Below are 114,158 nucleotides of genomic sequence, written 5' to 3' on the forward strand. Positions count from 1 at the left end.
GCCGCTTGTGCTCATATTCCTTGTGCTGGGAACAATCTTCATTGGCGTCGCAACGCCCACGGAAGGCGGTGCGATGGGGGCAGTCGGTGCTCTGCTTCTTGCTGCCATCAACCGCCGTCTCAATATCGCGATGGTGACTTCGGCGCTTTACGCTACGGCGAAATTGTCATCTTTCGTTATCTTCATTCTGCTTGGTGCGCGCGTGTTTTCGCTCACCTTCTACGGGGTCAATGGGCACGTCTGGGTCGAGCACTTGATGACATCGATTCCCGGCGGTGAGGTTGGCTTCCTGATCGTCGCCAATCTTCTGGTGTTTTTTCTTGCCTTTTTCCTCGATTATTTCGAGCTGGCCTTCATCATTATCCCGCTTCTGGCGCCAGTGGCAGACAGTCTCGGGATCGACTTGGTCTGGTTCGGCGTTATGCTGGCAGTGAACATGCAGACATCGTTCATGCATCCGCCGTTTGGCTTTTCGCTTTTCTATCTGCGTTCGGTCGCCCCGTCCCGTCCATACAAAGATAAGGTAACGGGCGCGACCATCCAGCCAGTAACGTCGGGCCAAATTTATATGGGATCGATCCCGTTCCTGATGATCCAGCTTGTCATGGTCGGCCTTATCATCACTTTTCCGGGCATAGTCACACACTACAAAAGCGGCCATCCACAGGTCGATCCGGCATCGATCCAGATCAATGTGCCGATGCCGGATGCTGGCGGTGGAAATCCGTTTGGCGTGGCGCCCGCACCTTTCGGAGCGCCGTCACCATCGAATGAGCCTCTGCCAGCCCCATCCTTCGGTTCACCGCAGCCGAGCTTCGGACAAGACAAGGACCAACAGCAAAAACCTGCGCAATAAGGGGAGAACGAGCATTGCGTAGGTCTTGATAAAACCAAACAATCTTAGGAGGAGACACATGAAGCAGGATTTGAGCCGTCGCACCTTTCTAACAAAGGGTGCCGCAATTGGTGCCGCTGCCGCGACAAGCGGAGCCGCTCTGGCAACACCGGCGATTGCACAGGAATTGCCAACGCTGCGCTGGCGCCTGACCTCGGGCTTCCCGAACAATCTGGATACGATCTATGGCGGCGCGGTCTACATGGCCGATGCCGTCTCGAAAATGACTGAAGGAAAATTCCAGATTCAGGTATTCCAGGCTGGTGAAATCGTACCGGGCCCTCAAGCCATCGACGCGGTTCAGGCCAATACCGTCGAAATGGCCCATACATGCGGTTATTATTTCACCGGCAAGAATCCGGCCTTTGCCCTTGGCACGGCTATTCCCTTCGGCATGAATACACGCTTGCAGAACGCCTGGCTTTATCATGGAGGCGGCAATGAACTTTATAATGCATTCCTTGCCGATTACGGTGTCGTCGGCATCGTAGGCGGTAATACAGCCGCTCAGATGGGCGGCTGGTATCGCAAGGAAATCAAAAGCCTTGCGGACCTGAAGGGCCTGAAAATGCGCATTGCCGGTGTGGCTGGTGAGGTCATGTCGCGCCTGGGTGTCGTCCCGCAGCAACTCCCGGGCGGTGACATCTATCCATCACTGGAGCGAGGCACGATTGATGCAGCCGAATGGGTTGGTCCTTACGATGATGAAAAACTCGGCTTCTACCAGATCGCACCATACTATTATTACCCGGCCTTCTGGGAAGGCGGCGCCTCGGTTCACTTCTTCATCAACAAGCAGCAATATGAAAGCCTGCCGGAAGCATACAAGGTAGCGCTTAACACCGCCGCCGAAGCCGCGACCCAGAACATGATCGCTCTTTACGACGTTAAAAACACCGCTGCGATCCGCTCTCTTGTATCGAAGGGGGTTAAGTTGCAGCCCTTGCCGCGCGACGTTCTGGATGCTGCCTACAAGGTCGCCTTTGAACTCTATGCGGAATACAACGAGAAGAATCCGGCCTGGGCGAAAATTTATCCGAGCTGGAAGAAGTTCCGTGATGAGGGCTTCGAATGGTTCCGTGTCGCTGAATATACCTATGACAGCTATGTCTATGCACAGCAGGCGGCGGGCAAGTAGACCCTCCAGTAGGTATAGCGGTTATATGCTTTTTGAACGGGGCCTATGGCCCCGTTTTCGTTAATCTGCATATTAGAAAGTAAAACTTTTCCATATAAGGTTGCTAGTCCATATATATTCATAATATCATTCGATGTAAATTTTACGATGTATTTATTGCTATCAAGTAAAGCTATTTGTAATTAGTGTTATAATTGACACATTCAGCGTCTTAACTTTGATTTACTGTTAAAATTGGAATTGATGTATTTGTGGAATCCATTCTATCAGGCCTCGTTTGAAAATTTCTGGAGGCATTAAGATGAAACTCAAGAGCATGTTATTCGGCTCAGCCGCAGCGCTGGTTGCAACTACTGGAGCATATGCAGCGGACAGCGTTGTGACACCGGAACCTGAATCTGTTGAATATGTTCGCGTTTGCGACGCCTATGGTGCAGGTTATTTCTACATTCCTGGCACTGAAACCTGCATGCGCGTTTCCGGCTATGTCCGTTACGACGTCGCTGGCGGTGATAACATTTACGGCCGCGGTTTCGTTGATCGTGATGGCGGCGTCGATACGCGCCGCAATTCTTGGGATAACAAGGCTCGTTTCACGCTTGACCTCTCCACTGCTTCGGAAACCGAACTTGGCACTCTGAAGACCTTTGCCGAAACCCGTTATGATTGGGGCAATGGTGTTGAGGGTGCCTCTGGTTCGCTGCGTTTTGCCTATATCCAGCTTGGAGGCCTTCGCGTCGGTCTTGACGAATCAGCCTTCGTCACCTTCCCAGGCTATCTCGGCGATGTCATCAACGATGACGTGATTCTCGCTGGCGGCTACCGCACAGGCTTGATCAGCTACACTTTCACCGGTGGTAACGGCTTCTCCGCCATTCTGTCGCTCGAACAGGGCAACAACGATGATACGGATAGCGCATACGGCTATGATGGCGTCATCAAGGATTACACGCCGCACGTCGTCGGTGGTCTGAAGTATGAAGGTGGTTGGGGTAAGATCGCAGGCGTTGCAGCCTATGACGCCCGTAACGAAGAATGGGCGGGTAAGGTTCGCGCTGACGTGAACATCACAGACCGCTTCTCGGTTTGGGCGATGGGTGGCTACAAGTCCAATAAGGACGAATACATCACGCAGACTGATGGCAATGGCCATGTGCTTGGTTCCGTTCGTGCGATTAGCAGCTTCTACGGCACCTGGGGTGGCGATTGGGCTGTCTGGGGCGGCGCTGCATTCAAAGCTTCCCAGAAGGCGACTATCAACGCCCAGCTGGCTTATGACGGCACCAATACCTTCGCAGCAACCGCAAACGTTGCTTACGAATTGGTCCCAGGCTTCACGGTTACACCTGAAGTTTCCTACACCAAGTGGAAGGACAGCAAGTCTTACCTTGATGGCAAGGACGCCGTTCAGGGTATGGTTCGCTTCCAGCGCACGTTCTAATGTTGCTCCGGGAGGCCGGTTCAGGCCTCCCGGTCTTGCTTGCGAAGCAAGATTGACCATTCATCTCGGTGCAATGGTTGAGAATTGCAGTTTATTATTGTGATATTTCATTGATACGCAGAAATATTCTGAATCGTAAGATGCATCATAATTTACCTAGTATTGATATAACAAAATTGTAATTTGAACTTTTGTTTGTCTCTACTATATTAAAGAAATCCATTCAGTGGCGTAGAAGGACTGCGCTGCTTAAAAATCTGATCTCCAGTCGGAAGAATGGTACGGCGAGCTTCGGCTCGCCGTTTTTATTTACGCTCCAACGACAAAAAAAGGCCGGAACGAGCCCAGCCTTTGGTTGATATGTCGCTCGCCTATCGCGAGAGTTTCATATGACGGTTGACGTCCTTGTAAAGCAGATAGCGGAACTTGCCGGGACCACCCGCATAGCAGGCCTGTGGGCAGAAGGCGCGTAGCCACATGAAGTCGCCTGCTTCCACTTCCACCCAATCCTGATTGAGCCGATAGACCGCCTTGCCTTCCAGTACATAAAGCCCGTGTTCCATGACATGGGTTTCGGCAAAGGGAATGACGCCGCCCGGCTCGAAAGTGACCACCGTTACGTGCATGTCGTGGCGCAGATCGTTGGGATCTACGAAACGGGTTGTTGCCCAAGCGCCATTGGTGTCTGGCATGGGGGAGGGTGCGATGTCCTTTTCGTTGAGGAAGAGCGGTTCTGGCACATCAAGCCCATCGACGTATTCATATGCCTTGCGTACCCAATGGAAGCGGGCAACAGCGTCTGAATTGTTGCGCAGCCGCCAGCCGCTTTTCGGCGGAAGATAGGCGTAGCCGCCTTCCGTAAGCGTATGCGTTTTGCCCGCAACCGTTACCGCGATTTCACCTTCCACCACGAACAGCACGCCTTCCGCGCCTTCATCCAGCTCGGTGCGGTCGCTGCCGCCGCCGGGCTGCACTTCCATGATGTATTGCGAGAAGGTTTCGGCAAAGCCAGAGAGAGGGCGTGCAATCACCCAGAGCCGTGTCTTGTCCCAAAAGGGCAGGAAGCTTGTCACGATATCGCTGAAAGTACCCTTGGGGATCACCGCATAGGCTTCGGTAAACATGGCGCGGTCAGTGAGAATCTGGGTCTGCGGTGGCAATCCGCCTGTTGGTGCATAATAGCTGCGATTGTTCTTGTCATTGCCCATGTGGGGAATTCCTTATGTGAGAATCTGGCACGCACGGCGAGTTTGGGAACTGTCGTGAAATCATGGAATGAAAGGCGCCCGTAGGGGCGCCCGGCAGGATCAGTAGAGCGCTTCCGGCAGAATATCCTTGAGACGCAGGAGAGCGATGCGCTCTACTTGAGCGCAGGCTGTTTCAAATTCCGTGTCGCGGTCGTTGGAAATTCGGCGCTGGAATGTGTCGAGAATTTCCTTTTTGTTGCGCCCTTTTACAGCAATAATGAACGGAAAACCGAATTTCGCAGTATAGGCGTCATTCAGCTCGGTGAATGTCTGCCTTTCTGCATCGGTCAGTGCGTCGAGACCAGCACCGGCTTGTTCGGCAGTCGATTCTGCCGTAAGCCGTTTGGCCTGTGCAAGCTTCCCGGCAAGATCCGGGTGCGCCTTCAAGACCGTAAGCCGCTCATCGGCCGAGGCCGCGCGAAATGCCTTCGCCATTGCAGCCGCAAGACCGGATGCCGTGTCTTCTTCCTGGCTGAAACCGGCATCATATGCACGTTCGGCGATCCATGGCGAGTGCTCGAAAATGCCGCCATAACGCGCGACGAATTCATCCTTGCCTGCATTTGAAGGCACGACGTCGGCAGCGACCGGCTTGTAGTTTTCATGCCAGTGTCGGGCAATATCGATACGCTTGGCGACCCAGACCTTTTCATGACTTTGCACATAGTCGAGGAACCGTTCGAGTGCAGCCACACGACCTGGGCGACCGACGAGGCGGCAGTGCAGGCCGATGGACATCATCTTCGGCGAACCTTCTGCACCTTCACGGTAGAGCACATCGAAAGTGTCCTTCAGATAGGTGTAGAACTGGTCGCCGGAATTGAAGCCCTGCGGTGTCGCAAAACGCATGTCATTGGCGTCCAGAGTGTAAGGCACGATCAGGTGCGGTCCCTTCGGACCTTCAACCCAGTAGGGCAGCTCGTCGGCATAGGAGTCGGCTGAATAGAGAAAGCCGCCTTCCTCCATCACCAGCTTCAGCGTGTTGTCGGAAGGCTTGCCTTGATAGATGCCGAGTGGGCGCGAGCCGGTGATTTCCGTATGAAGGCGAACAGCATCGCGGATATGCTCGCGTTCAATCTCTTCGGGAACGTCCTTGTACTCCCACCAGCGCAAACCGTGGCTGGCGATTTCCCAGTCGGCTTCCTTCATGGCAGCAACGGCTTCGGGGTTACGCGCCATGGCGAGTGTCACGCCGTAGACCGTGACGGGCATGTTTCGGCGGGTGAAGGCGCGCCACAGGCGCCAGAACCCGGAGCGTGCGCCATACTCATAGATGGATTCCATGTTGAGATTGCGCTGCCCCTTCCAGGGTTGCGCGCCGACAATCTCGGACAGGAGGCATTCGGAGGCGGGGTCACCGTCGAGAACGCAGCATTCGCCGCCTTCCTCATAATTGACGACGAACTGAACAGCGATATTGGCTCCTCCCGGCCAGCGCGGATCTGGCGTGTTGCGTCCATAGCCGACGAGATTGCGCGGATATTTCATTGCGGGTCTTCCCTCGTTTTCGTTCGTTTTATCCATGATAATAAAGATTTATCGCTATTATTCCCCTTCAAAAATTTGAAAGACATCCAACGATAACCATCTTTCACAATGAAAAGGATCGCGAAATACTAAATGCTGGGAACATGGTGTGGTTTGTGATCGCTACGGTCTATGGTGACGTTGGGTTCAAATAAACCACGAGAAATCAAAAGCTTGTAACGTTTTCCAACCTATGTGGTTAGAGAATCAGCAAGCTGCAGGAGTGCAAATGGGTCAGGAAAAGAGCGGTAATGGCCGGTTGACGACGCATGTCCTCGACACGGTACGTGGCAAACCGGCTGCAAATCTGCGCATCGAATTGCGCCGCGTCGAGAATCAGCAGGCCGAACCGATCCGGGAAATTCGCACCAATGACGATGGCCGCTGCAATGAACCGTTGCTGTCGGGCGAGAATTTGCGGGCAGGTTCCTATGAACTTCTGTTCCATGTCGGCGAATATTTTGGCAAGACCGAAGATGCCGTACCCTTCCTTGATATAGTCCCCCTGCGCTTTGGCATTTCCGATGAAAAGGCGCATTATCATATACCGCTTCTCGTTTCGCCATTTTCCTATTCCACCTATCGCGGGAGCTAAGCGCCATGAACCAGTCTGTGCACCCGTCTGTTCGACATACGATCCGCTTTCTTCTGAACGGCGAGAAGGTCGAACTCGACCGTGTTTCTCCGACCGAAACGCTGCTCGACTATCTGCGGCTTTCCGCCAAGCTGCGCGGTACCAAGGAGGGCTGTGGCGAAGGCGATTGCGGTGCATGCACAGTGCTTGTCGGCAAGTTGGTGGATGATGAGCTGATCTATGAAAGCGTCAATGCCTGCATCCGTTTTGTCGGGTCGCTTGATAGCTGTCATGTCGTGACCATTGAGCATTTGCGGGGGGCGGATGGTGGCCTGCATCCGGTACAAAAGGCAATGATCGACTTTCATGGTTCGCAATGCGGTTTCTGTACGCCGGGCTTTGTCATGTCGCTTTATGGCCTCTGGATGCGCAATCCAAAACCCGCAGACGAGCAGATCGAAAAGGCGTTGCAGGGCAATCTCTGCCGCTGCACCGGCTATGAGGCGATCATGCGTGCCGCCCGCGCCATTTCCGACTATGGCACGGCAACGGAAGACCCGCTTGCAGCCGAACGCACGCTCGTGCTGGAACAACTGGCGGCGATGCGCGACGGCGTGCGGGTGGAAGTGGGCGAAGGCAAGGACCGGTTGATCGTGCCTGCCGATCTCGACGATTTTGCCACTATTCTGGCAGCGGAACCGAAGGCGACCATCGTCGCCGGTTCCACTGATGTGGGCCTGTGGGTCACGAAGATGATGCGTGATATTTCTCCGGTTGTTTTTATCGGGCATCTCGCGGAATTGCGCACAATCAGCGAAGATAACGGCACCATCTCCATCGGTGCGGGGGTGACTTATACGGAAGCGTTTTCCTTTCTTGCCAAACGCATTCCAGCCTTGGGAAGCCTTATCAATCGCATTGGCGGTGAGCAGGTACGTAATATGGGGACGATTGGCGGCAATATTGCCAATGGTTCACCGATTGGCGACACTCCACCGCCATTGATTGCGCTGAACGCGAAGCTCACTTTACGCAAGGGGGCGGAACGCCGGACAATTCCGCTGGAAGAGTTCTTTATCGCTTATGGCAAGCAGGATCGTCAGTCTGGAGAGTTTGTGGAAGCTGTGCATGTGCCGGTGCCCCTCGAAGGCAGCCAGCTTGCCATTCACAAGATTTCCAAACGTTTTGAGGAAGATATTACGGCAGCGCTGGGTGCTTTCCATCTGACACTCGATCATGAGGGCAAGGTCGCATCCATCCGCATTGCTTACGGCGGTATGGCGGCAACGCCAAAGCGGGCGCTGGCCGTTGAAGCGGCTCTGATAGGCAGGCAATGGAATGAGGCAACCATTGACGCAGCACTGCAGGCCTATTCGATCGATTATCAGCCTTTGAGCGATATGCGCGCGACAGCGGACTATCGTCTGCTGGTTGCCAAGAATCTTTTGCGCCGCTTTTATGCTGAAACGCAAGGTGAGAGCGAAGGTTTGCGTCAGCCAAGAATTGTTGCCGCATAAAGGAGGATGATATGAACAAGCATCCCGCAAACGCGATCAAAGCCATGCGCATCAAGGGCGGCGTCGCGACGGATCAGCGCCATGATTCCGCGCATAAGCATGTGACCGGCGAAGCCGTTTATATTGACGACATTCCTGAACCTGAAGGTACGCTGCATATCGGCGTCGGCTTTTCGACTGTGGCGCATGCCAGGATCAGCACCATTGATCTATCCGCAGTGCGTGCGGCACCCGGCGTGGTCGATGTGTTGACCTATCAGGATGTGCCGGGCGAGAATGATGTCTCGCCATCGGGCATGCATGACGATCCGATCTTTGCTGTTGATACTGTGCAGTTTCACGGTCAGCCGATCTTCGCCGTTGTCGCCCGCACACGCGATCAGGCGCGGCGTGCTGCACGTCTTGCCAAGGTTGAATACGAGGAAATGCCGGGCATCTTCTCGATTGCAGGATTGGACGGCACGAAGGACCGGCTGGTTTTCACGCCTCTGACGCTGAACCGCGGTGATGCCCGCAAGGCCATTGATGAGGCGCCGCGCAAGGTCAAGGCGCGCATGTCTGTCGGTGGGCAGGATCATTTTTATCTGGAAGGACAGGTGTCGCTTGCGATCCCCGGCGAAGATGAAGATGTGACTATTTATTGCTCGACACAGGGACCAAGCGAAACGCAGCATCTGGTTGCTCATGCCCTTGGCGTACCAAGTCATTCTGTGACGGTTGAAGTGCGTCGTATGGGCGGCGGGTTTGGTGGCAAGGAAACCCAGTCAAACCAGTGGGCCGCGATAGCAGCCATTGCCGCAAAGAAGCACAAGCGCGCGATGAAAATCCGGCTGGACCGTGATGAGGATATGACCTCAACCGGTAAGCGTCATGATTTCGTGATCGATTACGAAGTCGGTTTTGACGACGAGGGCAATATTCTCGGTGTCGATTATCTCTTCGCGCTGAATGCGGGTTTTTCCGCCGATCTTTCTGGCCCCGTGGGCGATCGCGCGCTGTTTCATTGTGACAATGCCTATTTCTTCCCGGCGGTTCACGCGCAGTCCGCGCCGCTTTATACCAATACCGTCTCCAACACGGCATTTCGTGGTTTCGGTGGTCCGCAGGGCATGGTGGGGGCCGAGCGCGTGATTGAGGAAGTGGCTTTTGCTGTTGGCAAAGACCCGCTCGAAATCCGCAAGCTCAACTTCTACGATGCCATGGGAACTGATGGTACGCGCAATGTAACACCCTATCACCAGAAGGTGGAGGATTGCATCATCCAGCGCATCGTTGCGGAACTTGAGGAAAGCGCCGAATACGCGAAACGTCGTGAGGCGATCCGTGTGTTCAATGCGAAAAGCCGCTATCTCAAACGCGGTATAGCGCTGACGCCGGTGAAATTTGGTATTTCCTTCACGAAGACGGAATCCAATCAGGCCGGCGCGCTGGTGCATGTCTATAATGACGGCTCGGTACATATGAACCATGGCGGCACGGAAATGGGGCAGGGGCTTCATCTCAAAGTGGCCCAGGTCGTGGCCGAAGAATTCCAGATTGACATTGACCGCGTAAAGATCACCGCCACGACCACGGCGAAAGTCCCGAACACCGCTCCAACTGCGGCGTCATCCGGGGCCGATCTGAACGGTATGGCCGCGCAGGATGCTGCACGTCAGATCAAGAAGCGCCTCATTTCCTTTGCGGCCCAGCAATATCAGGTGCCGGAAGATCAGGTTGTTTTCCTTCCCAACCGCGTTCGCGTCGGCAATCAGGAAATCAGCTTCAATGATCTGGTGAAACAAGCCTATATTGGACGTATTCAGCTTTCAGCATCGGGTCATTACAAAACACCGAAAATCCATTGGGATCGTGCCAAAGGGAAAGGCCACGCCTTTTATTATTATGCCTATGGAGCCGCCTGTTCGGAAGTTTCTGTCGATACACTGACCGGCGAATATGTGGTAGAGCGCACTGACATTCTTCACGACACCGGCCGTTCGCTCAACCGTGCCATTGATATAGGTCAGGTAGAAGGCGGCTTCGTACAAGGCATGGGCTGGCTTACCACGGAAGAACTGGTTTGGGACGACAAGGGACGTTTGCGCACGCATGCACCATCGACCTACAAAATCCCGCTGGCATCAGACCGCCCGAAGATTTTCAATGTCGCGCTGACTGACTGGTCGGAGGCTTATGAGCCGACAATCCATCGTTCCAAAGCGGTAGGCGAGCCGCCGCTGCCGCACGGTATGTCGGTGCTCTATGCGCTTTCAGATGCTATTGCGAGTGTTGCCGATCACAAGATCAGTCCGCGTCTGGACGCGCCGGCAACGCCTGAACGCGTGTTGATGGCCATTGAACGACTGCGGGCTCAGAAGGGCTGATGATATGTCGAGCAGGCGGGACGATATTCGGGCTTTTTTAAACCGTCGCCCTGACTGCGTTCTGGTTGAAGTCTCTGATGTGAGAGGCTCGGCACCGCGCGATGCGGGTGCCTGGATGCTCGTTGCGCGTGATATGATCTTCCGCACCATTGGTGGTGGGCAGCTCGAATTTATGGCGATCGACCATGCTCGAAAAATCTTGGCTGGTGGCAAAGATTCACCGATGGACATACCGCTTGGACCAGAGATCGGCCAATGCTGTGGCGGACGGGTAGGGCTGAGCTTCCGGCGCGCCAATCGCGGATTGGCCGAAGAACTGACCGCGAAGGTTGATACTGAAATCTCATCCCGTCCACATGTCTATGTTTTTGGCGCGGGTCATGTCGGCGATGCTATGGCCTATGCGCTGTCGCTTACGCCAGTGCGGGTCACTTTGGTGGATACGCGTGAGGCGGAACTCATGGCGGTCAATGCGCCGGGTGTGGAGACCTGCCTTGCAGCCATGCCGGAACAGGTGGTGCGTTCGGCCCCGCCGGGAAGCGCATTTATCGTGCTTACCCACGATCATGCGCTTGATTTTCTGATCGCAGCCGAAGCTTTGCAGCGTCGCGATGCCGCCTATGTCGGCATGATCGGCTCGAAGACCAAGAAAGCTACTTTCAAAAATTGGCTGAAACGCGAATTTGGCGGCGATGATTTATTTGAGAACCTTGTTTGCCCGGTTGGAGGCTCGGTCGTGAAAGACAAACGGCCGGAAGTCATTGCCGCATTGGCTGCGGCTGAGGTTTTAACCGCTGTACTTAATTCCACCGCGGGCGCTGTATCTCAAGTCAGCAATTCCTTGATCTGCCGCTGACAACGTTCGGTCATGAAATCAATGATGAGACGGACTTTCGGATCTTGAAAACGTTTATGCGGATAGATCGCGGCCAACTGGATTGATGCAGGCGGTGTGCTTTCGAGGATGGGAATCAGCCGTCCGTTGCGGATATATTCTTTCACTTCAAACAGCGGCTTGTTGATGATGCCACGCCCGCCGAGTGCCCATTGCGTTAATACGTCGCCATCGTCGGAGTCGTATGGGCCGGTGACTTCAAACTTGCGCAGACCCTCGGCTGTTTGCAGCGACCAATAATACTCTTTCGATCCGGGAAAACGCAGCAGAAGACAATCGTGCTTGTCGCCCAGCAGTTCATCCGGTGACTGCGGGGTGCCATGCTTTTCGAGATATTCAGGTGCGGCACAGATCACACGCTCGCAATTCATGATGCCGCGCATACGAAGGTTCGAGTTCTCAAGAACGCCAAGTTTGAAAGCCACATCCACGCCTTCGCTCATGATATCGACTTCATGATCGGACAGGCGAAGCCGCACTTCGATGTCAGGATATTTGTCGTGAAACTCCGGTATTCCTGATGCGATCAGTCGCCTTCCGAAACCAAGCGGGGCGGTAATGCGAATCGATCCTTTCGGATTTTTCGCCAGTTCCGCGACGGCAGCTTCTGCTTCATCAACGGCTTCGAGGATCTTCAGTGCACCGTCATAGAATACGCGACCATGTTCGGTCGGCGTGAGCTTGCGCGTCGTCCGGTTGAAGAGCCTGACCCCCAGGTGTTTCTCCAACTCCTTGATTCGATTGCTTGCAACTGCCGGCGATGCGCGCTGGTCGCGGCCCGCTGCAGATAGATTTCCCAATTCGACAACACGCACAAAAACGCGCAGATTATCAAGATATGACATACGTCGCCTCCACGATTGTCTAGATTTTTTTGAAAGTGCTGGTCGTGATGTGACGTTCCCTCAACTTGATTCCTTTGGCACATAATACAACAACGAACAATGGGCTAAGAATTGGCCCAAGAAATGGGCTAAGAAATGGGAGTGCCTGATGTATGATTTTGCCGTAGCCTGGGACTGGCTGGGCTTCGCAGCGCGGTGGCTGCATGTGATTACCGCGATTGCGTGGATCGGCTCGTCCTTTTACTTCATTGCGCTCGATCTGGGCTTGCGCCAGCGTCCAGGCTTACCGCAAGGTGCGCATGGTGAGGAATGGCAGGTCCATGGCGGTGGTTTCTATCATATCCAGAAATATCTGGTGGCACCGGCTGAAATGCCAGAGCACCTGACCTGGTTCAAATGGGAATCCTACGCTACCTGGTTGTCGGGTTTCACACTGCTCTGTATCGTTTATTACGCCGGAGCCGATCTCTACCTTATCGATCCGAATGTTCTCGACGTTTCCCGCCCGGTTGCTATCGGCATCTCGATTGCTTCGCTGGCTTTCGGCTGGATCGCCTACAACACGATCTGCAAGCTCATGCTCGGCAAGAGCGATACGCTCCTGATGATCATGCTCTATGTCGTGCTTGTGTTTGTTGCATGGGGCTACACGCACCTGTTCACCGGACGCGCCGCCTTTCTGCACCTTGGCGCTTTCACCGCGACGATCATGTCCGCCAACGTTTTCATGATCATTATTCCAAACCAGAAAATCGTGGTGGCGGATTTGATTGCAGGCCGCAAGCCGGATCCGAAATACGGCAAGATTGCCAAGCAGCGTTCGACGCATAACAACTATTTGACGCTGCCGGTCCTGTTCCTGATGCTGTCAAACCACTATCCGCTGGCTTTCGGAACCGAGTTCAACTGGATCATCGCTTCGCTGGTGTTCCTGATGGGCGTTACCATCCGCCACTGGTTCAACACACAGCACGCCCGCAAGGGCAGCCCGACCTGGACCTGGTTGGTAACGGTGATCCTGTTCATCATCATCATTTGGCTCTCGACAGTGCCGAAGGTTCTGACCGGTGAGCCGGAGGAGCAGAAGGTTTCGGCATTGCAGCAATCTTTCATCTCGGACCCGCACTTTGAAAAAGTGCGGGATACCGTTCTTGGGCGCTGCGCCATGTGTCACGCCAAGGAGCCTGGCTGGGAAGGCATTATCGCGCCGCCCAAGGGCGTCGTTCTGGAAACCGATCGGGATATCGCAGCTCATGCGCGTGAAATCTATTTGCAGGCAGGTCGTTCTCATGCCATGCCGCCAGCCAATGTCACCGGCGTGAGCGCGGAAGAGCGTCAGCTTCTCGCTTCCTGGTACCAGTCTGCCACGCAAGGCCCGAAATAAGGACCACCACGAAAATGACCAAGCTTCTGATCCGCGGCCGCGTGCTGACTTTCCGTGACGAGCCGCAGAGCCTCGAGGACAATGCCGCCTATCGCTACATTGAAGACGGTGCTGTTCTGGTCGAAGGTGGCCATATCCTGCGTCTTGGAACCTATGCCGCGGTCAGCGTCGAGGCTGGAAGCGACGTAACCGTTGCTGACCACCGCCCGCACCTCATTCTGCCCGGTTTCATTGATACGCATATCCATTATCCGCAGTCGCAGGTTATTGCATCTTATGCGGCCAATCTTCTCGAGTGGCTCAACACCTATACATTCGTGGCAGAGCAGAAATTTGCCGATGAGCAGCATGCCGAGTTCATTGCGGAGCGCTTTCTTGACGAGCTGATCCGTCACGGTACCACAACGGCGGTTGCTTATTGCTCCGTGCATCCGCAGAGCGTCGATGCTTATTTCCGTGCTTCGCAGCATCGCAACATGCGTATGCTTGGCGGCAAGGTTATGATGGATCGCAATGCACCGCCCGCGCTCTGCGATACGGTCCAGTCTGGTTATGACGATTCAAAGGCGCTCATCGCGCGCTGGCAGGGCAAGGGTCGCCTTGACTATGTGATTACGCCGCGCTTTGCCATCACATCAACGCCTGGACAGTTGGAAGCGAGTCACGCGCTTGCGCGCGAACACCCGGAATGCTTCATCCAGACACATCTTTCGGAAAATCACGAAGAAATCACCTTCACAAAGTCGCTTTACCCGCAAGCGCCGGATTATCTTGGCATCTACGAACATTACGGCCTTCTGGGCCAAAAGACGCTGCTCGGTCATTCCATCCATCTTGAAGAGCGCGAAGTGGCGGTCATGGCGGAAACCGGCTCAGTTGCGGTTTTCTGCCCGACCTCGAACCTGTTCCTCGGTTCGGGGCTCTTCGATCGCGACCGGTTGCAGGCAGCGGGCGTGCGCATGGCGGTGGCCACCGATGTTGGCGGCGGCACCAGCTTCTCCATGCTGCGCACCATGGACGAGGGCTACAAAATCCTGCAACTGCGTGAGCAGCGTCTGAACCCGTTCCAGTCCTTCTACATGATGACGCTCGGCAATGCCCGCGCACTGTCGATGGAAGATAGGATCGGTACGCTCGACGAGGGCACGGAAGCCGATATTGTGGTGCTGGATTCATCCGCCACATCGCCGATGCGCCTGCGCATGGCAGCCGGCGCCACGCTTGAGCAGGAATTGTTTCTGTTGCAAACTCTGGGTGATGACCGGGCGATTGTGGAGACATATATAGCTGGCAAGCCATTGAAGGCTGGACTCGCCTGATAATCAATCCTTGGAGGAGGATGCCCCGTAGCGGAGCAATCCGCTGCGGGTCTTTTAAAACTCTTCCGGGCGCTTGCCACCCATGGCATGGGTCAGCTCATCGGCTGTTGCACGGATCAGCGGCCCAAGTTCTTCGTGCTTCTCCTTGGGCATACGAACAGCAGGACCTGAAACAGAAATGCCGGCAATTGCTTCGCCATATTCGTTGAATATGGGCGCGGCGATGCAGCACATGCCAAGCGTGTGCTCTTCATCGTCAATTGACCAGCCGCGCATCCGGGTTGCCTGAATGTCTTTCAATAACGCGGGCAAGTTGTCGAGCGTGCGCTGTGTGAAATGCTCAAGCGTTCTGCCTGAAAGCGTGCGTGCGATTTCCGTATCCGACCACGTGGACAGAACAGCCTTGCCGATACCGGACGCGTGGATTGGCCCCCGCCGTCCGGGCCGGAAAAAGGCGCGCATCGGCGCATGGCTTTCGATCTGCGAGATGAACACCACGTCCCCACCATCCTCAATGCCAATATTGGCGGTCTCGCCGCTCGTTTCCATCAATGTCTTGAGATAGGGCCGCGCCAATGTGCCAAGCTTGCGGAAGCGGCGAAAGGCATTGCCAATTTCAAAAGCCTTGACGCCGATGGTCCAGTCTCCGCTTTCCAGATCGTGGGAAACCATACCATGATTTGCCAGCGATGATAGAAGGCGGTGCACGGTGGAGGGCGCCATGCCACTCTCATCGGCAAGGTCGGTCAGTGTTGAACCATCATTCTCGGCGATCAATGCCAGCAGCTTCAGGCTTCGGTCCAGTACCTGCACAGACGAGGGCGCAGCGTTTTCCGCTGCCTTGCGGCCCCGCTTTGCTTTTGCCTGTTCCATGAGCCACCTCCGATTCCCTGCTTTTTCATCAATATCTTATCCTCATGCACTGGGAAAGGGCGTGGTGATTATCTCCATTCCGTTGAAGATCTTTATTTCCACATAATGGTATGCATTTCCATTATTTTTATATAGCATCTGTAAATGGAGATTTATTCCATAGGAGGGTGCCGTCATGGCAAGAATGCGTGCAGTCGATGCAGCCGTGCTTGTGCTGGAGAAGGAAGGGATCAATTGCGCTTTTGGTGTGCCGGGCGCTGCGATCAACCCATTTTACTCTGCCATGAAGGCGCGGGGTTCTATCCGCCACATACTGGCGCGTCACGTCGAAGGTGCGTCGCATATGGCCGAGGGCTACACCCGTGCAAAGCATGGCAATATTGGCCTGTGCATCGGCACATCCGGCCCAGCCGGGACGGACATGATCACCGGTCTCTATTCGGCATCTGCCGATTCTATCCCAATCCTTTGCGTTACAGGCCAAGCTCCGCGCGCGCGCCTCGATAAAGAGGATTTTCAGGCAGTCGATATTGCCAAGATAGCGGCTCCCGTCACCAAATGGGCGGTTACGGTCATGGAGCCAGCACTGGTACCTTTTGTTTTCCAGAAGGCATTTCATATCATGAAGTCGGGTCGTCCCGGCCCGGTGCTGATCGATCTGCCGATTGATGTCCAGCTCGCCGAAATCGAGTTCGACATAGATACCTATCAGCCGATGGAGGCTTACAAGCCGACGGCAACACGGGCACAGGCCGAAAAGGCCATTGCTATGCTCAATGAGGCGGAACACCCGCTAATTGTTGCAGGTGGAGGCATCATCAATGCCGATGCCTCCGATCTTCTGGTCGAATTTGCTGAAATCACCGGCATTCCGGTTATTCCAACGCTGATGGGCTGGGGTGTCATCCCTGATGATCATCGCCTGATGGCGGGCATGTGCGGCCTCCAGACCTCGCATCGTTATGGCAATGCCACGTTACTTGCTGCTGATATGGTTATCGGCATTGGCAATCGCTGGGCCAACCGTCATACCGGTAATGTCGATACCTATAAAAAGGATCGCAAGTTCATTCATATCGACATTGAACCGACCCAGATCGGTCGTGTCTTTGCACCCGATTTCGGTATCGTTTCGGATGCGGGCAAGGCGTTGAAACTGCTGCTGGACGTTGCAACGGAATGGAAGTCTGCCGGCAAGCTGCGCGACTGGTCGGATTGGGCCAGTGAATGTGCGACACGCAAGAAGACCATGTTGCGCAAGACGCATTTCGACCAGACACCACTGAAACCCCAGCGTGTTTATGAGGAGATGAACAAGGCGTTCGGCCGCGATACCTGCTATGTGACGACCATTGGTCTTAGCCAGATCGCAGGCGCGCAGTTCCTGCATGTTTATCGCCCGCGCAACTGGATCAATTGCGGTCAGGCTGGCCCCTTGGGCTGGACACTGCCTGCCGCGCTCGGCGTCCGCGCGGCTGATCCTGACCGCCCGATTGTCGCACTTTCCGGCGATTATGATTTCCAGTTCATGATTGAGGAACTGGCGGTCGGCGCACAGCATAAGCTGCCTTACATTCATGTTGTCGTGAACAATTCCTATCTCGGCCTCATCCGGCAGGCGCAACGTGGTTTCAATATGGACTTCGAAGTCAGTCTTGCTTTCGATAACATCAATGCATCGGGCGATGCCGAGAAGGGATATGGCGTTGATCATGTGGCAGTTGCCGAAGGGCTGGGCTGCAAGGCGATCCGTGTGCGAAGCCCGAACCAGTTTGCTGAGAGTTTCGAACAGGCAAAAGCGCTGATGGAAGAACATCAGGTGCCGGTTGTGCTTGAATTCATTCTGGAACGTGTCACCAATATCTCTATGGGAGCAGACATCGATCAGGTGGTTGAGTTTGAGGAACTGGCCGAGCGTGGCGACGATGCACCGACCGCGATTGCAATGCTTTTAGATTAATTTTGGAGGAGGCGGAAATGCCAAGATTTGCAGCCAATCTGACCATGCTTTTTAATGAAGTGCCGTTTATGGAGCGCTTTGCACTGGCCGCAAAGGCCGGGTTCACCGGGGTTGAATATCTGTTTCCCTATGAGTTCAACCGCCATGAGTTAAAAGCGGCGCTGAACAAACACAATCTGGCGCAGATCCTGCACAATCTGCCTGCGGGCAACTGGGCTGGCGGCGAGCGTGGCATTGCGGTCTTGCCGGATCGTATTGATGAGTTTCGCCGTGGCGTTGCAGACGCGATTGATTACGCGACAACACTGAACTGCTCGCAGGTCAATTGCCTGGCGGGAATTGTGCCGCAGGGCGTGGATCCTGATGCGTTGCGCGCGACTTTCGTGAGCAATCTGCGGCTTGCCGCAAAGGAACTGGGCAAACACGGCATTCGCCTGCTGATCGAACCGATCAACCACTACGACATTCCCGGCTTTTATCTCAATACGGTTGAACAGGCGGTTTCGATCATTGATGAAGTGGGCAGCAACAACCTTTTTATCCAGTACGACCTCTACCATCAGCAGCGCACGCGCGGCGAGCTCATTGCCACTTATGAGCGTTATAAGCCGCTGATCGCGCATGTGCAGCTTGCCGACAATCCGGGTCGCAATGAGCCGGGCACGGGCGAGATCAATTATCCGAACGTGTTCGAAGCACTGAAGAACGCCGGATACAAGGGCTGGATCGGCTGTGAGTACAAGCCGAAAACCACCACCGAGGAAGGTCTGGTCTGGTTCAAAAACTACGAAGCCGAACGGCTTATCGCTTAAGGAGATTTGTCATGGCTAAAATTGGCTTTATCGGGCTGGGAATTATGGGCAAACCCATGGCGCAGCATTTGCAGAATGCGGGCCACGAGCTTTTCACCTCAAAGCACATAAAACCCCCACATAAAGATTTGCTGGATGCGGGACTGACCGTTCTTGAAACACCTAAAGCTGTCGCTCACGAATGTGAAACCATCATTCTCATGCTGCCGGATACGCCACAGGTAGCCGACGTTCTGTTTGGCGAAAATGGTGTCGCGGAAGGCTTGGGCGAGGGAAAGACGCTCATCGATATGAGCTCGATTTCGCCGATAGAAACCAAGCTGTTTGCCAAGAAAGTCCGCGCAACCGGTGCCGAATATATCGACGCGCCAGTGTCGGGTGGCGAAGTCGGAGCGAAGAATGCCAGCCTTTCCATTATGGCAGGCGGGGCGCAGGACGCTTTTGACAGGGCACTGCCGCTGCTCAAACTCATGGGTAAAAACATTACGCTTGTGGGCGATTGCGGTGATGGTCAGACCACCAAAGTCGCCAATCAGATCATCGTCGCACTCAATATTGAAGCCGTGGCTGAAGCTCTGGTTTTCGCTTCCAAAGCGGGCGCTGACCCGGCAAAGGTGCGCGAGGCGCTGATGGGCGGCTTTGCATCGTCTCGCATTCTCGAAGTGCACGGCGAACGCATGATCAAGCGTAGTTTCGATCCGGGCTTCCGCATCTCGCTGCACCAGAAGGACCTGAACCTTGCACTGCAAGGCGCAAAGGCGCTCGGTGTCTCGCTGCCGAATACCGCGACGGCACAGGAACTGTTCAATTCCTGTGCGGCGCATGGCGATGATGGCTTGGATCACTCCGGGCTGGTGCGTGCGCTGGAACGCATGGCAAATCACGATGTTGCCTGATTGATTTTCTCCGCATGGAAGGAAATAGTGCGGCTAAACAATAAGCAATAACGGGAATTTCATGCCTGCGATTACGGATCCAAGAAAGTTTCTCATCAGTCTGTTCGACGCGGCTGTTGCCGCTGCTGATCCCGAACTGGTGATCCGCGCCAATCTGCCGCAAAAGCCCAAGGGCCGGACGATCGTGATTGGTGCGGGCAAGGGGTCGGCACAGATGGCGGCCGCCTTCGAGCGGGCATGGGACGCACCGCTGGAAGGTGTTGTGGTTACGCGCTATGGTTATGGTACAGCTTGCAAAAGCATCGAAATCATCGAAGCATCGCATCCGGTTCCCGATGATGCCGGTCTAGCCGCGTCAAAGCGGTTGTTCGATGCGGTGTCGGGCCTCACCGAGGACGATCTTGTCGTCGCACTCATTTCGGGTGGCGGTTCGGCTTTGCTGCCGTCGCCACCTGAAGGACTGACACTTGAGGACGAGATCGCGGTCAACAAGGTGCTGCTGGCATCGGGTGCGCCAATCTCGGCCATGAATGCTGTGCGAAAACATCTCTCGACGATCAAGGGCGGAAGGCTTGCGGCGTGCGCCCATCCGGCAAGAGTCTTCTCGTTGGTGGTTTCAGATATTCCGGGCGACAATCCGGCTTTCGTGGCTTCCGGCCCGACTGTGCCGGACCAGACAAATCGCGATGATGCTTTGAAAATTATCGAACGCTATCGGCTCGATCTCCCAGAGGCAGCACTTGCCCATCTCAAGAGCGACGCTGCCCATGCACCGAAGCCGGATGACGCGGTTTTTGAGGGGAATGAAGTGCGTGTCATTGCTTCCGCTGCCGTTTCGCTGGAGGCGGCAGTCAAAGAAGCGGAGCGGCATGGGGTCGAGGCGGTTATTCTGTCTGATTCTATGGAGGGTGAGGCGCGGGAAGTGGCGCATGTTCATGCGGCGATTGCCCGCGAAGTGGCTGATCGTGATCGCCCGTTCAAGAAGCCGGTGGTTATTTTGTCAGGTGGCGAAACGACCGTCACCATTCGCGCCAAGGGCGGCAAGGGCGGACGCAACAGCGAATTCTTGCTGTCCTTTGCGCTCGACATTGATGGCTATGCGAATATTCATGCGTTGGCGGCTGATACGGATGGCATTGACGGTTCGGAAGACAATGCAGGTGCCTTTGCCGATGGCTCGACTGTTTCGCGTCTGCAAAAGGCGGGCGAGGATGGTGCGGCGCGGCTCAACGCCAATGATGCATGGACCGCTTTTGATGTCATCGGCGATCTCTTCGTACCCGGCCCAACCGGCACCAACGTCAATGATCTGCGAGCTATTCTCATAACACAATAAGATAAGATTTCAGCGAGCCATCGCGCCGCGGGCGGGTGTATTGTTATAACGATTCAAGGGCGCCCAAGAACGATTCTGTTATAACGATTCATCCTTCTTCGCTGGCAAGCGGTCGTCGTCAATCAAGATGCGGTTTGCGGCTCCGTCCAGATCTTCATACTGGCCGTTTTTCAATGACCATAGAAAGCCTGCAAGGCCCAGAACACCCAGGCCCAGCGCGATGGGAATAAGGAAAAGAAGTCCGCTCATTTGTGCGCTTCCTTCAAAACCGCAGTCGATGTGAGAGTGGTCCGCATCGGCTGTTTTTGTTTTCCGGCCCGCAATCGCATTGCATTGCTCACAACCACAATCGACGACAGCGACATTGAAAGTGCTGCCACCAGTGGCGTCACATAGCCGAAAATTGCAATCGGCACAGCAATGATATTATAGCCGATGGAAAGCGCAAAGTTCTGACTGATCAAACGGCCTGCTTCTTTTGATACGGCAAATGCCATCGGCACGGCAGACAGGCTTTCACGCAGGAAAACGAAATCGGCAGCGTTTCGGCCAATATCAGCAGCGGTTGCCGGAGCCATGGAAACATGGGCAGCGACAAGGGCCGGAGCGTCGTTCAATCCGTCGCCGACCATCAGCACCTTGCGGCCTTCGCTGGAAATTTCCTGCACCAGCTTGGACTTGTCTGCTGGCAGAACCTCCGCCCGGAAATTGTCTATGCCGAGATAGCCTGCAAGCTTTTGCACGGCAGGCAGTCTGTCGCCGGAAATGATGCCGAGCTTCAGACCACTGCGTTTCAGCGCACCGATTGCAGCGAGCGCATCTTCGCGTGGCTGATCTTCAAAACGGAAGGTTTCAACCAGCTTGCCATTTATGGAAAGACAGGTCTCTGGAGCATCATTAGGGATAGTATGAGCATTGCTGTCCGCCCAGTCACGCTTTCCCAGTCGATACGTTGTACCATCAAGTTCGGCTTCGATACCTGCGCCCGGCACTTCCTCGATACGGGAAAAGGCGGTCATAGGCTTTGCGCGGGAGAACAGTGCGAGTGCCCGCGATAATGGATGGCGCGAATAAAGCGATAGTTCGGATGCAATCTCGAGATGGTTCGGATTGATTGCATCAAAGCCGATCAGGCGTGGCTGGCCGAGTGTCAAAGTGCCGGTCTTGTCGAAGACCGCCGTATCGACTTCCGCCATACGTTCCATGGCCGAGCCGTCTTTGATCATGATGCCGTTTTCAAACAGGCGTCGCGCTGCAACCACCTGAACGATGGGGACTGCAAGCGCCAGCGCACAGGGGCAGGTGATGATGAGGGTGCAGATCGCTATATAGATCGAGCGATACCAGTCGCCGCCGGTATAGATCATCCAGCCGACAAAGGCCGCGAAGGCAATTGTGTGCACCATCGGCACATAAAGTTCCGATGCCCGATCAGCGAGACGGCGATAATAGGCGCGACCGCCTTCGGCGACATCCATCAGACGCACCATTTCGGCAAGGAAAGAGTTTTTGGCTTCCGCCGTGGCGCAAATAATCAGTGGTGCTGAGAGGTTCATGGTGCCAGCACGAATATCCGAGCCAGGGCCGACGGGCACGGCATCGCTTTCACCCGATGCAATGGCGCAGTCGAGTTCAGAGCGGCCATCTTCCACTTTGGCGTCAACAGGAACACGCTCACCGGCTGCAAGGATGATGCGCATTCCGGGACGAATTTCATTGACTGGCAGATAGTTGCGCTCGTCATTGTCGCCGATTACCACCGCGCCGCGAGGACTCAATTGTGCGAGACCCCGTACGGCAGAGCGTGCGCGTGTGCGCATCAGATAATCGAGCGTACGACCGATCAGCAGGAAGAACAGAAGCGTGACCGAGGCGTCGAAATAGGCGTGCTGGCCATGGTTGAGCGTTTCATAAACGCTCATGCCAAAAGCGAGCGAAATAGCGAGCGCAATTGGCACATCCATGTTCACGCGCCGGGTCCGCAAAGCGTTCCACGCAGAAACATAAAAAATCCGGCCCGAGTAAATGAGTGTCGGCAACGCGATAAGACCGGAAATCCAGTGGAACATATCACGGGTGGCAGCATCCGCACCCGACCAGACCGCAACAGATAACAACATGACATTGCTGGATGCAAAGGCTGCAACGCCAAGTGCAATCAGCAGCCGCGTGAAGGTCGGGTCCTTGTCCTGAACCATATCGAAAATATGAGCTTCGTAGCCCAGGCGGCGCAGCGGATCCACGACATCGGGTGGTGTTTCGCCGTCCTTCCAGCGAATGGCAACACGCCGGGCAGTCAGGTTCACGCGAACGTAAGAAACGCCGGGCAGCTTGCCGAGCGTCTCTTCAATCGTCTTGATGCACAATCCGCAATGAATACCGGGAACTGAAAGATCAAGCTGGCGCAAACCGTCTCCAAGCGCACGACTTGCGACCAGCATTTCATCTGTCGAGACAGTCTGAACAACGCTCGCTATCTGTGCATTTTCAACGCAGCAGCTCATAATATCCTCCCGTCCTTCACCAGAACGCGGACGATGTGCCGGTAAGGGTCTTCAAGGCCAGCATCGGCATTGACTTCCATGATCCAAGCTCCTTCGCCCAGTTCCAGTGGAGCGGTCAGTATGCCGGGCTCCCGGACAGTCAGCGTAACCCTGGTGTCGTGCACATCGCCGACCGGGCGCTTGAATTCAACCGTGCCGCCGGTCATGGCGACGGCCTTGCCGTCATGGCCAGCGAGGCGCCAGGTGAAGACACCGTTTTCATAAGCGGGTTTCGATTGCCAGTTCAGTGCTGCCTGCTCCTTGCCGGTCTGCGCCTTGTCGTTGAATTCCTGACTGGCGACATAGGTGTTTTTCACGACAAGGCCGCTCCAGCTGCTCATAGCCTTATAGGCCATCGTCATGTTCACGGCGATGATGACACCGAAGAACGCCAACATGATACCCAGCATGTGCCATCCGGTGAACGTGCCTGAGGTTTTCGACTTGATCGACATTATCTGCCCTCCGGTGCCATGAAAGTTGCCTTGTATCGTGCATGTTCTGCGCCGCTCGCATCACGCACTTCGATTTCATAGTCCTTGCGATGATCGGTAATCGCATCATGCGGCATGGTGACAAAGACGCGCAATGTCTTCAGACGGTCCGGCTCCACCGGCACGTCGTAATTGCCGTCTGCATCGGCGGTTTCATCCTGAACGGTCAGCATTGCCCCCGGCAAACCCTCTATCGAGAGGCGGAAGGTACGCGGTGTCGGGATCATGTTGAGCAGCTTGACCGTATAACCGTTGCGGATGGAACCATCAGACAACAGTACATATTGTGGGGTGCGATCATGCAGCACGTTGATGCCGATACGCTGGCGCATGGAAAGCGAGATAATAAGGGTAAGCCCGATCAGGGCCCAGACGATGAGGTAGAACAGGCTGCGCGGACGCAATACTTTCTTCCACGAAAGCTTCTGAACTCTATCCGAAAGGGTGTTCGGTGTTTCATACACGCGGGCCGGATTAATCGGCGCTGAACTATCATTGGTGGCAAGCGCCATATTGAAATTGTAATCGGCAAGTGTTGCATAGGAGATGAGGCCGCGCTGCTTGCCGACCTTGTCCATGACGCTGTCGCAGGCATCGATGCACAATGCGCAGGTGATACATTCGAGCTGCTGGCCGTCGCGAATATCGATGCCCATCGGGCAGGCGGCCACACAGGCATTGCAGTCTACGCAGTCGCCAACGGTTTCACCTGCAGCAATCGCCTTCTTGGAATGGCGCGAACGTGGTTCGCCGCGCCAGTCATTATAGGTGACGGTGAGTGAGTTTTCATCCAGCATCGCGGCCTGAATGCGCGGCCACGGACACATATATGTGCAGACCTGTTCGCGCATCAGCCCGCCAAAAACATAGGTTGTCGCCGTCAGGATTGCGACAGTTATATAGGCGACAGGGGCTGCATGGCCGGTTGCAAAATCCGAGAGCAGCGTCGGCGCGTCAGCAAAATAGAAAATCCAAGCGCCACCCGTCAGAATCCCGATCAGCAACCAGATCGAGTGCTTGGTCACGCGTTTCCAGATCTTGTCGAAGCTCCACGGCGCTTTGTCGAGTTTCATGCGCGCATTGCGGTCACCTTCGATGGCGCGTTCGACGACGAGATAGAGGTCGACCCAAACGGTCTGCGGGCAGGTATAGCCACACCATGCGCGGCCCGCGACAGAGGTCACGAGGAACAGACCAAGGCCCGCCATAATGAGCAGACCCGCCACATAATAGAATTCCTGTGGCCATATCTCGATGAAAAAGAAATAGAAGCGGCGGTTGGCAAGATCGATCAGAACCGCCTGATCCGGGGCATAAGGGCCGCGATCCCACCGTAGCCACGGCGTCAGATAATAGATCCCCAACGTGATGAACATGACGATCCATTTGAAGCGGCGGAAATTGCCTTGAACCCGCTTCGGGAATATCTTCACCCGCGCCGCGTAGAGGGATTGGCGGGTCTTGGGGGAATTGACCGCCTGAACGTCAATGCGTTCGACATCGTCTGACATTTTTTTGCTCCTGCCGCATTGGGCCTTCGGCAAGCTCAGAGGTTAAAGGGGAATGGGGGGGAGCAAGAGAGCACGAAAAGTGGGAGTGTTATTTCGGGCTTTCACAACCAAAATACTCCCTAATTCCCCTACTGCCTTACTCCCTTCTTTTCATTCGCCGCCACCCAGAGAGTGGACGAAGATTGCAAGCTGCTTGACGGTTGCGTCCCCCAGACGCGCTTCCCAAGCGGGCATGACACCATGCTTTGGACGAGCCACCTGCTTCGCAACCGCGTCTTCGCCCGAACCATAGAACCAGATAGCATCTGTCAGGTTCGGGGCGCCGAACTCACGCAGGCCCTTGGCATCCGCGCCATGGCAGACAGCGCAGTTTTCAGCGAACACCTTTTTGCCTTCCGGCACCATTTCAGGATTGTGCGGCGTACCCGAAAGGCTCACCACATAGGCTGCAACGTCACGAACCTGTTCTGGCTCAAGCACGTCGGCAAAGGCAGGCATTTCCGAAATGCGGGTTTCGCTGTCATCGGGCGACCGCACACCATGACGGATCGTTGTCAGGATATCGTCAACAGAACCGCCCCACAACCAGTCGTCATCGTTGAGGTTGGGATAGCCGGGCGCGCCCTGTGCGCCGGTGCCGTGGCACTGAACGCAGTTCACGCGGAAGGCCGCAGCACCACCAGCAATCGCATATTGGCGCAGGTTTTCATCGGCGATGATCTCATGGACGTCTTTTGCGTTGATCTGGTCCATGATGCCTTGTCGGTCAGCCGCGATCTGGGCGTTTTCCTTCCAGAAATCGCCACGGCTCGACCACTCGGTGAGACCAGCCGTCGAGCTTGAGATCAAGGGCCATGCCGGATAGGCGATGACATAGGCCAATGCCCAAAAAATGGTTGCGTAGAATGTCCACAGCCACCAGCGTGGCATTGGATTGTCGAGTTCCTGAATGCCGTCCCATTCATGGCCGGTGGTTTCTACGCCACTGACTTCATCAATCTTTTTGTCAGTCATTTTTGTCGTCCTTGAACGGTATTTCCTTCGCTTCATCGGCTTTCTTCTTGCTTCCGGGACGGAAAGCAAAGAGCACTACGAAGACAAAGAACAGAGCCATTGCGAGCAGGCCCCAGCTATCGGCGAAAGTGCGCAGGGTATTGTAATCCATTGCTGGTTCTCCGCTTTATCGTGCCTTGGGGGACTGATCGTAGGTCGAGAAATCAACGAGCGTTCCGAGCATCTGGAGATAGGCAATCAATGCATCCATCTCCGAAATGACCTGCGGATTGCCGTCAAAGTCGCCAACCTTCGCCTTGGGATAGCGTTCGAGAAGAGCAGTTGTATCGGCGTCAGGTTCTGCCTGTGCCTTAACGTCGGCAAGTGCATTGTCGACCATTTCCTGGCTGTAAGGCACGCCAACAGCAATATTGGCCTTAAGGTTGGCCGAGATAGTGTTGATGTTGAGTGGGCGTTCCAGAAGGAAGCCGTAATTCGGCATGACCGATTCCGGCACCACGTCGCGTGGGCGCACCAGATGCTGCACATGCCATTCGTTCGAATAGCGACCGCCAACGCGCGCAAGATCTGGACCAGTACGCTTCGAACCCCACTGGAACGAATGGTCATACATGGATTCCGCAGCCAGACTGTAATGGCCATAGCGTTCCACTTCGTCGCGGAACGGGCGGATCATCTGACTGTGGCAGAGATAGCAGCCTTCACGCACATAGATGTCGCGTCCCGCCAGCTCCAGTGGTGAATAGGGGCGCATCCCTTCCACTTTCTCGATGGTGTTTTCGAGATAGAACAGCGGTGCGATTTCCACGATGCCACCGACCGTCACGACAGCCAGCGAGGCGATCAGCAACAGCGTTGCATTTTTCTCCAGTTTGGAGTGGTTTTTCAGAAAAGACATCAATCACACTCCTTATTCGGCTGGCTGCATGGTTGCATCAGTCGCAGGCTGCGCACCGCCCATAGGAACCTCCTTGCGCAGATTCCCACGAATGGTCTGATAGACGTTCCAGGCCATAACCAGCCCACCGGCGAGATAGAGCACACCACCCAGCGTACGAATGACGTAGTAAGGGAACATGGCTGCAACGGTTTCGACGAATGAGTAGACGAGGAAGCCCTGGCTATCATATTCGCGCCACATCAGGCCCTGCTGGATGCCAGCAACCCACATGGCGGCGGCGTAGAGCACGATGCCGAGCGTCGCCAGCCAGAAGTGCCAGTTGACCATGCGGATCGAGTAAAGGCGTTCACGGTTCCACAGCTTCGGTGCGAGATAATAGACGGCGGCGAACGAGATCATGCCGTTCCAGCCGAGCGCACCCGCATGAACGTGCCCGATGGTCCAGTCGGTATAGTGTGACAGCGAGTTGACAGCCTTGATCGACAGCATCGGGCCTTCAAAGGTCGCCATGCCGTAGAAGGCGATAGCCGCAACCATCAGGCGGATGATCGGATCGGTACGAACTTTGTCCCATGCGCCTGAAAGCGTCATCAGACCGTTGATCATGCCGCCCCATGAAGGCATCCACAGCATGATTGAGAATACCATACCCAGTGTCTGTGCCCAATCGGGAACAGCAGTGTAATGCAGATGGTGCGGACCGGCCCAGATATAGAGGAAGATAATCGACCAGAAGTGCACGATCGACAGACGATAGGAATAGACCGGGCGGTTCGCCTGCTTTGGTACGAAATAGTACATCATGGCCAGGAACGGCACGGTGAGGAAGAACGCCACCGCGTTATGGCCATACCACCACTGTGTCACGGCATCCTGCACACCTGCGAAAGCGGAATAGCTCTTAACGCCTAAGAACGAGACAGGGATCGCCAGATTGTTGATGATGTGCAACATGGCGATGGTGATGATAAACGACAGATAGAACCAGTTTGCCACATAGATATGCGGCTCCTTGCGCTTCAGGATCGTACCGAGGAAAACCACCAGATAGGCCACCCAGACAATGGTGAGCCAGATGTCGACATACCATTCCGGTTCTGCATATTCGCGGCTCTGTGTGATGCCGAGCAGATAGCCGGTTGCGGCCATCACGATGAAGAGCTGATAGCCCCAGAACACGAACCATGCGAGGTCACCGCCGATGAGACGGGCGCGACAGGTGCGCTGTACGACGTAGAAGGAAGACGCAATAAGCGCATTGCCGCCAAATGCGAAGATCACCGCAGAGGTGTGCAGCGGACGCAGACGTCCGAAGTTCAGATAGGGTTCCAGATTGAGATCGGGAAAGGCGAGCTGCGCGGCGATAATCACACCGACCAGAAAACCGGCTACTCCCCAGAAAACCGTCGCGATGACACCGTAGCGAATCGGACCGTCCATGTAGGTGGATTGGTCGACCTTTTTTGGCGATAGGCTGTAGTCCGCATTGCGCATCAGCAAAATGGTGAAAATAGCCAGTGTAGCAAACAGAATCCACATATGGGTTCTGAACAGCTCATCATGAGAAAATCCGGCCAGAAGCACAGCAAAAAGCGCTCCCAGGCCAGACAGGACTGTTCCAGCGGCGTAGTTCATGTAATCCCCTCGCAGCGCAAGTCAGAAGCTGTCCAAGTAACGACAGCTATAGCGATAGGTTTCCTATCAGCACCTTGGGGATGGCTGTCATTGATCTAAATCAAAGACAGCTATCAAAGGGCCCGAAAAATAGGGAAGAAAGCCTGATTAGGGTTTGTCGTGAACGCGCTCCAACTGGATCATGATGCGGGATGCAGAATTATGTCATCCGACAATCGTACCCGGTACGATGATTGATGCACTCAGACCACTTTGCGGGCGATTGCGCAGCGTTAGCTCGCCGCCCATCCGTTCTGTGGCCATTTTCACGATTGCGAGGCCAAGACCGCTACCGGTTTCGTTGCGATGCGAACCGCGGAAGAAACGCTCGGTCACATGCGGCATTTCGCTTTCGGGAATGCCAGGGCCATCATCCTCGACGACGAGCCTGATTCTGCCCGCTTCGGCCTCGATCCGGCAGCGGACGGTGCCATCCCTGGGTGAATGATTGACCGCATTTTCGATTAGATTGCGTGCGGCAAGCGTAAAAAGATGAGGGGAGGGCAAATTAACCAGAGGCATGGCTTTCGGCAGTTCGATGGCAACGCCGCGCTGGGCAGAAAGCATCCGCATGTCCGTGGAAACCGCAACCAGAAGCTGGCAAGCCGGTTCATGTGTGGCTGTTTCCATTTCGTCGCTGGTTTCGAGCGCTGCGAGATCAAGCAACTGGCTGACAAGACGGCTGGTGCGGTCGACGCCCGCCGCGATCTGGCGGACGGCATTGGCGCGCATTTTATCGTCCTGTGCGCCTTCGGCAATCTGCGCCTGTGTCTTCAGTCCGGCAAGCGGGGTCTTCAACTCATGCGCGGCGAAGATCGCAAAGTTACGCTCGCGCTCACGCGCTTCCTCGACACGATGGAAAAGCCCGTTCAGCGCCGTGACGGCTGGTGCAATCTCCTTGGGCAGGTTCTGCTCGGGCAGCGGGCGCAGATCCTGCGCCTGTCGCTTGGCAAGCACGGACGCAAGGCGGCTCAGCGGATCAAGACCGCTCCTTACGCACAGCCAGATCATCAGCGCCAGGACAGGCAACATCAGCAGGGCTGGCAGCACAAGACCAGTCACCACGTTCTGTACCAGCCTTTCACGAACGCTCAGGCTGTCGCCGACCATGACACGCAGACCGAGTTGGGTGTTTTCCACCGCGAACACGCGCCAGCGGTCGCCCGCGACTTCCGTATCGGAGAAGCCGTTCGCGACATTCGTAAGCCTTACGCCAGGCGCGCTTTCAGAGCGCCCCACGAGCTTGCCGTCGAGCGCCCATATCTGGCAGAACAACTGCCGGTCATAGAGCGGGAAATCCGGCATCGGCTTCAGCGATAACTGCCCGCCATCGCCCTCCGGCCCAACTTCCACGCGATGCTCGGTCAGAAGCGAATTGACCATTCGTGCGGCTTCCATCAGGCGCGCATCGAGCACTTTTTCGAGTTGCGACTGGGTGCTGATGTGGATCCATACAACCGCAAAAAGCCAGACGACGCAGGTGACGCCGATGAGGATGCCGGTCAGGCGGCTGCGAATGGAATTCATGCGTTAGCCCCCGCGAGACGATAGCCGACACCGCGCACCGTTTCGATATAATCGGAACCGAGCTTCGAGCGCAGGTGGTGGATATGCACTTCCACCGCGTTGCTCTCCACTTCCTCCTGCCAGCCGTAAAGCGCTTCTTCCAGCGAAGATTTGGAGAAGGTGGCGGTCGGCCGTTCCATCAAGGCGCGCAGGATCGAGAACTCGCGTCGCGTCAGCCTGAGGGGGGCACCATTGAAACGCACCGACATCTCCGCCGGATCGAGCTCGACCCCGCGCCATTCGAGCAGGGCATTTGCGCGTCCGGCACCGCGCCTTGCGATGGCGCGCACGCGGGCTGCAAGTTCATGGAGATCGAAGGGCTTGCCGACATAATCGTCGGCACCCGCATCAAGGCCCGCTATGCGCTCGGGCACCTGATCGCGCGCAGTCAGCAAGAGAACCGGTGTTTCGTCGCGACCGCGTCGCATCGTCTTGAGGACGTCGAGGCCCGAGCCGTCAGGCAGCATCAAGTCGAGTACCACGGCATTATAATTCTGGGCGGCGAGGGCTGCTTCCGCATCGCCGCAATTGGAAACGGCATCCACGGTGAAACCGGCAAGCCCCAACCCTACGGTAAGTCCGTCAAGGAGGATTGGGTCGTCTTCTACCACGAGTATGCGCATGAGTTCCTGTTTCTGCCGTTATTGATGTTTAAGGCCGCCGAGGCTTTTCCGTGCGCCAGCTTAAGGCTGCCTTAAGGTGGCGGGGACATTCGCCTCTTGCAACATGATAAATTTATCCGAATCGAATTATGCGGAAAATGGTAATGCGTTTCCCTACGGGCCTTGTCGGCTTATTTATTGGTCTGTTTCTCGCGCTCGGCCCGGCATCAGCAGCGAACCCGCTGCCGGTCGATCAGGCGTTCCGTCTGAGCGTGCTGAAGGATGCCGATGGCCGTCTTGTGCTCAATTGGCAGATAGCGGACGGATATTATCTATACCGCGATCACATTGAAGCGAAGGACGGTCAGGGGAAAGCGCTTGCCGTCGACACACAACCCGGCCAGCCCAAGGACGACCCCAATTTCGGACGGCTTGAAGTCTATTACACCCATGCCACAGCAAGCGTTAAGGCCGGTGCGCAGCCGCTGGAGCTGACTTATCAGGGCTGTCAGGAAGACGGCATCTGCTACCGTCCTGAAACAAGGACCATCGATCCCGTCACGCTCGCAATATCCAGTGAAATGGGCCAGAAGGCAAAAGCGCTGATGCAGGCATCGGTGTTCGCGCCGGCTGCGGGTCAACCCGTGGAGCGGAATATGGCGTTTGCTCTCGCACCGGAAAAAGGCATGGTCGAAGGACTGCTCGATCAGGGTGGCACCGGACTGGTGATCGCGGCATTTCTGGCTTTCGGCGTTCTGCTTGCTTTCACGCCGTGCGTTTTTCCCATTTATCCGATCCTTGCCGGAACGCTGGCTCGCGAAGGTGAAAAGCTGACGGCAAAGCGCGGCTTCATGCTTTCCGCGGTGTATGTCGTCAGCCTTGCTCTGGGCTTTGCCGTTGTGGGTGCAATTGCGGGCTGGTCGGGGCAAAATTTGCAGATGGTGCTGCAATCGAAATGGACAGCGCTCGCACTGGCCGGAATGTTCACGCTTCTGGCACTCTCCATGTTCGGCCTGTTCCAGATACAACTTCCAAATTCTTGGGTCAGTGCAATTTCATCACGCACGGGCCAACGGACAGGCTCCAAACGATCGGCCGCCATTCTCGGTTTCTCGTCCGTGCTTATTGTCGGTCCTTGCGTGACGGCACCGCTTGCAGGCGCGCTGCTCTATATAGCGCAGACGGCCAATGTCGCGCTGGGCGCTTCCGCGCTCTTTGCACTCGGTATCGGTAAGGGATTGCCGCTCATTGCTTTCGCTACGCTCGGGGCGGGCACGCTTCCGCGCGCAGGCGCATGGATGGAAACGGTAAAGCAGATTTTCGGCTTCGGTTTTTTGGCGACTGCAATCTTCATGGCCGCTCCGCTTCTGCCGCCCGGCGTGGACATGGTGCTGTGGGCGCTTCTGCTTTTTGGGACTGCAAGTTTCGCCTTTCTCAGGATTCCGGGGCGCAGCGTTGTAGCGCGCACAATCGGCACGGCAGCTTTCGTCTATGGTGTCATTTTGATGCTGGGCGTCGCTTCGGGCGGAAAGGACCCGTTGCAGCCGCTGGCCGCATTCGGTAACCGTGGCGGCAACCAGAATCTGGCGGCGCTGCAATTTGCGCCGGTCGAGACGGTTTCTTCCCTTCAGGAGAAACTTGGCAGTGTGCGCGGCGACAAGCCGACGCTCGTCTATTTCACGGCGGATTGGTGCGTAAGCTGTTCCACCGTGGAGCGTCGGGTTTTGCCCGATGCGAGTGTGAAGAAGGCGCTGGGTGACTATCAGTTGGTGAAGGTGGATATTTCGCAGCTCACCAGCGGCAATGCCGATCTTATGGAAAAGCTTGGTGTGGCTGGCCCCCCGACGATGATCTTCTTCAATCGCATCAGCAAGGAACCGGAAGGAACCAGACTGGTGGGCGATGTCACAGCCGCCTCTATCGAACGTTCGGTCGGCCTTATGAGCGCTGACCATAAATAAAGGATGTAAGGATTCAAGATGGCCCGGGGGCAAGGAAATTGACCGTATCAACTGAAAAGCAGGACGCACGGAGATCATGGCTACGGGTGGCCGTAGTTGCCTGTCTGCCTTTTGCTGCCGCAGCATGCGCGACTGCATCGGCAGATCGGCCGATTGCCATCACCATGTCGCAGCCGGCAGCCTTTAAACCGGAGCCTGCGGCCGAACCAGTCACAGAACCGGCGCTGGAAGTGCAAACGGCCAAGAGCGAATATGAGACCATGTATGGCGCGGTGAATGATCGCGGCAATCTCATTCCCGCACTTGATGTCAGCAAGATTGCGGATCGCAATCTGCGCCGGGAAGTCGATTACGCCACGACGGAGCCGGTTGGCACCATTGTGGTCGATCCCTATGCGCGCTACCTCTATCTCGTGCAGCCCGGCGGCAAAGCGATCCGCTATTCGGTGGGTGTCGGTCGCGCCGGTCTGACTTTCTCAGGGGATGCCAAAGTTGCCTATAAATCGCAGTGGCCGCGCTGGACGCCGACGGCCAACATGATCAAGCGCAATCCGGAGCATTACGCAAAATATGCCAAGGGGCTGGAAGGCGGTATTCGCAATCCGCTCGGTGCCCGCGCGCTCTATCTTTATCGTGACGGCAAGGACACGCTTTACCGCATTCATGGCACCAACGAGCCTTGGTCTGTCGGCAAAGCAGCATCGTCCGGCTGCATCCGTCTCTACAATCAGGACATCCTTGATCTCTACAAGCGCGCTTCCGCCGGTGCGCGTGTCGTTGTTTTGGATAAATCCCAATCGGGCAAAGGAGCAAGCTCATGATGAACCGTCGTCAGATACTGGCCGCAACGGCAGCCGGTGCCGCAACGATTGTGATTTCAGGCCGGGAGAGCCTTGCGCAACGCGTGCCGACAGTTGCGGAAGTGCTTTACGACAAGGAAATTCCGGTTTTGGGCAATCCGAACGGCGATGTGACCATCGTGGAATATTTTGACTACCAGTGCCCCTATTGCAAGAAAGGGCATGGCGAACTTATGCGCGTGGTCAAGAATGATGGCAATGTTCGCCTTGTCATGAAGGACTGGATCATCTTCGGCGACACGTCGGCCTATGCCGCACGTCTGGTTCTGGCTGCGGAAAAATCCGGCAACTATGTGAAGGCGATGGAAGCGTTGATGGCGACGCCAGGTCGCCTCACGCCGGAACAAGTGGATGCCGCGCTGAAAAAGGGCGGACTGGATCCGGCAAAGCTCAATGCGGCCTACAAAGCCGACTCAAAGCGCATCAATGCCATCCTTGAACGCAATATGGATCAGGGTGAAGCCTTCAATTTCGGCGGCACGCCTTCCTTCGTTATTGGCACCAAGCTCTATGGCGGTGTCATGAAGGAGCCGGAACTGATCGAAGCGATCAAGGACGCGCGAAAGTCTTGAGCTGGCAAGCTTGATGAAGGGCGGAGTTAGATAGCTCTGCCCTTTTGATTCAAAACGGATAATGCTGCGGACCTTCGACGGTGATCCAGCGCAGGTCGGTGAACTCGTTGATGACGGCTTTTCCGCCAAACCGGCCATAACCGGAAGACTTCACACCGCCGAACGGCATTTGCGCTTCATCGGCAACCGTCGGGCCGTTGATGTGACAAATGCCGGTTTCAAGCTTTTTTGACAGCGCCAGCGCTCGTTTCACGTCCTGACTGAAGATCGCCGATGAGAGACCGTATTCAGTATCGTTGGCCACACGGATTGCCTCGCCGGCATCCTTGACACGGATGATGGGCTTCACAGGTCCGAAGGATTCCTGCGCATAGATGTCCATATCCGGCGTCACTCGATCGATGATCGTCGCCTCGACGATGGAACCGTCGCGCTTGCCGCCCGCCAGAACCTTGCCACCCTTTGCGACCGCATCCTTGATGAGAGCATCCATGCGTTCGGCCGATTTGAGGTCGATCAGGGAACCGAGAACGACATTGCCACGCGGATCACCCGCAGGGAGCGATTTCGCCTTGGCGGCAAGTTTCTCCGCGAAGGCGTCAGCCACCTTCTCATGTACGATAAAGCGTTCCGTGGACATGCAGATCTGGCCCTGATTCATGAAGGCACCAAAAGCAGCGGCATCGACCGCTTGGTCAAGATCGGCATCCTCCAGCACGATAATGGGTGCCTTGCCGCCCAGTTCCAGCAGCACCGGCTTCAGATGCTCAGCTGCCAGTTTGGCGATGATCTTGCCGATATTGGTAGAGCCGGTGAAATTGATGCGGCGGACCGAAGGATGAGCGACAAGGGCCGCGACGATTTCCGGCGCATCCTCGGGCGCATTGGAAATGACATTGACCACACCGGCAGGAAAACCCGCATCGTTGAGCGTTTTGACGATCAGGTGATGAACGCCGGGGCAGGATTCGGATGACCGCAGGATAACCGTGTTGCCGCAGGCAAGCGCCGCCGCTATCGCGCGGGCGCCGAGAATAATTGGCGCATTCCATGGTGCCATGCCAAGCACCACGCCAACCGGCTGACGGACGGCCATGGAAACGATGCCAGGTTTGTCGGAGGGGATGATCTCCCCGGTGATCTGAGTGGTTAGCGCAGCAGCTTCGCGCAGCACACTGGCGCCAAGGCGCACATTAAAGCTCGACCAAGGGGCGGTCGCCCCGGTCTCTTCGAGCATGAGACGGATGAATTCATCGGCCCGGCTTTCCATCAGATCGGCAGCCTTGTTCAGCAGCGAACGACGCTCGTTCGGTCCCGTTTCAGACCAGTTTGCGAAGGCTTTCGCGGCAGATTTCGCAACCGCATCGACGTCGGCGAGGTTGGCCGCAGGCGCTGTAGTGGCGACTTTTGTGGTAACTGGGTCCATGCGGTCGAATGTCTTGCCCGATGCGGAGGCCATCTCCTTACCGTCGATAATGAAGCCGATTGTCATCATGGTCTTCTCCCTGTTTTAAGCATTTCCCGCAAAGTGCGAAGCGGCCTTGCGCAGGATAACGCGGCGAAACAAACACTTGGAGCGGTTTCGATAACTTAGGTTCAACGGGAAACGCTCTAAGTACCGCATCATGGTATAAATGCAGGAAGCTCGCATGACCCTTATTTGTGAACAGGCTGTGGAACGGTGAAATGCGCCGCGAGAGTCTGGTTGAATTGGACCTGTAATAAATGGCTGCTTTGTCGGAAGATATCCCACAAACATCAAGGTCTTTGCGCTACTTGAATAACTGGAGCGGTTCACTTGTACATAATGCAAGGAACCGCTCAGCCTTTTTGTTTTATACACTGTCCGGCACATTGAAGCCGGACAAACAATCAACCTGGCATTATGAATTATCCCAGATATTCATCGCACTTCTGACTCGAAAATGCGCTCTTTCGGGCATGCCGGATATTAAGAATCGAACACTACAGATCTTCTTTCAGCGATCAATGCAAAAGGATCTGTCTCGCCGGTGTCTTTTATTGCCATTCGGCCGTGTCAAGAGCAACATTCTCGAGAATTAGTGACCAATTATTTCCGATATAATAATCAGATTCAAATGTGCCATCTCTGTACCCGGAAAGCATATCTTGGGGTATGTGGATGATGATATCATTTTTTCCTGATACGTCGGAAGGAAGGATATTATGCAAGTAAGGTATTGTATTTCCGATTATTTCTCCAGATTCACTTTCACCATTCAGATAAATCATCAAATTAATACAATCATAGGAGGTCCACGTTGATGAGTATGGAATGTAAATATCTAGTCCATAAACTATACTGTTTCCATTTATTACATTCGCATAATTATTGAGATGTGGAGCGGGCAGAGTTCTGTTCGTATTATTATAGTCAGGATGATTTGATGTCGCGTTGCCTGTTACCGTCGGCACCACCGGTCTGCTTAGAACGGTGTTGGATGTCGTCGGATTTACAATCATGTAGGAAAAGAGATTGTACCCTTTCTGATCGGGGTCCGGATAAACGTGTGCATATGGAACTTCCACGCCGTCAAATATGGCTTCTTCGATAGATACAACTTGAACGTTTTCCTGTGCGGGGTTGCCTGGTGCGTTAGTGGAAATCCAGAACACTACATTCTGTCCCCGGAGATAGTTCTGGGGCTTTTGGATTTTTAACGTGAAGCCCGGATTGTTGACTGTGGGGCTATCGGGGATGGCGATAGGATTGGGATTGAAAATTACCGGCATCAGGTTTTGATCGAAGTCGCCAGAATCAAATGTGGCAATAACGAAAGTATATTCAAAAGCGCCTGCCGAAGGGACGTTTTTGGGAGCGATTGAGATCGTGCCGCAGAACCGCGTCAGACTACCGATCTTGAGGGTAGCAAAACCGTTGCCATCCGTTTTTGTGGTAATCGAGCCGGACGAATCGACCTGAACAGCTTTATTCTGCGAATCGAAGAACCGCAGGTCTGGCGTTCTCGGACTGAAATACCAGAGCACCTCCTTACCGGGTTGAGGAATGTTTTCGGACAGGTACCGGAAGGTGTACAATACGGTCTGACTATCGTCGGAAGGATCAACTCCGTTGCCTTCCGAAGGATTGTGAGCATAATTCCTACCAATGAGGACCGAATAGTCCGGCAGGGCCACTTCATCATATTCATAGGTGAAATCACAATGCGCCAGAGCAAGTGGGGCATTGGCATCGAATTGTGCAAGTCCTGTGGTGGTACCTTTCACTGTGGCCGTCGCATAACCCTGGGCATCCGTCATAGGATCGAAATCCACAACGACGGCATCGTCTGAAGGCTCGTCCCAGGACATCGGATAATTGGCCAGCGCATGATCGAACTGGTTCGTCAGTTGCAATGTAACGACCGTCGTTTGATCGATGGGTAGGTGTGTGCCGCTCTTCGGTCCAATAAGCGTCAGGTTATTGTATAGACTGCTTTTGGTGAAGGTTAAGGTTTGTGTGGTCGATGTTCCATCGTCAGCAGTAACGGTTAGTTGCGTCGTGGCCGGCGTGGCTGGACGGCCTTTCAGTGTCTCATAGCGGATACGGTTATTTGACACCCCATATGAATCTGTTTTGGTGGTGGCGTTCTCCAATTCTGCGCCGTTGGTGCAGCTCCAGGTCAGTGTTGCGTTAGAAGCAGGCTGGCCGTTTTTTCCGGTAAGCTTTGCTTTTAAAGGCAGCCAGGTATCGTAGCGCATATTCGCACTTGAGGGTGGGGTTATGATTATGGCTGCTAACGCCGTAAAGTTGAGCGGAATGTTGGTGGGGACAGTTACACCAGGGTTCTCCGCAACGAGCACGCCTGAATTGATGGCAGTGTCAGCCTTAACTGTGAAAGTGGCGATTCCTTCAGACGAAGTGCGCGGATTTTGGTCGCTGACGGTAATATCGTCACTGAGGGAAGTTACGGTCAGAATTTCCGAAGCTACAGGTTTTTGGTCAAGATCCGTCACTTTGACCTGAACTGTCACAGTGTCGCCGACAGCGAACGGGCCAGCGTTTGGCGGCGTTATCTGTGTAATCGTATTCGCATAAACTTGGTAGCTTCCGGTATAAAGTGCCCCTCCTGACGATGTGATTTTTACATCAACGGTCTCAACCGTTCCCTGAGGGATTCCCTTGTCTGTCAGAGTGCTCTTTGCCGTACCGTCAGTGCCCGTCCAGGACACAAATGGCTGAAAATCAGAGGAACGGCGGCTGGAGGATGCTATCCATTGAATGAGTTGGCCTTGCATTGGCGAACCCTTTTCATCCTGCAATGTCACGGAAAAGTCTATTCCGTTTGCAGCTGAAATCGGTCCGGTCTTGCTCGCATCGGGTTGGACGTCTGTGAACCGTTGTCCGCCGATTGTGAACGTTGGATAGTCGAAGGCCAGCGTGGCCCCTTCAGTGCTACCGTCAAGGCTAACGCGTAGCTTTACCTCGCCGCTCATTCCATAGGGGACGTTATCAACCACTATCGTTGAAACGGCAATGCCGTCAGAGTCGGTTTTGCTCTTGGAAGGCGATATGTCTACCAGCGAGCTGTAGGACGTATCGTCGACCAATGACCACAGAATATCACAACCAGGAAATGGCGCGCCGTTCCCCCCAGTGTAAAGTGAACGAAGAGGGTATGTCACGCCCGGCTGCAAGACCGATCCATTGGGAGGCCAGAAATTGTTCACCTGCATCGTGGGGAGATCAATGGATTCAATCGTAAGATATGAAGAATTTTTGAGGTCCTCATAAGATATTGACAGGGTAGATTTTCCGGATTCCTGGTATTTATTGGATGATGTCTGATATAAAAAATTATTATGGAGTTTGGTTGATTTTGATATGTTGTTTATTGTGTCTTTTACTTGATAATTAATGCTATTGCCGTCATCAATTAAGTCTCCATTAGCATTAGCATTTAAAAGATAAAATTGAGTTCCTGAAACTCCCTTTGATGTTATTTTCGTTTTTCCACTTGCGTCATTTCTTGGGAATACTGTCTGCAAAACAGGACCATCTGTGACGGCTGGGGCTATGCTAGGGGCGCCGAAAATACAATCGATCTCAAGTTCTTCACCCGGTTCATCCTGTGGCCAGACAGCGAGGCGTATGGCCACCTGTGCGTCGGGATCATCAAGCGGAACTTTGATATAGTTGATGCCTTCGCCTTTGCCGTTGGTCAGCGTGGTTGGCTGGCGAAGAACGGCCTCGCCTTCGACAAGTCGCCATATAAGCCTGCGTTTGAATAAAGGCTGGTTGAGCTTATCCTTATAGCTGACCGCAAGCTCGACATACTCGTTCGGGGCCAGAGCAGCTCCGCGTTCTGTCGTTTTATAAGATAGAATATTGTTTTGTTGAGTAAGTATATCGTTACGCATTATAATTTCCTTGAAATTGGATTAAAGTAGAAATGGTGCCGACTTGTTCGTCGGCACCGGTTCTTGAATAGATAAATTATTAAGGAAATAATCTTTATCAGGTAGGGCCGACGGTGTTTATGCTTCCTGCGTAGTATTTTTTCGGCATTGCGTATGTATTGTTGCCAATTCTATGTTTCACGCTGTAATCAATGTAGATCGTTCCGGGGGTCCCGATCGCATTCATTCCAAACCCGACAAGTTTTTCTTTCGGAATTACTGCAGTTAATGGGGATTGGCTGGTGCTTCGGAAATTAATTACTCCTAATGTAAATATGGTATTGTTCGGGATGTTGCTGCCCTGAAACCATCCATTGATGTAGACTGTCACAGTAATGACGTCGCCGTCTTGTAGATGGTCTGGGTTGCCATCACAGTCGATATAAACGGTCACGTCACTTGAGGCGTCATTCAGGGTTGCGGCGTGATTTAACAGATATGGGCTTTCATTGAGGGTGCGCAAAGGTGATGCGGGAGGCCGCGTGATGATTTCGCCTTCTGTCGTGGCATAAGCCGTCACTGGCGAAATAGAGTCATTGCCGTTGATAATGGTATAACCGAACCGGTTCTGCGCATCTTCATGGAGCATATTGACGGGAACCTGAAAGCCCTCATTGTAGATCGTGTTGAACGGACCGGATACGAATTGCGTTCCATTTATCAGCAAGGCGGCCTGCGCCCTCGGATACAGTTGGTAACTTGACGTAGTGTCGGGCAACAAGACAAGAATGTGTGTGCTGCTACCACCAAGCTGTATGATGCCGTCTTCATCCACCGGCAATAACGGAGGGCCGTATGTTGTGGTCAAACCCGAATAGGACGAGAAGAAGACTTCAGGCCCTACGTATCGACTGTCCGGATCATTCTCCACGACAAGACTGATTGAGGAAAGAGTTTTGGTTGGTGCGGCAAGATAGAAAGTGCACTTTCCGTCAGCGCCCACCTTAAGCACATAACCCTCATCCCCCCCGGCAACGGTGTTGTGGTCGCTGTCGATCACGATCAAAGTAGAGGGGGATGTGAAAACTTGCAGGTTCGGATACGATGAGCCCGCCCCACCGCTTACTGTCACGTCCACCTTAATAAGTTTGTCAGGTTCTGAAGTGGTTGGCACGGCCCCCTTTCCGAATTCTGTAGCTAGAGTTTTGTTGAACACAGGTGAAATCGTATATGTCATTGCAATATCCTTTGGGTTGTGATGCCCAAGGAGGATGAGTGAAATGAAGCTTATGAACTACTGACAAATCTGACACGGTGATTGCGAATATAGAGCGGTACCGCTTCAAATCCTCGGTCGCGGGTTGGGCGTAGCATCACGCTATCTCCAGCAATCATCATTCGGGCTAAAGTCAGATTTCTGGGTTACGGTATTCGAGAAGCAGCATCCTCGGCGCGATACGTCATTTTTTGATCGACAGGTTTTGCCCGATACTAAATCAGTAACTAATTTAGTAAAGTATAGTTGAAATAAATATCGATTTATGTTGATTTTTAATAGTTTGTATGAATAAATTTCACATCGAATTTCATTTTAAAAATTTATGGATCAAGTCATTGAAAAGCATTTCCTTTGAAAAGACGTGCGGATGCGCTGATTTCCGGTCATTTTTGTTGAGAACAACCTTATATTCACAGCTCGCTTTGGGTGCGCTTGTGGTTATTCCCGTGCCGCAAGCCGTTGCGCAGGCGCCACTTCATGGTGGCGATGGCGGCCTTGGCACCTGGGACCTATCATACCATTTTGAAGGTGCGGGTGGTGGGGTCGAGCAAGTTGGCGGAAACGCCAAAGGAAGCGTACTTGGTCGGTCCGGTACGCCTGTTATGAATCCTGGCGGTGGCGGTGGTGGCGCAGGGGGGGCTGCAGGGGGGAAAGGCCTTCAATGGCAAGGTTTGCCAAGTCAGGGCAAGGGCGGAGACGGTGGAGCGGGCGGCGCGCATGGTTATATCCTTGATGCCGCCGGAACGACATATTCGAATTCGACGTCCCTTGCGGGTTCTGATGGTATGCGGGGGGAAGACGGTGCGGCCGGGACTGGTCCTGGAGATCTCTTTGGTGGCTCCGGTGGCGGCGGTGGTGCTGGCGGTTTTGGCCTTGTTGTTGATCAGGCGGGCAGCGTCGTCAATGATGTCGGCGCTACCATTGCGGGAGGGGCAGGTGGTGCTGGCGGCAACGGTGCCGATGAACTCATCAACGAACCTTATGGCGGTGCGGGAGGCAATGGTGGTGCTGGCGGCATTGGCATTTATGTCCGCGACCCGGATCTTTCTATTACGAATAATGGAATAATTCGCGGTGGAGAAGGGGGGGCGGCAGGTGCGGCCGGTAAATCGCCCGCCGTGTATGGTCAACCGCTCCTTGCTCCGAATATTGGAGGAGACCCCGGTGCAGGCAGCTCAGCTATAGCGATCGATACTACTGGCGCGTCTCCGGTAAATAGCACGCGGTCCTTGATCAACGGCGCGACAGGGGAAATTTATGGCGGTCGCGGCGGGGCCAGTGCTTCAGTGGCCGGTAGCGTAACCTCACTCATTCACGTTGACGGAGCCGATGGTGGTGACGGCGTATTGTTAGACGGAGGGATTGTCAACCAGGGCATCATTCAGGGGGGGGACGGCAGTGCTGCAGGTGTTGGACCCGACGCTACTTTAACCGACAGCGTCACCGGGCTACCTTTGGTTTTCCAAGGAGCAAACGGCGGTTCTGGCGGGGATGGCATAGATTCGTATAATTGGGATTCCACGAAGACGACCAATAACAGCGGCACTGTGAAGGGGGGGCAGGGTGGAGCCGGTGGTGACGTTGCTGCACCAAGTGCGACTAACTCGGGCAACGGCGGCAACGGTGGTGGTGGTCTTATCATCCGCAACTCCGGGAGGCCGGGCACTCAAACGCTTATCAATACGGGAACGATTATCGGTGGCGACGGTGGTGCTGGCGGACACGTTGCCAACACAGACCAAACAAACGGATCCGGCGGAAACGGTGGCAATGGCCTTTACATATTCGGTAATCTTATCAACAGCGGCACAATCCGGGCTGGGACCGGCGGTGCTGCGGGTAGCGGAATGGCTGGTAAGGATGGTTACGCAGTGGACATGTGGGGCGACGGCAGTATTCTGGAAATCCGCAGTGGTTCGAATATAGTCGGTACCGTAGTTGCTAATTCAAAGAACAACGTCTTTGCCCTCGGCGGTGATCAAGACGCAACCTTCTCGGGCACGTTGTCAACGACGTTTGACCATGCTTCTGATTACCAGGGGTTTAAGATATTCCGTAAATCGGGAGCCAGCACATGGACCCTTGCCGCATCCTACAATAATGACTGGCAGATACGAGGTGGCATCCTGGAAGTTGGTGACAAGGGCGCGATCGCCGATACCAGCACCATCGATACCGGTCTTGCAAATGACAAGGGTTATCTCGCCTTCAACCGTTCAGATACCGTGACTTTCGGCGGGACAATTACCGGTACGGGCGGTTTTAAACAACGCGGTGCGGGAGTTGTAACCCTGACTGGCAGCAACGATTACACCGGGGATACCGTCGTCGCAAACGGTACGCTTTCGGTTGCCAGCGAAGGTGCGATAGGCACCGGAGGTCTTGTGCTTTCGGGCGGTTATCTCCAAATTACCGGCACCGACTACACCGCGACCGGCAAGAGCGTCACGATAAGCAGCCAGAAAACCGGCTTCGACATTGCTGATAGTTCCAACAGCTTTACCGTTTCACAAGACATATCGGGTTCTGGAGAACTAACGAAAAAGGGAGCGGGCACTCTCGTTTTGACAGGGACGAAGAGCTACACCGGCGGTACGGTGATCGAAGCTGGTGACTTATGGCTGGGGGATGGCACAACGGATGGTTCCATAGCCGGCGACATTTCCATCGCATCACAAAGCAAGCTCTATGTTAAGAATACCAGCGCCTATACACTGGGCAGCGATATAAGCGGTGACGGCGGTATTGTGCAGGACGGTAGCGCAGTGCTGACCCTTACCGGCAACAATAAATATAAAGGTGGTACTCTACTCAACAGCGGGACTGTTTCGGTTCAACAGGAGGAGAATCTTGGCGATGCTGCCGGTGATCTGAACTTCTCCGGCGGAACGCTGCAGATTACCGGCACGGATTTCAACGGTACCGACCGAACAATCAACTGGGGTGCACAGGGTGGCCAGTTTGATATTGCCGATGCTGGTAATAGTTTCACGCTGGCAAATGAGTTTACCGGTTCAGGTGGTCTGACTAAGTCCGGTAAAGGTACGCTCGTGCTGACAGGCGATAGCAGTAGTTTTGCGGGCCTGACGAATATCAATGCGGGAAGCTTGCGCATGCATGGCGGATCGCTAGGTGACGGCACCGGCACAGTGAATGTCGCGAAGGACGCTTCGCTTGGTGGCTATGGCACCATTGGCGGGACGACTAATGTTGCTTCGGGCGGTACGTTGTTTGGCCGCAGCGGACAAGTACTCAATTTTTCAGGTGATCTGACCCTCAATGCGGGCAGTAATGTCGATGTAACGCTTAACGGCGGACCATCGAACAATGAGATTTTCCACGTGGATGGTGGTCTGACTGTCGATGGTACATTGACGATCAATCCGAACAGCAATGTGGATGTCGGTGTCTATCGTATTTTTCAGTCCGACAATGGCCTGACCGATAACGGCATGAGCTTGGCTCCGGGCAGCGACCCGGATTATGGCTTGCAAGTGGTTCAACAGAGCGGCCAGATCAATCTTGTCAACTCAGGTAGTCGCAGTATGTCCTATTGGGACGGAACAACGCTGGTGGGCGACGGAACGGTCCATGGCGGCGATGGGACATGGGATGGGAATACCAGCAACTGGACCCATATGGATGGCACCAACAATTTTCAATGGCCTGACGGTCAGTTCGCGATCTTTCAAGGCACGGGCGGTACAGTGCAGGTTGCAACAGGCTTCCAACCGAATGTCAGCGGGATGCAGTTCTTCGTTGATGGTTATACGATCAAGGATGGCTCAATCACACTTGGTTCCGCGGACAACAGGATCATCGTCGGCGACGGTACTGCGCAAAGCGCCAGCTATGTGGCAACAATCGCTTCAGTGCTTGACGGGGCAAACGGGTTCACAAAGTCAGGTTATGGCACGCTCAAACTGACCGGTAACAATACGTATAGCGGTACAACAACGGTGCAAGAGGGGACGCTCGAGCTAAGTGGCAACGGTGCCCTCAATGCTGGGTCCGAGATCGCGCTTGTCGGTACCCAGTTCGATCACGGACGTCTACTGATCAACAAGGACCAGGATTCTCAACTTGCGAACCGTGTCAGTGGCGTCGGCGACGTGACCAAGGACGGCATTGGTGTTGTAACGTTTACCGGGGATAACACGTTCAGCGGTGGCTTGACGGTCAAGGCAGGTGCGGTAAAGGCCGGCATTGCCAACAATGCCTTCGGTTCAGGCAATGTCTCCATCATGGGTGGCGCCACGCTTGATCTGGCAAGCTTCAACGAAACAGTTGGCAATCTGATCGGTGACAAGTCAGGCGATGGAAATATCGACCTTGGCTCCGGTACGCTGACGCTCAATCAGAACTTGCACGGCGATTTTTCCGGTGTGATCACTGGCTCTGGCGGTATCAGCAAGAATGGCGATGGCGATCTGGTGTTCTATGGTCAGAACAATTATTCCGGTACAACAATGGTCAACCAAGGTGCTCTGGTGCAGGGCGCTGCAGGTGGGCTGTCGGCCAACTCCGTCTATAATGTGGCCGACGGGGCGCAAATTGAACTCGGAGGTTTTACCACCGATATGGCAGGGCTTTCAAATGGGGGCGATGTCATATTCGGTGGAACCGGCGGAACAGTGCTGAATGTGCTCGGTGATTATGCCGGCAACGGCGGTACACTGAAAATGTCAGCGGTCTTGGGCGACGACAATTCGCTGACCGATCGAATGAATGTTAGTGGCAACACAACCGGCAACAGCCGGATCGCCATCACTAACCGTCGGGGCTTTGGCGGCCAGACGGGCAACGGTATTGAGATTATCTCGGTCGCTGGCAACTCGGATGGTACTTTCACACTCAACGGCGATTACACAACCAAAGACGGCAAACAGGCAATCATGACTGATTCGGCCTATGCCTATACACTGCAAAAGGGTGGTGCCGACACGCAGAATGACGGCAATTGGTATCTGGTCAGCCAGAACGAGAAGTCCAGTTCCGCTCCTGATTCCGACTGCAACAGTACCAATAGCTGTCCAACACCACCATCGGGCCGTTACAGCGCTGCCGCTCCAGTCTATGAATCCTATACCGCAACGTTGCAGGCTCTGAACAAACTCCCGACACTGCAGCAGCGCATCGGTGAGCGTTATTTGGGTCGAAACCATCAGACCGAGCTTGGCGAGACGGAGAGCAAGGCGATCTGGGGTCGTATCGAAGGAGCGCACAACCGCCAAGAAAACGGCTCTACGGCAGGCGATTTACACCAGGACATCAACACGTTCATCATGCAGGCGGGCGTCGATGGCCAGTTCTATGAGGATGAAAATGGCAAGCTGATTGCCGGTATAACTGGACAATACGGTAATGCCCATTCCAATATTGACAACCGAACAGGCGACGGTTCGGGCACCATAAACACGCAAGGATGGGGTCTTGGCGCGACGGCCACTTGGTACGGTTCTTCCGGTTTCTATCTCGATGCGCAGGCCCAGGCCAACTGGTATGATAGTGATCTTGGGGTCGATGCAGTCAATTCTACTCTCAAGAACGGCAACAAGGGGGTTGGCTATGCCATGAGCGTTGAAGCAGGGCGGCGCTTTGCTATCGACCCGAACTGGTCAATCACGCCACAGGCGCAGCTCATGTGGTCGTCGGTGGATTTCGATAGCTTCAACGATGCCTATGGCGCTCGTATCTCCAATCGCGATGGTGACAGCCTCTCAGCTCGGCTTGGCCTTGCAGCGAATTACACCAACAGCTTCACCGGCTCAGACGGACGGATGGTCAATACATCGGTCTATGGCATAGCCAATCTCTATCAGGAGTTGATGGGTGATGCACGTTTGAACTATGCGGGCACACATATGGCGACCGACAGCGATGGCACATGGGGAGGAATTGGCACTGGCGGCACCTATTCATGGGCAGACAATAAATACACCATCTACGGTGAAGGTTCCATCAACACATCACTTAACCATTTCGCCGATAGCTATAACATCAAAGGGAATGTCGGTTTCAGGGTGAGATGGTAGTTTTCGACCATACCCTTTCGTAAACTTGAGCTCCCGGTCAACCGCCGGGAGCTTTTTCATTGTACCCTTTCGACCCCATGGTGGACGGCTGATTGGCCGATTATGCTGCCGACATTGATAGGAAGTTTGAAACATAACTTGGAGTGACAATGTTACTCCGAATTTAAAAGCAAGCAGCGGAGTGTAGCTTCGACGCGTTGGCATTAGCCTTCCTTCATGCTCATATTGAAGGAACACAGACATGAACCTTATGACCATGAAAACCTACGACCCTGATGAAAATCGCTGGCAGAAGGTGCTTGACCGCGACAAGGCGTCGGACGGTACATTTGTCTATGCGGTACGCACTACGGGCGTTTATTGTCGCCCATCGTGCCCGTCTCGGCGCGGAAAGCGCGAAAATGTTCAGTTTTTCGATCGCTGCGAGGACGCGGAACATGCTGGCTTCCGGCCATGCATGCGCTGTAAACCGCATCTCTCTGAGACCTTGGCGACACAGAACAGCACCCGCTACGCCGACATGGTCGCGAGGGCTTGCCGCTACATTGAGACGGCGGACGAAGTGCCTTCCCTTGAAGAAATAGCGTCTTCCGTGAAGGCAAGCCCTGCTCATTTTCATCGTGTATTCAAGGCGTTCACGGGGCTAACTCCGAAAGCCTACGCCGATGCGCATCGCGCAAAGAAAATGCGGGCAGCGCTTGATGCCCCGGAAATCCGTGTAACGGATGCCATCTATGATGCCGGTTACAATTCCAGCAGCCGCTTTTACGAAGCTTCGGGCGGGATTTTGGGAATGTCTCCAAAGGCTTACAGGCAGGGTGGCCGGAACGCGGATATCCGTTTCGCCATCGGTCAGTCCACGCTCGGTGCCGTGCTGGTGGCTGCAAGCGACAAAGGCGTTTGCGCCATATGGATGGGTGACGATCCGGAAGAACTGATCCGCGATCTGGAGAAGCGGTTTCCTCAAGCCAATCTCATCGGTGCGGATCGTGCGTTTGAGGACCTAGTGGCCGAAGTGGTGGGGTTCGTCGAAGCGCCAGGTATCGGCCTCAGCCTTCCGCTCGATCTGCAAGGAACCGCGTTTCAGCAACGGGTCTGGCAAGCTTTGCGTGAGATTCCTGCCGGAAAAACAGTAAGTTATACTGAAATTGCCGAACGTATCGGCGCCCCGAAATCGGTACGAGCCGTGGCGCAGGCCTGCGCGGCCAACAAGATCGCTGTCGCGGTCCCGTGCCATAGGGTGGTGCGCAATGATGGCGGCATCTCCGGCTATCGCTGGGGCGTCGAGCGTAAGCGCGATCTCCTGAAACGGGAGAGCCAGGGATGAACAGAAACGAACTCCCGCAGGCGGGAAACATCCTTGCTTATGACTGGCACAAAATTGGCGCCGAACTGGATGAGTTCGGTGCCACAATCCTCAGAGACATAATTTCGCCGCAAGAATGCCGCGAATTGGCCGCTGGCTACTACAATTTAGCCGCATTTCGAACCGTTATTTCGATGCGAAAACACGGTTTTGGGCGCGGAGAATACAAATATTACGCCAATCCCATTCCTGCCTTAATTTGGAATCTGCGACAGAAGCTCTATCCGCAGCTAGCGCCCATCGCCAATCGATGGAGCGAAAGAATGGGATCGGATGTTCGTTATCCTCCGACCCATGACGAGTTCCTGGACCGTTGTCATGCGGCAGGGCAGACCCGTCCGACGCCGCTCATCCTGCAATATGTCGAGGGTGACTATAATTGCCTGCATCAGGATATTTACGGCGACATCGCATTTCCCTTGCAGGTGGCGATTTTGCTTTCCGAGCCGGAGAAGGATTTCACCGGTGGGGAGTTCATTCTGACCGAGCAGCGCCCGCGTATGCAAAGCCGGGCGGAGGTTGTGCCGCTTCGGCAGGGTGATGGGGTGGTTTTCGCGGTCAACGACCGTCCGATGAAGGGCACGCGAGGCGATTATCGTGTCAGGATGCGGCACGGCGTCAGCCGCATACGGTCCGGCCAGCGCCATACGCTGGGCATAATCTTTCACGATTCCAGATAGAGGTTGTAACCGACCTTTCGATGGCCTTTGATCGCGGCAAAGCGATCAAAGGAGTCGGTTATGAGCGTGACCATCTACGGTATCAAAAACTGCGACACGATGAAGAAGGCCCGTACCTGGCTTGAAGACCATGGCATCGACTACGCATTTCACGATTACAAGAAGGAAGGGCTGGACGGGGAAACGCTCGACCGTTTCCTGAAGGACATTCCGTGGGAACAATTGCTCAATCGGGCCGGAACGACGTTTCGCAAACTGCCCGATGAAGAACGCCAGAACGTCGACGCCGCCAAGGCGCGGGCAATGATGCTGGCACAACCTTCCATGGTCAAGCGTCCGGTTCTCGATTGGGATGGCAAACTGACGGTTGGTTTCAAGCCAGACCAGTACGAAAACTTCTTCAAGTCTTGAGGCGGGAAAACGCTGCTATAGATAGCTCCGTTAACCAGAGGGAGAAATCGATGCGGCAGCGCGCGAATAAGGTCATTCAGCAATGGTCTGCGAGCTGGCGCGATTCCCTGATCGCTTCCTTCGCAGGCGGCATCGCCTGGCTGATCTGCCAGTTGCTTCTGGGGCAGCCGAAACCTGTCTTTGCGATGGTGACGGCCGTGATTTGCCTGGCGCCGAACCTGCCCAATCACGGCAAGCAGGCGATAGGGGTGATGGTTGGCGTCACGACAGGCGTGTTGGTGGGGGAATTTTCGCTGCTGTTCCCGGAAACGGTTCCTGTCTTTCACACAAGCATAGTGACCTTTGTTGCCATGGTTCTGGCGACCTCTTTCGGCATGGCCCCTGCAATTGCTATCCAGTCTGGCGTATCGGCGATTCTGGTTCTGGCTATGGGGCCGCAGGTCGCCGGGGTAACGCGGCTGGTCGATGTTCTGGTAGGCGCGGGGGTAGGCCTGCTGTTCAGCCAGATATTGATGACGCCGAACCCCCTTCTTCTGATCGACGGGGCCGCCCGGGGGCTGCTCGATCGTCTCGCAAAAGGCCTGAAACAATCGGCTGTCGCACTCGAAAAACAGGACCCGGTGCGGGCTCAAAACGCCATCAACCAGTTCACATCCGCGCACCGAGCGGTGATCGCTTTGGGCGACGGCATCGCACTGGCGCGCAGCAACGCACGCTGGTCGTTGCGCGGGCGGCTGGTGGCGCGTGAAGTGACGGAAATGGCGGGCCGATATGACCGCCGCGGCATCCGCCTTTACGCTTCGGCGCTGCTGTTCGGTGAAGCATTGGGCAATGCGTTGCGAAAGAAGGAAGCACCGCCGCCGCCCTGGCTGATGGAAGCCTTGCAGGTGGTCATCACCAACTGCGAACTGGAGGACGGGCAGGAACCACGCCGAATCCCACCCCTTCCAAATGATATTCCATTCGGCTGGCGGGATTGTGCGCACCGGCTATTGTCTGTTCAGGATACGCTGCTGCACTTCCTGCATTCAGATATTCCAGACAGTGTTCCAGTACCCGAACGGCAACAAAAGCCGGATGAAGCTGCGGCTTGAGGGCTTTCAGAGAAGCAACCGCACATGGTGTGCCAACTCATCCGCCGCCTGCCGTGCGAGCTTGGGACGGTTCTGCCAGTCGTCAACAGCGGCACCACAATAGGCAGCTTGTCCAAGTGCAAGGGCAGCGGCAGTTTCGGATGAAACCAGCGGCGATGCCCAATCGGCGGCTGCATCTTTCGGCGTAAACTTTCCAGTTTCGAGTGTATACCACATGCGTGCAAGCGTCAGCAGCACATTGCGCTCGTCACCCTGAATATTGCCAAGAAGGCCGGGCAAGGCGTCAGCAATTGCCCGTCGCACCTCGTCACGTGACACTGGCGGCAGAAGCTGTGCTCTTTCAGGCCCCAGAAGGCTTATGGCTTCCTGACCCGCTTGCGCGAGCACCAATGTGTACTCGGGGTCGGTGTGCTGTTGCGGTACGGTCCCTGTCTCGAATTCATTGCGCAACCATTCTCCATAAATGAATGCACAGCACGCGGGATAGCTGAGTGCGGCGAGATCCTGCGTTAAAAAGATCATCACTTCCAGACATCTGGGCGTGCCAGGCTTGGCCGGATGCCGACCTGATATCCGCATGAGCTTGTCGATGAGACGCGCGCCGGTTTCCGGTGTGAGAGGCTGGTTGCAGATCACGAGCAAATCGACATCGCTATCGGGGCGAAGTCCGCCATTTACAGCAGAGCCGTGCAGGTAGGCCGCCTGCAATGACTGCCCCAGACAATCCCGCAGAACGGCCAGAGCCAGTATGGCTTCATCGGGGATTTTTACGTGACTTCTATCCATCCTTCGTTGATACCCACCTTGGCCGACATATACAACGATTGCCGAAGACAGAATGTCTTCACTTGTCACGCTTCGGCGACTTCCCGCCGTTCCAGAATGCGGTCGATCAGTCCCCATTCAAGCCCTGCTTCCGGGGTCATGAAATTATCACGGTCGAGGGCGCGTTCCACCTCATCATAGGTGCGTCCGCAATGTTCGGCATAAAGACGTGTCATCAGCCGCTTGGTTCGCTGGGCTTCCTCAGCGTGGATAAATATATCCGACGCCTGTCCCTGAAAACCACCGGATGGCTGGTGAACAAGCAGGTTTGCATTGGGAAGGGCAGCGCGATGACCTGGTTCTCCCGCCATCAGCAGGAAGGAGCCCATCGAGCGGGCCGTCCCCATGCAAAGCGTGTGTACCGGCGCACGGACATAACGCATCGTGTCGTAGATCGCGAGGCCGCTGGTCACAACCCCGCCCGGCGAGTTAATATAGAGATTGATAGGCTGCCTGGAGTTTTCCGCTTCCAGAAACAGCAATTGCGCGCAGATTAGAGCGGACACAGTGTCATTCACTTCACCGTTGAGAAAGATGATCCTTTCGCGCAACAGACGCGAATAGATATCGAAGGATCTCTCACCACGGCTCGACTGTTCCACGACCATAGGGACGAGCTGCATCGTTTCGCGCATCGCGAACTCCTCTCTTTCAGAAACTCCGGGAAAAGATAGTTTAGGCGGCGCGCATCATTGGCACCCGGTTGCTGTTGGCGGCAGCCGCAACAGTGCGCTTTAGCCGAACGTCGTTCAGTTCGTGGATGATGCGCAGAAAGGTGCCGCCGGAATCGCCCGGCACAATGCGGAATGTAACCATGCTTTCCAGAAAGGGCGGCTCGCTTTCCCGCATCCGGTAGCTGATCTCCTCGCCGGGCTTGCAGGATGCAGGCTCCTGATCAGCCAGTGCTTCGGACGGGAGCCAGTTTTCGCGAAACTCAGGAATGCTGATTGCACGCCACACTTTCTGCGGAGCGGCATCCAGCTCATATTCAAGCTCAATGCCTTTCTCGCGTGGTTCTTCCCGCTGGTCGGTCATTGGTCCATATCCTTCAGCAAGGTTTTGAGAGCGTCGATTCGTTCCGGCCAGTAGGCGCGATACTTCGCAAGCCAGTTGGCAATGAGCGTCAGTCCGTTCGGGTTGACTTCATAGTTGACGAAGCGGCCTTCGCGCTCCTCACGCACCAGTCCCGCCCCGCGCAACACTGCCAGATGCTGCGACATGGCGGGCTGGCTGATCTCCATGCCCTCCCGCAGCGCGCTGGCATTCATGCTGCCCGACGCCAGCTTCTCGAAAATCGTCCGGCGGGTCGGATCGGCAAGCGCCCTGAAGATATCGTTGAATATATCGTTCTCATTCATGCAATCACATAAGCATGCACTTATGTGATTCGCAAGACCTTGTTTCAAGCGAGCCATTTTGATCGGCGCCATGCCGAAAAGTGTGAGGCGGCTTTCGGGCGAGGTGTGCGTTAAAACAAGTGAGTAAAATGCCGATCTGATTTCATCAGATTGGATAGCGCCCAGTTGACGAACCGAGGATTGATTTCATCCTCAAGCCGTCTGATCGATCTGATCAGAAAAATTCAATTGTCCCCGGACGATTGAGGTTTATTTTCCCGCCAATGACCGAGACCTCCCTAGAAATCGCCAAGCCAGTATCCTCTCAGCATCGCACTGCCGTCCGCTATGCGTTCGGCGGCTTTCTGGCCATGGCCGCAGCCATGGGGATCGGGCGCTTCATCTATACGCCGATCCTGCCGGGAATGATGGCCGATGTCGGCTTCACGGCTGCCGATGCGGGCTTCATCGCATCCGCAAATTATATTGGCTATCTGCTGGGGGCTGTTGTTGCCGGTTATGGCTGGTCCGCGGGCATTGAGCGGGCAAGCGTGATCATGGGCTTGACCATCAGCGGATTGCTGTGCGCTGCCATGGCGCTCTTCGATGGCGTCTGGCTATTCTCCATCATCCGCTTTGCGGCGGGTTTTATCAGTGCGGTGACCATGATCCTTTGCACGGCAATCGTGTTGAGCCATGTCACTGCGGCGGAAAGAGCCGGGCTTGGAGCCTTGCATTTCGGCGGTGTTGGCAGCGGCATTGCACTTTCTGCCGTTCTGGTGGCACTGATCCGCTTTGTCGGGTTTGACTGGCGCGCCGACTGGATCGGTGCTGCGGTTCTTACCATCGTGATGGTTGTTCTGGTTGCGGCTTTTGTCAGGGAAGGGCCTGTTGTTGGAAACGGCGGCATGCGTGAACCGCCGCTTCCCAAAAGCTTTGCCTTCAACGCGCTGGCACTGGCCTATGGAATCTTCGGCTTCGGTTATGTGATCACGGCCACGTTCCTGATTGCTATCGTGCGCGCGACTGATGGCGGTCCGCTGATGGAAGCGGCTGTTTGGGTGGTGACGGGCCTGACGGCAGCGCCCTCGATCTGGCTGTGGGCTCCGGCTGCCAGGAAGCTTGGCCTCTTCAACGCCTTTGCCCTGACGGCGATACTGGAGGCCGTCGGCGTTGCCGCAAGCGTGGTTCTGGCTCCGCCGCTCGGTCCTCTGGTGGGCGGCGCGCTGCTGGGCATCACTTTCATGGCATTGACGGCTTTCGGATTGCAGATCGCCCGCACACTCGCACCGGCTTCACCCAAACGCGCTCTGGCGCGGATGACGGTCTGCTTCAGCATTGGCCAGATCGTCGGCCCGCTGGTAGCAGGCTTCATGGCGCAGCAGTCCGGTTCATTCACTTCAGCAAGTCTGGCAGCAGCCCTGTCGCTGGTCGTGGTGGCGGCGCTTGGCATCGTGGCTGGGCGGCTGGCAAGATCACGAGGTTGAAACCTTACAGGAATTTAACTGGTAAAGGCGCAACGACCGGTTTCTTATGAGGAAAATCCTCACGAAGTTGGACTGAAATTCAGTGTTTGTGTCATTCTTCCCCCGCCCGAAACTGTTCTTCTGGTCCGCGCTCATCTGGAGCCTGCTGGCAATACTCGGCTGGTACGAAGGAGGGGAGCGACTGGGTGCCGCATTCGGTCTGCCGCCTCTGGCGCACGATGCTGCGCCGATTATCGGTGCAGGCGTTTTCTGGTCGGCCCCGTTTCTGTGGCTCTACATTTATTTCGCGGTGGCGACATTCGCCTTCTACCTGTTTTGGGCGTGGTTTTCACCGCACCCATGGCAACGCTGGTCGATCCTTGGATCAGCCTTGATCCTGTTCACCACCTATTTCGGCGTGCAGGTCAGCGTCGCGGTCAACGCCTGGTATGGACCGTTCTATGATCTGGTTCAGAAGGCGCTGACGGCTCCGGGCGCTGTCAGCGCTTCTGATTTTTACTGGGGCATGGTTACCTTTGCCGAGATCGCCTTTATCGGCGTGACGGTTGGTGTTCTGAGCCTGTTCTTTGTCAGCCATTATATCTTTCGCTGGCGTTCGGCGATGAACGAATACTATGTAAGCCATTGGCCGAAACTGCGTTCTATCGAAGGTGCGGCCCAGCGCGTGCAGGAAGACACGATGCGCTTTTCCACAACACTGGAACAGCTCGGTGTCAGCCTCGTCAAATCGGTGATGACGCTGATCGCCTTTCTACCGGTCCTGTTCAGTTTTTCAGAAAAGGTCAGTGAGCTGCCGGTGGTGGGCATGGTGCCGCATGCATTGGTCGTGGCGGCTGTCTTCTGGGCTGCTTTCGGCACCGGATTTCTGGCGCTGGTCGGTATCAAGCTTCCAGGGCTGGCGTTCAACAATCAGCGTGTCGAAGCGGCCTACCGCAAAGAGCTGGTCTATGGTGAAGACCATGCGGATCGCGCGGAGCCGATCAAGCTTGGCGAATTATTCCGCAATGTCCGGCACAACTATTTCCGGCTGTACTTCCATTATGTCTATTTCAACGTCGCCCGCATTTTTTACATTCAGGCCGACAATATCTTTCCGACCCTGATCCTGATTCCATCGATCGTGGCAGGCAAGCTGACGCTCGGTCTGATGAACCAGATCACCAATGTCTTTTCGCAGGTGCAGGGGTCGTTCCAGTATCTCGTCAATTCATGGACGACGATCATCGAATTGCTGTCGATCTACAAGCGCCTGAGGGCTTTCGAGGCGGCTATTCGTGACGAGCCGCTGCCGTCGTTCGATCAGGTCAACCTGCAAACGACACAGGGCGTTTAAGATCTGTTCTAGCCTGCATGGACGGCCTCCTTGTCGAGGCTGTCCAGATAATCGCTATAGGTGGTGCATTTGACGTCAGGCTTGGTGCAGACTTCCCTGACGATCCGTTCCATAGCGCGCCAATAGGCGCCGTCATTCATCAATACGAAATGGAAGCCTAACTGAAGCGGAATGCGATCGCCCGTATACTGCTTGTCGAATGCCGCCCGGAAGGCTTTATAGGCCCGCTCCTCGAAAGCGGCCGATTGCTGTGGCACTTCCTTGCCCTTGGAGTGACGGACATAGAGATTATAGTCCATCGCCACAATAGGGCGCTGCGAAGGCCCTTCCGGTACAAGCGGCAGGCCAAATGAAGCGAACTGACCGGCAAGGATCGGCATTTCAGGGCCGCGTGTGATGGAGGATGCCTGGTAGCGAAAACCATTGGCTTTGAGAGCATCCTGCACTGGTTTTGACGCGGCGAGATAGGGCGCACGGAAACCGTCGATGCCCTTAAGCGCAAGCTCGCGCCAGCCTTCCGGCTCGCCACTGATGCCGTTATTCCTATAGGCGTCAGCGGTAATGCGGCGAAATTCCTTGATCTCCTTGTCCCAGTCGGCGGCGGACCAGCCGGTGCCGTCAAAATGGCCGCAGCCATGGCTGGCAATCTCGTTTCCTTCCAGATGGGCCTGCCAGATATTGTCAAGGCGGGCGACGACTTCGTCGCGGCTCAGTGCGAAGCCGACATTGGACGAACCGGCCCGCTTTTGGGGCGGCTTGTAATCCCGCCGGTCCTGTTTGGTCATCAGGAAGACGCAGGAAAGGAAATAGGTGAAGTGGGCGTTGTTCTTTCTTGCCAGCTCGCGCGAGCGGGTCCACAGCGCATTGTCATGTGCCCCGTCAAAGGAAATCAGCACATATTGCGGCTTTGCGGACGCTGGTTCCGCCTGCGCAGCGCAGGTGGCGAAAACCAAGGCGGACAAAAGAAAAGGGCGGGGGGACAGAAAGCGCATGAATCACGAAACGAAGCGGGGGAGATACAGTGCCAGAAATTCCGTAGCTAGTTCTTGAATAAGGCTATTGTCGGACCAAAATGCACTTTGTGACACGTGTTGTGGCTTATTTCGCAGACGGGTCTTACATATGGCGTGAAATGCGACTAAAAGCGCCAGAACGAATAAATACGAACATCAATTTGGCTTTAGTGGCAGGTCCATGGCAGACGACAGTTTCATTCGCGAGGTAAACGAGGAAATCCGTTCGGAACGGGCAAAGCAGATCTGGCGGAATTTTGGTCCGCTGTTGATCGGCGGCGCTGTGGCCATCGTTCTGGGAACGGCTGGCTGGGTCGGCTATCAGCATTGGGTCGACAGCAAGGCTTCCGCTTCCGGTGACAAGTTCCTTGCCGCACTCGATCTTGCCTCGGCAGGCAAGAACGATGAGGCGCTGGCTGCGCTCGACGATCTGGAAAAGACCGGCTACGGTTCTTATCCGGTGTTGGCACGTTTGCGCGCCGCATCAGTGATTGCTGACAAGGGTGATGCCGCCGGCGCCGTGAAGGCGTTCGATGATGTTGCTGCCGATAATGCCGTACCCGATCCGCTGCGCGATGTCGCGCGTCTGCGCGCCGGTTATCTGCTGGTTGACAGCGGTTCCTACGATGATGTTGCCCAGCGCGTCGAAACGCTTTCCGCAGATGGCAATCCGATGCGTTCAAGCGCGCGCGAAGCCTTGGGTCTGGCTGCATGGAAGGCTGAGCGTTTCGATGATGCGGTCAAGCTGTTCCAGCAAATTGCCAATGACAGTCTTGCTCCGGCCAATATCCGCCAGCGTGCCAATACGATGCTCGATCTGATGCGCAGCGCAGGCATCAAAGTGCCTGACGCGCAAAGCACATAACAATTTCTGGAGTTATCTTCTCCCATGGGTTTCACAGTCGCCATCGTCGGGCGTCCTAATGTCGGCAAGTCCACGCTGTTCAATCGCCTCGTCGGCCGCAAGCTGGCGCTGGTCGATGACCTGCCGGGCGTCACGCGCGACCGGCGCATCCACGATGCCAAGCTTTACGATCTGAAATTTCAGGTCATCGACACGGCAGGTCTTGAAGAGGCTGCCAATGACAGCCTGGAAGCGCGCATGCGCGCCCAGACTGAGGCTGCCATTCAGGAAGCCGACGTGATCCTGTTTGTCGTCGATGCCAAGAACGGCCTGACGCCGACCGACAGCACCTTTGCAGAAGTGGTGCGCCGTTCTGGTAAACCAGTCGTGCTGGTCGCCAACAAGGCGGAAGCGCGCGGTGCACAATCGGGCATGTATGACGCTTTCCAGCTCGGTCTTGGCGAGCCGTGCCCGATTTCTGCCGAACATGGTCAGGGTATGCCCGATCTGCGCGATGCCATTGTTGAGCTTTTGGGCGAAGAGCGTGTCTTTGCCGACGAGAAGGAAGAGGAAGCCGCCGACGAGGTTTTCACGCCAAAGGTCGTCGGTGAACTGATCGGCGATGACATCGAAGACCCGGATGAGGAAGAAATCCCGGCCTATGACGCGACCAAGCCTCTGCGCATCGCCATTGTCGGACGCCCGAATGCTGGCAAGTCGACGCTCATCAATACGATGCTTGGTGAAGACCGTCTGCTGACCGGACCGGAAGCAGGCATCACCCGCGACTCGATCTCGGTCGATTGGGAATGGCGCGGCCGCAAGATAAAGCTGTTCGATACGGCCGGTCTGCGCCGCAAGTCGCGCGTGCAGGAAAAGCTCGAAAAGCTATCGGTTGCTGACGGCCTGCGTGCGATCCGCTTTGCGGAAGTTGTCATTATCGTGCTGGATGCGACGATCCCGTTTGAAAAGCAGGACCTCCAGATTGCCGATCTCATCATTCGCGAAGGCCGTGCGCCGATCATCGCGTTCAACAAATGGGATCTGATCGAGGATCGCCAGATGGTTCTGGCTGATCTTTATGAGAAGACGGCGCGCCTGCTGCCGCAGGTGCGCGGGCTTCGCGCTGTGCCGATTTCCGGTGAGCGCGGTCAGGGCATTGACAAGCTCATGGAGAATGTCGTCAAGACCCACGAAATCTGGAACCGACGTGTTTCGACCGGACGTCTCAACCGCTGGCTTGCAGGCGTCATCGCGCACCAGCCGCCACCGGCAGTTTCGGGCCGCCGCCTGAAGGTTAAATATATGACGCAGGTGAAAACCCGCCCGCCGGGTTTCGTCGTCTCCTGCTCGCGTCCCGATGCGATGCCGCAATCCTACGTGCGCTATCTCATCAATGGCCTGCGCGAAACCTTCGATATGCCGGGTGTGCCGATAAGGCTGTCCTTGCGGACTTCGGACAATCCGTTCGCAGGCCGCGCGAAGAAGAAGAAGTGAATACCGCACAGACAAAAAAACCCGGATCGCTCCGGGTTTTTTGTTGTCTGTGTTGGGCTTGAGCCAAATGGTTTCCTCTGTTAATCCGCTGCCTCCCAAAACTCCCGGAAAGGCAGTAGCATGACACCTTCTGATCAGGGGGCTGACCAGAGCCCATTTGATGGCGTGACGCTGGGCATCGATTTTGGCACGACCAACACGGTTCTGTCTGTTGCGGCACCAGATGGTACAACAGCGGTTCTGAGCGTTCCGAAGGATGGCGTAGAGATTACCGGCTATCGCTCGATTCTCTGTTTCTGGCAGGATCGCGAAACCGGTGAGCGCACTGTTGAAAGCGGACCTTGGGCGATGGACGTGTTCGTCAACGCGCCGCATTCCACGCGCATGCTGCAATCATTCAAGACATTCGCAGCATCGAAGTCTTTCACGGATACGCCGGTTTTTGGCAAACGCTTCAAGTTCGAGGATATTCTGACCACCTTCCTCGAAACGGTCGCTGCGCGGTTGGGCGACCGCCTGCCGCCGAAGGGCAATCGCGTGGTCATCGGCAGGCCGGTGATTTTTGCGGGCGCTTCACCGGATGAAGCGCTGGCCATGCAGCGCTATGAAAAGGCGTTCCGGGCGTTCGGTTTCTCCGATATTCACTATGTCTATGAGCCGGTCGCTGCCGCTTATTTCTATGCACAGGAGTTGAAAGCCGAATCCACCGTTCTGGTGGCCGACTTCGGTGGCGGCACGAGTGACTTTTCCATCGTGCGGTTCGAGGTGGACAAGAGTGGCCTCAGCTTCACGCCGCTCAGCCAGACCGGTATTGGCATTGCAGGCGATACGTTCGACTATCGCATCATCGACAACGCCGTTTCGCCACTTCTCGGGAAGGGTATGGAGTACCAGTCCTTCGGCAAAAGGCTGACAATACCCAACCATTATTATGCAAATTTTGCACGCTGGAACACGCTGTTCCTGATGAACTCTCCGGCGACCATCCGCGATCTGGACGAGCTGGCCCGCCAAGCGGTTGACCCGAAACCGCTCGAACATTTCATCAACCTGATCGAGAACGATTACGGCTATGAAATCTACCGCGCCGTTTCGGACCTGAAGGTGCGTCTTTCATCGCAGCGCATGGCGGAGCTGCATTTCAAGGCCGACGACTTTGAAATCCGGTCGGACATAACGCGCAACGATTTTGAAAACTGGATCGCGGACGATGTACGCCAGATCGAACAGTCGGTGCAGAAGGCGGTGGACAACGCGGAGCTGGAAACTGCGTCTATCGACCGCATTTTCCTCACCGGCGGCACGTCTTTCGTGCCAGTCATCCGTACCGTTTTTGAAAACCGCTTTCCCGACGCTGTGGTAACCAGCTCGAACCAGTTTGATTCCATCGCCAACGGTCTGGCACTGATTGGAAAAAGCGGAGATATCGAACGCTGGTCTGTAAAAAGTTAGATCATATCCCCAAAAATGGGAACAGTTTTCAGGATATAACAAGCAAAAACAAAGAGATAGAGCGGTTACAGCCATTCCGTTTTGACTGCAACCGTTCCAGGATCAGGGCAGAATTTCAATTGGCGTTCCGTTTGGTACCCTTGCCCATATGTCATGCATCTCCGCGTTGGTGACAGCAATGCAGCCGTCGGTCCAGTCCCAAAGCCGGTGGGCGGATGCCAGCCAGCCCCAGCCATTTGGCAGGCCATGTATCATGATATTGCCGCCCGGTGCATGACCGGCTGCGGCCGCGGATTGTTTGTCGTTTTCGTTCGGATAGGAAATATGCAGGCTCAGATACGCCATTGAGCGCGGATTGCGCCAGTCGATAACGTAACGCCCTTCCGGGGTCTTTTCATCGCCTTCGCGCTGCTTATGGCCACCGTCGCCATTGCTTCCGAGCGATATATGATACGTGCCGATTGTCTTGCCGTCGCGCAGCAGGGTCATCTGACGGTTGGCCTTTTCCACCCTGATCGCATCGGCTCGTTGTTCGGGCGGCGCGGCAGGGGGAGGGGCAGCCAGACTGATCCGGGCCATGACCTTTGTGTAGCCAAATAATGCAATAGCGATGATCGCTATGACGAAGAATACTTTCTTGATCATGGTGCTCGCTTCGGACAGGTCGGTGTTGACCCCTTTTCACAGATGTCCGGGGCTTACACAAGTCGATCACGGTCTGTGAAGCCAACGCCTCAATTCAAGAAGCGGTTGCCATATCGGCAAAACAAGCGGCAATTTCTTTGTTGGCGCCGAGCTTTTCAGCCCATTTAATGAGATCTGGTATCTCGCTTCTTTCGGCCATCCCGCCCCAGACGTCTTTCAGTTTGGGCGCCTTGCCGGAAATGTCGAAAAAGAAATAGCCGGGATCGGCCACCGGAACATCCGCATGGACCACGGACCAGTTGCCATATTGCATGAAACTCTCAATGTTGATGGAAGCCGGTTTGACTTTCTTGCCGAGGCTTTGCGCGATGAGAGACCTGTAGTCGGACTTCTGCTGCTTGGTAAGCATCGTGGCCACACCGTCGCAGGCAGATTTGGCAAAGCCGCTGCCTGTCGGAAGAGTCATCGCAACAGTAAACAGAAGTGCAGAACGGACTGGCGAAAGGCGTGTGTTCATCATTCCCCTCAGAAAAATGTTCACTTCATTTCAGCAGCATAACCAATCTGCCGGTTATGCATAGGGTGTGTTGACACGCTCATTGCCGCTAAGCAGTGACGGCGATAAGGTCTGGCCATCGAACCAGCAAGGGAGAAGGCCCTTCATGCCAAGCGATGCGAAAGCCGAACGTTTTACCGACAATCTTCGTCAGGGCACCGAACCGTTCTGGTCGCAAGCCGTCGGCCATCGCCTCGTCAGTGAAATCCATGCGGGCATGGTCGCGCCCGATGTCATGACGCGCTATCTGGTGCAGGACCATCGCTTTATTGATTGTTTTCTGTCGCTCCTTGGCGGAACGCTTGTCACTTGCGACAGGATGGAAGCCAAGCTGGTCTTGGGCCGGTTCATCGGCATGATCAGCAGCGATGAGAACTCCTATTTCGAGCGTGCCTTTGCAAAACTTGCTGTTGCCGATGCCGAGCGTTTCGATACGCCTGATGCGCCGCCAACCGCTGCATTTAAGGATTTGATGCTGGAGGCTGCGCGATCCGGCTCCTATGCGATATGTCTGTCGGTGCTGACCGTTGCAGAGTGGCTTTATCTCGACTGGGCTGAAAGGGCGCCGAAGCCTCTGCCCGACGATTTCATTTTCGCCGAATGGATCGTGCTGCATGACAATCCATACTTCGTGGAATTCGTCGGCTTCCTGCGCTCCGAACTCGATCGGGTCGGACCGGCAGCAACAGAAGAATGCCAGCAGTTCTTCCGGCGGGCGGTGGAGCTGGAAAAGGCATTCTTCGATACCGCCTATGAAGGCGTGAACTGATACTTATTGAGCGGATTAATTGCTGGCGGATGGGAAGGGGCAGTTGCTGTCGCCTTCCTCGCATTTCATATATTTTCTGAGGTCGTTGACGCGCTCTGTCGTCATGTCCGACAGACAGATCGAATAGGCCATGCCGGAAATGCTGCCGCCGCCAAAGGTCTGCATGTCACATTCGGCGTCGCGGAAGGCGATCCACGCTCGTTGCGACTGGACCAGCTTTTTCTTCAGGTCCGCATCGTCGGCACGGCGCTGCAAGGTCTTGAATATCTTATTCAGATCGGCATCCGACTTCTTGTAGGCTTTGCCGTAACATTCATTGAGCGCGGCCTGCGAACTTGCGTTCTGGCAGTCATCGGCCTGCGCCGGGGCGATGGCTGCAAAACAACTGCAAGCGACCCCAATGATCGCGATTCTCGAACCCAGCATGAATTTCCTCCCAGAAACTTTGACAATACTATCTTCGCTGCAAATAGAACGGCCGCCATCAAAGAAAAGAGGGCATCTAATCCTCAAATCGGCTCGATCCGTTCCGGTCGCGCTCATAGCCCTTCATGTCCGGGAATGGCGGCAGCCAGGTTTCCCGGCGGATGGTCCAGAGCTCGTAGGTCGGTTTGAACTGGTCCGGTGCGTCAAGTGAGCCGAGATTGACTTCGATTTCGTCGGCGCTTCGTCCGAAAACAGGCGACCCGCAGCGAGGGCAGAAAGACCGCCCCGCATAGTCTCGGGTCTCCCCCTCGACCTTGACGGCAGCCTCAGGAAATATCGCCGACGCATGAAACAAGGCTCCGTGATGTTTGCGGCAGTCAAGGCAATGGCAGATGCCGACCCGATAGGGCCGTCCTGACGCTTCAAAGCGGACATTGCCGCACAGGCATCCACCCGTAACCTTCTCCATGATGCGCCTCCTCACTCCAGCAACCCGGCTTTTACAAAGCTCGATATGCTTAAACCCCGCATTAACCATATTCGTTCATGGTTAATGCGCTGCTGATAATGACTGTATTAGCCAGAGCTGCAAGCGTGTCCTTCACCCATCGGACAAGGTTAATACTCCGTTATCGCCGCATCAGTTTGGTCAGTGTGAGTGGAGTGTGCGGTGCGTCTTGTATCTTTACGAGCGCTGTTTGGTCGAAGGAAGGCCGTTGTCGAGCCGGTGTGGCACTACCCAGTCACGGGCTATTGCCCGGAAGATGGGCGCTACTACGCGGTAAGGGCAAAGCCACGCCAGGCAGTTCATAAACCGCACCGGCTGGTTCCGCTGGTTCTGGCGGCCGTGACATATCTCTTCAACTCCAATGCGATTGCCTTTCAGGACATGGCAAGTCTGGTGCCGTCGGCAGATCTGGGATCGCATCGCTGGACTGCCTTCGTCGCCAAGGCCCCGGTCGGCTCTGTTCATCAGGCTGAAATGCCGTTCGTGGATGCAACGACTGTAACAGGCAGCATCGCAACAAACGGCATCGAAGTGCCGGGCATCGGTCGCGTTGCGCTGTCGGGAGGAAAAAAGACGGCCAAGCTCGGCCCGGATGATCCGAATCCCGACGAAAACCGCATCAATCGTTCCGACAAGACAGGTCGTCTCGTCTCGGTAAAACCCAAGGCACCTGCCAAGGCCTTCACTGCCGGCAGCATGTTTGAAAAGATCAGCATGATCACGCGTCCGCCGGAAAAGACGGACGCGAAAATGGCTTTCTCCAACAAGCTCGAAGGCAAGGAAATCGCCATCACTATGGCATTCCATGCGGTTAAACCACCGAAGCCGCGCTCGGCAATGCCGACACAGCTTGCGAAGCTCATTACCAATGACCAGCCCGATGTGCTGGCCCTTGGTTATGCGCCTGTGACGCCGGACTATGGCAAGTCATCGCCGTTCGAGAGCATTTTGAAGCCGCAACCGGATGAAGGCCGCTTCGTGCCGCCGATTGGTGAGAAAGACCATGAATGGGCAGCAACGCCGCTGCCTCCTTCCGCTTTCAGCAAGAGCGAGCAGAAGTGTCTTGCCGAGGCTGTCTATTATGAAGCGCGCGGCGAAACGGTTAAGGGGCAGGTCGCCGTCGCGCAGGTGGTCCTCAACCGTGTTCGCAATCCCGCCTATCCGGGATCGATCTGCGGTGTGGTCTATCAGAATCGCGACTGGCTCAATGCCTGCCAGTTCTCTTTTGCCTGCGACGGCCAGAAGCACCGCGTGACTGAGATGCCGCAATGGCGCATGGCGCAGCAGGTTGCAAAGACTGTGTCTGCCGGTCAGATATGGCTGCCGGAAGTCGGCTCCGCCACCCATTACCACGCGACCTATGTTCGTCCGTTCTGGGCCCCGACCATGAAGAAGGTCGCCAAGATTGGCCTGCACGTCTTCTACCGGACCTATGGTGGCGGGTGGAGCTGATCGCTTCACTCCCCTTCCATGATGAGGCTGGTCTGTTTCAACTCACGTTTTTGTTAGCGGACTAAAAATGCGAACAGGCGCATAAGGCGGAATCTTATTCTCGCCCAAACAGGGTGTGACCGTCCAAAATCGATTCCGTTTTTTTAGCCAATAATGTGACCAATCTAATCCTTTGATCGGAAAATGAGTCGCACCAATGGTTAAATTATTGAATTTTCTTGATAAAAAACCTTCTGGACCAATGCCTGCACCGCCTTGACTAGCGGACGGCGTGTCAATATGTTGCGCGCAACTTGGAAATGGGATTGAAATCCTCGTATTTCTTGAGAAAAGGAGCTGCCAATGGCGCGCGGGACTGAACCCGGAAAGCCATCCGGTGCAATCAAGAATGCGAAGAACGAACCCGGTTCCGGGGAGCTGGATCAGCGTTTGAACCGCCTGGAGGCCGAACTGGCCAAGAAGGGTGTGTTCAAGCAACCGGCTTCTGAGGACGAGCGATCGACGACTTCAAGTTCGGTCGCGCAGGCCATGAAGATTTCGAGCGAGTTTATCGCAGGAGTTGTGGTCGGTGCGCTGATTGGCTGGTTCATCGATCGCGTCGCCGGTACATCGCCCTGGGGATTGATCGTATTTCTCCTTCTGGGCTTTGGCGCGGGTGTCCTTAACGTGCTTCGTTCCGCTGGATATGTTGCCGAACAGGGTAACTTTAAATCTAGCGCGGAAAAGAACGACAAGAAATAGAGCTTGACGAGCCTTATGGTAAAGTTCGTTCAAGTGTAAGTGAACAAGCGGACCTTCTGGTCCGAGACTGAAGCGCCTTCGGGCAGACCAAACGCCTTCGGGCAGGCCAAATTGCCTTCGGGCAGGGAAGACAGACGAGGTTAAGGTGGCGAACGATCCGATCCATCAGTTCCAGGTTTCCCGGTGGATTCCCATCGATGTAGGCGGCGTGGACCTGTCGTTCACGAATGTATCGGCCTTCATGGTCGCGACCGTCGTGGTCGCTTCGGGCTTCCTTTATCTGACTTCTTCGGGTCGCGGCCTGATCCCGACCCGTCTTCAGTCGGTGTCGGAAATGGCGTATGAATTCGTGGCCACAAGCCTGCGGGATTCGGCCGGCTCGAAGGGTATGAAGTTCTTCCCCTTCGTCTTCTCGCTGTTCATGTTCGTTCTGGTCGCAAACTTCCTTGGTCTCTTCCCATATTTCTATACGGTAACGAGCCAGATCATCGTGACGTTTGCGCTTGCCGTTCTGGTTATCGGCACGGTCATTGTCTACGGCTTTTTCAAGCACGGCTTGGGTTTCCTCAAGCTGTTTGTGCCGAGCGGCGTTCCGGCCATTATCGTGCCGCTGGTTGTTGCCATTGAAATCATCTCGTTCCTGTCGCGTCCGATCAGCCTTTCGGTTCGTCTTTTTGCGAACATGCTTGCTGGTCACATCACGCTCAAGGTTTTTGCGGGCTTCGTCGTTTCGCTGGCAGCGCTCGGACCAATCGGCATCGGCGGTGCCGTGCTGCCGCTGATCATGACTGTTGCGATCACCGCACTGGAATTCCTCGTAGCCTTCCTGCAGGCCTACGTGTTTACCGTTCTCACCTGCATGTACATCAACGACGCAGTACATCCGGGACACTGAGTTCAAGCCGGCGGGCGACCGCCAGAACTGAAATCCGCGCTTATATTCAATCCAGAAGGAGCTTAACATGGAAGCGGAAGCAGCAAAGTACATCGGCGCCGGTCTCGCCTGTTTCGGTATGGCCGGTACGGCTCTCGGCCTTGGCAATATCTTCGGCAACTACCTCTCCGGCGCTCTGCGCAACCCGTCCGCCGCTGACAGCCAGTTCGGCCGTCTGGTGTTCGGTTTCGCCGTTACGGAAGCTCTGGGCATCTTCTCGCTGCTCATCGCGCTTCTGCTCCTCTTCGCCGTCTAATCAACGGTCGCAAGAAACGGGCTGGCCGCGAAGCAGCTTTTGGAACATGGCTTTTCTGGTCATGTTCCGTCGAAAGATGCAGACGCGGCTGGCCTTTGCATATGTCGTCTGAGTAAGGCATGATCCTTCTCCATCTGGATCAGATCGTGCTGGATTAAAGGGGAAATCTGGATGTTCGTGTCCACGGCGTTTGCCCAAACCGCCACCGAATCGCAACCGGCACCTGCTGCTGGCGAGCACGGCGCAGCCGATGCTGTGCACACCGAAACCGGGGTCGCTCACGATGCCGGACACGGCAGCGGCGTATTCCCGCCGTTTGATTCCACCCATTATGCATCGCAGATCCTTTGGCTCGCGATTACCTTCGGGCTTTTCTATCTGTTCATGTCGCGCGTGGTTCTGCCGCGCATCGGCGGCGTGATCGAAACCCGTCGTGACCGCATCGCTCAGGATCTCGAGCAGGCAGCCCGCCTCAAGCAGGATGCCGACAACGCTATTGCTGCCTATGAGCAGGAACTGGCCCAGGCTCGCACCAAGGCCGCTTCGATCGCCGAAGCTGCTCGTGAAAAGGGCAAGGGCGAAGCCGACGCTGAACGCGCTGCGGCCGAAGCCAAGCTTGAAAGCAAGCTTAAGGAAGCCGAAGAACGTATCGCCGCGATCAAGGCCAAGGCCATGAACGATGTCGGCAATATTGCCGAGGAAACTACGGCAGAGATCGTTGAACAGCTTCTGGGCACCAAAGCCGACAAGGCTGCGGTAACAGCAGCCGTCAAGGCCTCGAACGCCTGAGGAGAGGACAATGGACGCTACATTCTGGGCACTGATTGGCCTCATCATCTTTCTGGCGATCCTCGCCTATCTCAAGGTTCCGGCCATGGTCGGTCGTTCGCTCGACGAGCGCGCTGACCGCATCAAGAACGAACTGGAAGAAGCCCGCACGCTTCGCGAAGAGGCTCAGCAGTTGCTCGCCGAATATCATCGCAAGCGCAAAGAAGCCGAAAAGGAAGCAAGCGATATCGTTGCTTCCGCCGAGCGTGAAGCCAAGGCGCTTCTCGCAGACGCCAAGCGCGCGACGGAAGAATATGTTGCACGCCGCAACAAGCTCGCCGAGCAGAAGATCGCAACGGCTGAAGTCGATGCCATAAACGCTGTTCGTGCTTCAGCAGTGGACCTCGCAGTCGCCGCTGCCGGCAAAATCGTCGCAGACAAGGTCGACACGAAACTCGCAGGCAACCTGTTCAAGGATGCACTGACGCAGGTTAAGTCGAACCTGAACTAATCTTGGCCTATATAGTTTTTGCAAAACGCCGCCTCAGAAGGGCGGCGTTTTTGCTATTTTTCTGGTCGCAACTGAACTCGATATCAATCTGGCTGGAAGCTGGTTTCCATTCCGCCCAGCTTTCGGAACAGTGGTCGATAGTCCTCCAAAGCGAGGTCTTGTAATTCGGAGGCCTGCTGTAGCGTGAACCATCGCAGTTCCGTGTGCTCCTTGTCGCGGATGGAAGGATGACCATCCCAGGCGGTGATAGCAAAGAGGTGGAATGACGCGACCGGATCTGCGACCTCTATAGTACTAAGAAACGAGAACAACCGGATCGTTAGTCCGAGTTCCTCATGAATTTCCCGCTGGAGCGCGCCTTCAAAGCTCTCGCCTGCTTCAACATGACCACCAGGAAAACTCCATCGGTTTGGATAGGCGCGGCGCTCTGGGCTGCGAGGCCCAAGAAGAATGCCCCTGGGGCCGACGAAGACCGCATTGACAATATCCGGCATGATGTCCCTCCGAAGGTGCAAAGTGAGGTCAGTCCTTGAGGTCTGCCAGATGTGTAAGCGGCAGCTCTCCTTGTGATTTGACCGTTTGAATGGCGAAGTTGCTCCGAATGTCGATCACGCCGGGAAGCCGCAACAGCGTGCCGGATAGAAAGCGTTCATAGGCAGCGAGATCAGCGACCACCACTTGCAACAGGAAATCGGATTCTCCCGACACAAGATGGCATGAGAAGACCTCAGGCAGATTCTGCACTGAGGTGCGAAACGCTGTTGCAGTTTCCTCATGATGGCGCTCCACCCGGATGCCAACGAAAACAGTCAATCCAAGCCCGACCGCATTGCGGTCGAGTGCTGCATGATAACCTTGAATAGCACCGGCCTTTTCGAGCATCTTGACGCGCCGCAGGCATGGAGAAGGCGACAAGCCGATTTTCTCCGCGAGTTGCACATTTGAGAGCCGCGCATCTTGCTGAAGTGCGGTCAGTATCTTGCGGTCGATAGCGTCTAGTTTCATTTTTGGCATGATCCACCAGAGAATCTTTTGATACTGGTTAAATATACCAGAAAATGGTCGCCCAGCGCCATAAATCGCAAGGACATGCGTATGCACCTCCGCATAGTTTCACCAAGCAAATGTTTCACATAGCCGACCGGCTGGCATGGTCTATTTGGGTGATATTGATGAGCGAAATGTGGTTATATGCAGGTGCATTGGCGGCTGCGTTTCTTATTCCGGGACCCGATATGATTCTGTTGTTCCAGACCGGCGCGGTCCAGGGCAGAGGGCATGCGCTGGCCGCGGCTACAGGACTGGCAATCGCGCGCTCTTGTCATGTGGCGCTCGCCGCACTCGGTCTCGCGGCGCTCCTACATGCCTTTCCGGTCGCGTTTCAGTTGGTCCGGATTATCGGCGCTTGTTATCTGGTATGGCTTGCCATAGGCATTCTGCGCCACCCGCTGCCGACAGCGGGTACAGTCGGTGGTGTTCGTGGCCGACGATCCTATCTGGCGTCGGCCCGGAAAGGTCTTCTCACCAATCTGCTGAACCCGAAAGCCTTGTTGTTCTGTTCGGTCCTGCTGCCGCAGTTTGTTCATCCAGAAAACGGGAGCATCATGCTTCAGTTCGCATTTCTGGGAGCTGTCATGACCATGGTTGGGTTGTTGTTCGATACGATTTACGCTTTTACAGGATCGTCACTTGGAAACCTGTTCAAACGCTACCCGGCTATACAGGCGGTCCAACGCTGGGGGTTTGCAGCGCTGCTTTTCGGCTTCGCCGCCAAGTTGGCGACTGTTTAAACGCTATACCGGCCTTTGATGGGTGCGAAAGTGTAACGGTGGATGCCGGGAACGGGACCAGCGGCTTCGATGGCGGTGCGATGCTTCACTGTCGCATAGCCTGCATGAATCTCCAGCCCATAAGGTGGATGCGCCAGGCCGGCACGGATCATCATCCGGTCGCGTGTTACCTTGGCGACGATTGAGGCTGCGGCGATGGAGACCGAGCGCTGATCACCCTTAACCAAAGCCGAACCCGGGCAGGGAAGCCCAGGGGGAACATCACGCCCGTCGATCAGCGCGTGGCATGGGTCCAAGGTCAGGCCAACCGAAGCGCGACGCATGGCTTCCAGTGCGGCCTTCCTGATGTCACTTGCGTCGATACTGCGTGCGCTGAGGCTAGCAACAGAAACGGTAACGGCCTTGGTCAGGATGGTTTCGTAGAGGGCTTCCCGTTTTGCTGCTGTGAGACGCTTGGAATCATCCAGGCCATCTGGAAGGTTGTTTATATCGAGCACGACGGCGGCAGCCACGACAGGACCGGCCAGGGGTCCGCGCCCGGCTTCATCGATGCCGACGATGTGTTTCAGGCCGCGCGAAAGCAGTCTTTTCTCTTCGGAAAAGTCAGGCGCGAGCGGGATATCAAAGAGAAGCGGAGAATCAGAAGCCGAGCGTTTCATTTGGCGGCGATGCTCGCATCGCTTCCGATTCTCCGCAAGGGCCCTGCTCGAGGATGGTGGCGTGAAAGCAGGTAGCCCCTCCGTCTGAAGGACTGATCAGACGGAAATTGAATTGACGGCTGTTAGGGTAAAGGGTTTGAAAACGTGTCGACCCAAGGTGAGACTGATCTGTACTGCCTTTCTGTGCGCCCTTCCTAGAACAGCGAAAGCTGTTTACCTCCCTTTTCTACGGGCTCGAACAGATCGGTACGTAACTGCAGGCGACGCGCATTGAAGCCGAGCTTGCGTGCTGTAATCTCGAAACGACGTCCGATCTGCCATGCATAGGGACCAGTACCGCGCATGCGCTTGCCCCATTCTGCATCATAGTCCTTGCCGTCGCGCATGGAACGCACCAGCGACATGACATGACGGTAGCGATCCGGGTAATTGCGCAGCAGCCAATCTTTGAACAAAGGTGCTACTTCGAGTGGCAGGCGCAGCAGAACATAACCCGCTTCGCGCGCGCCTTGCGCATAGGCGGCATCCAGAATGCGCTCGATCTCATGATCGTTGATACCCGGAATGACCGGCCCCATCATCACGGAGGCCGGGATGCCTGCATCGGCCAGCTTGCGGATGGCTTGAAGCCGCAATGTCGGCGTTGAGGCGCGAGGCTCCATCGTACGGGACAGATGGGCATCAAGCGTCGTCACAGACAGGGCAACCTTGGCCAGTCCCTTCTCTGCCATACGGCTCAAAATATCGATGTCACGTACCACAAGGGCTGATTTCGTCACGATGCCAACCGGATGATTGGCGGCCTCCAGTACTTCAAGGATTTCGCGCATGATGCGCCATTTCTTCTCAACCGGCTGGTAAGGATCGGTGTTGGTGCCGATGGCAATTGTTCTCGGCTGATAATTAGGCTTGGCCAGCTCGCGCTCCAAAAGGCGTGCGGCATCCGGCTTTGCAAACAGTCTGGATTCGAAATCAAGACCGGCAGAAAGTCCCATGTAACTATGGGTCGGGCGGGCAAAGCAATAAATGCACCCGTGCTCGCAGCCTCGGTACGGGTTGATTGATCGGTCGAAATTGATATCTGGCGAGTCGTTGCGGGTGATGATCGTGCGCGGCTTTTCGATCTGCACATCGGTCTTGAACGGTGGCAGTTCCTCAAGCGTGGTCCAGCCGTCATCGAAATCATGGCGTGTTGTCGGCTCGAAACGTCCGGTCGGGTTAATACCTGCACCACGCCCGCGCCTGCGAGCATGATCGATGCGCAGGCCAGCTTCACCGATCATCGCATTGGCGTGATCGGCGCGCCCACTGCCGAAGGCGGCCCTGTCGGCTTGCTTGATGATATCTGCCTGCTGGATCACTTCCATCTTCGTCTCCCTGAATGGAAACATCGGGCGTTGTGCAATCACGGCGAAAACAAACCAGGAAATAGTGTAAAGACTGCTTTGTTGTTCGCGTGGTGCCGCCATGCGACTCTGTTCTGATGAATCTATTCCTATCGCAAGATATGGAACAAATCAAGAACATATGCGCGGCAGCTTCCCGTTCACGTGTTCTTGATATATGAAGCGCTTATGTTGTCCGTCGCTATCTCAACTCTGAATTCGGAAAGAGCGCTGGCTCACACGCTGTCGGCTCTGGTGCCCGCTGTCGTGGAGGGTTTGTTGCGCCGAGTTACGGTCATCGACCAGGGATCATCGGACGAAACCGCTCTCGTCGCGCTGGGCGCAGGCTGCGCCTTTTATGCCGAAATGGATATTGAAACAGCGCTTGATGAAATCCGCACGCCTTGGGTGCTGTTTTTGAAGCCGGGCGCTATCCCGCAGGAGGAATGGGAGGAAGTTCTCCGGCGCCACATGGAAGCAGATGGCGGCGCTGCACGTTTTTCACTGCCGGAAGACAGTGTCTTTGGTGCGGTCCGTAAAATCTTCAGTGATAAGGCAACGCTTGATACCGGGCTTCTGGTCCGGTTGGATATTGTAAAGCCCTTGCTGCTCGGTGGCGTGGCATTTGACCAGCTTCCACAGCACTTGCGACCAGTTCGCCTCAAGCATCGAATTTTGCCGCCTGATGAAGACTGAGCAAAACAAAAAAGCGAAGCTGGAAGCTTCGCCTTTTTCGTCAGACATGCTGACTGGATTAGTTCTGGTAAGAGGAAGGCGAAGCATCGCCAAAGCGATGAGCCGAACCATCCTGATAGACCGGAGCCTTGATTGAAGCAGGGGCGGTATAGTCGATCTTCTGGCTCTGCGTTGCAACCGGGGTGCGGTCGTTTGCATAAAGATCGGCAGGCTCGCCAACATGTGGGTTTTCAGCGAAAGCAGCACCGGCGCTAAGAGCAACAGCAACGGCAGCAAGAGCAAACTTCTTCATTTTCGTAATCCTTGTGGAGCGCTTTGCGGCCAAACGAAAACATTTGGCGCCGCATAAACGCATTGAAACAATCGCCCCTTCGGATGGCGTGGAAGCCGTTCCGGGGCCCCGGGTGGCAACCATGCCATCCATCGGGGAGATAACTGGGGAAGCTGAATGATTGGGAGGAATATCCAGCTTGGGAATTCATCGGGGCGTCATCGGCTGGGAGGCTTATGACGACGCCCTGTGCCTAAGTTTTCAGAAAACTTAGTTGCGGTAGCTCGAAGGCGATGCGTCACCGAAGCGATGAGCCGAACCGTCCTGGAAAGAGGACTGGCCGATCGAAGCGGGAGCGGTGTAGTCGACCTTCTGTGAAGCAACCGGCGTACGGTCGTTTGCATAAAGATCGGCAGGTTCGCCAACGCGTGGGTTTTCAGCAAAGGCAGCACCGGCGCTAAGAGCGAGGGCAGCGGCAGCAAGAACAATCTTTTTCATTTTCCTATCTCCTTGGAAAGTGGAGCGGCGTTTGTTCGTCGTTCCGATGCACCTCAAATGGGTGACAGTGGGGAAAAGTTCCAGTCACAAAAATGTTTAGTTGATCACACATTCGTGCGGCCAGATTGTTGGAGTATTGATGATGCATGAGAAATATTACAATATAATCAATATATTGAATTATATGCCAGTCTTCACAAAAATGTTGTGTAAGGCTTTTTGTTCAAAAACGGCGAACAGTCTGTCCCAATATATTGTCCAATCAGGGTGAACAATAGAGCGCTTTTTCGGGCTTTCGGGAGAGATGCTGTTCAGAGACTATTCTTGGAAGGGATGCTTTCGGTCGCGATTACGAACCAGTCAGGTCTTTCCGCTGAGAGATGTGTCGCTGCCCGTTCGGTGACAGCCATGTCTTCAAAGATTGCATAGCAGGTGGCCCCTGAACCTGACATCTGTCCGTAGAGCGATCCGCTCGCGCGAAGCAGGTCAAGCTTGTCACCGATCCGGGGGGCAAGCTTCAGAGCCGGGTCCAGAAGATCGTTGCGAGTTGTTTGCAGATAGGTGCAAAGAGATTTAACATCTGAATATGAGGCAAGGTGCAGTGCTGGATGATCCCGCTTGTCGAGCGCGCGAAAAACATCCGGCGTTGCGACAGCGGTTCCATCATTGATGAGCAGCATCGGCAAGGCTGGAAGTTCCGCAATCGGTGTCAGGTCTTCGCCGATACCGCGCGCCGCCAATGGCGTGCCTTTCGATGCGCCATGCAGGCACATGGGCAAATCGGCACCAAGAGCCAGTCCTATCTTGGCGAGTTGTTCAAAACCGAGATCAAGGCCCCACAACTCATCAAGTGCGAGCAGTGTTGCTGCGGCATCGCTCGATCCGCCACCTATGCCGGAGGCAATCGGAAGGTTTTTCTCCAGATGAATGGCGACTGGCGTCAAAGCTGCTTGCGCGCGCTCGCGCAAGGCCTCGCGCGCCTTGATAACCAGATTGCCGCCATCAAGCGGTATGCCCTTTGCAAAAGGGCCGCTGACAGCGAAGCTATCCTTCTCCGCAATTTCAACCCGAATGATGTCGCCATAGCGCGCAAAGACCACCAACATGTCGAGTAGATGGTAGCCGTCGTCACGACGTCCCGTCACATGCAGCGCGAGATTGATCTTTGCTGGGGCGAGACGTGTCACCGCATGGGTAAACCTGCCATTCGCGGGCGTTTCGCTTGTCGAAGAAAAGGTCATTTCTGTTTACGGACCGGGAATGGAGCACTTCCAGCAAAAGCGTGAAACGGTCTTGCGCAGGAAAATGCAATGAAACAAATAGTTAGAGCGGCTCTGTCAACTCTGACAGAATAGAAGCCGCCCTCGAGAAAACATTGCGTTCGACTGTGATGAGCGTTTGCATCACTTGATAACGAACTGTTCCTGACAGGAAGGTCAGTCCTTCTTGACGTAATATTCGCCGGTTTTAGGGTCCTGCACAAGCGTACCGTGAGCCCGGTTCTGCGCTTCCTTTTCCGCCTGACGCACACGCTGGGACACGCGCGAGGCTTCACGCTTGAACGAGCGGTAGCCGTACCAAGCGGCGGCGATGATCAGCAGCAGAAAAATGAGCTGGGGCATGGCCTCAAGTCCTTAAGGGTTGCAGTTCGGATCGCTGGATCGCAGCGGCCGAAATACCGGATGTTCAAAGGGGCGGGAGCGGCCCGCCCCGCTTCTTTACACCATATCATGGTGAAACAAGGGAATTCAAAGCTTTGGTTCGAAAATCAAAGCTGATTCTACGTCTTCGCTTTATTTTTAGAGTCCGTAACGGCCCCAAAGTGCCTTTTCTTCGGCTACCGACAGCAGTCCGTCACCGAGATGCGCGGCAATGGAAGCTGGTTCAAGCCTGTCGAGTGCCATATCGACACCGGGCACCTTGCGTCCCAAAAGTCCACGCTTCTGCTCCACGAGCTTGAGCTTGACCTTGTCGCCATAGATTTTGCGCAGGAAGCTCCGCATATCGCCAAGCCCGTCAATCAGGCCAAGCTGTTGTGCCTTGATGCCGGTCCAGAACAGTCCGGTGAACAGGTCCTTGTCCTCCGCAAGCTTCGCTCCACGCCGTTCCTTCACCATGTCGATAAAGGTCTCGTGGATTTCGAGCTGCAAGGATTTCAGCCGCTCAATGTCGGCTTTCTTCTCTGGCTGGAACGGGTCAAGTGTCACCTTGTTGGAGCCTGCCGTATAGACGCGGCGCTCAACACCGATCTTCTTCAGCAGCTCGGGGAAACCGAACGAGGCCGACACGACGCCAATAGAACCCACAATGGATGAGGGGTCGGCTATGATTTCGTCGCCGGCCAGCGCAATCATATAACCACCCGAGGCGGCGACATCTTCGACGAAGATGAAGACCCTCTTTTGATGTTCGGTGGCAAGGTCGCGAATCCGCCGGTAGATCAGGCGGGACTGTACAGGAGAGCCGCCGGGCGAGTTGAGCGAAATGGCGACAGCGGGCGCTTCCTTGTCGGTGAAAGCCTTTTCAAGGACCGCTGCCGTCGATGCCAGTGAAAGCATCGGACGGAATGCTGATCCACCCGACATGATGGCACCATGCAGTCGCACAACAGGTATTTCGATGGAAGCGGGGCGGAAGCGGCGTGGAACAAGGCGCGTCAATAAACCGGGCAAGGCGAACTCCTGCTAACTGAAATCATTCAGCGGAAATGTAGGAAGCAATATGGGAAACACAAAGAAACCGCTCGGAAATTTTGCTTCCGAACAGGAGCGTTGTTTCTATCAGGCATGATCTGGGCCGCAATCCGGTCGTACTGGCACAACAGCCAGGCTAGTTTTTAGATGAGGGCGTCGAGCCCGTTATTGATGCCGTCCGCGCGTTGGGTGAAGCCATGCCCCTCGCTTCCATGGAGAACAAGCGCTGGCATAAGCGAAAGGCCAGCGCGGCTTCCGCGTATCCCGGTCACGACGATGCGGATCGCTGCAGCATTGGGACGCGGTTGGACAGGAACGATCTTCAGGCCGCCAAATCGCCCCGACAATGCCTCAAGAATAGCAGAAATCGAGCCGGGTCGCGCAATAATGGCAATTCCACCGCCAGGTTTTACAACGGCTGCGGCAGTGCGCACCCATTGTTCAAACATGCCTTCGGGCATGACATGCGCTTCCGCTTTCAACGGATCGGGTGTGCTGCGATCACGCGCTTCGTTGAAGGGGGGATTCATGATGGCAAAGTCGAAACTGTTATCGACAAGCCCTGCGGCGATACGCGCCTTGCCTCTCAGGGCGACGTCGGCCTCGATCACGCTGATACGACTTGCCAGGGCGGTATTCAGCGGATGCGCAATGCTTTTGCGGGCAAAACCTGCCATGAAGGCCGAACGTTCGACAAGAGTGATATTGGTGTCAGGGCATCGGGAAGCGACTGCAAGTCCGGCGGCACCGGCACCGCTGCCAAGATCAATAACGCGCCCAGCAAAGCCGTTTGGAACGGCGCTCGCCAGAATCATGGCATCAACACCGGAACGATGACCTTTCAGCGCCGGCTGGATGAGATGAAATGCTCCGCGATGAAACACATCGAGTGTTTCTCCGGCTTCATCTTCGGTCTCCGAATGTGTTTCCGAATTCATTGATCGCGCAGTTCGTGTTCAATCTTGGCATCGATCAGGATTTGCCGCGCGTCTTCAAGCTGTTCTTCGCTGACCAGAAGGCGGCGCGGCAATACGCCCAAAGAGCCTTCGATGATGCTCATATTCGTGTCGGCAATGAAATAAGCGATCCCGGCCTCTTTCATCAAGGCCTCGGCAAAAGACAGCAGAACGGAATCATTCGTACGGATAAGCTCGATCATTTGAACAGTTTGTAGTGAATGCACCGCATTGACAACAGCTTCCTTCAATGGTGAACAGGCGTCGTAAGAGTAACGCCCAACAGTGCTTTGGGGCAGTTGCGACTTGAGCAATCCGGTCCGTTTCAATAATGTGGCCGGGCAGCTAGGAGAAATGGCATTGGGTGTGGTTCTGAATCTGGACGGCAAAAAGAAACAGGAAGGATCGGTTCAGCCGCTTGTCGATCTGACAAAGGCCGACATGGCACGTGTGAATGAGATGATCCTTTCCCGGGCCGGGTCCGATGTCGAAATGATACCGGAAGTCGCCAATCATCTGATTTCCTCAGGCGGCAAGCGCCTGCGTCCCATGATGACGCTCGCAGCCGCCCGTATGTTCGGCTACGAAGGCGACGGCCACGTACGCCTCGCGACCGCCGTGGAGTTCATGCACACTGCAACGCTGCTGCATGACGATGTGGTCGATGAAAGCGATCTGCGCCGCGGCAAAAGCACGGCGCGCATGATCTGGGGTAACCAGGCCAGCGTTCTCGTCGGCGACTTCCTTCTCGGGCAGGCTTTCAAGATGATGGTTGACGTCGGTTCGCTCGACGCGCTCGACGTTCTCGCAACTTCGGCGTCGGTGATCGCGGAAGGCGAAGTGATGCAGCTTGCCGCTGCCAAGAACATGGAAACCACCGAAGACGAATATCTGGCAGTCATCAAGGCCAAGACTGCGGCGCTGTTCTCAGCTGCCGGTGAGGTTGGCCCGATCATTGCCGGCGCACAACGCTCGGATCGCGCGGCGCTGCGCGATTACGGGCTCAATCTTGGCCTTGCCTTCCAGCTTGTCGATGACGCGCTCGATTATGGCGGTTCGGCAGCCGATCTCGGCAAGAATACGGGCGACGATTTCCGCGAAGGCAAGATCACGCTTCCGGTGATTCTGAGCTACCGTCGCGGCACCGACGAGGAGCGCGCTTTCTGGAAGCACGCGATCGAGGACGGCGCGAGCGACGATGCCTCGCTTCAAAAGGCCATAGGCCTGATGACGAAACATGGAGCGATTGCCGACACGGTGCAGCGCGCGCGGCATTTCGGCGAGATTGCCCGCGATGCTCTGGCACCTTTGAAAGCGACGCCCCAGAAGGATGCACTGATAGAAGTCATCGATTTCTGCATCAGCCGTGTGAACTGACCGGCAACAGCGGCAGACTCTGGCCAGCATTTCGTGAGGGCCAGGAACATTCAGGAAAAGCGTCCCGGCACGGAATGCTTTTCTTGCCCCGCCATCCCAAAAAGGCCATGCTTGGGGTGCCTTTTCCGGCAAAGAGAGAGCGTGCCCCAGCTTCTTTAGCTACTTGGGTTTGCTTGCCGGTATCTGTCACAGGGATTTGAGAAGAGGATAGGGCTTTATGCGGCAAGGATCGAAATACCGCCCGCTTTATGGTTTGCTGCTCTCGCTGCTGGCGGGGATCGCGATTCCTACTGGCGGTGCTTTGGCCAAGGCGACAACCAATCCCGCATCGCCCCCTTTCCGCGCCGGTTCGTTTGCCGGGGCCTATCTTGCCGGACGTACCGCCGAATCCGACAATAATCTCGCTACCGCTGTCGATTTCTATCGTCAGGCCATGGCGTTCGATCCGGGCAATGCACAGATCAAGCAGGATTTGCTGTTGGTATTGCTGACGGAGGGCCGCTTCAAAGATGCGCTGCCTCTGGCGGAAGAACTGAAGAACGTCCCGGATATTGAGCGTTTTTCACGCGTGGCACTTGCCATCGACGCCATAGACCGCAAGCAATATCGCAAAGTCGGGCCGCTGCTGATGCTGTCGCTGCAATCCGATATGGATCGCCTCGCGACCGGCTTTATGAATGCGTGGGTGAAGGTCGGGCAGGGCAATCCCAAACAGGCGCTCGCCGACATCCAGAAAATGCAGGGGCCGGAATGGTACGGCCTGTTTGTCACCTATAATTCGGCACTGATAGCCGATCTCGCGGGCCAGAAGAAGGAAGCGCGTGACTTCTACCAGCAGGCTATCGACGATAGGCCAGGTGGAAGTGCGGCTCCCGACACTTATGAACGCGTCGTAATGGCCTATGCCTCCTTCAAACTTCGTCAAGGCGACAAGGAAGGTGCGATCAAGACTCTGAACGATGCAGCCGAGCTTCTGAATGGCCGCATGACGATCACTGAAATGCGCGAAAAGATTGAGGCGGGCGAGAAGTATGGCCGCCTGATCAAAACCGCTCAGGAAGGTACTGCCGAAGCGCTCTATACGCTTGGCACCGCGATCAATCGCAGCGGCGCGGAAGCGTTTGCGAAGCTCTATTTACAGATGTCACTGCCGCTGCGTCCGGACAACGACGCGACGCTTTATCAGTTGGGCGATATTTCCGCCAAGCTGCGCCAGCCGGAGAAGGCCATCGACTATTATGGCCGCGTGCCGGAGAAATCGCCTTATCGCCGCGATGCGGAAATGCAGCGTGCACTCAATCTGGCGGAAAACGACCAGTCGGCGGAAGCCATCAAGCAGTTGCAAGTTCTGCTCGGCCGCGACAAGTCCGACATGCGTACTTATCTCGCGCTCGGTGGTGTCTATGCGCAGGACAAGAATTTCGCCGATGCTGCGAAGATTTACGATGCTGCGGTTGAACAGATCAAGACGCCGGAACGTAAGGACTGGCCGCTATTCTACCAGCGCGGCATCGCCTATGAACGCCTGAAGCAATGGGACAGGGCTGAGCCCAATTTTCGCAAGGCGCTGGAGCTTTATCCCAACCAGCCGCAAGTGCTGAACTATCTGGGTTATTCCTGGGTCGACCGGGGTGAAAATCTCGATGAAGCCCTGGGCATGATCAAGAAGGCGGTAGAGCTGCGCCCGCAGGACGGTTATATCGTCGACTCACTGGGCTGGGCCTATTACATGCTGGGCCGGTATGATGAGGCCGTGGTCGAACTGGAAAAGGCGGTCAAGCTTCGCCCCGAGGACCCGACGATCAACGACCACATGGGCGATGCCTATTGGCGTGTGGGGCGTCTTCTGGAGGCGACGTTCCAGTGGAATCATGCCATCGCAGGCAAGCCCGAACCGCAAGATCTGGCCAAGATCGAGGAAAAGTTGAAGAAGGGCCTGCCGGACATTCCGGGGCAATCTTCCGCTGGTACAGAAAAGCCTGCCGAGGACAAGCCTGCCGAGGACAAGTCTGATAGGGCAAAGCCGGAGGCTCCAGCACCGTCAAAAGTGCCTTCCGCACCGTCTGACAAAGCCCCTGAGAAGCCGACAATGCACTAAGAACAATATGCAGGCTGCCGGTTTCAGCGTGGTGTGACACGGAAACTGACAGCCTGTGCTTGACCCTGCCGTGCTGACAAATTAGACCGGGCCATCATTTCAATTACAAGGCCCGACCCCGTGTCCAGTACGTTGCCAGCACATATGCACCCCACCCGGTCCTTTCAGGGCTTGATCCTGACGCTTCACAACTATTGGGCGGAACATGGTTGCGCTATTTTGCAGCCATACGACATGGAAGTTGGTGCCGGTACGTTTCACCCGGCAACGACGCTGCGCTCGCTGGGACCGAAGCCCTGGAAGGCTGCCTATGTTCAACCTTCGCGTCGCCCGAAGGATGGTCGTTACGGTGAAAACCCGAACCGTCTTCAGCACTATTACCAGTATCAGGTCATCATCAAGCCATCGCCGCCAAATCTTCAGGATCTCTATCTCGGTTCGCTGCGCGCCATCGGTCTCGACCCCACGTTGCACGACGTGCGCTTCGTGGAAGACGACTGGGAAAGCCCGACGCTTGGCGCCTGGGGTCTGGGATGGGAATGCTGGTGCGATGGCATGGAAGTGTCGCAGTTTACCTATTTCCAGCAGGTCTGCGGCATCGAATGCTCGCCGGTTTCCGGTGAGCTGACCTACGGTCTCGAACGCCTGGCCATGTATGTGCAAGGCGTGGACAATGTGTATGACCTCAACTTCAATGGCCTCGAAGGTGACGAAAAGGTGACCTATGGCGACGTGTTCCTGCAGGCTGAGCAGGAATATTCCCGCTACAATTTCGAGATGGCCAATACCGAAGTGCTGCATCAGCACTTTATCGACGCCGAACGCGAGTGCGAAGCCATCCTGAAAGCCGGTGCTCCACAAGAGGCGGGGAGTGTCGAAGCCACGACGAGGAATGTACATAAGTGCGTATTCCCGGCCTATGACCAGTGCATCAAGGCATCCCACGTCTTCAATCTGATGGATGCGCGCGGCGTGATCTCGGTTACCGAGCGCCAAAGCTATATCCTCCGCGTCCGCAATCTCGCGCGTCAGTGCGGCGAGGCATTCCTTCTGACGGATGCCGGTGGTTTCAATTTTAAGCGCGAGGGCGAGTAATTATTATGCCTGATTTACTGCTCGAACTTTTCTCGGAAGAGATTCCTGCGCGTATGCAGCGCAAGGCTGCCGGTGACCTGAAGAAGATGATCACCGACGGCCTGGTGGAAGCCGGTCTGACCTATGAAGCTGCGACCGCTTATTGGACCCCGCGCCGCCTGACGCTCGACATTCGTGGCCTCACCGTGCGCTCCAAGGATGTGCATGAAGACATCAAGGGTCCGTCGGTTGCCGCCCCGGAGCAGGCTATTCAGGGCTTTTTGCGCAAGGCTGGCCTCAGCGATGTGTCTCAGGCGCATGTGCATTCCGATCCGAAGAAGGGTGATTTTTACGTCGCTCATCTGACCAAGCCCGGCCGCGCTGCGGAAGAAATCGTTGCCGAGCTGGTGCCGCAGACGATCCGCAATTTCCCATGGCCGAAATCCATGCGCTGGGGTGCGGCTTCGGCCAAGCCGGGTTCGCTTCGCTGGGTTCGCCCGCTGCAGTCCATCCTCTGCACCTTTGGTCCCGAGACCGAGGAAACAGTGGTGATTGATTTCGATGTCGATGGCATCAAGTCGGGCAATGTCACCTATGGCCATCGTTTCCTGAGCGACGGTCAGCCAATCAAAGTGCGCCGCTTCGAGGATTATGTCGAAAAGCTCGAAAAAGCTTTCGTGGTTCTCGATGCCGAGCGCCGCAAGGAAATCATTTCGCAGGACGCGCATAATCTCGCATTTGCGTCCGGGCTTGAGCTGGTCGAGGACGAGGGCCTTCTGGAAGAAGTGTCGGGTCTTGTCGAATGGCCGGTCGTGCTGATGGGTGAATTTGAGGAAGAGTTTCTTGCGATCCCGCCGGAAGTTATCCGCCTTACCATCCGCGCTAACCAGAAGTGTTTTGTCACCCGCAAGCAGGGTGAAGCGCAAGCCCTGTCCAACCGGTTCATTCTGGTGTCGAACATCGCTGCCCGCGATGGCGGCACGGAAATCGCCTATGGCAACGGCAAGGTGGTGCGCGCACGTCTGTCGGATGCGCTCTATTTCTGGCACACCGATCAGCATGATCTGCCGGACCTCGACAAGCTGGCCGTATCGGCGGAAAAGTTTGGTCTTGACCTGAAAAAGCCGCTCGATCAGCGTATGGCGCGTCTGGATGCACTCAATGTGACTTTCCATGCGAAGCTCGGTACGCAAGGCGCTCGCGTTGAACGCATTCGCGAGCTGGCAGCACAGATTGCTCCGCTGGTTGGTGCCGATCCGAAACTTGCCACCCGTGCGGCCGTGCTCGCCAAGGCCGATCTGCAAACCGAAGTTGTCGGAGAATTCCCCGAGCTTCAGGGCGCTATGGGGCGCAAATATGCGTTGCTTCAGGGTGAAGACGAAGCCGTCGCCGCTGCAATTGAAGAACATTACAAGCCACAAGGCCCGTCCGATGCCGTGCCGAAGAACCCGGTTTCTGTTGCTGTTGCGCTGGCCGACAAGCTCGACACGCTGGTCGGATTCTGGGCCATCGACGAAAAGCCGACGGGCTCGAAGGACCCCTACGCATTGCGTCGCGCAGCGTTGGGCGTGATCCGGTTGCTGCTGTCGCAGGAATGGAAATTCCCGCTGCTACCGCTCTTCCGCTCGGCGTTTGCCGCGCTGAAAGAAGGGCAGGTCCAACGCAAGTTGCGCGAGTTTCAAGCCAAGCTTGCTGCGGAAGACTCCGGTGACGTCGACGGCGAGCAGGATGTCGACAACGCATTGGCCAACTATGAAAAGCAGGTTCGCGCCGAGGCGGAAGCATCGTCCGAGCCGGTACTGGCCGATCTTCTGTCCTTCCTCCATGACCGTTTCAAGGTACATCTGAAGGAAGAAGGCGCACGTTACGACGCAATTGACGCCGTATTGGCGCCGGAAGCCGACAATCTGCTTTTGGTCGCGCGGCGCTTAGAAGCGCTGATCGTCTTTATCAATGAAGAAGATGGTAAAAACCTTCTGGCTGGCACCAAGCGCGCCGCCAACATTCTCGCTGCCGAAGAGAAGAAGGGTACCAAGGTCGCGGAGAGCGTGAACGCTTCCCTTCTTCGCGAAGCGGAAGAAAAGGCGCTGTTCGAGGCCGTCACTCTGGCTTCGCAAGATGCCGAGGCTGCAATTGCCCGTGAAGACTTCAACGGTGCGATGCTGGCGCTCGCCAAGCTGCGCGGTCCTGTTGATACTTTCTTTGAAAAAGTGCTGGTCAACGATGAGGACGAAAATGTCCGAGCCAATCGTCTGGCATTGCTCGATCAGATTCGTGCGGCCACCGGAAAAGTGGCGGATTTCTCCAAGATCGCTGGCTGACTATTGGCAGTACGAAACAATATGGCGCCTTCGGGCGCCATTTTTTTACTTCAGGCTGGGTCTGAGCACGAGAGAACTGAGGTCGATTTCGCCGGACGCTCCGGCCCAAGTATCGCCAACCACCCGCACCGGCTTGGCAGGGTCAAAGTCTTCAGCTGGCGTGGCGGGCGTTTCAAGAAGATCGTCTGGGACTGGCTGCCCCTGCATACGCGCCATATAGGCACGGGCGCGCTTGCGGCGGGCCTCGATTGCCTTCTGGGCGGCCAGTTCTGAGGCCTGTTTCTCCGCGCAAGGTCCACAGACGGGCAGTCCGTTGGCGCCGATTTTGTCGTAGCCGATATAATCTATGGAACCGACCTGGTAAGTGGATGGCGCGCGCTCATCCCCGTTTGCGGAAGCAATTGCGGGCAGTCCGATGGCCGTCAACGAAATAGCGATAAATCGCGATAACATTATTCACCTCACGCATGAATAATATCATTATGCCCTGAAAAACCTAACAAAACGCAATTTTCCATGCGCAATCATGATCGTCTTTCCGCGTTCTTCCCCGAATAGAGTCCGAGTTTGCTTGCGCATCGCTTGCACCGGGGCTTGAGCTTGTGTAGGCAGAACGGGCTTAACTTGGGACGCCCGAGAGGCGGAAAGCCAGTGTCCGATACAGTCAAATTCGATGATGAGGCAGTCCCGCGCGCGGTGGAAGTGCTGCGGCGCGGCGGTCTCGTCGCCATTCCGACCGAGACGGTCTATGGCCTTGCCGCCGACTCTGCGAACGGTGAGGGTGTGGCCGGTATCTTCGCGGCCAAGGGGCGACCTCAGTTCAACCCTCTGATTGCGCATGTGAGCGGCATCGCCATGGCCGAGCGCTATGTCACTTTTGACGCTCTTTCACGCAAGCTTGCCGAGATGTTCTGGCCGGGTCCGCTGACCATCGTGCTGCCGCTGAAGGAAAGGCAGGATACGGACCGTCCGATCCATCCCCTTGTAACCGCCGGACTTTCGACCCTTGCCGTTCGTATGCCGCTTGGCCGTGTGCGCGATATCATCACTGGGCTTGATAGTCCTGTGGCAGCACCGAGCGCAAACACGTCGGGGCGCATCAGCCCGACAAGCGCTCGTGCCGTTGCAGACGATCTCGGCAACAAGCTTGATCTGATCCTCGATGCCGGTCCGTGCGGTGTTGGAGTTGAATCCACCATCGTCAAGGTTGACGGCAATAAAGTGCATTTGCTCCGTCCGGGCGGACTGGCTGCGGAAGAGATTGAAGCCGTCATCGGCGAAAAGCTCGTGCGTGCCGACCACTCCTCTGCAATTCAGGCGCCGGGCATGATGGCTTCGCATTATGCGCCGGATGCTGCGATGCGGCTTGGCGTCGGCTCTGTGCGGCCGGGTGAAGCCCTGCTTGCCTTTGGCCCCCATCGCGTGGCCGGGGCTGATGCGGCAACGGCGATTATGAACCTGAGCGCTGACGGAAATTTACGTGAAGCTGCAGCCAATCTGTTCGATTTCATGCGCAGGCTGGATGCGACTGGTGCCAAGACCATCGCCGTTGAACCTATCCCCTTTGAGGGCCTCGGCGAGGCCATCAATGACCGTTTAAAGCGCGCGGCGGCCCCGCGTTAATATCATTCTATTAAGAGACAGACTATGCTGGACACCGCTCTGATCGAACGTTTCTCCGCCATCGTGGGCGAAAAGAATGCGCTCACCGCGCCGGAAGATCTCGCCGCTTATCTCATCGAGCAGCGCGATCTCTATCACGGACGTACGCCGCTTGTCCTTCGTCCAGGCTCAACGGAAGAAGTCGCGGCCATCATGAAGCTTGCCAGCGAGACGAAAACGCCGGTGGTGCCGCAGGGCGGCAATACCGGTCTCGTCGGCGGCCAGCAGCCGGATGAAAGCGGCGCGGCCATCATTCTGTCGCTGGGCCGCATGAATCGCATCCGCAATCTCGATACGGTCGGCAATCTGGTGACGCTCGAAGCGGGCGTGATATTGAAGAATCTTCAGGATACCGTTGAGAAAGCCGGGCGCCTGTTTCCGCTTTCGCTGGGCGCAGAAGGCTCGTGCCAGATCGGTGGCAACCTTGGCTCCAATGCTGGCGGCACGGCGGTTCTTGCCTATGGCAATATGCGCGAGCTTTGCCTCGGTCTGGAGGTCGTGCTGCCGACCGGCGAGATTCTTAACGATCTTCGCTATGTGAAGAAGGATAATACCGGTTACGACTTGAAAGACCTTTTCGTTGGTTCGGAAGGCACGCTCGGTATCATCACGGCTGCAGTGCTGAAAATCTTCCCGCAGCCAAAAGGCAAGGGTGTGGCTTATGCGGGCCTTCGCAATCCGGAAGACGTGCTGCGCCTGTTCCAGCTTGCAACGGAACATGCAGGCCCGTCGCTGACCGGCTTCGAGCTCATGCCGCGCGTCGGCGTAGAATTTACCGTGCGTCATGTCGACGGTGTGCGCGATCCGCTCGAAAGCCCGCATGACTGGTATGTGCTGATCGATATTTCCTCGTCCCGCTCGGAAGAAGATGCGCGCACGACACTGGAAACCATCCTCACTGAAGCCTTTGAGAACGACATTATTCAGGATGCCGCCATTGCGGAAAGCGTAGCGCAGGCACAGTCCTTCTGGAAAATGCGTGAGGAAATGTCCTGGGCGCAGAAGCCGGAGGGCGGCTCGATCAAGCACGATATATCCGTGCCGGTCGCTTCGATTCCCGCCTTCATCCACCAAGCCAATGCCGCGACGCTGGAAATGATTCCCGGTGCGCGTATCGTTTGCTTCGGCCATATCGGCGACGGCAACCTGCATTACAACGTTTCGCAGCCTGTCGGCGCCGACAAGGAAGCTTTCCTTGCGCGCTGGCATGACCTCAATCATCGTATCCACACGATTGTCGCGAGCTATATGGGCTCGATTTCGGCTGAACACGGTATTGGTCAGCTCAAGCGGGAAGAACTGGCTTTCTTCAAGCAGGATGTTGCGCTCGACCTGATGCGCCGTATCAAGTCGGCTTTCGATCCGGCAGGCATCATGAACCCCGGTAAGGTTCTGTAGAAATAACACTATTCCTGAATGCCAGACGGGCGGTATTAACCGCCCGTTTGTTTTGGTAAACAAGTCTTCAGAAGAATTTCCGAATTCTTACACCTGGTTGCAATCTGCTAACCAAAGGAAAAGGCAGGGAAAAGTTAACTTAACTCATTAAGCCCGCCGGTAATAAACCGCGCCTATTGTCCATCTCAACGAAGAGCAAAAGCTCGACAAAGGGAAGCCGGAACAACCGGCTCTCAAAAAGCAAGTCCAGCAAAAGTGCGTAGCGGTTTTGCGTTGGAACTTGCGTAAAAAAGAGACAGAGAGACAGAGGCGTCGAAAATGATGAGCAAGGGACTGAAGCCCGACTGGGCGGGACGAGAATTGCGGCTCGATCCGTTTCATTTTCCACAGGTGGTGACCTACGCAACCCACGACGGCAGCACCGACGTTACCTTCACCATCAATGAGCGTGGCGCAGTGATCCGGCAGGTTCTGCCTTCAAGCGGCCTGCCGATGTCGATTGCTCTCCCGGCCAACGCATTTGTTGGTGTTGCCGCCCGTGCGGTGGAAGACGAGTTCGGCGAAATCACCGTGACGCTGGAGCTGATGCATGAAGATCCTCAGCTCTCCGTTCCCTTGCTTGTTGCACATGATCTGACCGACGTTGCCGCTGACTGGCGCGCTTGGGCCGCGAGCTTTAATCTGCCGATGATGCTGGTTGAGGAAGATGGCGTCGCCCGTCCGCTTTATCAAAGCACGGGCGCGGTCCGCACCAGCCAGCCACAGGCTCGCCGTCAGGGGCAGGAGCCGCGCCGCCGTCGCCCGCGTTTTCTCGCCCGCCGCAAGACCGGTACGCTTGGCGTCCGTTTGGTGATCTCCGGCAAGGAAATCATTGCTCGCAATTGAGTTAGAGCGCATCCCGAAAGTGTGAAACGGTTTTCGGACGAGGTGCGCGTCAAAACAAACAGTTAGAGCGCCGATCTGATTCAATCAGATCAAATGCGCCGTAGAAAGGGTCGCCCGAGAAAAGGTGACCCCTTCAAAGATCTTGGCTGACCTCCAAAAAAGCCCCCGGATGTTCTTGGGCGCATCCCAAAAAGTGGAAATCCGCTTTTGGAAAAGATGCGCCGGTAAAAGAAAACATCCGGGTTTATTTTTTGCGCATCAGGAAGGCCATCACAGCCTCGCGGGCTTCATCCGAAGTCAGGCGCTCAGCGAAATGCTTGGCTTCTCGGGTGATGCGATCAGCGATATTCTCGGCAGGCAGGCGCATCAGGGCGCGGGCGATCTGCATAGCCTGTGGCGGCTTGGCAGCAATTTCTTCCGCTGCCTTCATCACTTCCGCTTCCAACGCGTCCTCGGCAACAATCTGATAGACGATACCTGCTTCCTGCGCGGCTTCCGCCGTGAAACCGTGGCCGAGCGCCAGGAGGGCGAAGGCCTTCTGGCGGCCCATCAGTGAAGGCGCGAGCAGGCTGGACCCCGCTTCCGGCACGAGGCCAAGATCGACAAATGGTGTGCGGAACAATGCGCGCGAGGTTGCAAAAGTCAGATCGCAATGAAAATGGATCGTCGTGCCGACGCCGATGGCGAGCCCATCGACGCCTGAAACGATAGGCTTTTTGGTTTCCGCCAGCGGAATGAGAAAATCCAGAATTTCATTACTGAAACTGCTGTCGCCCGTCGCAGCCGCCATGAAATCCTGCATATCGTTGCCGGAAGAAAAGGCACCTGGCACGCCGAGGAACACATGCGCCCGTACCGCGTCGTCGGCATCGCCGTCCTTCAGTGCCTTCGCCATGGCGGCATACATGGCGCGTGTGATGGCGTTTTTCTTTTCCGGTCGGTTAAGACGGATGATCTGGACCGCGCCTTTGCGCTCGATCAGAATATGTTCGCTCATGCTTACGCCTCCAGCGCGGATTTGGCAGCAGCAAGGCTGGAAGCGCCGGTGATGACCGTATCCTTGAGGGACGAAACTTCGGCCAGCATATTTTCCGCGAAGAACCGGCTCAGCACCGCACGGCCGCTATCTTCGCCGGCGAGTGCTGCACGTGCGAGATAGGCGCCGCCGGAAACGAGTGACAAAAGCCGCTGATAAGGCGTAGCCCCTGCAAGTGCTGCTTCAAGCTGCCCTTCGGCAATTGCCTTTTGCAACCAGTCGGTCGCTTCACGGGCTTCGCTGATGGCCCTGGAGAGGCGCGCGCCGGTTTCACCGAGCTCCGGGCGATTGGATGCGGTGGCCTTGTTAGCATCGTCCTGCAGTTCTGCAAGGAAGCCCTTGATGTGCTCGCCATTGCCGAGCGGCAACTTGCGCGCCACAAGGTCGATGGCTTGAATGCCATTGGTGCCTTCGTAGATCGGTGTGATGCGGGCATCGCGCAACAATTGCGCTGCACCCGTTTCTTCGATGAAGCCCATCCCGCCATGAATCTGGATGCCGAGTGAAGCAACATCCACACCCGCATCGGTCGCGAAGCTTTTTGCGAGCGGGGTCAGCAAGCCGGCGCGATCGGACCAGAATTGCTGGTCTGCGCCGTCCGTTGCATGGCTCATATCGATGGCATGTGCGCAGGAATAGGTGATCGAACGGGCAACCTGCGTCAGCGCCTTCATGGTCAGCAACATACGCTGAACATCCGGATGTTCGATGATCGGACTCATGCCTGCCTTCGGATCAGCACCGATCGCGCGGCCCTGCTTGCGTTCCTTGGCATAGGCAAGAGCCTGCTGATAGGCAGCTTCGGCAACTCCGACGCCCTGAATGCCGACAAGAAGACGAGCATTGTTCATCATGGTGAACATGCAGGCCAACCCACGATTTTCCTCGCCAATCAGATAGCCGACTGCTCCCTGTTCCTCGCCCTTTACGAAACCGTCGCCGTAGATCATGGTGCAGGTTGGCGAGGCGTGGATACCCATTTTGTGCTCAAGGCCCGAACAGAACAAATCGTTGCGGCGGCCAAGCGAGCCGTCTTCATTGACGAGAAACTTTGGCACGAGGAAAAGCGAAATGCCCTTTGTTCCTGCCGGGGCATCCGGCAGGCGCGCCAGCACCAGATGCACGATATTGTCCGTCAGGTCATGCTCGCCATAGGTGATGAAAATCTTCTGGCCGAAGATGCGGTAGCTGCCGTCATCGGCACGTTCCGCACGGGTACGAAGTACACCAAGGTCAGAACCGGCGTGCGGTTCTGTGAGGTTCATCGTACCCATCCACTCGCCGCTGATGAGCTTTTCGAGATAGATGTCCTTCAATTCCTTGGAAGCGTGCTTCTCTATCGCTTCGACCGCGCCCATGGTCAGCGTCGGGGCGATGGCGAAGGCCAGCGTGCCGGAGTTCCACATCTCGCTCACGGCCACTGACATCATCGCTGGCAGGCCTTGACCGCCATATTCCGGTGTGCCGGTTAGCGAGTTCCAGCCGCCTTCGATCCAGTCGCGGTATAGCTCTTTCCAGCCCGGTGCGGTCGTAACAACGCCGTCCTTGACGGTGGCGCCGTGTTTGTCGCCGGTGATGCGCAGAGGTTCTACGCGCTCGGACGCAAACTTACCGGCTTCTTCGAGAATGGCTTCGGCAAGATCCGCTGAAAATTCAGGGAAGCGGTTGTCATCAAGGGCTTTTTCCAGTCCCGCAACCTTCATCAGTGTATGGGAAATTTCAGAAACCGGCGCGCGATACATCTTTCCTCCGAGTATATTTCGCGGGCTTCTCCTCGGAAGCCCGCCCTGCGCCGGTGCTTTATGCAATCCGGCAGGAGCCATTTTGGCTGTTCAACATAAGAGCTATCGGCTTATTACGTAAACGTCAATATTATGCAGTGGCTTCACAGCCATTTGTAGAGAGGTGAACAACGAGGCGTTATCCGCCTTGTGAAGACCAAAGGTCTGCAACTGCGGATAACGCGGTCGAGGCTACTTCTTGTCGGTTTGGTTTTCCCGCTCTACAGCGCGCCAGCCGATATCGGAGCGGTAGAAACCTTCCGGCCAGTCGATGCGCTTTATGGCTTCATAGGCGCGCGCCTGCGCTTCAGCGACGGTATCGGCAACAGCGGTGACGTTGAGCACGCGGCCTCCGCTGGCAATGATGCTGCCGTCTTTCTCTGCTGTTCCCGCATGGAAGACCTTGACGCCATCAATGCCTTCGAGCTTGTCGAGATCGCGGATAAGGCTGCCTTTCTTGACATTGGACGGATAGCCTTCCGCAGCCATCACCACCGTCAGCGCGGGCTGGTCTTTCCAGTCGAGCACGACTTCATCGAGCTTGCCATCCACGGCGGCATTGATGAGCGCGAGCAGATCGCTGTTGAGGCGCATCATCAACACCTGGCATTCTGGATCGCCGAAACGGGTATTGTACTCGATCAGCTTGGGGCCGTCCTTGCCGATCATCAGGCCGAGGAACAGAATGCCGGAAAAGGGCGCGCCGATTTCAGCCATTCCACGCATCGTTGGCTCGATCAGCTCACGCATGGTGCGCTCGACGATTTCAGGCGTCATGACCGGAGCCGGAGCATAAGCGCCCATGCCACCTGTATTCGGGCCGGTATCGCCATCGCCGACGCGCTTGTGGTCTTGCGCCGAGCCGAGCGGCAAGGCGGTCTTGCCATCGCAGATGCAGAAGAAGCTAGCTTCTTCACCCTCCAGAAATTCTTCGACCACCACTTCGGCGCCGGCGGAACCAAACGCGCCCTCGAAACAGGCATCTACGGCGTCGAGCGCTTCATCGAGTGTCATCGCAACAACCACGCCTTTGCCTGCCGCAAGCCCGTCGGCCTTGACGACGATGGGCGCACCCTGCTGGCGGATATAGGCCTTGGCTTTCGGCGCATTGTTGAAACGGCCATATGCGCCGGTTGGAATACCGAAACGCGCGCAAAGATCCTTCGTGAAGCCCTTCGATCCTTCGAGTTGTGCCGCAGCCTTGGAGGGGCCGAATACACGGATACCCTCGGCGCGCATTTTGTCGGAAAGGCCAGCCACGAGCGGCGCTTCAGGTCCGACCACCACGAGGTCGATCTTGTTGTCCTTGGCGAAGGCGATCAACGCCTGATGGTCGTCGACGCCGATGTCGATGAGCTCCGCGACTGTGGCGATGCCTGGATTGCCGGGCGCGCAATAGAGCTTTTCGAGCAGGGGAGAGGCGGCAAGTTTCCATGCTAAGGCGTGCTCGCGTCCACCGGAACCGATCAACAGAACTTTCATGCCTTGCTCCCTGCGCGTGAGAAAGTTAAGTACTTTACTGACTTCGGGTCTCTATTGCCCCGCGCCCTCATGGGCAAGGGCGCACACGCGATTTTTCCATAAAAAGCGCGCAAGGTCCGGCGGGTTTCAGGGAAAGCAGGCTATCATGCAGCAACCACAGGTCAATCCAGAGGCCAATTCCGGCATCCAATCCCGTGATGCACGCGGGCGAGTGAAGGACGCTCCGTCCGGCCATTGGGTTTATCGTGTCCTGCCGCATTGGCTCTGGCCCTATGCGCAGCTTGCCCGCTGGGATCGTCCCATCGGCTGGCAGCTTCTGCTTTGGCCTTGCTGGTGGTCGGCCGCGCTGGTGGCGGGGGCGGGCGCCAAGCCAGGCGATGGCGCCTGGGCCGTCTTGCCTTCGATCTGGCATCTTGCTCTGTTTCTGATCGGCGCCATTGCCATGCGTGGCTCCGGGTGCACCTATAATGATCTTATCGATCAGGATATTGACGACAAGGTGGACCGTACGCGTTCCAGACCGCTGCCTTCGGGGCAAGTGACACGCGGTCAGGCCAAGCTTTTTCTGGTTTTGCAGGCACTGGTCGGGCTCGTCGTGCTGCTGCAGTTCAACTGGTTTTCCATCGGACTGGGCATTTTCTCGCTTCTGATTGTTGCCGCCTATCCTTTCATGAAGCGCGTTACGGACTGGCCGCAATTCGTGCTGGGGCTTGCGTTCTCATGGGGCGCTCTCATGGGCTGGGCTGCGGTAGAGGGCTCGCTCAGCCTCGCGCCGGTGCTCCTCTATATTGGCGCGATCATGTGGACGATCGGTTATGACACGATCTATGCGCATCAGGACAAGGAAGACGATGCGCTGGTGGGCGTGCGCTCAACGGCGCGTCTTTTCGGCAAGCACACCAAGACGGCGTTGATGATCCTCTATGGCGGTGCCATCGGTTTCTTTGCGGCGGCCTTCGCCGTAGCCCAGGTGCCGATGCCAGCGCTTGCCGGATTGCTCGCAGCAGGTGTGCATCTCTATCGCCAGATCATTGTGCTCGATATCGACAATCCCGATCAGTGCCTGAAATTGTTCAAATCCAACAATATCGTGGGATGGCTGATTTTCCTCGGGCTTGTTCTCGGAAGCCTATGGGTAGCAGTCAAGCCGCTGGTATAGGGATATAGCGATAGCCCTCATGCTAGTACAGGCAAGCCTGCCTCGAAGCCGGGCTATTTGTGAAGCGATCCTTCGAGGCTCTGCTTGCGCTCCGCACCTCAGGATGAGGGCGGAGGCTTGGGCTGTTTTTCGCGGTTACGGGTAAAGCCGTTCCTTGTTCCAGTCGCCTTCCGGCGAGCGCCGCGTGAAAAGCACGCGGTCATGCAAGCGAAAGGGCCTGTCGTGCCAGAATTCAATCGAGACCGGACGAATACGGAAGCCCGACCAGTAGGATGGGCGTGGAATATCGCCAATGGCATATTTTGCGGTGTACTCCGCAACGGCCTTTTCCAGAGCGAAGCGGCTTTCCAGCGGGCGTGACTGCTTGGATGCCCATGCGCCGATGCGGCTACCGCGCGGGCGCGAGGCGTAATAGGCATCGGCCTCGGCATCGCTTACTTTCTCTACCGCGCCGCGCACGCGCACCTGACGGCGCAGCGTCTTCCAATGAAAGCACATCGCAGCTTTTTCAGCCGACAGAATTTCTCTGCCCTTGGTGCTCTCATAATTGGTGTAGAACACGAAGCCCTGTTCGTCGAAATCCTTCAGCAGCACCATGCGTACATTGGGCAGACCATCGGGATCGACAGTCGCGAGTGCGACCGCATTGGGATCGTTCGGTTCGCTCGCTTTGGCGTCGGTCAGCCAGTCGGCAAAGAGCTTGAACGGCTGGGAGGATTCGGTGAAGTCGTCGCCTGGATTTGTCATCTTGGGTACTTAAACAGCCTGTCGGAAATTCGCGGATCATCCCGCAAGGGAATCCTCGCCAGAGAACCCCAATTGGGGCAGGTCGGGAGGGAGCTTCTTCGATAACCGGCATTTTGTCCATGGTCTTGCCGGGATGTGTCGTCGCAGGGCTCGACATAGCTTTACTTGGCGGGCAACTTCTTGTAGGCGCCGATCAAGGTAGGGGCTATGCCAAAACTCGATTTTCTGACGCTTTATATCGTAATTCTCTTAAATTCGCTGACGGTTTGTATCATCTGGACCGCTATCGCCCTCTCTTATCGCAAGTTCCGACCTGCCAGAATCTGGCTTCTTTCGACGACGCTTCTGCTGGTCGGCGGCTTCGTTCTTTCGCTGCAAGGTAATGAGGGTGCGTTCTGGCCGGCGGTTACAGGCAACACCATCATCATTTACGGCTTCTGCCTTGCCTATGTCGGCGCGCGTTATTTCTATGGTCAGAAAAGCGGCTGGCGGTGGGCCTTGGGCATATCGCTTGCAAGTTTCGCCGTCATGGCGGCATTTCATTCGAGCTGGCAGGGACGCAATATCGCATACGCGGTGGGACAGTCTGTACCCATGGTGATGACTGTTGTTTATCTGGCCCGGCAGAAGAGCATCGGCCTTGGCGGGCGGATTGCCATCGTGGCTTTCCTGCTGGGTATTGTGGGACATGCCATCGAGACATCACTGAACATTGCCGCCTGGACGGGAGAATTCGACCAATCGCTTTATTTTTCCATAGAAAGTTATGCGTTGGTTTGTGTGATCTATAGCGGTGTGATCTGGAACTTCGGTTTCATCGTCATGGCGATGAATCGTCTGCACGGCGAAATGGCCAAGGTCGCGGAGACCGATGAACTGACCGGACTCCCTAACCGTCGCCATTTCATGAAAAGCTTAACGCGGGCGGAACTGGCGTTCAGCGACGACGGTACAGCCTATAGCCTCATGCTGATCGATATCGACAATTTCAAGCAATGGAACGATACCTATGGCCATGCGCTGGGCGATCAGGCGCTCGTGCATTTCTCCGACGTGGCGGCCGATGTCCTTAATCGACGCGGTGTGCTGGCACGGCTCGGCGGTGACGAGTTTTCCATTCTGCTCACAAATATGGATGAGCAGGGAGCGACGGAAATCGCTCGCGACGTCATCAGGGCAATCAATGATGCACCACTTGTCTTCAATGGGCAGAAGCTCGTCATGACGGTGAGCATCGGCATTGCCAGTGAGGAACGCGAAAATGGAGCGAGTGACCTCGACGTCTTTGTCCGGGCCGATCTCGCTCTGTACAAGGTGAAGCAGGCAGGTCGAAATGGTTATGCTACCCGCACGGCTACGGTGAACGCGCCGCGTTCTTCACTTTCGGGCAAACAACCAGCCGCAGATTGAGAAAAGCCGGGAACATCTTTTGATGGCTGAATAAAGTGCGGAGTTGGGCGTTGTGCTCAGATTACGATTTGTTTACCTTTTTGGCACACCGCTTGTTAACTCAAGTTCACCCATAATCCCTGCATCTTTAGCGTGTAAAAATAAGGGAATAGCGTTGACTGTCGAAACGCTTCGCCACAAAGAAAATCTCGCTGGCCTGAGCCGCAGGGTAGAAGCACTGTGCAGGGCTGCGATTTGCATAAGCATGCTTTCGCTTGCCGGTTGCGCAATGGGTGGTGTGAGCATTGAAAAGGCCGTTCCCGATTCTTCCACAATAACCGGTTCTGTTAAGCAGCCGCAGCCGGTTGAGACCGATACAGGCAAGCTCTCCGATCAATCGGCGATCAAGAACGTCGTTTCTGCACTTAATTTCACGCAGTGGGGCAAAAAGCCCGTGCCGTGGGCCAACCCCGATACGGGTAGCCAGGGCACGATCACGACAATTGCCGAGAACAGTAGGAACAATCGGCTTTGTCGTGAATTCGAAACATCCCGTGAAGCTTTTGATGGTGTTTCCATCTATCGCGGCGAAACCTGCATGGAGCGCGGTGGCCAGTGGACCGTGACTTCCTTCGCTCCGATCTGAGTGTCCGTTCCAAAAGTTGCGTGAACTCCTATCGCCCGGAAACTGAAAAGAAAAGCTCATCCTGACTGGAACTTTTCCGGCCGCATGCGCATATTATGGGCAACGAGTCTTACTCATCTCACAGTTATTTTCCTGAAAGAGGAACTATATGCGCGATCCCTATAGCGTGCTGGGCGTCGCCAAAACGGCGAAGCCCGAGGAAATAAAATCGGCTTTCCGCAAGCTGGCCAAAAAGCACCACCCGGATCAGAACAAGGACGATCCGAAGGCGCAGGAGCGCTTTGCTGAACTGAACCAGGCCTATGAAATTCTGGGCGATAAGGACAAGCGCGGTCAATTCGACCGTGGCGAGATCGATGCTGAAGGCAAACCCGCCTTTCAAGGGTTCGCAGGCGGACAAGGTTTCGGCGGTGCTCATGGTGACCCGTTTGCCGGCTTCCGGCAGGGTGGCGGGAGCAACAGTCATTTCGAATTCCGTTCCGGCCCCGGCGGCTTTCAGCAGGGCGGTGGCTTCGGTGGTGCCGATGATATTCTGAACGATCTTTTTGGCGGGGCTTTCGGTGGCGGTGCCCGGGGAGGCGGCGCGCGTCAGCGCGGTCCGATGAAGGGTTCTGATCTTTCCGCGTCCATCAATATTACGCTTGAGCAGGCCGTTGGTGCGGATAAGGTCGAAGCGATTTTCCCGAATGGCAAACATTTGAAGATCAAACTGCCGAAGTTCGTCGAAGACGGTCAGACCATTCGCCTCAAAGGGCAGGGCGAGCCGTTGATGGGTGGAACTGCAGGCGATGCGCTGGTTACTATACACTTCAAGACGCATCCGCGATTTCGCCTTGAAGGGCGTGACGTCCATGTAGATCTTCCGGTCGAACTTGCTGATGCGGTTCTCGGCGGCAAGCAGGAAGTCGAAACGCTGGACGGACGGATTGCTGTAAAAATACCGGCTTGGTCGAGTTCTGATCGTGTGCTGCGCCTGAAAGAAAAAGGCCTTCCGCTAAAAGCTGGCGGGCGTGGCGATATCTACGTGCATGTGCGGATCATGCTGCCGGAAGGCGGCGACAAGGAATTGGAAGAATTCCTGCAAAAGCGCAAGGTCGCTTAAGTTCCACTTCAATCGTTTGAAGCCGGGTGTTGTCTCTTTGCGGCAGTAAAGTGACAATGCCCGGCTTTTTCACTGCAATTGCTTGAAGGAGAGCCGAGCCTGTGCGATAGGGCAACAAGTTAATTGTTTTCAATGAGGACCCCTAATGACCGCACAGTCAGGTTTGTTGCAGGGCAAGCGTGGATTGATTCTGGGCGTCGCCAACAACCGCTCCATCGCATGGGGTATTGCCAAGGCCGCTCGCGATGCAGGCGCGGAGCTCGCATTCACCTATCAGGGCGATGCATTGAAGAAGCGCGTCGAGCCACTGGCCGAGGAGCTTGGCGCGTTCGTTGCCGGACATTGCGATGTGGCGGATGCTGCCAGCATCGATGCAGTTTTCGAGGCGCTTGAAAAGAAATGGGGCAAGCTCGACTTCGTCGTGCACGCCATTGGCTTTTCCGACAAGGATGAGCTGACTGGCCGTTATGTCGATACGTCGGAAGCCAATTTCACCAACACGATGCTGATTTCGGTCTATTCGCTGACGGCGATTTCGCGCCGCGCGGAAAAACTGATGGCCGATGGCGGCTCGATCCTGACGCTGACCTATTACGGTGCCGAAAAGGTCATGCCGAACTACAACGTTATGGGTGTTGCCAAGGCCGCTCTCGAAGCAAGCGTAAAATATCTGGCCGTTGATCTTGGCCCACAGAATATCCGCGTCAACGCGATTTCTGCTGGCCCGATCAAGACACTCGCCGCTTCGGGCATTGGCGATTTCCGTTATATCCTCAAGTGGAATGAGTACAACGCGCCGCTGCGCCGTACCGTTACCATTGAGGAAGTGGGCGATGTCGGTCTCTATTTCCTGTCCGACTTGTCCCGTTCTGTGACGGGCGAAGTCCATCACGCGGATAGCGGCTATCACGTCATAGGCATGAAAGCGGTGGACGCTCCGGATATTTCGGTCGTGAAAGACTGAGGCTGCGAATAAAACGTCCCGAAAAGTGAACCAGCTTTTCGGGATTTTTCTTTGTCTTCCCGTTGCGGGAAGCTATTCAGGCTATTCATTGACGGCAGATTGAGGTGGGGTTGTGGCTCGGGAGATCATCTACTTTTCGCGTCACGGTGAGACAGACTGGAATGTTTCGCAGCGTATTCAGGGACAGCTCGATATCGATATCAACGATAATGGGCGCAATCAGGCAGACCGCAACGGCGACATGCTGAAATCGCTGATCGGCGACGGCGCGGGCTTCGATTTCGTGGCCAGCCCGCTGCGCCGCACGCGCGAGACGATGGAACGTATTCGCTTGCGCATGGGCCTTGACCCTTACGAGTACCGCACCGACCCGCAATTGATGGAGGTCAACTTCGGCGACTGGCAGGGCTTCATGATGGAGGATATTGCCAAGGAACGACATGATCTGATCGAAGCGCGCGCCCGCGACAAGTGGAACTTCATGCCGCCGGGTACGGCGGCTGAAAGCTATATGAGCCTGTCAAAGCGCATTGGCCGCTGGGTGGAAGCTGTCGAGTGGCCGACCGTTTGCGTAACGCATGGCGGCTGCATCCGCACGCTCTTTTATCTTTACGGCGATATGGATGGCCATGCCGCTGCGAATCTTTCCATTCCGCAGGACAAGATTCTGAGGTTTGCAAACGGCAAGCTGGAGTGGATCTAAGATCAGAGCAGCCAAGACTGAATTAATCGCATATTAAAACCCGCATTTCGGGGGGATGATGCCGGAAACTAGAGGTCTCAGTTTCAAGTTTCAGCAGGTTGACGTTTTTGCTTCCCGGCCTTTGGGCGGTAATCCGCTCGCGGTCGTTGTTGATGCCGATAGCCTGAGTGACGCTAAAATGGCTGCGTTCGCGAATTGGACCAATCTTAGCGAGACAACTTTCCTGCTGGAGCCGACAACTGTCGGAGCAGATTATCGTGTTCGGATTTTCACTCCATCGCGTGAGTTACCTTTTGCGGGACACCCGACTTTGGGTAGCTGTCACGTATGGCTTGCTTTGAATGGAAATGCTGATGACGGAAAAGAGATCGTGCAGGAATGCGAGGCGGGGTTGATCCGCATCCGCAAAGATCGCGACATGCTTTCGTTCGCTGCACCTGAATTGACTAGAAGCGGTGCGCTTGAGCCACAGTTGCTACTGCGCATCGCGCGAGCCCTGCATATCGATGTAGAAGCCGTTATTGACGCTCATTGGGTCGACAATGGTCCCGGTTGGCTGGCTATTCTCCTGAAAAGCAGGGAAGATGTTCTGGCTCTGCGGCCAGATTTTGCAGCTATCTCTGGCCTGCGGGTAGGTGTCGTCGCGCCGTGGAAACGAGGTGAGGACGGCGATGCAGCCGATTTTGAAGTCCGGGCTTTTACTGCCGCTGGTTTTGAAGATCCAGTTACGGGAAGCCTCAATGCGGGCATAGCCCAATGGCTCATCGGCAGTGGAATAGCAGGCACATCTTATGTCGCCAGCCAAGGCACTGTCCTTGGGCGTGCAGGACGCATTCACGTTCAGCGCGACACTGATGGAATTTGGATCGGTGGGAATGTCGTTACCTGTGTGGATGGCCACGTTACGCTTTGACCCAATTCCATGTCCTATTTTCGCCCTTGAGACCGCTTCTATAACTTACGGCGCTTCCTGAATGTCGGTAATGAAGCGCGTGCTATCGACCATGTCATAAATGATAAGGACCTTCATACCCTTGTTGATCGCACTGTAATCGAACTCGCCAGGCAGCCTGTATGTCTGGCCGTCATCCAGTGTAATGGTTTCGCTGTCCTTGTTGATGCCAGTGATTTTGCCTTCGGCATCGTCTGCCATCGCCACGGTCGAGAAGAGCGAAGCTACAATGAGAATTAATCCGACCAGATATTGCATGACTTTCCGTTCCTTTGGTTGTGCCTCGGGGTGGGGTGTCGCCTGACCGATTCGACACGATTGACGCCATTACGTACTTTTGCGCCCCGCGCCGCATATCCCACAATGTAGCGTGCGGAATGTGTCAAAAAAAATGCCGGAAATCGATCTTCGGAAGGAAATTTTACGTCGCGGAAGCGCTTGATTTGACCGGCGCCGAAAAGCTCAATAAAACCGGCCCGTAAAGTTGCTGATCTCTCCTTGACCTCCTCTGGACAGGGACAATTTATTCAGGCGTCGCGCATGTCTCACAATAGTTTCGGTCATCTGTTCCGCGTAACCACCTGGGGCGAAAGCCACGGTTTGGCGCTCGGTTGCGTTGTCGACGGTTGCCCGCCCGGCATCACGTTCACGGAAGCCGAAATTCAGGCCTATCTCGACAAGCGCAAGCCTGGGCAGTCCAAATATACGACGCAGCGCCGCGAGCCGGATCAGGTGCGCGTGCTTTCCGGTGTTCTTTTGGGCGACGACGGCGTTACCATGACAACGACCGGCACACCGATTTCGATGATGATCGAGAATACCGACCAGCGCTCCAAGGATTATGGCGAGATTGCCCGCCAGTATCGTCCGGGCCACGCCGATTATACCTACGACGTCAAATATGGCATCCGTGACTATCGCGGCGGCGGGCGTTCGTCTGCGCGCGAAACGGCAGCTCGTGTTGCCGCTGGTGCCATTGCGCGCAAGATCGTGCCGGGGCTGGAAGTCAAGGGCGCACTCGTCGCCATGGGTGTGCACGGTATTGATCGCCGCCGCTGGAACTGGTCGGAAGTGGACAACAATCCCTTTTTCTCGCCGGATGCCGGTTCGGTTGAGCTGTTCGCAGATTATCTCGATGGCATTCGCAAGAGCGGATCGTCGGTGGGCGCGGTCATCGAGATCGTTGCTGAAGGCGTGCCTGCTGGTATCGGAGCGCCGATTTACGGCAAGCTCGACCAGGATATTGCAAGTCTGCTGATGTCGATCAACGCCGTGAAGGGTGTGGAAATCGGCAACGGATTCGAAGCTGCCCGTCTTACCGGTGAAGAAAACGCAGATGAAATGCGGATGGCTCCAGAAGGCAGCAATGATGGCAAGCCGCTGTTCCTGACCAATCATGCAGGAGGCATTCTCGGCGGTATTTCGACCGGTGCGCCTGTGGTGGCACGTTTTGCGGTCAAGCCGACCTCGTCGATCCTGACTCCACGCCGTTCTATCGACAAGGACGGCAAGGAAGTGGATGTGATGACCAAGGGACGTCACGATCCTTGCGTGGGTATTCGCGCCGTGCCGATCGGTGAGGCGATGGTGGCTTGTGCTATTGCCGATCACTATCTGCGCCACCGCGGCCAAACTGGCCGCGTCTGAATAATGTGGGGCCAAACTGGCCGCGTCTGATTGAATTCGGCCATATTGGCCATATCTGACCGACGATAGGGCCGTTGGTTGCCGACATATAGAGGTCGAAATGAGCTATAATCAAAAACAGGTCGTTGACGCTCTTCGCGCTTTTGAACGCGGCGAAATCGTTGTGGTCATGGATGACGATGGGCGCGAGAACGAAGGCGATTTGATCGTTGCCGCCGTGCATTGCACGCCAGAAAAGATGGCCTTCATCGTTCGCCACACATCTGGCATCGTCTGCACCCCGATGACCCGCGAGGAAGCCAAGCGCCTCAATCTCGCGCCCATGGTTGCAGAAAACGAATCCGCTCACACGACTGCATTCACCGTCACGGTCGACTACCGTCATGGCACGACGACAGGCATCTCGGCAGAAGACCGTACGCTGACCGTGCGCAATCTGGCGAACCCAAATGCCGGCGCTTCCGATTTCGTGCGCCCTGGCCATATTTTCCCATTGGTCGCCCGCGAAGGTGGCGTCTTGATGCGCTCCGGCCATACGGAAGCGGCTGTCGATCTCTGCAAGCTCGCGAATCTGCCGCCTATCGGCGTTATCTGCGAACTGGTCAATGATGACGGTTCGGTCATGCGCGGTCCTGACGTGAAGGCATTTGCTGAAAAGCACGCGCTGCATCGTGTTACGGTTGCCGACCTCATCGCCTATCGTCAGCGCAAGGAAACGCTGGTCAAGCGCGTTGGCGACGCTCCGGTCAAGACATGTGCAGGTGCGGCCCACGCCTATACCTACGAACTGCCGTGGGAGCCGATGCAGCACGTTGCTGTTGTGTTTGGCGATATTCGCGACGGCGAGGAAGTGCCGGTCCGCCTGCACCGCGAAGATGTACTGAATGATGTCTTTGGCAAAAGCGGCAGCAATCTCGATGCCATCATGGAAAAGATGGGCAAGGAAGGTCGAGGCGTGTTGGTGTATCTGCGCGAAGGCTCCGTCGGCGTGCGTTCCGATCACCACGACACCCGTGCTCGCGATGCTATCCCGAGCGACCATGAAAGCCATGCCGAAGCTGTTGCCCGCGAGGAAGAATGGCGTCAGATTGGCCTCGGCGCGCAGATATTGAAGGATCTCGGGATCACATCGATTGTGCTGCTGGCCTCGCGTGAGCGCCACTATGTCGGCCTTGAAGGTTTCGGCATCCACATCGCACGTACGGAAATCATCTAACATCATTCAGACATTTGCTCAGCGCTTATATCCGATGGATGCAAATGTCTGAATCAGACCACTGGCTTGATGCTATAGTGAAACTATGACCACACGGCTTTACTGGCATCCGATCTATCTTGAACACTTGACCCCACCCGGCCATCCCGAGCGTCCAGACCGTATCCGGGCGTTGATGAGCGAGTTGGAAGGGCCGGACTTTTATCGGCTCGACCGGGTAGAGGCTCCGCGTGGCGATGAGGCGTCAGTGTTGCTTGCGCATCCAGAAAAGCATCTGGAAGCTATACGCGCAGGAATACCGGAGCCTGCTTCGCACGAGGAAGCGCCTGCGCCGGTGGTGAAGTTCGACGGCGATACCTATGTCAGTCCGAAAAGTATGGATGCCGCTTTGACGGCAGTTGGCGCGGCGACGGCGGCGGTCGATGATGTCTTCTCCGGGGCTGCAAACAATGTGTTTGTCGCAGCCCGTCCGCCCGGACATCATGCCGAGCGTTCCACCGCGATGGGATTTTGCCTTTTCAACAATATTGCGATTGCCGCTCGTCATGCGCAGCGGCACCACGGCGCGGAGCGTGTCGCTATCATTGATTGGGATGTCCACCACGGGAACGGGACGCAGGATATTTTCAAAGACGATCCAAGCGTTCTGTTCTGTTCGACGCACCAGTTCCCGCTTTATCCCGGCACAGGAGCGAAGGATGAAACCGGCGTCGGCAACATTTTCAATGCGCCGCTTTCACCGGATACGGGAAGTCGCGAATTCCGCGAGGCGTTTATTAGCCGTGTATTGCCCGCGTTGGACAATTTCCGGCCAGATTTGATCCTTATTTCGGCGGGCTTCGATGCTCACTTTCGCGATCCGCTGGCCGAGTTGAATCTTGACGAGGCGGATTTTGACTGGGCGACAGGCAAACTCATGGAACGGGCAGAAAGGTTCTGCGATCACCGACTGGTGAGTGTGCTTGAAGGTGGATATGATCTAGAGGGCTTGTCGCAGTCCGCGTCTACGCATATTACGCGGCTGTTGAAAGGATGAATCATGGTAACCGAACCGTCCAACGCCGATATTGCAGTAATGAGCTTCGAAGATGCATTGAAGCAGCTTGAGAAGATCGTCGACGATCTGGAGCGTGGCGATGTGCCGCTGGAAGAGTCCATTCGCATCTATGAGCGTGGCGAAGCCCTGAAAAAGCATTGCGATACGCTTCTGAAATCGGCCGAGGACAAGGTGGAGAAAATCCGCATTGGCCGCGACGGTCAGCCGGTCGGAACCGAACCGCTTGATCCAGAATAAACTGTCGGATCAGAACAGCGTTTTGAGCTGGGTGACATAAGGCGCCAGAACGCCGCTCAGCATGTAGGGGCCAAGGCCCCAGACAAGTGTCCACCCCATAGCGCCAACGATGTTGGCTGCCAGAAAATGCAGCGGGTTCATTTTCATGGAGCCCGCAACGATGCCGTTGAGCTGGCGCAGCAGCACGACAAAACGCGCGGTCGCCACGACGTAAATTCCCTTGCTATCGAAAAGTTTCTCGAACTGTTCCAGCCGTTCCGGCGTGAGCTTGACGAGATGCCCGTATCGCAGGATCAAGCGGCGGCCACCGAAGCGACCGATCAGATAACCGGTGCAATCGCCGAGAACGGCACCTATGAATACGGCAATCAGAACGGCTTCAATGTTGAGGGTTCCATGCAGCGCAAGCAGCGAGCTTGCGATAAGGGCACTTTCGCCGGGCAGCGGTGCGCCAAAAGATTCGAAATATACGATTATGAAAAGCGCGAGCGCGCCATAAGCTGCAATATATGGTTCCAGAAAGCTCATTGATTGGCAGATCTTTCGGCGGACAGAATTGGATCGCATCCCTAAAACTGTGAAACGGTTTCTGGATAAGATGCGCGTTGAAACAAACATTTAGAGCGCCGAGCTGATTGAATCAGCTCGGCGCTCTAAAAAGGCTCCGGGCGAGCCGGAGCGTGAAATCTATATCTATCACATCAGCCGATGGAGCGCTTGCCGGTAATCGCGTGGTAAACCCACAATACGATTATTGAACCGATGATCGCGATAACAAGGCTGAGCGGATCGAATGCGCCGGTGACGCCGCGCCCAAAAAGCTGAGAAGAGATAACACCTCCGACGATGGCGCCGACGATGCCAAGGGCAATATCCAGGAAAAAGCCCTGACCACTTTTATTGACGATCTTGCTGCCGATGAAGCCGGCAATTAAGCCTAGTATTATCCAGCTTATAACAGACATCTAATATCTCCCGATGCGTAAATACACTTTTGCATCACGCACTTAGGAAATTTTCACACTACTACAAAATTTGCAAGGTATAATGCTTGTCAAATTGGGAAACCCCTTTAACTTTAACTTACCGAATGCACAGTTGGCATCGGATAACAGGGAGTATCGTGTGATGGGAAGTTACGACGACAACTCAGGCAATTCGCCCATTCCCGGCGGAAGCCTCGCGAAACCGGTTCTGATTGCGCTCGGCGCTCTTTTGGTCGGAAAGATGCTGAAAGGCAATAGTGACGAAGCTGCGGCCGCCCCGGCGCAGCCCCTGCCGGATCAGTCGCACGCAGGTGGCGGTTTGCTTGGCGGCATCCTCGGCGGTCTTGGCGGCTTGCTTGGTGGTGCAGCGGCGGGAAACGCTTCTGCCGCTCCCTCGGCGCCGGGTTCACTGGGGGGCGGTCTGGGCGGTCTTCTTGATCAACTGAAACAGGCTGGTCTTGGTGAGAAAGTGGATTCCTGGGTGGGTCAGGGTTCCAATCACCCAATCGAGCCGGGACAGCTTGGCGATGCAATCGGTCAGAAAACCTTGAGCGAAATCGCTCAGCATGCCGGCATTGACCAGCAGGAATTGCTGAATCAGTTATCCCAGGTTCTCCCCGGTCTTGTGGACAAGCTGACGACCAACGGACAAGTGCCAGACACGAGTTCGCTTTCGAAGTTGTTGCAGGGACGCTGACGGTATTTAATCGTAATTGAACCGCACCGCTTGTCGGTGCGGTTTTGTTTTGCAGGCACATTCGTTAAGATGAAAGCGTCGCCTTTATAAGCGTTGTAAAGCCATAGCTGGAGTTGCGTTTCATGAGCTTCTTTCCATGTCCTGATCCGGTTCTTGGTGATAAGACCTCGGTAGACAGTATCGAAACGCTGGTTATTCCACGCACAAGCGACATTGGCGGACTGGAAGTGCGGCGGGCGTTGCCGACGGTGCGCCGCCGTCTGGTGGGACCATTCATTTTCTTCGATCGCATGGGACCGGCTGTTCTGCGGGATGGGGATGCACTGGATGTGCGCCCGCACCCGCATATCGGTCTTTCGACAGTGACCTATCTGTTCGACGGGCACATCCGCCACAGGGACAGTCTCGGCACCGAAATGGTCATTCGCCCAGGTGACGTGAACCTGATGACTGCCGGTCGCGGTATTGTGCATTCAGAGCGTTCGCCGGAAGAGGAGCGCAACGGACCGTTATCGATTTCGGGTATCCAGACCTGGCTCGCTCTGCCCGATGCGCAGGAAGAAATCAGCCCGGAATTCTTTCATACCAACGCGCCAGATTTGCCGGCGATGAAAGATCGTGATTTCTCCGGCCGGCTGATCATGGGGGCCATGCTGGGGCTGAAGTCTCCCGTGATTCAGCACACTGATACGCTTTATGCGGATATTCGCATAGAACCGAATGGGCGCTTCCCGATCCCGCCCGTGGCAGAAGAGCGTGCCATCTATACATTGCAGGGTAATGTCGGCATTGGCGGCGAAGTGTTTCCGCCGGATCGCTTGCTGGCATTTCGCCCCGGTGACGATATCACCGTGCAGGCCGGGCCGGAAGGTGCGCATATCATGCTTTTTGGCGGTGCAGCTCTCGGTTCGAAACGCTATGTATGGTGGAACTTCGTCTCTTCTTCGCGGGAGAGGATAGAGCAGGCCAAGGAGGAATGGCGCAGCGGACGTTTTGATATTGTGCCGGGTGACGAGAAAGATTTCATACCGTTGCCTGAATAATGTGGATTGCTTTGGGCGATAGGACACGATGTCCCGCCCTGCTTGATCCTGTCGCGTTGCTGCTATACCGACAACAAAACCGAACCAGAGACAGGTTGTTTTAATGTCCCGACCTACGACCCCGTTGCTTGACAAGGCGCCGACCCCGGAAGCCCTGCGCGCATTGCCGGAATCTGATCTGCCCCAGCTCGCACAGGAATTGCGCGCAGAGCTGATTGATGTGGTTTCGACTACCGGCGGGCATCTTGGGGCGGGACTAGGTGTTGTTGAGTTGACAGTAGCATTGCACCATGTCTTCGACACGCCGCACGATCGTATCATCTGGGATGTCGGCCATCAGGCCTATCCACACAAGATTTTGACCGGGCGTCGCGACCGTATCCGTACATTGCGCCAGACCGGCGGTCTTTCGGGTTTCACCAAGCGCAGCGAAAGTGAATACGATCCTTTCGGCGCGGCGCATTCGTCGACGTCAATTTCTGCAGGCCTCGGAATGGCGGTCGCCTCCGATCTTTCGGGCGAAAAGCGCAACGTGATTGCAGTCATCGGCGATGGTTCGATGTCGGCAGGCATGGCCTATGAGGCGATGAACAATGCCGGTGCGCTTGATGCCCGCCTTGTCGTCATCCTGAATGATAACGACATGTCGATAGCGCCACCGACCGGCGCAATGAGTGCCTATCTGGCGCGTCTTGTCTCCGGCAAGACCTATCGTAGTGTCCGCGAGGCCGCGAAGCAGGTCGCCAAGAAACTGCCGAAGTTTCTGCAGGACAAGGCCCGCAAATCGGAAGAATATGCTCGCGCCTTCTTTACCGGCGGCACCTTGTTCGAGGAGCTGGGCTTCTATTACGTCGGCCCTATAGACGGGCACAATCTGGATCATTTGCTGCCGATCCTGAAAAATGTGCGTGATACTCAGGAAGGCCCCGTGCTCATTCATGTGGTGACGCAGAAGGGCAAGGGCTATGCGCCTGCCGAAGCCGCTGCCGACAAGTATCATGGTGTCAACAAATTCGACGTCATTACGGGCAAGCAATCGAAGCCGCCTGCAAATGCACCGAGCTATACCAAGATTTTCGGCACCAGCCTGATCGAGGAAGCACGTCACGACGACAAGATCGTGGCGATTACAGCCGCCATGCCATCGGGCACTGGGCTTGATCTCTTTGGTGAAGTATTTCCGCAGCGCACGTTCGATGTCGGTATTGCCGAGCAGCACGCGGTGACTTTCGCCGCCGGTCTTGCCAGCGAGGGCTTCAAGCCATTCTGCGCGATCTATTCCACTTTCCTGCAGCGTGGTTACGATCAGGTCGTGCATGATGTATCGATCCAGAATCTGCCCGTGCGCTTCCCCATCGATCGTGCCGGTCTGGTTGGAGCGGATGGCCCGACCCATGCAGGTTCTTTCGATACGGGGTTTCTCGCTGCGCTCCCTGGTTTCGTGGTGATGGCTGCATCGGATGAGGCCGAACTGCGCCATATGGTGCGTACCGCCGCCGAATATAATGAAGGCCCAATCTCTTTCCGTTATCCGCGCGGCGATGGTGTCGGCGTGGACCTGCCAGAGCGCGGGCAACTGCTCGAAATTGGCAGGGGCCGCATCGTGCGCGAGGGCACAAAGGTCGCACTCCTATCCTTTGGAACACGCTTGCAGGAATGCCTTGCCGCCGCTGATGAGCTGGGTGCTGCCGGGCTGTCCACCACAGTTGCCGATGCGCGCTTTGCAAAGCCGCTCGATCACGATCTGATCCGCCGTCTGGCACGCGAGCATGAAGTACTGGTGATGGTGGAAGAAGGCGCTGTTGGCGGCTTTGCTTCCCATGTGCTGCAGTTTCTTGCCACCGATGGCCTTCTTGATCGTGGTCTGAAGGTGCGCGCTTTGACTTTGCCAGATAGCTATCAGGATCATGGCAAGCCGGATGCCATGTATGCTGAGGCCGGGCTTGACCGGACAGGCATCGTGCACACGGTATTTGCAGCTCTCGGCCGCGAGGCGGTCGCAGCGCCATTCAGCGCCTGACCGATGGGTGGGGAAACGAGCGACAAGAGCTTGCGGCTCGATCAGCTTCTGGTTGAGCTCGGGCTGTTTGCAACGCGTTCGCGCGCGCGTGACGCGATCCAACGCGGTACCGTCAAGGTAGATGACAAGCCCGTCACCAAGCCGGGACAGACGGTTCTGCGTGCGGCAAACATCGAAGTGGATGATCCGGCAAGTGCCTATGTCTCCCGAGGTGCCCTGAAGCTTATCGCTGCGCTCGACCATTTCGAGCTTGATGTCAAAGGGCGCACGGCGCTCGACATCGGTGCCTCGACAGGCGGCTTCTGCCAAGTTTTGCTGGAGCGCGGGGCGAACCATGTTCTTGCCATTGATGTCGGCCACGACCAATTGCACGAGAGCCTGCGCGCCGATCCTCGCGTCACCAACAAGGAGGGGATCAACGCGCGCGCGCTGGAACTTTCCCATCTGGACGGACGTGAAATCGATTGCGTGGTTTCGGATGTAAGTTTCATTTCGCTGAAACTCGCCTTGCCACCAGCATTGGCCTTTGCGCAAAAAGGTGCTATCTGCGCGCTTCTCGTGAAGCCGCAATTTGAAGCCGGCCGCGAGGCCATTGGCAAAGGCGGCATTCTGCGTGACCAGGAAGATGGCAAACGCATTGCGGAAGAATTGAAATCATGGCTGGAGGCGCAAGCTGGCTGGCGCGCGCTCGGTCTTTGTCCGTCGCCTATTGAAGGTGGTGACGGCAATCGTGAATATCTCCTGGCAGGAAAGAAGGATCAATGACAACGCAGACAATGGGGCAAATTACAATCCGCTCGATTGGTGCGGGCGGCGATGGCGTCGCCAACCTTCCTGATGGCCAGATTTATGTGCCTTTCACGTTGCCGGGTGAAGTGCTCAATGTCGCACGCGACAAGAACCGTGCGACGGTTATGGCGCTTCTCGAAGCTTCCCCGGAGCGGCAGGCTGCTGCCTGCCGGCATTTTGAGGATTGCGGTGGTTGCGCGCTACAGCATTGGCAGGCCGAACCCTATGGTCTGTGGAAGCGCGAACTGGTTGTTTCCGCGCTGAAGGGTAGGGGGATCGAAACGGATGTGTCGCCCCTGGTGGCTTGCCAGCCGCGCACACGCCGCCGTGCTGTTTTTGCGGCGCGCAAGACGGAGAAGGGCGTATTGCTCGGCTTCAACCGTCACCTCAGCCATGAGATTATTGATATCATCGAATGCGCAGTAACCGTTCCCGAAATCATTGCACGGCTTGACGACCTGCGTGAAGTCGGGGCCTTGATTGCACCTGGTTCAAAGCCATTCAAGCTGGCAGTGACGCAAACGGAATCCGGCCTCGATCTTGCTGCAAGCGGTTGCGGCAAGCTGAGTGATGAGCAACGGCGCGCACTGACGGCCCTTGTCATGAAAAAAGGCTTTGCGCGCCTCTCGCATGAAGGCGAAATCATTGTGGAGCCGAAGAAGCCGCTCATTCATTTCGGCAAGGTTCCAGTTCCGGTTCCGCCCGGTTGCTTCTTGCAGGCAACGAACGATGCCGAGGAAGCAATGGTGCAGCTTGTCCTGGATCATGTGGGCAAGGCGAAGCGTGTCGCGGATCTGTTCTGTGGTGTAGGCACATTTGCGCTGCGGATTGCAGAAAAAAGTGCTGTTCATGCCGTTGAAAACGATGCGCCGGCCCTCGCTGCCCTCGATCGTGGCGTACGCCATGTGCAGGGATTGAAGCCTGTTTCCGTTGAACGTCGCGACTTGTTCCGTCGTCCTCTGATGCCGAAGGAACTATTGCCCTATAACGCAGTGGTTTTCGATCCTCCACGCGCAGGTGCGGAAGAGCAGGCGCTTGAGCTGGCAAAATCGAAGGTGGAAAAGGTGGTCGCGGTTTCGTGCAATCCGGTGACGCTCGCCCGCGATCTCGCCCTTCTGGTGAAGGGCGGCTATCGCGTCACGCGTGTCACGCCGATTGACCAGTTCCTCTGGTCGCCGCATGTTGAAGCTGTGGCGACGCTGGTGAAGAAGTAGATGCCCGCCATACCATTAATTTTGCAATTATCTCTTTCTTTGAGCTGTTCAGATGTAACGCCAAAGATACTATAATATTCCTGCGAGTTTTCCCGGCTCATCCCGCCTATCAGCCCAATCGTCTTTATCAATCCTTCCCGGATAAAATTAAGGGCGGATCGCTCCGCCCCTATCATTCGGTCATGTGGTTTGGGCGACAGCCGCAACTACATCTTCTCAATGATTTTCTGGTCGCCTTCATGTGCCTTGCCATTGGCGGCGATGATGGCGGGGACTATGTCTTCTGCCTTGTCGATGACGAGCGGCTTTACCTGATGCGCTGTGTGCAAGAAACCTTCTGCCGTCATGTGCTCCAAGAGCGAAAGCATTGGCTGCCAGAAATTGTTGATGTTAGCGAACGCCATGGGCTTGCGATGCTTGCCGAGCTGCGCCCAGGTCATCATTTCCACGATTTCCTCGACCGTTCCAATGCCGCCGGGGAGTGTGACGAACGCGTCCGACTTCTGGAACATGAGGTGCTTGCGCTCATGCATGTCGCCAACGACGATGAGTTCGGTCAACTGCTTGGCTTTTTCGAGGCTTGCTTCCTTGTCGAGCAGGAAGGTCGGGATGATGCCGGTGACTTCGCCACCAGCTTCCATCACGCCTTGCGCGACCGCGCCCATGATGCCGCGCGTGCCGCCGCCATAAACGAGGCGCAGACCGTGTTCGGCAATAGACCGGCCGAGCGTAATGCCTGCCTCGCGATAGATGGGGTTCAGGCCCGTCGACGAGCCGCAATAAACACAAATGGATCGAATCTCAGACATGATTTCTTGTGCGCTTTTGACCCTCAAGCGTCAAGCGCTTGCGATTTCATTTTGCAACGAAGATTGCCGTCGGCTGTTATTTCAGCTGCCGGTTGGACATTTGCGGCTTTTGTAATATCTCAATCAGTAAGGACTCCAAATCGAGAAGTGGATTGGATATGAAGAAGTGGGTTGTGTTTCTCGGGATCACCTTTGCCGCATCATCCGCATGGGCTGGGGAGATCAACATCAAACTGCCGGATGATACCGAAGTAACGACCAACTCCGTTCTCTATAAGTGCGGTGAGAAAAACGTCTCGGTAACCTACTATAACGCCGGTGATATTTCGCTTGCTGAACTGGAACTCGAAGACGAAACGGTTGTCACCTCCAACGTTATCTCGGGGTCTGGAGCCAAATATGCGGGCGGTGTCTATATCTGGTGGACCAAAGGCGAGACTGCGGATCTCTATAACCTTATGGACGATCCGGACCAGTCGAAGCCGACAAACTGTGTAGAACAGTAAGCCTGCTATTAAAAAGCCTCGTACCTTTTGCTGTTTCGGTGCAGATTTCTTGTGGGGGGAAGCCAAAAGCTATAAACCCGACATTATAGTCTCTGGCGTGAGTTTCGAAGCGAAATGCAAAAGAACAGTTTAGGATTGCTCGGTATCGGGCTCGTGGCAATTGTCGTCGGGCTTGGACTTTATTGGAATGCGACGCGATCCCGCGTTGAGGCACCGCAATCCGGCGCCTCCGCGCCAGCGTCGAGCAATGCGCCGACGCAGCCGCAGACAACGCCAACCGAGACGAAAGCGCCCGACGCAATCAAGCCGGCTGGCGAAACTGCGGCCAGTGATGCGAAGCCGCAAGGGATGCAAACCGAAGAGCCTGCCAGGCAGGCTGATGTCGCTCCGGCAGAACAAACCAACGCGATGCCGGTTTTCGATCTCCTGCGTGTGGAGCCTGACGGTTCGGTCGTAATCGCGGGTAAGGCGCTTTCCAATGCCGATGTCGAGGTTATTGCAGGCGCAACCGTCGTGGGTAAAGCCAAGGCGGGAGCCAATGGCGATTTCGCCATCATTCTGGATGAGCCTTTAAAGGCCGGTGATCATCAGCTCGTCCTGCGTTCAACTGGTGCGGATAACAACGTCGCCACTTCCGCGCAGACGGCCATCGTGTCGGTGCCTGAAACCAAAACGGGGCAGGTGCTGGCGCTGGTTGAGGAGCCGGGGCAAGCGAGCCGCCTGATCACCAAGCCGGAAACGGCTCCGGTGTCGCAGGAAAACGCCGAAGCCGCACCTGAAGTGGAAACCAAGGCCGACAAGCCGGAAGCCAAGCCTGCGCAGGATTTGCCGATCGCAATCGAAGCGGTTGAGATCGAGGGCCAGTCGGTCTTCGTCGCTGGCAAGGCCAAGGGCGGCAATCGCGTGATTGTTCACGCCAATGACACATTGCTTGGTGCAAGCCTCCTTTCGCCCGATGGCCGTTTTCTCGTGCAGAGCAAACAGCCGCTCAGCGTTGGCGATTATATTATTCGCGCCGATCTGCTCGACACTGCCAATCGTGTTTTGGCGACAGCGCGCGTCCCTTTCCGGCGTGAAGCTGGCGAGAATATTTCTGCTGTTGCTTCTGACACGAATGGTCAGACAGCAGCCCCATCCGGTGCGAATGACGGGGAAACCGCTTCGGCGGTAGTTCCGCTCAAGAAAGTCGAAGGCTCCGTCATAATTCGGCGTGGAGATAATCTATGGACGATATCCAAGCGCGCCTATGGCAAGGGCACGCGCTATACGACGATCTATCTCGCCAACCGTGATCAGATCCGCAATCCGGACCTTATCTGGCCGGGTCAGGTGTTCAACATGCCGAAGGAGCCTCTGGGGGAAGAGGATGTCAAGCGTCAGTTGAAAGATGGCAACTGACCGAAAGTTTGCGGAACTGTAGCGCGGCTCTAAAAGCAAGGAGGCGCGTTACAGTAATCAGCGCCAGTCACGATAGTTTGTTTCCGTTTTGGCTGTCTTTTCTGGTGTAAACGTTCCTGAATGTTGAATTACAGAGCATAATCGTATATCGTCGATATACGATGAAAATGGTGCTGGACAAAAATTTAACCGAAGCTGTCCCGGATCTGGAGCAGCTTGGCATTGGCGATGAAGCGGCAGCGCGCATTTGCGCGGCGCTGGGCCATCCTGTCCGCATTCAAATTATCCGCCAGTTGATGATGGAGGACGCCTGCTGCTGCAAGGATATTGTCGGCAAGCTCGATCTTGCCCAATCGACGGTTTCCCAACATCTCAAGGTGCTCGTACAGGCCGGTCTTATCGATTATAGGCCTGAGCGCCAGTCCTCCCGTTACAGTGTCAACTGGCAGCAACTGAACGCCGTTCGAACGCATTTTGCATCCTTCAAAAGCAAATGCTGTGGCTAAAACCTA

Annotated in this window: 107 protein-coding genes (1 of these 107 cut by a window edge); 61 read left to right on the plus strand and 46 right to left on the minus strand. The window is 55.7% G+C overall.

Going from position 1 to position 114,158, the window contains the following annotated elements; genetic code table 11:
* From FJQ48_RS01305 to FJQ48_RS01315, 3 genes are all read left to right on the plus strand, one after another.
* A protein-coding gene (locus FJQ48_RS01305) for a TRAP transporter large permease subunit (RefSeq protein WP_139973412.1) crosses the window boundary here: on the plus strand, positions 1-856 show its 3' portion. It extends 713 nt beyond the left edge of the window; only the last 856 of its 1,569 coding nucleotides appear in the window; the start codon falls outside the window, past its left edge; its stop codon occupies positions 854-856.
* Positions 857-914: 58 nt separating this feature from the next.
* Positions 915-2,033, plus strand: coding sequence for a TRAP transporter substrate-binding protein (locus FJQ48_RS01310; RefSeq protein ID WP_139973413.1), 1,119 nt, complete (start codon positions 915-917; stop codon positions 2,031-2,033).
* A gap of 301 nt (positions 2,034-2,334) precedes the next feature.
* Complete coding sequence (locus FJQ48_RS01315) at positions 2,335-3,474, plus strand: porin (protein WP_139973414.1); 1,140 nt, start codon at positions 2,335-2,337, stop codon at positions 3,472-3,474.
* A 371-nt stretch (positions 3,475-3,845) separates the two neighbouring features.
* On the opposite strand, the gene FJQ48_RS01320 is transcribed toward FJQ48_RS01315, so the two are convergent.
* Together FJQ48_RS01320 and puuE are read right to left on the minus strand one after the other, a co-directional pair.
* Positions 3,846-4,682 (minus strand): bifunctional allantoicase/(S)-ureidoglycine aminohydrolase, encoded by an 837-nt coding sequence (locus tag FJQ48_RS01320; protein ID WP_139973415.1) that lies wholly within the window; start codon positions 4,680-4,682, stop codon positions 3,846-3,848.
* A 99-nt stretch (positions 4,683-4,781) separates the two neighbouring features.
* Positions 4,782-6,209 (minus strand): allantoinase PuuE, encoded by a 1,428-nt coding sequence (puuE, locus tag FJQ48_RS01325; protein WP_139973416.1) that lies wholly within the window; start codon positions 6,207-6,209, stop codon positions 4,782-4,784.
* Positions 6,210-6,477: 268 nt separating this feature from the next.
* Here puuE and uraH point away from each other — a divergent pair, with 268 nt between their 5' ends.
* Genes uraH through xdhC form a run of 4 tightly spaced genes read left to right on the plus strand, consistent with a single transcriptional unit; the run spans position 6,478 to position 11,561 of the window.
* Positions 6,478-6,843, plus strand: coding sequence for a hydroxyisourate hydrolase (uraH, locus tag FJQ48_RS01330; protein WP_139973417.1), 366 nt, complete (start codon positions 6,478-6,480; stop codon positions 6,841-6,843).
* 17 nt (positions 6,844-6,860) lie between these two features.
* Positions 6,861-8,339, plus strand: a complete 1,479-nt coding sequence (gene xdhA / locus FJQ48_RS01335; protein ID WP_180350093.1) for a xanthine dehydrogenase small subunit — start codon at positions 6,861-6,863, stop codon at positions 8,337-8,339.
* 11 nt (positions 8,340-8,350) lie between these two features.
* Positions 8,351-10,705, plus strand: a complete 2,355-nt coding sequence (gene xdhB, locus FJQ48_RS01340) for a xanthine dehydrogenase molybdopterin binding subunit (protein ID WP_139973419.1) — start codon at positions 8,351-8,353, stop codon at positions 10,703-10,705.
* Positions 10,706-10,709: 4 nt separating this feature from the next.
* The gene (xdhC, locus tag FJQ48_RS01345) at positions 10,710-11,561 is read left to right on the plus strand and encodes a xanthine dehydrogenase accessory protein XdhC (protein WP_139973420.1); all 852 of its coding nucleotides are present in this window, start codon (positions 10,710-10,712) and stop codon (positions 11,559-11,561) included.
* On the opposite strand, the gene FJQ48_RS01350 is transcribed toward xdhC, so the two are convergent.
* Positions 11,531-12,445 (minus strand): LysR family transcriptional regulator, encoded by a 915-nt coding sequence (locus tag FJQ48_RS01350; RefSeq protein WP_139973421.1) that lies wholly within the window; start codon positions 12,443-12,445, stop codon positions 11,531-11,533. The genes xdhC and FJQ48_RS01350 overlap by 31 nt on opposite strands.
* A gap of 148 nt (positions 12,446-12,593) precedes the next feature.
* Between FJQ48_RS01350 and FJQ48_RS01355 the strand changes: the two genes are divergently transcribed.
* Together FJQ48_RS01355 and guaD are read left to right on the plus strand one after the other, a co-directional pair.
* Positions 12,594-13,829 carry a urate hydroxylase PuuD gene (locus FJQ48_RS01355; RefSeq protein WP_139973422.1) on the plus strand — a complete coding sequence of 412 codons (1,236 nt, stop codon included), beginning with the start codon at positions 12,594-12,596 and terminating at the stop codon, positions 13,827-13,829.
* Positions 13,830-13,843: 14 nt separating this feature from the next.
* The gene (gene guaD / locus FJQ48_RS01360) at positions 13,844-15,148 is read left to right on the plus strand and encodes a guanine deaminase (RefSeq protein WP_139973423.1); all 1,305 of its coding nucleotides are present in this window, start codon (positions 13,844-13,846) and stop codon (positions 15,146-15,148) included.
* Between the two features lie 54 nt (positions 15,149-15,202).
* Here guaD and FJQ48_RS01365 read toward each other — a convergent pair whose 3' ends face one another.
* Complete coding sequence (locus FJQ48_RS01365; protein ID WP_139973424.1) at positions 15,203-16,021, minus strand: IclR family transcriptional regulator; 819 nt, start codon at positions 16,019-16,021, stop codon at positions 15,203-15,205.
* Positions 16,022-16,196: 175 nt separating this feature from the next.
* Between FJQ48_RS01365 and gcl the strand changes: the two genes are divergently transcribed.
* The 4 genes from gcl to FJQ48_RS01385 all read left to right on the plus strand — a co-directional run bounded on the left by gcl (position 16,197) and on the right by FJQ48_RS01385 (position 21,025).
* Positions 16,197-17,981, plus strand: a complete 1,785-nt coding sequence (gene gcl / locus FJQ48_RS01370) for a glyoxylate carboligase (protein ID WP_139973425.1) — start codon at positions 16,197-16,199, stop codon at positions 17,979-17,981.
* A gap of 17 nt (positions 17,982-17,998) precedes the next feature.
* Complete coding sequence (gene hyi / locus FJQ48_RS01375; RefSeq protein ID WP_139973426.1) at positions 17,999-18,793, plus strand: hydroxypyruvate isomerase; 795 nt, start codon at positions 17,999-18,001, stop codon at positions 18,791-18,793.
* Between the two features lie 11 nt (positions 18,794-18,804).
* A complete protein-coding gene (locus FJQ48_RS01380) occupies positions 18,805-19,689 on the plus strand; it encodes a 2-hydroxy-3-oxopropionate reductase (RefSeq protein ID WP_139973427.1) in 885 nt (294 codons plus the stop codon).
* Positions 19,690-19,750: 61 nt separating this feature from the next.
* A complete protein-coding gene (locus FJQ48_RS01385) occupies positions 19,751-21,025 on the plus strand; it encodes a glycerate kinase (protein WP_139973428.1) in 1,275 nt (424 codons plus the stop codon).
* Between the two features lie 78 nt (positions 21,026-21,103).
* Here the strand turns inward: FJQ48_RS01385 and ccoS are convergent, their stop codons facing one another.
* From ccoS to FJQ48_RS01435, 10 genes are all read right to left on the minus strand, one after another.
* On the minus strand, positions 21,104-21,274 hold the full coding sequence (gene ccoS, locus FJQ48_RS01390) for a cbb3-type cytochrome oxidase assembly protein CcoS (RefSeq protein ID WP_139973429.1): 171 nt from the start codon (positions 21,272-21,274) through the stop codon (positions 21,104-21,106).
* Positions 21,271-23,529, minus strand: coding sequence for a cation-translocating P-type ATPase (locus FJQ48_RS01395; protein ID WP_139973430.1), 2,259 nt, complete (start codon positions 23,527-23,529; stop codon positions 21,271-21,273). The genes ccoS and FJQ48_RS01395 overlap by 4 nt, the downstream gene beginning before the upstream one ends.
* Positions 23,526-24,023: a FixH family protein gene (locus tag FJQ48_RS01400; RefSeq protein ID WP_139973431.1), complete on the minus strand. Its 498-nt coding sequence runs from the start codon at positions 24,021-24,023 to the stop codon at positions 23,526-23,528. Before FJQ48_RS01400 ends, FJQ48_RS01395 begins: the two co-directional genes overlap by 4 nt.
* Positions 24,023-25,573, minus strand: coding sequence for a cytochrome c oxidase accessory protein CcoG (gene ccoG / locus FJQ48_RS01405; protein WP_139973432.1), 1,551 nt, complete (start codon positions 25,571-25,573; stop codon positions 24,023-24,025). Before ccoG ends, FJQ48_RS01400 begins: the two co-directional genes overlap by 1 nt.
* 150 nt (positions 25,574-25,723) lie before the next feature.
* Positions 25,724-26,587, minus strand: coding sequence for a cytochrome-c oxidase, cbb3-type subunit III (gene ccoP, locus FJQ48_RS01410; protein ID WP_139973433.1), 864 nt, complete (start codon positions 26,585-26,587; stop codon positions 25,724-25,726).
* Positions 26,580-26,738, minus strand: coding sequence for a cbb3-type cytochrome c oxidase subunit 3 (locus FJQ48_RS01415; protein WP_139973434.1), 159 nt, complete (start codon positions 26,736-26,738; stop codon positions 26,580-26,582). Before FJQ48_RS01415 ends, ccoP begins: the two co-directional genes overlap by 8 nt.
* A gap of 15 nt (positions 26,739-26,753) precedes the next feature.
* A complete protein-coding gene (gene ccoO, locus FJQ48_RS01420; protein ID WP_139973435.1) occupies positions 26,754-27,485 on the minus strand; it encodes a cytochrome-c oxidase, cbb3-type subunit II in 732 nt (243 codons plus the stop codon).
* Positions 27,486-27,497: 12 nt separating this feature from the next.
* Positions 27,498-29,123, minus strand: a complete 1,626-nt coding sequence (gene ccoN / locus FJQ48_RS01425; RefSeq protein WP_139973436.1) for a cytochrome-c oxidase, cbb3-type subunit I — start codon at positions 29,121-29,123, stop codon at positions 27,498-27,500.
* Between the two features lie 204 nt (positions 29,124-29,327).
* Positions 29,328-30,689: an ATP-binding protein gene (locus FJQ48_RS01430; protein ID WP_139973437.1), complete on the minus strand. Its 1,362-nt coding sequence runs from the start codon at positions 30,687-30,689 to the stop codon at positions 29,328-29,330.
* Positions 30,686-31,351, minus strand: a complete 666-nt coding sequence (locus tag FJQ48_RS01435) for a response regulator (protein WP_139973438.1) — start codon at positions 31,349-31,351, stop codon at positions 30,686-30,688. Before FJQ48_RS01435 ends, FJQ48_RS01430 begins: the two co-directional genes overlap by 4 nt.
* Before the next feature lie 143 nt (positions 31,352-31,494).
* Between FJQ48_RS01435 and dsbD the strand changes: the two genes are divergently transcribed.
* From dsbD to FJQ48_RS01450, 3 genes are all read left to right on the plus strand, one after another.
* A complete protein-coding gene (dsbD, locus tag FJQ48_RS01440) occupies positions 31,495-33,291 on the plus strand; it encodes a protein-disulfide reductase DsbD (RefSeq protein WP_139973439.1) in 1,797 nt (598 codons plus the stop codon).
* A gap of 86 nt (positions 33,292-33,377) precedes the next feature.
* Positions 33,378-34,112, plus strand: a complete 735-nt coding sequence (locus tag FJQ48_RS01445) for a L,D-transpeptidase (RefSeq protein WP_139973589.1) — start codon at positions 33,378-33,380, stop codon at positions 34,110-34,112.
* Positions 34,109-34,723 carry a DsbA family protein gene (locus FJQ48_RS01450; protein ID WP_139973440.1) on the plus strand — a complete coding sequence of 205 codons (615 nt, stop codon included), beginning with the start codon at positions 34,109-34,111 and terminating at the stop codon, positions 34,721-34,723. The genes FJQ48_RS01445 and FJQ48_RS01450 overlap by 4 nt, the downstream gene beginning before the upstream one ends.
* A 49-nt stretch (positions 34,724-34,772) precedes the next feature.
* Here FJQ48_RS01450 and FJQ48_RS01455 read toward each other — a convergent pair whose 3' ends face one another.
* The 3 genes from FJQ48_RS01455 to FJQ48_RS01465 form a co-directional block, all read right to left on the minus strand.
* The gene (locus FJQ48_RS01455) at positions 34,773-36,218 is read right to left on the minus strand and encodes an aldehyde dehydrogenase (protein ID WP_139973441.1); all 1,446 of its coding nucleotides are present in this window, start codon (positions 36,216-36,218) and stop codon (positions 34,773-34,775) included.
* 524 nt (positions 36,219-36,742) lie between these two features.
* On the minus strand, positions 36,743-40,105 hold the full coding sequence (locus tag FJQ48_RS01460) for an Ig-like domain-containing protein (RefSeq protein ID WP_139973442.1): 3,363 nt from the start codon (positions 40,103-40,105) through the stop codon (positions 36,743-36,745).
* Between the two features lie 97 nt (positions 40,106-40,202).
* Positions 40,203-41,321: a hypothetical protein gene (locus tag FJQ48_RS01465; protein ID WP_139973443.1), complete on the minus strand. Its 1,119-nt coding sequence runs from the start codon at positions 41,319-41,321 to the stop codon at positions 40,203-40,205.
* A 434-nt stretch (positions 41,322-41,755) separates the two neighbouring features.
* On the opposite strand from FJQ48_RS01465, the gene FJQ48_RS01470 reads away from it, so the two are divergent.
* The 5 genes from FJQ48_RS01470 to FJQ48_RS01490 all read left to right on the plus strand — a co-directional run bounded on the left by FJQ48_RS01470 (position 41,756) and on the right by FJQ48_RS01490 (position 50,949).
* Positions 41,756-47,398 (plus strand): autotransporter outer membrane beta-barrel domain-containing protein, encoded by a 5,643-nt coding sequence (locus tag FJQ48_RS01470; protein WP_180350086.1) that lies wholly within the window; start codon positions 41,756-41,758, stop codon positions 47,396-47,398.
* Between the two features lie 241 nt (positions 47,399-47,639).
* Positions 47,640-48,725 carry a bifunctional DNA-binding transcriptional regulator/O6-methylguanine-DNA methyltransferase Ada gene (gene ada / locus FJQ48_RS01475; protein WP_139973445.1) on the plus strand — a complete coding sequence of 362 codons (1,086 nt, stop codon included), beginning with the start codon at positions 47,640-47,642 and terminating at the stop codon, positions 48,723-48,725.
* A complete protein-coding gene (locus tag FJQ48_RS01480) occupies positions 48,722-49,444 on the plus strand; it encodes a 2OG-Fe(II) oxygenase (protein ID WP_139973446.1) in 723 nt (240 codons plus the stop codon). The genes ada and FJQ48_RS01480 overlap by 4 nt, the downstream gene beginning before the upstream one ends.
* A 60-nt stretch (positions 49,445-49,504) precedes the next feature.
* Positions 49,505-49,855 carry an ArsC family reductase gene (locus tag FJQ48_RS01485; RefSeq protein ID WP_139973447.1) on the plus strand — a complete coding sequence of 117 codons (351 nt, stop codon included), beginning with the start codon at positions 49,505-49,507 and terminating at the stop codon, positions 49,853-49,855.
* 50 nt (positions 49,856-49,905) lie between these two features.
* Complete coding sequence (locus FJQ48_RS01490; protein ID WP_139973448.1) at positions 49,906-50,949, plus strand: FUSC family protein; 1,044 nt, start codon at positions 49,906-49,908, stop codon at positions 50,947-50,949.
* 6 nt (positions 50,950-50,955) lie between these two features.
* Here FJQ48_RS01490 and ant(9)-Ic read toward each other — a convergent pair whose 3' ends face one another.
* The 4 genes from ant(9)-Ic to FJQ48_RS01510 all read right to left on the minus strand — a co-directional run bounded on the left by ant(9)-Ic (position 50,956) and on the right by FJQ48_RS01510 (position 53,132).
* Complete coding sequence (gene ant(9)-Ic / locus FJQ48_RS01495) at positions 50,956-51,735, minus strand: aminoglycoside nucleotidyltransferase ANT(9)-Ic (RefSeq protein ID WP_139973590.1); 780 nt, start codon at positions 51,733-51,735, stop codon at positions 50,956-50,958.
* Between the two features lie 65 nt (positions 51,736-51,800).
* Entirely contained in the window at positions 51,801-52,409 is a 609-nt protein-coding gene (locus tag FJQ48_RS01500; RefSeq protein ID WP_139973449.1) for an ATP-dependent Clp protease proteolytic subunit, read from the minus strand.
* 40 nt (positions 52,410-52,449) lie between these two features.
* Positions 52,450-52,809 carry a hypothetical protein gene (locus FJQ48_RS01505; protein WP_139973450.1) on the minus strand — a complete coding sequence of 120 codons (360 nt, stop codon included), beginning with the start codon at positions 52,807-52,809 and terminating at the stop codon, positions 52,450-52,452.
* On the minus strand, positions 52,806-53,132 hold the full coding sequence (locus FJQ48_RS01510) for a metalloregulator ArsR/SmtB family transcription factor (protein WP_139973451.1): 327 nt from the start codon (positions 53,130-53,132) through the stop codon (positions 52,806-52,808). Before FJQ48_RS01510 ends, FJQ48_RS01505 begins: the two co-directional genes overlap by 4 nt.
* Positions 53,133-53,395: 263 nt before the next feature.
* Between FJQ48_RS01510 and FJQ48_RS01515 the strand changes: the two genes are divergently transcribed.
* A complete protein-coding gene (locus tag FJQ48_RS01515; RefSeq protein ID WP_139973452.1) occupies positions 53,396-54,598 on the plus strand; it encodes a YbfB/YjiJ family MFS transporter in 1,203 nt (400 codons plus the stop codon).
* Between the two features lie 82 nt (positions 54,599-54,680).
* Complete coding sequence (gene sbmA, locus FJQ48_RS01520) at positions 54,681-55,931, plus strand: peptide antibiotic transporter SbmA (RefSeq protein WP_139973453.1); 1,251 nt, start codon at positions 54,681-54,683, stop codon at positions 55,929-55,931.
* An 8-nt stretch (positions 55,932-55,939) separates the two neighbouring features.
* On the opposite strand, the gene FJQ48_RS01525 is transcribed toward sbmA, so the two are convergent.
* Positions 55,940-56,923: a polysaccharide deacetylase gene (locus tag FJQ48_RS01525; RefSeq protein ID WP_139973454.1), complete on the minus strand. Its 984-nt coding sequence runs from the start codon at positions 56,921-56,923 to the stop codon at positions 55,940-55,942.
* Positions 56,924-57,125: 202 nt separating this feature from the next.
* On the opposite strand from FJQ48_RS01525, the gene FJQ48_RS01530 reads away from it, so the two are divergent.
* The 3 genes from FJQ48_RS01530 to FJQ48_RS01540 all read left to right on the plus strand — a co-directional run bounded on the left by FJQ48_RS01530 (position 57,126) and on the right by FJQ48_RS01540 (position 60,737).
* Complete coding sequence (locus FJQ48_RS01530) at positions 57,126-57,809, plus strand: tetratricopeptide repeat protein (protein ID WP_139973455.1); 684 nt, start codon at positions 57,126-57,128, stop codon at positions 57,807-57,809.
* Positions 57,810-57,833: 24 nt separating this feature from the next.
* A complete protein-coding gene (gene der, locus FJQ48_RS01535) occupies positions 57,834-59,285 on the plus strand; it encodes a ribosome biogenesis GTPase Der (RefSeq protein WP_139973456.1) in 1,452 nt (483 codons plus the stop codon).
* 120 nt (positions 59,286-59,405) lie between these two features.
* Entirely contained in the window at positions 59,406-60,737 is a 1,332-nt protein-coding gene (locus FJQ48_RS01540) for an Hsp70 family protein (protein WP_139973457.1), read from the plus strand.
* Between the two features lie 102 nt (positions 60,738-60,839).
* Here FJQ48_RS01540 and FJQ48_RS01545 read toward each other — a convergent pair whose 3' ends face one another.
* Both FJQ48_RS01545 and FJQ48_RS01550 read right to left on the minus strand, forming a co-directional pair.
* Positions 60,840-61,382, minus strand: a complete 543-nt coding sequence (locus tag FJQ48_RS01545) for a L,D-transpeptidase family protein (RefSeq protein ID WP_139973458.1) — start codon at positions 61,380-61,382, stop codon at positions 60,840-60,842.
* A gap of 94 nt (positions 61,383-61,476) precedes the next feature.
* Positions 61,477-61,902, minus strand: coding sequence for a hypothetical protein (locus FJQ48_RS01550; RefSeq protein ID WP_247870275.1), 426 nt, complete (start codon positions 61,900-61,902; stop codon positions 61,477-61,479).
* Positions 61,903-62,044: 142 nt separating this feature from the next.
* Here FJQ48_RS01550 and FJQ48_RS01555 point away from each other — a divergent pair, with 142 nt between their 5' ends.
* Positions 62,045-62,707, plus strand: coding sequence for a TenA family protein (locus FJQ48_RS01555; RefSeq protein ID WP_139973459.1), 663 nt, complete (start codon positions 62,045-62,047; stop codon positions 62,705-62,707).
* Positions 62,708-62,722: 15 nt separating this feature from the next.
* Here the strand turns inward: FJQ48_RS01555 and FJQ48_RS01560 are convergent, their stop codons facing one another.
* Positions 62,723-63,133 carry a lysozyme inhibitor LprI family protein gene (locus tag FJQ48_RS01560; protein ID WP_139973460.1) on the minus strand — a complete coding sequence of 137 codons (411 nt, stop codon included), beginning with the start codon at positions 63,131-63,133 and terminating at the stop codon, positions 62,723-62,725.
* Positions 63,134-63,209: 76 nt separating this feature from the next.
* Entirely contained in the window at positions 63,210-63,602 is a 393-nt protein-coding gene (locus tag FJQ48_RS01565; RefSeq protein WP_139973461.1) for a GFA family protein, read from the minus strand.
* Positions 63,603-63,803: 201 nt separating this feature from the next.
* On the opposite strand from FJQ48_RS01565, the gene FJQ48_RS01570 reads away from it, so the two are divergent.
* The 6 genes from FJQ48_RS01570 (at position 63,804) to FJQ48_RS01595 (ending at position 68,303) form a co-directional block, all read left to right on the plus strand.
* Entirely contained in the window at positions 63,804-65,093 is a 1,290-nt protein-coding gene (locus FJQ48_RS01570; protein ID WP_139973462.1) for a cell wall hydrolase, read from the plus strand.
* Positions 65,094-65,435: 342 nt separating this feature from the next.
* Positions 65,436-65,834, plus strand: a complete 399-nt coding sequence (locus FJQ48_RS01575) for an AtpZ/AtpI family protein (RefSeq protein ID WP_139973463.1) — start codon at positions 65,436-65,438, stop codon at positions 65,832-65,834.
* 145 nt (positions 65,835-65,979) lie between these two features.
* Positions 65,980-66,729: a F0F1 ATP synthase subunit A gene (locus FJQ48_RS01580; protein ID WP_139973464.1), complete on the plus strand. Its 750-nt coding sequence runs from the start codon at positions 65,980-65,982 to the stop codon at positions 66,727-66,729.
* Positions 66,730-66,796: 67 nt separating this feature from the next.
* Entirely contained in the window at positions 66,797-67,024 is a 228-nt protein-coding gene (locus tag FJQ48_RS01585; protein WP_006466154.1) for a F0F1 ATP synthase subunit C, read from the plus strand.
* Positions 67,025-67,195: 171 nt separating this feature from the next.
* The gene (locus tag FJQ48_RS01590; protein WP_139973465.1) at positions 67,196-67,813 is read left to right on the plus strand and encodes a F0F1 ATP synthase subunit B; all 618 of its coding nucleotides are present in this window, start codon (positions 67,196-67,198) and stop codon (positions 67,811-67,813) included.
* A gap of 10 nt (positions 67,814-67,823) precedes the next feature.
* The gene (locus FJQ48_RS01595) at positions 67,824-68,303 is read left to right on the plus strand and encodes a F0F1 ATP synthase subunit B (protein ID WP_139973466.1); all 480 of its coding nucleotides are present in this window, start codon (positions 67,824-67,826) and stop codon (positions 68,301-68,303) included.
* Between the two features lie 83 nt (positions 68,304-68,386).
* On the opposite strand, the gene FJQ48_RS01600 is transcribed toward FJQ48_RS01595, so the two are convergent.
* On the minus strand, positions 68,387-68,797 hold the full coding sequence (locus tag FJQ48_RS01600; RefSeq protein ID WP_139973467.1) for an NUDIX domain-containing protein: 411 nt from the start codon (positions 68,795-68,797) through the stop codon (positions 68,387-68,389).
* Positions 68,798-68,825: 28 nt separating this feature from the next.
* Positions 68,826-69,317, minus strand: coding sequence for an Lrp/AsnC family transcriptional regulator (locus FJQ48_RS01605; RefSeq protein ID WP_139973468.1), 492 nt, complete (start codon positions 69,315-69,317; stop codon positions 68,826-68,828).
* 158 nt (positions 69,318-69,475) lie between these two features.
* On the opposite strand from FJQ48_RS01605, the gene FJQ48_RS01610 reads away from it, so the two are divergent.
* Positions 69,476-70,093 carry a LysE family translocator gene (locus FJQ48_RS01610; RefSeq protein WP_139973469.1) on the plus strand — a complete coding sequence of 206 codons (618 nt, stop codon included), beginning with the start codon at positions 69,476-69,478 and terminating at the stop codon, positions 70,091-70,093.
* Here FJQ48_RS01610 and FJQ48_RS01615 read toward each other — a convergent pair.
* Positions 70,090-70,752: a ribonuclease HII gene (locus tag FJQ48_RS01615; protein ID WP_139973470.1), complete on the minus strand. Its 663-nt coding sequence runs from the start codon at positions 70,750-70,752 to the stop codon at positions 70,090-70,092. The genes FJQ48_RS01610 and FJQ48_RS01615 overlap by 4 nt on opposite strands.
* Positions 70,753-70,946: 194 nt before the next feature.
* Complete coding sequence (locus FJQ48_RS01620) at positions 70,947-72,119, minus strand: PA0069 family radical SAM protein (RefSeq protein ID WP_139973471.1); 1,173 nt, start codon at positions 72,117-72,119, stop codon at positions 70,947-70,949.
* Positions 72,120-72,326: 207 nt separating this feature from the next.
* On the opposite strand from FJQ48_RS01620, the gene FJQ48_RS01625 reads away from it, so the two are divergent.
* A complete protein-coding gene (locus FJQ48_RS01625; protein ID WP_139973472.1) occupies positions 72,327-72,833 on the plus strand; it encodes a glycosyl transferase in 507 nt (168 codons plus the stop codon).
* A gap of 58 nt (positions 72,834-72,891) precedes the next feature.
* Here FJQ48_RS01625 and FJQ48_RS01630 read toward each other — a convergent pair whose 3' ends face one another.
* From FJQ48_RS01630 to FJQ48_RS01660, 7 genes are all read right to left on the minus strand, one after another.
* A complete protein-coding gene (locus FJQ48_RS01630; RefSeq protein WP_139973473.1) occupies positions 72,892-73,125 on the minus strand; it encodes a hypothetical protein in 234 nt (77 codons plus the stop codon).
* Positions 73,126-73,374: 249 nt separating this feature from the next.
* Positions 73,375-73,602 (minus strand): hypothetical protein, encoded by a 228-nt coding sequence (locus FJQ48_RS01635; protein ID WP_139973474.1) that lies wholly within the window; start codon positions 73,600-73,602, stop codon positions 73,375-73,377.
* A gap of 311 nt (positions 73,603-73,913) precedes the next feature.
* Positions 73,914-74,843: a 4-(cytidine 5'-diphospho)-2-C-methyl-D-erythritol kinase gene (locus FJQ48_RS01640; protein ID WP_139973475.1), complete on the minus strand. Its 930-nt coding sequence runs from the start codon at positions 74,841-74,843 to the stop codon at positions 73,914-73,916.
* A gap of 195 nt (positions 74,844-75,038) precedes the next feature.
* Entirely contained in the window at positions 75,039-75,224 is a 186-nt protein-coding gene (locus tag FJQ48_RS01645) for a membrane protein (RefSeq protein WP_006466164.1), read from the minus strand.
* A gap of 177 nt (positions 75,225-75,401) precedes the next feature.
* Positions 75,402-76,274 (minus strand): S49 family peptidase, encoded by an 873-nt coding sequence (locus FJQ48_RS01650; RefSeq protein ID WP_139973476.1) that lies wholly within the window; start codon positions 76,272-76,274, stop codon positions 75,402-75,404.
* 164 nt (positions 76,275-76,438) lie between these two features.
* The gene (locus FJQ48_RS01655) at positions 76,439-77,233 is read right to left on the minus strand and encodes a methyltransferase (RefSeq protein WP_139973477.1); all 795 of its coding nucleotides are present in this window, start codon (positions 77,231-77,233) and stop codon (positions 76,439-76,441) included.
* Entirely contained in the window at positions 77,230-77,454 is a 225-nt protein-coding gene (locus FJQ48_RS01660) for a DUF2007 domain-containing protein (RefSeq protein WP_139973592.1), read from the minus strand. Before FJQ48_RS01660 ends, FJQ48_RS01655 begins: the two co-directional genes overlap by 4 nt.
* 157 nt (positions 77,455-77,611) lie before the next feature.
* Between FJQ48_RS01660 and FJQ48_RS01665 the strand changes: the two genes are divergently transcribed.
* The 4 genes from FJQ48_RS01665 to glyS all read left to right on the plus strand — a co-directional run bounded on the left by FJQ48_RS01665 (position 77,612) and on the right by glyS (position 84,121).
* Positions 77,612-78,628 carry a polyprenyl synthetase family protein gene (locus tag FJQ48_RS01665; protein WP_139973478.1) on the plus strand — a complete coding sequence of 339 codons (1,017 nt, stop codon included), beginning with the start codon at positions 77,612-77,614 and terminating at the stop codon, positions 78,626-78,628.
* A gap of 217 nt (positions 78,629-78,845) precedes the next feature.
* Positions 78,846-80,726, plus strand: coding sequence for a tetratricopeptide repeat protein (locus FJQ48_RS01670; RefSeq protein WP_139973479.1), 1,881 nt, complete (start codon positions 78,846-78,848; stop codon positions 80,724-80,726).
* Between the two features lie 144 nt (positions 80,727-80,870).
* Positions 80,871-81,821 carry a glycine--tRNA ligase subunit alpha gene (locus FJQ48_RS01675; RefSeq protein WP_139973593.1) on the plus strand — a complete coding sequence of 317 codons (951 nt, stop codon included), beginning with the start codon at positions 80,871-80,873 and terminating at the stop codon, positions 81,819-81,821.
* 5 nt (positions 81,822-81,826) lie between these two features.
* Positions 81,827-84,121, plus strand: a complete 2,295-nt coding sequence (glyS, locus tag FJQ48_RS01680) for a glycine--tRNA ligase subunit beta (RefSeq protein WP_139973480.1) — start codon at positions 81,827-81,829, stop codon at positions 84,119-84,121.
* Between the two features lie 45 nt (positions 84,122-84,166).
* On the opposite strand, the gene FJQ48_RS01685 is transcribed toward glyS, so the two are convergent.
* Positions 84,167-84,574, minus strand: coding sequence for a hypothetical protein (locus FJQ48_RS01685; protein ID WP_139973481.1), 408 nt, complete (start codon positions 84,572-84,574; stop codon positions 84,167-84,169).
* A 198-nt stretch (positions 84,575-84,772) separates the two neighbouring features.
* Here FJQ48_RS01685 and FJQ48_RS01690 point away from each other — a divergent pair, with 198 nt between their 5' ends.
* The 3 genes from FJQ48_RS01690 to FJQ48_RS01705 all read left to right on the plus strand — a co-directional run bounded on the left by FJQ48_RS01690 (position 84,773) and on the right by FJQ48_RS01705 (position 88,066).
* Positions 84,773-85,744, plus strand: coding sequence for an L-threonylcarbamoyladenylate synthase (locus FJQ48_RS01690; protein ID WP_139973482.1), 972 nt, complete (start codon positions 84,773-84,775; stop codon positions 85,742-85,744).
* 24 nt (positions 85,745-85,768) lie between these two features.
* Positions 85,769-87,181, plus strand: coding sequence for an FAD-binding oxidoreductase (locus tag FJQ48_RS01695; RefSeq protein ID WP_139973483.1), 1,413 nt, complete (start codon positions 85,769-85,771; stop codon positions 87,179-87,181).
* A 318-nt stretch (positions 87,182-87,499) separates the two neighbouring features.
* Positions 87,500-88,066: a DUF6101 family protein gene (locus tag FJQ48_RS01705; RefSeq protein ID WP_139973484.1), complete on the plus strand. Its 567-nt coding sequence runs from the start codon at positions 87,500-87,502 to the stop codon at positions 88,064-88,066.
* A gap of 244 nt (positions 88,067-88,310) precedes the next feature.
* On the opposite strand, the gene FJQ48_RS01710 is transcribed toward FJQ48_RS01705, so the two are convergent.
* The 3 genes from FJQ48_RS01710 to purD all read right to left on the minus strand — a co-directional run bounded on the left by FJQ48_RS01710 (position 88,311) and on the right by purD (position 92,365).
* A complete protein-coding gene (locus FJQ48_RS01710) occupies positions 88,311-89,063 on the minus strand; it encodes a crotonase/enoyl-CoA hydratase family protein (RefSeq protein WP_139973485.1) in 753 nt (250 codons plus the stop codon).
* A 2-nt stretch (positions 89,064-89,065) separates the two neighbouring features.
* Complete coding sequence (locus FJQ48_RS01715; RefSeq protein WP_139973486.1) at positions 89,066-90,844, minus strand: acyl-CoA dehydrogenase; 1,779 nt, start codon at positions 90,842-90,844, stop codon at positions 89,066-89,068.
* A gap of 231 nt (positions 90,845-91,075) precedes the next feature.
* Positions 91,076-92,365 (minus strand): phosphoribosylamine--glycine ligase, encoded by a 1,290-nt coding sequence (purD, locus tag FJQ48_RS01720; RefSeq protein ID WP_139973487.1) that lies wholly within the window; start codon positions 92,363-92,365, stop codon positions 91,076-91,078.
* Between the two features lie 145 nt (positions 92,366-92,510).
* On the opposite strand from purD, the gene ubiA reads away from it, so the two are divergent.
* The gene (ubiA, locus tag FJQ48_RS01725) at positions 92,511-93,524 is read left to right on the plus strand and encodes a 4-hydroxybenzoate octaprenyltransferase (RefSeq protein WP_139973488.1); all 1,014 of its coding nucleotides are present in this window, start codon (positions 92,511-92,513) and stop codon (positions 93,522-93,524) included.
* Positions 93,525-93,659: 135 nt separating this feature from the next.
* Here ubiA and pdxH read toward each other — a convergent pair whose 3' ends face one another.
* A complete protein-coding gene (pdxH, locus tag FJQ48_RS01730; RefSeq protein ID WP_139973489.1) occupies positions 93,660-94,271 on the minus strand; it encodes a pyridoxamine 5'-phosphate oxidase in 612 nt (203 codons plus the stop codon).
* Positions 94,272-94,478: 207 nt separating this feature from the next.
* Here pdxH and FJQ48_RS01735 point away from each other — a divergent pair, with 207 nt between their 5' ends.
* From FJQ48_RS01735 to FJQ48_RS01765, 6 genes are all read left to right on the plus strand, one after another.
* Positions 94,479-95,681 (plus strand): GGDEF domain-containing protein, encoded by a 1,203-nt coding sequence (locus tag FJQ48_RS01735; RefSeq protein WP_139973490.1) that lies wholly within the window; start codon positions 94,479-94,481, stop codon positions 95,679-95,681.
* Positions 95,682-95,877: 196 nt separating this feature from the next.
* Complete coding sequence (locus tag FJQ48_RS01740; protein ID WP_247870279.1) at positions 95,878-96,306, plus strand: RT0821/Lpp0805 family surface protein; 429 nt, start codon at positions 95,878-95,880, stop codon at positions 96,304-96,306.
* Positions 96,307-96,454: 148 nt separating this feature from the next.
* Entirely contained in the window at positions 96,455-97,408 is a 954-nt protein-coding gene (locus FJQ48_RS01745) for a DnaJ C-terminal domain-containing protein (protein ID WP_139973491.1), read from the plus strand.
* Between the two features lie 145 nt (positions 97,409-97,553).
* Complete coding sequence (gene fabI / locus FJQ48_RS01755; RefSeq protein WP_139973493.1) at positions 97,554-98,372, plus strand: enoyl-ACP reductase FabI; 819 nt, start codon at positions 97,554-97,556, stop codon at positions 98,370-98,372.
* 112 nt (positions 98,373-98,484) lie between these two features.
* Positions 98,485-99,075, plus strand: coding sequence for a histidine phosphatase family protein (locus FJQ48_RS01760; RefSeq protein ID WP_139973494.1), 591 nt, complete (start codon positions 98,485-98,487; stop codon positions 99,073-99,075).
* A gap of 58 nt (positions 99,076-99,133) precedes the next feature.
* Positions 99,134-99,988, plus strand: a complete 855-nt coding sequence (locus tag FJQ48_RS01765) for a PhzF family phenazine biosynthesis protein (RefSeq protein ID WP_180350087.1) — start codon at positions 99,134-99,136, stop codon at positions 99,986-99,988.
* 45 nt (positions 99,989-100,033) lie between these two features.
* Here FJQ48_RS01765 and FJQ48_RS01770 read toward each other — a convergent pair whose 3' ends face one another.
* Entirely contained in the window at positions 100,034-100,285 is a 252-nt protein-coding gene (locus FJQ48_RS01770; RefSeq protein WP_139973496.1) for a DUF1344 domain-containing protein, read from the minus strand.
* Between the two features lie 282 nt (positions 100,286-100,567).
* On the opposite strand from FJQ48_RS01770, the gene aroC reads away from it, so the two are divergent.
* From aroC to FJQ48_RS01790, 4 genes are all read left to right on the plus strand, one after another.
* Entirely contained in the window at positions 100,568-101,674 is a 1,107-nt protein-coding gene (gene aroC, locus FJQ48_RS01775) for a chorismate synthase (protein ID WP_139973497.1), read from the plus strand.
* Positions 101,675-101,774: 100 nt separating this feature from the next.
* A complete protein-coding gene (gene ribB, locus FJQ48_RS01780; protein WP_139973498.1) occupies positions 101,775-102,890 on the plus strand; it encodes a 3,4-dihydroxy-2-butanone-4-phosphate synthase in 1,116 nt (371 codons plus the stop codon).
* 85 nt (positions 102,891-102,975) lie between these two features.
* Entirely contained in the window at positions 102,976-103,926 is a 951-nt protein-coding gene (locus FJQ48_RS01785; protein WP_139973499.1) for a histone deacetylase family protein, read from the plus strand.
* Between the two features lie 3 nt (positions 103,927-103,929).
* Entirely contained in the window at positions 103,930-104,184 is a 255-nt protein-coding gene (locus FJQ48_RS01790) for an exodeoxyribonuclease VII small subunit (RefSeq protein WP_002963588.1), read from the plus strand.
* 9 nt (positions 104,185-104,193) lie between these two features.
* Here FJQ48_RS01790 and FJQ48_RS01795 read toward each other — a convergent pair whose 3' ends face one another.
* Together FJQ48_RS01795 and FJQ48_RS01800 are read right to left on the minus strand one after the other, a co-directional pair.
* Positions 104,194-104,712 carry a DedA family protein gene (locus tag FJQ48_RS01795; protein ID WP_139973500.1) on the minus strand — a complete coding sequence of 173 codons (519 nt, stop codon included), beginning with the start codon at positions 104,710-104,712 and terminating at the stop codon, positions 104,194-104,196.
* 173 nt (positions 104,713-104,885) lie between these two features.
* A complete protein-coding gene (locus tag FJQ48_RS01800; protein ID WP_139973501.1) occupies positions 104,886-105,149 on the minus strand; it encodes a GlsB/YeaQ/YmgE family stress response membrane protein in 264 nt (87 codons plus the stop codon).
* A gap of 163 nt (positions 105,150-105,312) precedes the next feature.
* Between FJQ48_RS01800 and FJQ48_RS01805 the strand changes: the two genes are divergently transcribed.
* The 5 genes from FJQ48_RS01805 to FJQ48_RS01825 all read left to right on the plus strand — a co-directional run bounded on the left by FJQ48_RS01805 (position 105,313) and on the right by FJQ48_RS01825 (position 110,933).
* The gene (locus FJQ48_RS01805) at positions 105,313-105,867 is read left to right on the plus strand and encodes a YidB family protein (protein WP_139973502.1); all 555 of its coding nucleotides are present in this window, start codon (positions 105,313-105,315) and stop codon (positions 105,865-105,867) included.
* Positions 105,868-105,989: 122 nt separating this feature from the next.
* Positions 105,990-106,910: a pirin family protein gene (locus FJQ48_RS01810; RefSeq protein ID WP_139973503.1), complete on the plus strand. Its 921-nt coding sequence runs from the start codon at positions 105,990-105,992 to the stop codon at positions 106,908-106,910.
* Between the two features lie 103 nt (positions 106,911-107,013).
* Positions 107,014-108,930: a 1-deoxy-D-xylulose-5-phosphate synthase gene (gene dxs, locus FJQ48_RS01815; protein WP_139973504.1), complete on the plus strand. Its 1,917-nt coding sequence runs from the start codon at positions 107,014-107,016 to the stop codon at positions 108,928-108,930.
* A gap of 3 nt (positions 108,931-108,933) precedes the next feature.
* The gene (locus tag FJQ48_RS01820; protein WP_139973505.1) at positions 108,934-109,695 is read left to right on the plus strand and encodes a TlyA family RNA methyltransferase; all 762 of its coding nucleotides are present in this window, start codon (positions 108,934-108,936) and stop codon (positions 109,693-109,695) included.
* Positions 109,692-110,933 carry a class I SAM-dependent RNA methyltransferase gene (locus FJQ48_RS01825; protein WP_139973506.1) on the plus strand — a complete coding sequence of 414 codons (1,242 nt, stop codon included), beginning with the start codon at positions 109,692-109,694 and terminating at the stop codon, positions 110,931-110,933. The genes FJQ48_RS01820 and FJQ48_RS01825 overlap by 4 nt, the downstream gene beginning before the upstream one ends.
* 206 nt (positions 110,934-111,139) lie before the next feature.
* Here the strand turns inward: FJQ48_RS01825 and FJQ48_RS01830 are convergent, their stop codons facing one another.
* On the minus strand, positions 111,140-111,742 hold the full coding sequence (locus FJQ48_RS01830; RefSeq protein WP_139973507.1) for a TIGR00730 family Rossman fold protein: 603 nt from the start codon (positions 111,740-111,742) through the stop codon (positions 111,140-111,142).
* Between the two features lie 158 nt (positions 111,743-111,900).
* Between FJQ48_RS01830 and FJQ48_RS01835 the strand changes: the two genes are divergently transcribed.
* The 3 genes from FJQ48_RS01835 to FJQ48_RS01845 all read left to right on the plus strand — a co-directional run bounded on the left by FJQ48_RS01835 (position 111,901) and on the right by FJQ48_RS01845 (position 114,152).
* Positions 111,901-112,248 (plus strand): MliC family protein, encoded by a 348-nt coding sequence (locus FJQ48_RS01835; protein ID WP_139973508.1) that lies wholly within the window; start codon positions 111,901-111,903, stop codon positions 112,246-112,248.
* Between the two features lie 114 nt (positions 112,249-112,362).
* Complete coding sequence (locus tag FJQ48_RS01840) at positions 112,363-113,646, plus strand: Ig-like domain-containing protein (protein ID WP_139973509.1); 1,284 nt, start codon at positions 112,363-112,365, stop codon at positions 113,644-113,646.
* A gap of 161 nt (positions 113,647-113,807) precedes the next feature.
* The gene (locus FJQ48_RS01845; protein WP_139973510.1) at positions 113,808-114,152 is read left to right on the plus strand and encodes a metalloregulator ArsR/SmtB family transcription factor; all 345 of its coding nucleotides are present in this window, start codon (positions 113,808-113,810) and stop codon (positions 114,150-114,152) included.
* Positions 114,153-114,158 lie beyond the last annotated feature (6 nt).

Source organism: Ochrobactrum sp. CGA5 (assembly GCF_006345815.1).
Lineage (GTDB): Bacteria > Pseudomonadota > Alphaproteobacteria > Rhizobiales > Rhizobiaceae > Brucella.

What these genes read in the sequence shown, in the direction of transcription:
- FJQ48_RS01770 (WP_139973496.1), bottom strand. Translation starts at nt 100,285, where the DNA reads ATGCAATATCTGGTCGGATTAATTCTCATTGTAGCTTCGCTCTTCTCG.
- fabI (WP_139973493.1), top strand. Translation starts at nt 97,554, where the DNA reads ATGACCGCACAGTCAGGTTTGTTGCAGGGCAAGCGTGGATTGATTCTG.
- ccoP (WP_139973433.1), bottom strand. Translation starts at nt 26,587, where the DNA reads ATGACTGACAAAAAGATTGATGAAGTCAGTGGCGTAGAAACCACCGGC.
- FJQ48_RS01385 (WP_139973428.1), top strand. Translation starts at nt 19,751, where the DNA reads ATGCCTGCGATTACGGATCCAAGAAAGTTTCTCATCAGTCTGTTCGAC.
- aroC (WP_139973497.1), top strand. Translation starts at nt 100,568, where the DNA reads ATGTCTCACAATAGTTTCGGTCATCTGTTCCGCGTAACCACCTGGGGC.
- FJQ48_RS01595 (WP_139973466.1), top strand. Translation starts at nt 67,824, where the DNA reads ATGGACGCTACATTCTGGGCACTGATTGGCCTCATCATCTTTCTGGCG.
- FJQ48_RS01800 (WP_139973501.1), bottom strand. Translation starts at nt 105,149, where the DNA reads ATGTCTGTTATAAGCTGGATAATACTAGGCTTAATTGCCGGCTTCATC.
- ccoS (WP_139973429.1), bottom strand. Translation starts at nt 21,274, where the DNA reads ATGAGCGGACTTCTTTTCCTTATTCCCATCGCGCTGGGCCTGGGTGTT.
- FJQ48_RS01765 (WP_180350087.1), top strand. Translation starts at nt 99,134, where the DNA reads ATGCCGGAAACTAGAGGTCTCAGTTTCAAGTTTCAGCAGGTTGACGTT.
- FJQ48_RS01600 (WP_139973467.1), bottom strand. Translation starts at nt 68,797, where the DNA reads ATGCCGGATATTGTCAATGCGGTCTTCGTCGGCCCCAGGGGCATTCTT.
- FJQ48_RS01790 (WP_002963588.1), top strand. Translation starts at nt 103,930, where the DNA reads ATGGTAACCGAACCGTCCAACGCCGATATTGCAGTAATGAGCTTCGAA.
- FJQ48_RS01640 (WP_139973475.1), bottom strand. Translation starts at nt 74,843, where the DNA reads ATGACCTTTTCTTCGACAAGCGAAACGCCCGCGAATGGCAGGTTTACC.
- FJQ48_RS01415 (WP_139973434.1), bottom strand. Translation starts at nt 26,738, where the DNA reads ATGGATTACAATACCCTGCGCACTTTCGCCGATAGCTGGGGCCTGCTC.
- ccoN (WP_139973436.1), bottom strand. Translation starts at nt 29,123, where the DNA reads ATGAACTACGCCGCTGGAACAGTCCTGTCTGGCCTGGGAGCGCTTTTT.
- ccoO (WP_139973435.1), bottom strand. Translation starts at nt 27,485, where the DNA reads ATGTCTTTTCTGAAAAACCACTCCAAACTGGAGAAAAATGCAACGCTG.
- FJQ48_RS01560 (WP_139973460.1), bottom strand. Translation starts at nt 63,133, where the DNA reads ATGCTGGGTTCGAGAATCGCGATCATTGGGGTCGCTTGCAGTTGTTTT.
- FJQ48_RS01735 (WP_139973490.1), top strand. Translation starts at nt 94,479, where the DNA reads ATGCCAAAACTCGATTTTCTGACGCTTTATATCGTAATTCTCTTAAAT.
- FJQ48_RS01710 (WP_139973485.1), bottom strand. Translation starts at nt 89,063, where the DNA reads ATGAGCGAACATATTCTGATCGAGCGCAAAGGCGCGGTCCAGATCATC.
- FJQ48_RS01620 (WP_139973471.1), bottom strand. Translation starts at nt 72,119, where the DNA reads ATGGAAGTGATCCAGCAGGCAGATATCATCAAGCAAGCCGACAGGGCC.
- FJQ48_RS01365 (WP_139973424.1), bottom strand. Translation starts at nt 16,021, where the DNA reads ATGGAACAGGCAAAAGCAAAGCGGGGCCGCAAGGCAGCGGAAAACGCT.
- FJQ48_RS01510 (WP_139973451.1), bottom strand. Translation starts at nt 53,132, where the DNA reads ATGAATGAGAACGATATATTCAACGATATCTTCAGGGCGCTTGCCGAT.
- FJQ48_RS01675 (WP_139973593.1), top strand. Translation starts at nt 80,871, where the DNA reads ATGCACCCCACCCGGTCCTTTCAGGGCTTGATCCTGACGCTTCACAAC.
- dsbD (WP_139973439.1), top strand. Translation starts at nt 31,495, where the DNA reads ATGCGTTTCCCTACGGGCCTTGTCGGCTTATTTATTGGTCTGTTTCTC.
- FJQ48_RS01350 (WP_139973421.1), bottom strand. Translation starts at nt 12,445, where the DNA reads ATGTCATATCTTGATAATCTGCGCGTTTTTGTGCGTGTTGTCGAATTG.
- FJQ48_RS01320 (WP_139973415.1), bottom strand. Translation starts at nt 4,682, where the DNA reads ATGGGCAATGACAAGAACAATCGCAGCTATTATGCACCAACAGGCGGA.
- FJQ48_RS01655 (WP_139973477.1), bottom strand. Translation starts at nt 77,233, where the DNA reads ATGAATTCGGAAACACATTCGGAGACCGAAGATGAAGCCGGAGAAACA.
- FJQ48_RS01795 (WP_139973500.1), bottom strand. Translation starts at nt 104,712, where the DNA reads ATGAGCTTTCTGGAACCATATATTGCAGCTTATGGCGCGCTCGCGCTT.
- FJQ48_RS01785 (WP_139973499.1), top strand. Translation starts at nt 102,976, where the DNA reads ATGACCACACGGCTTTACTGGCATCCGATCTATCTTGAACACTTGACC.
- purD (WP_139973487.1), bottom strand. Translation starts at nt 92,365, where the DNA reads ATGAAAGTTCTGTTGATCGGTTCCGGTGGACGCGAGCACGCCTTAGCA.
- FJQ48_RS01485 (WP_139973447.1), top strand. Translation starts at nt 49,505, where the DNA reads ATGAGCGTGACCATCTACGGTATCAAAAACTGCGACACGATGAAGAAG.
- FJQ48_RS01845 (WP_139973510.1), top strand. Translation starts at nt 113,808, where the DNA reads ATGAAAATGGTGCTGGACAAAAATTTAACCGAAGCTGTCCCGGATCTG.
- FJQ48_RS01825 (WP_139973506.1), top strand. Translation starts at nt 109,692, where the DNA reads ATGACAACGCAGACAATGGGGCAAATTACAATCCGCTCGATTGGTGCG.
- FJQ48_RS01605 (WP_139973468.1), bottom strand. Translation starts at nt 69,317, where the DNA reads ATGCCAAAAATGAAACTAGACGCTATCGACCGCAAGATACTGACCGCA.
- FJQ48_RS01585 (WP_006466154.1), top strand. Translation starts at nt 66,797, where the DNA reads ATGGAAGCGGAAGCAGCAAAGTACATCGGCGCCGGTCTCGCCTGTTTC.
- ada (WP_139973445.1), top strand. Translation starts at nt 47,640, where the DNA reads ATGAACCTTATGACCATGAAAACCTACGACCCTGATGAAAATCGCTGG.
- FJQ48_RS01590 (WP_139973465.1), top strand. Translation starts at nt 67,196, where the DNA reads ATGTTCGTGTCCACGGCGTTTGCCCAAACCGCCACCGAATCGCAACCG.
- FJQ48_RS01450 (WP_139973440.1), top strand. Translation starts at nt 34,109, where the DNA reads ATGATGAACCGTCGTCAGATACTGGCCGCAACGGCAGCCGGTGCCGCA.
- FJQ48_RS01645 (WP_006466164.1), bottom strand. Translation starts at nt 75,224, where the DNA reads ATGCCCCAGCTCATTTTTCTGCTGCTGATCATCGCCGCCGCTTGGTAC.
- FJQ48_RS01660 (WP_139973592.1), bottom strand. Translation starts at nt 77,454, where the DNA reads ATGATCGAGCTTATCCGTACGAATGATTCCGTTCTGCTGTCTTTTGCC.
- FJQ48_RS01745 (WP_139973491.1), top strand. Translation starts at nt 96,455, where the DNA reads ATGCGCGATCCCTATAGCGTGCTGGGCGTCGCCAAAACGGCGAAGCCC.
- ubiA (WP_139973488.1), top strand. Translation starts at nt 92,511, where the DNA reads ATGCAGCAACCACAGGTCAATCCAGAGGCCAATTCCGGCATCCAATCC.
- FJQ48_RS01480 (WP_139973446.1), top strand. Translation starts at nt 48,722, where the DNA reads ATGAACAGAAACGAACTCCCGCAGGCGGGAAACATCCTTGCTTATGAC.
- ribB (WP_139973498.1), top strand. Translation starts at nt 101,775, where the DNA reads ATGAGCTATAATCAAAAACAGGTCGTTGACGCTCTTCGCGCTTTTGAA.
- FJQ48_RS01820 (WP_139973505.1), top strand. Translation starts at nt 108,934, where the DNA reads ATGGGTGGGGAAACGAGCGACAAGAGCTTGCGGCTCGATCAGCTTCTG.
- FJQ48_RS01460 (WP_139973442.1), bottom strand. Translation starts at nt 40,105, where the DNA reads ATGCGTAACGATATACTTACTCAACAAAACAATATTCTATCTTATAAA.
- FJQ48_RS01465 (WP_139973443.1), bottom strand. Translation starts at nt 41,321, where the DNA reads ATGACATATACGATTTCACCTGTGTTCAACAAAACTCTAGCTACAGAA.
- FJQ48_RS01705 (WP_139973484.1), top strand. Translation starts at nt 87,500, where the DNA reads ATGATGAGCAAGGGACTGAAGCCCGACTGGGCGGGACGAGAATTGCGG.
- glyS (WP_139973480.1), top strand. Translation starts at nt 81,827, where the DNA reads ATGCCTGATTTACTGCTCGAACTTTTCTCGGAAGAGATTCCTGCGCGT.
- FJQ48_RS01835 (WP_139973508.1), top strand. Translation starts at nt 111,901, where the DNA reads ATGAAGAAGTGGGTTGTGTTTCTCGGGATCACCTTTGCCGCATCATCC.
- FJQ48_RS01840 (WP_139973509.1), top strand. Translation starts at nt 112,363, where the DNA reads ATGCAAAAGAACAGTTTAGGATTGCTCGGTATCGGGCTCGTGGCAATT.
- FJQ48_RS01805 (WP_139973502.1), top strand. Translation starts at nt 105,313, where the DNA reads ATGGGAAGTTACGACGACAACTCAGGCAATTCGCCCATTCCCGGCGGA.
- FJQ48_RS01810 (WP_139973503.1), top strand. Translation starts at nt 105,990, where the DNA reads ATGAGCTTCTTTCCATGTCCTGATCCGGTTCTTGGTGATAAGACCTCG.
- FJQ48_RS01540 (WP_139973457.1), top strand. Translation starts at nt 59,406, where the DNA reads ATGACACCTTCTGATCAGGGGGCTGACCAGAGCCCATTTGATGGCGTG.
- ccoG (WP_139973432.1), bottom strand. Translation starts at nt 25,573, where the DNA reads ATGTCAGACGATGTCGAACGCATTGACGTTCAGGCGGTCAATTCCCCC.
- FJQ48_RS01575 (WP_139973463.1), top strand. Translation starts at nt 65,436, where the DNA reads ATGGCGCGCGGGACTGAACCCGGAAAGCCATCCGGTGCAATCAAGAAT.
- FJQ48_RS01395 (WP_139973430.1), bottom strand. Translation starts at nt 23,529, where the DNA reads ATGAGCTGCTGCGTTGAAAATGCACAGATAGCGAGCGTTGTTCAGACT.
- FJQ48_RS01630 (WP_139973473.1), bottom strand. Translation starts at nt 73,125, where the DNA reads ATGAAGAAGTTTGCTCTTGCTGCCGTTGCTGTTGCTCTTAGCGCCGGT.
- FJQ48_RS01625 (WP_139973472.1), top strand. Translation starts at nt 72,327, where the DNA reads ATGTTGTCCGTCGCTATCTCAACTCTGAATTCGGAAAGAGCGCTGGCT.
- FJQ48_RS01715 (WP_139973486.1), bottom strand. Translation starts at nt 90,844, where the DNA reads ATGTATCGCGCGCCGGTTTCTGAAATTTCCCATACACTGATGAAGGTT.
- FJQ48_RS01555 (WP_139973459.1), top strand. Translation starts at nt 62,045, where the DNA reads ATGCCAAGCGATGCGAAAGCCGAACGTTTTACCGACAATCTTCGTCAG.
- FJQ48_RS01400 (WP_139973431.1), bottom strand. Translation starts at nt 24,023, where the DNA reads ATGTCGATCAAGTCGAAAACCTCAGGCACGTTCACCGGATGGCACATG.
- FJQ48_RS01685 (WP_139973481.1), bottom strand. Translation starts at nt 84,574, where the DNA reads ATGTTATCGCGATTTATCGCTATTTCGTTGACGGCCATCGGACTGCCC.
- guaD (WP_139973423.1), top strand. Translation starts at nt 13,844, where the DNA reads ATGACCAAGCTTCTGATCCGCGGCCGCGTGCTGACTTTCCGTGACGAG.
- FJQ48_RS01545 (WP_139973458.1), bottom strand. Translation starts at nt 61,382, where the DNA reads ATGATCAAGAAAGTATTCTTCGTCATAGCGATCATCGCTATTGCATTA.
- FJQ48_RS01490 (WP_139973448.1), top strand. Translation starts at nt 49,906, where the DNA reads ATGCGGCAGCGCGCGAATAAGGTCATTCAGCAATGGTCTGCGAGCTGG.
- FJQ48_RS01515 (WP_139973452.1), top strand. Translation starts at nt 53,396, where the DNA reads ATGACCGAGACCTCCCTAGAAATCGCCAAGCCAGTATCCTCTCAGCAT.
- FJQ48_RS01530 (WP_139973455.1), top strand. Translation starts at nt 57,126, where the DNA reads ATGGCAGACGACAGTTTCATTCGCGAGGTAAACGAGGAAATCCGTTCG.
- puuE (WP_139973416.1), bottom strand. Translation starts at nt 6,209, where the DNA reads ATGAAATATCCGCGCAATCTCGTCGGCTATGGACGCAACACGCCAGAT.
- FJQ48_RS01550 (WP_247870275.1), bottom strand. Translation starts at nt 61,902, where the DNA reads ATGATGAACACACGCCTTTCGCCAGTCCGTTCTGCACTTCTGTTTACT.
- FJQ48_RS01695 (WP_139973483.1), top strand. Translation starts at nt 85,769, where the DNA reads ATGCTGGACACCGCTCTGATCGAACGTTTCTCCGCCATCGTGGGCGAA.
- dxs (WP_139973504.1), top strand. Translation starts at nt 107,014, where the DNA reads ATGTCCCGACCTACGACCCCGTTGCTTGACAAGGCGCCGACCCCGGAA.
- FJQ48_RS01355 (WP_139973422.1), top strand. Translation starts at nt 12,594, where the DNA reads ATGTATGATTTTGCCGTAGCCTGGGACTGGCTGGGCTTCGCAGCGCGG.
- FJQ48_RS01635 (WP_139973474.1), bottom strand. Translation starts at nt 73,602, where the DNA reads ATGAAAAAGATTGTTCTTGCTGCCGCTGCCCTCGCTCTTAGCGCCGGT.
- FJQ48_RS01310 (WP_139973413.1), top strand. Translation starts at nt 915, where the DNA reads ATGAAGCAGGATTTGAGCCGTCGCACCTTTCTAACAAAGGGTGCCGCA.
- gcl (WP_139973425.1), top strand. Translation starts at nt 16,197, where the DNA reads ATGGCAAGAATGCGTGCAGTCGATGCAGCCGTGCTTGTGCTGGAGAAG.
- FJQ48_RS01610 (WP_139973469.1), top strand. Translation starts at nt 69,476, where the DNA reads ATGAGCGAAATGTGGTTATATGCAGGTGCATTGGCGGCTGCGTTTCTT.
- FJQ48_RS01455 (WP_139973441.1), bottom strand. Translation starts at nt 36,218, where the DNA reads ATGATGACAATCGGCTTCATTATCGACGGTAAGGAGATGGCCTCCGCA.
- der (WP_139973456.1), top strand. Translation starts at nt 57,834, where the DNA reads ATGGGTTTCACAGTCGCCATCGTCGGGCGTCCTAATGTCGGCAAGTCC.
- xdhC (WP_139973420.1), top strand. Translation starts at nt 10,710, where the DNA reads ATGTCGAGCAGGCGGGACGATATTCGGGCTTTTTTAAACCGTCGCCCT.
- FJQ48_RS01380 (WP_139973427.1), top strand. Translation starts at nt 18,805, where the DNA reads ATGGCTAAAATTGGCTTTATCGGGCTGGGAATTATGGGCAAACCCATG.
- uraH (WP_139973417.1), top strand. Translation starts at nt 6,478, where the DNA reads ATGGGTCAGGAAAAGAGCGGTAATGGCCGGTTGACGACGCATGTCCTC.
- FJQ48_RS01315 (WP_139973414.1), top strand. Translation starts at nt 2,335, where the DNA reads ATGAAACTCAAGAGCATGTTATTCGGCTCAGCCGCAGCGCTGGTTGCA.
- FJQ48_RS01615 (WP_139973470.1), bottom strand. Translation starts at nt 70,752, where the DNA reads ATGAAACGCTCGGCTTCTGATTCTCCGCTTCTCTTTGATATCCCGCTC.
- FJQ48_RS01670 (WP_139973479.1), top strand. Translation starts at nt 78,846, where the DNA reads ATGCGGCAAGGATCGAAATACCGCCCGCTTTATGGTTTGCTGCTCTCG.
- FJQ48_RS01500 (WP_139973449.1), bottom strand. Translation starts at nt 52,409, where the DNA reads ATGCGCGAAACGATGCAGCTCGTCCCTATGGTCGTGGAACAGTCGAGC.
- FJQ48_RS01430 (WP_139973437.1), bottom strand. Translation starts at nt 30,689, where the DNA reads ATGAATTCCATTCGCAGCCGCCTGACCGGCATCCTCATCGGCGTCACC.
- FJQ48_RS01830 (WP_139973507.1), bottom strand. Translation starts at nt 111,742, where the DNA reads ATGTCTGAGATTCGATCCATTTGTGTTTATTGCGGCTCGTCGACGGGC.
- FJQ48_RS01435 (WP_139973438.1), bottom strand. Translation starts at nt 31,351, where the DNA reads ATGCGCATACTCGTGGTAGAAGACGACCCAATCCTCCTTGACGGACTT.
- pdxH (WP_139973489.1), bottom strand. Translation starts at nt 94,271, where the DNA reads ATGACAAATCCAGGCGACGACTTCACCGAATCCTCCCAGCCGTTCAAG.
- FJQ48_RS01525 (WP_139973454.1), bottom strand. Translation starts at nt 56,923, where the DNA reads ATGCGCTTTCTGTCCCCCCGCCCTTTTCTTTTGTCCGCCTTGGTTTTC.
- FJQ48_RS01505 (WP_139973450.1), bottom strand. Translation starts at nt 52,809, where the DNA reads ATGACCGACCAGCGGGAAGAACCACGCGAGAAAGGCATTGAGCTTGAA.
- xdhB (WP_139973419.1), top strand. Translation starts at nt 8,351, where the DNA reads ATGAACAAGCATCCCGCAAACGCGATCAAAGCCATGCGCATCAAGGGC.
- FJQ48_RS01565 (WP_139973461.1), bottom strand. Translation starts at nt 63,602, where the DNA reads ATGGAGAAGGTTACGGGTGGATGCCTGTGCGGCAATGTCCGCTTTGAA.
- hyi (WP_139973426.1), top strand. Translation starts at nt 17,999, where the DNA reads ATGCCAAGATTTGCAGCCAATCTGACCATGCTTTTTAATGAAGTGCCG.